Raw genomic sequence first — 81,771 nt, 5'->3', positions numbered from 1 at the left:
TATGGGCGGGGCCGGAACGGGACGAGCACCTCGGTGCACCCCCGCTGTTCTTCGCCAAGACCGAAGGCGCGACCCCGTTCCGGTTCTCTATTCATGTCGGCGATGTTGGCCATACCCTGATCGTCGGTCCGACCGGCGCTGGCAAGTCCGTGCTGCTGGCGCTGATGGCGCTGCAGTTCCGCCGCTACGCGCACAGCCAGATCTTCGCGTTCGATTTCGGCGGGAGCATCCGTGCCGCGGCTATCGCCATGGGCGGCGACTGGCACGATCTCGGCGGTGCTCTCTCCGATGACAGCGCGACGTCGGTGACCTTGCAACCGCTGGCCGCGATCGACGATGCGGCCGAGCGCGGCTGGGCGGCGGAATGGATCGGGTCGATCCTCGCCCGCGAGGGCATCACCGTCACGCCCGATGCCAAAGAGCATCTCTGGACCGCGCTGACGTCGCTGGCCTCCGCGCCCGTTGGCGAACGAACACTGACTGGTCTTTCGGTACTGCTGCAGTCGAGCGCGCTGAAGCAGGCGCTGCGACCCTATTGTCTCGGCGGTCCGTTCGGCCGCCTGCTCGATGCCGAGGCCGAACGGCTCGGCGATGCGCCGGTGCAGGCGTTCGAGACCGAGGGCCTGATCGGCAGCGCTGCAGCATCTGCTGCCCTCTCCTATCTATTCCACCGCATCGAAGGCCGACTCGACGGTTCGCCGACGTTGCTGATCATCGACGAAGGTTGGCTGGCGCTCGACGACATCGGCTTCGCGCAACAATTGCGCGAATGGCTGAAGACGCTGCGGAAGAAGAACGCCTCGGTGGTGTTCGCCACGCAATCGCTCGCCGACATCGAGGGCAGTGCGATCGCCGCCGCCATCGTCGAGAGCTGTCCGACACGGTTGTTTCTGCCAAACGAGCGCGCAATCGAACCACAAATCATGACGGTGTATCGCCGCTTCGGCCTCAACGACCGCCAGATCGAGATCATCAGCCGGGCGACGCCGAAGCGGGACTACTACTGCCAGTCACGTCGCGGCAATCGCCTGTTCGAACTCGGCCTCGGCGATGCCGCGCTGGCCTTCACCGCCGCGTCCTCGAAGACCGACCAGGTGACCATCGCCGAACTCGTCGCCGAACATGGTCCCGAGGGCTTCGCTGCGGCGTGGCTGCGCCGCAAGGGCGCGACCTGGGCCGCGGATCTTCTTCCCACCCTTATCACGGAGCCGTCCTCATGACTCGCACTCGCTCAGTTGCAGCCATTGTTATCGTCGCAACCTCCCTCTTTGCGGCTGCTCCCGGCACGGCTCAGATCGCGGTGTTCGATCCGTCGAACTACAGCCAGAACCTGATGACGGCGGCCAATACGCTGAGGCAGATCGACAACCAGCTCACGGCGTTGCAGAACCAGGCCCAGATGCTGCTCAATCAGGCGCGGCATCTCACCAGCCTCCCGACCTCGCTGCTCAACGACATCGATCGGACGTTTACCCAGACTCAGAACCTGCTCCGACAAGTCGACCGCATCGCCTATGACGTTCAGGCGATCGAGCAGACGTTCCAGCAATACCAGAACTTCAGCGTGTCGCAGTCGGATCAGCAATTGATCAACGGCGCGCGCGACCGCTGGCAGAACTCCGTGTCGGCGTTTCAGCATTCGATGAGCGTCGGCGCCGCCACGGTCAACAATCTCCCGGCCACGCAGGCACACACCGACACGCTGGTCAGCGCCAGCCAATCGGCGGTCGGCGTCCTGCAGGTCTCTCAGGCCGGCAATCAATTGCTCGCGGTGCAAGCGCGGCAGCTCGCCGATCTGACCGCGCTGGTCGCCGCGCAAGGCCGGGCGCAGTCGATCGAACAGGCGCGGCAGACCGCCGGTGAAGACCAGGCCCGTGAGCAGGTCCGCCGGTTCCTGACCAACGGTCAGGGCTATCAGCCGCAATCCGCGCAGATGTTTCATTGAGGTGCGCCGATGACATTTGCCCGAATAGCCCCCCTTCTGTTGATCGCGCTCTCCGCGTCCGCTTGCACGATTCCATTGCGGCAAGCACGCGACAAAGCTCCGCCTCCCGCGAGCGATCCACTCGATGAGCGGCTTCAGCGCTGTTCGACGCTCGGCACCAAGAATGTTGACGACCCGGATTGTCAGAGCGCGTTCGCCGAAGCGCGCAAGCGCATCCTGCCGCCACCAGTGAGGAAATAAGCTATGAACAATACCGGCGTCATCGATCATTTCCTCGATGTGTTCACCCGCTACATCGATTCCGGATTCGGGCTTCTCAGCAGCGACGTCCAGTATCTCAGTGCCACACTGATTGCGATCGACATTACGCTCGCCGGCCTATTCTGGGCGATGGCGGCGGACGAGGACGTGATCGCACGGCTGATCAAGAAGACGCTCTATATCGGCTTCTTCGCCTTCATCATCGGCAACTTCAACAGCCTGTGCCGTGTGGTGTTCGAGAGCTTCGCCGCCTTAGGCCTCAAGGCCGCAGGCTCGGCGCTGTCGTCGGCGGATTTCCTGCGGCCGGGCAAGCTCGCGCAGGTCGGCGTCGATGCCGGTAAGCCGCTGCTCGAGGCGGCGTCCGGCCTGATGGGCTACGTCTCGTTTTTCCAGAACTTCGTGCAGATCTTCGTGCTCATGGTGGCCTGGCTCATCGTGATCATCGCCTTCTTCATCCTGGCGGTGCAGCTCTTTATTACATTGATCGAGTTCAAGCTGACGACGCTGGCCGGCTTCGTGCTGATCCCGTTCGCACTGTTCAACAAGACCTCGTTCCTGGCTGAGAAGGTGCTGGGCAATGTCGTCGCCTCGGGCGTCAAGATCCTGGTGCTCGCCGTCATTGTCGGCATCGGCACCTCGCTTTTCAGCGAGTTCACGCAAGGATTCGGCGGCAATCAGCCAACCATCGAGGACGCGCTCGCCATCGTGCTGGCGGCGCTGTCGCTGTTCGGGCTCGGCATCTTCGCCCCTTCGATCGCCGCGGGCCTTGTGTCGGGCGCACCGCAGCTTGGCGCCGGAGCGGCTGTCGGAACCGCCGTGGCCGCCGGTGGACTCGGTGTCGCCGGCGCGATGGCGGTAAGCGGCGGCGCGAGCATTGCGGGCAGCGCCATCGGCGCCGGAGCGCGCGGCGGCGCTTCGATGGCGGGGCTCTCTTCCGCATCCGCCTCGTCGTCCTCGCCCAGTGCCGGCGCGCCGGCCTGGGCACAGCGTCAGGCCCGCGGCCAGGCCATGAAGCATGGCGCATCCGCCGCGATCCATACCGTTCGCTCCGGCGATCATGGCAGCGGCTCGAATTCCGTTCCCCTCAAACAGGATGACCGTTCATGAATCCCTTCAGAAGGCCGAGCGTTCGGTACGGCAAAACGCCGGCGCCCGAGACGCCGTATCAAAAAGCCGCGCAAGTATGGGACGAGCGCATCGGCTCGGCCCGGGTGCAGGCGCGCAACTGGCGGCTGATCGCCTTCGGCATTCTGTCGCTGGCCGCGGGTCTCGCCGGCGGTCTCCTCTGGCAGGCCTCGCGCGGCACGATCGTGCCGTGGGTGGTGCAAGTCGACCAGCTCGGCCAGGCGCAGGCCGTGGCGCCGGCGGTTGCCGACTATAAGCCGACCGACGCGCAGATCGCGTGGCACCTGGCGCGCTTCATCGAGCAGGTGCGCGCGATCCCGGTCGATCCCATCATCGTGCGGCAGAACTGGCTCACCGCTTACGACTTCGTCACCGATCGCGGCGCGCTGGCGCTCAACGATTATGCCCGCACCAATGACCCCTTCGCTAAGCTCGGCAAGGTGCAGGTCGCGGTCGAGGTCTCGAGCGTGATCCGTGCCTCACAAGATTCGTTCCGGATCGCCTGGACCGAGCGCCGCTACGAAAACGGCAGCCTCAGCGCGACCGAGCGCTGGACCGCCATTGTCACCATCGTCATCGAGACCCCGCGCGATACAGAAAAGCTGCGGCGCAACCCGCTCGGGGTCTTTGTTCATGCCCTCAACTGGTCGAAGGAGCTCGGCTAATGCGGTTCCATTCCTTGTTACACATTATACTATGCACGCTGCCGGTCGCCGGATGCGCCAATAGCTGGAAACCGCCGCAGATCGGCTATGACGATCTGGAACCGGCCGTTCTATCAGCCGAGGCACCGAAGCCTATCCAGGTGGTCGAACTACCCAAGCCGCTGCCACTTCCCGGCCAGCTCAAGCCGCTTCCGGGAAAGACCTCGGCCAAGCCCGAACCGAAAGACCCGAAGGACCGCGTTGCTAAAGCGAACGACGCCGCGCGCGTGCAGCCCACACGTCATGGCTATCTCAACGCGGTGCAGGTTTATCCGTTCGTCGATGGCGCCCTCTACCAAGTCTACACCGCGCCGGGCCAAGTCACCGACATCGCCTTGCAGGAGGGCGAGCAGCTTGTGGGATCAGGTCCGGTCGCCGCCGGCGACACCGTGCGCTGGGTGATCGGCGATACCGAAAGCGGCGCTGGGCCGACCAAGCGGATTCACATCCTGGCCAAGCCGACGCGGCCGGATCTGACGTCCAATCTCGTTATCAACACCGACCGGCGCACCTATCTGATGGAGTTGCGCTCCACCGAGAAGACCTACATGGCCTCGGTGTCGTGGCAGTATCCGCAGGACCAGCTCATCGCGCTGCGTCGCCAGAGCGCGGACGCTGATGCCGCCACACCGATCGATAGCGGCCTCGACCTCGGCAAGCTGCGATTTCGCTACGCCATAGAAGGCGACACGCCGCCGTGGCGGCCGACGCAGGTGTTCGACGACGGCACCAAAGTCTATATCGAGTTTGCGCACGGCATCACCCAGGGCGAAATGCCGCCGCTGTTCGTGATAGGCAATGACGGCAATGCCGAGCTCGTCAACTACCGCGCCAGGCAGAACTACTACATCGTCGACCGCCTGTTCGCCGGCGCGGAGCTGCGGCTTGGCGGCGACAACCAGCAAAAGGTGCGGATCGTGCGGACCGACGGGTGGAAGCTATGGTGAGCGAACCCCGCATTCCATCCGAAGACAGATTGGCTGAGGAGTTTCGGCTGCGGGCGGAACGCCCGCGAGTGACGCGGCTCTCGCGCAAAGTGCTGGCCGGGCTCGGCGGCGTGGTCGGCATCGCGGTTTTAGGGGCGATGATCTGGGCTCTGCAGTCGCGCGGCCCGCGCCAGAGCGGCGGCACTGAACTCTACAGCACCGACCACAAGACCACCGCGGATGAACTCGCAAAACTGCCGAAGGACTATGCGGGGCTGCCACGGGACACGGCGCCTCCGCCGCGCACGGTGCCGCAGCTCGGCCCGCCCCTTCCCGGCGATCTCGGCCGCCCGATCCTGGCCGCGCAGGGCGCATCCACCGTAAGCCTCGATGCCGGCGAACAGCGCATCGTGCAGGAGAACGAAGCGGCGCGGGTCAGCCGCGTGTTCGCGAGCACCAATGTGCGTCAGTCGCCCTCATCCGCAACACCATCTGCGTCCGCCTCTTCGAATGCCCAAACGCCGGATACCAAACCGCCACCCGATCCGGATTCGTTGCAGAACATGCAGGACCGCAAGCTCGCCTTCGTCAGCGCACCCGCCGACAAGCGGACCGTTAGTCCGGACCGGATCGAGAAGCCGGCGTCACGCTATGTCGTTCAGGCCGGTGCCGTCATTCCGGCGGCGCTGATCACCGGTATCCGTTCCGATCTGCCGGGCGAAATCTCCGCACAAGTGACGGAGAATGTGTTCGACAGCCCTACCGGGAAATTCCTGCTGGTGCCGCAAGGCGCACGCCTGATCGGGCAATACGACAGCCAGATCTCGTTCGGTCAGTCACGTGTCTTGCTGGTTTGGAACAGGATCATCATGCCCAACGGCAAGTCGATCGTGCTGGAACGCCAGTCCGGTGCCGATACGCAAGGCTATGCCGGTCTCGAGGACGGCGTCGATTATCACTGGGGCAATCTGCTCGGAGCGGCGGCGATCTCCACCCTGCTCGGCATCGGCAGCGAATTGGTGCTTAGCGGCGACAATTCGTTAGTCCGCTCGTTGCGGACCGGCAGCCAGGACACCATCAACCAAAGTGGCCAAACCCTGGTGCGCCGTCAGCTCAATGTGCAGTCGATTCTGACGATCAGGCCGGGCTTCCCGGTGCGGGTCATCGTCAACCGCGATCTCGTGCTCGCACCTTACAAAACTTGAAGAGGCGTCATGGCAAAGCTCAAGCTCGGCCCTCACACCGATGACAAACCTGTAAAGATCGCCACTCAGTTGCCGGGTGCTGTGCACCGCGATCTCCTTGCATATGCGGAGGTACTCTCACGTGAGACAGGTCGGCAGGCCGACCCTATCAAATTGATTGCTCCGATGATCGCGCGGTTTATGGCAACCGACCGCGTGTTTCTGAAGGCGCGCAGAGTGAAGCACGGGCAACAGGACTAGTCGCCACGAATGCGGCTCTGTCGACGCTGTGGACCCTTGTGCTGACGGAGCAGGTCCAGGAATCGCGGAAGTGCCGGATTGTCATTGCTGGCTATCAGGCACGCGAAATAAGGCACCAAGCTTGGACCGTGGTCATCTGCCACCTCACGGTAGATCACGCCCGGGTGGCGCACTCCGGCATCGGCCTCGTAGAGCAACGTGATGTCAGACTCAATGTCGAGCAGGCTCAGAACGAAATCCCGACCGACATGGGAGTGACGAATGTTCGGAAGATCCCCGGATGCTTTCAGCCGGGCAATCAGGTGGTCTCTCAACTCCGGACCGGGATCGCGACCTAACAGGATCTGTTCATTGCGAAGATCATCCCAAGTCAACGTCGTCTTTTCGGCGAGAGGATGAGTTGCCGCCATGGCAACCAGGACCTTCTCGTTCCACAGCGGAATCACGTCATGCGCCCCGCTGCGGAAATGACCTGCCACGATAGCCAGATCGATCGAGCCCGCGTTGAGCCGCTCCATCAATTGGGCGCGCTCTTCTTCGACATACTGCATGTCGACATCTGGGAACGCTTGCTTGAATTCGCGAATTGACGTGCGCAGATGGCCGGAGGATGGCGAAATATAGAGGCCGATACTCAGCGAGCCTGCTTTTCCGCGCGCGATGGCCTTGGCATTGATCAAGACGGTGTTGAGTTCGTCCAGAATGCGACGAACCGGCTTAAGAAATGCACCGCTGGCTGCGGTTGGACGAATGCCGTGGCGATGGCGGTCGAATAGTTTGACACCCAGATGGGTCTCCAGACTTCTGACGCGGCGGCTGATGGTTGACGCAGGCACACGAAGCAGTTCGCCAGCGCGATTGAAGCTGCCCTGCTCAGCTGCCACAAGCGTATGCAGCAAAGTCACCATCTCAACGTTCTTAATCATGGCCGCCCGCTTTCACTAAAGTGGAATCTGCCTCTTCTCCGCCCTCAAAGATGATTCGAGGCATCTGCGGATACAGGCAAGCGAGGTGGGCCTTCTTTTCAATTTGCCCCCTTCTTTTCATTGTGCCCGCCCCGCGGCAACATCCGCTGAAGTTGAAGGTGGTGATCCCAGAATTGGTGCTTCAATGCAGCGCCCACATGAAGGACAAACAATCTGTAGAAAGGATAAGACACCCATGTGTGAAACTTCCCAAAGATATCGTGCAAGTGATCTTTTGTAGCCGGGTCGAGGTTTGCGATGAATGCGATACGAGGCCAATAGCTTCATCGGAAATTGTGCAGCGCTATTCCAGACGGAGTCGTGCAACCAGCCGGACAACGGCATGGCAAGAATCAGAACATAGAGCGCAAAGTGTCCTGACTTAGCCGCGCGGCGCTCCCACGCATGATAGTCGTCCGGCAGGGCCCGCGGCGGATTCGCAGACCGCCACAGAAGGTGAAGCAAGACTAGGCCAAGCACAGTGATTCCTAGCGATTTGTGCATCTCGATCACCGGTCGAATGAAACCGTCAGGCAAGAAACGACGATCCAGACCAGCGCAATATTGACGGCGATCACAAACGCAACGGACCAGTGCAGAAACATCGACACACGTGTGTAGCGCTTCGTTTTGTTTGAAGACCGGTCCTTCGGAGGCATTTCTAATCGTCCCGCCTATGGCCGCATTCCTATTCACAACAGATTGCGGAAAATCGGTGCTACGTTGGCGAGTGTGAGAACGTTTCACATGGCCAATCTATTCTGACCTTCGATCGCATCGCATATGACTTTTTTGTGGGATGGGGTCGTCAACCGTGCAATAGATGCATTCACGCTCGACCATTTTATGATCTTCATTCCTTCGATATGAGTCGTTTGATGCCATCATCATTCAAGGCTGCCTTCACCTCTGCTTCACCACGATTGTCCCCGCGCAAAGCGCCACATGTAAGCTCCCTGATTTTCGTCGGAGTTGTCGTTTTGTGGTTTGGCCTCATTACGCGCGCCTTCGGCGCGGGAGGGCGCCCTCGCATGGTCGGCTGGCATCACTTACATTCTCTATGACGTCATTCTGATGGTCATTGTTGTCTGGCTGACGTGGCCCAAGTTGGCTAGTCTCTGGATGACTTCGAAGACCATGAGCGAAGTCTCGTCAGGTCATGAGAGCAAGGTCAGCCCCTCGCTCGGCATCGTCATCGCAGCTTACAATGAGGCGCTGGTGTTACCCGAGACGTTAGCAGCGCTTTGCGCTTAGACGGACAAACCTGAGCAGATTTTGGTGGTGGACGATGGCTCGACCGATGATACCGCCGTCAATCTTGCCTCTCAATTTGGAGTGCCGCTTGGGGAGCAAGGCACCGTGGGGCGCGAAGTTCACTCTATCCGTTTCTGCGGGTTCTTCGGCAGCCGAGCTCCGGCAAGGCCGAGGCGCTCAATGCCGGCATCACGGAAATCGACACGGATATCGTTGTAACGATTGATGCCGACACGGCTCTCGCGCCGAATGCTCTCGCAGCAATTCGAAGGGCTTTCGCCGACGACGCGTCGATCGTGGCGGCAGGAGGGATTATGCATCCAGTATCCGACACTACATTTCTTGGCCGCATACTGCAGTGTTTCAGACGAAATAGGGATGGCATTGCCTTGCCACCAAGATCATCCGCCGCTTTGTCGACAGCAGAAATCTCAACAAGCGCAAACGAACCCAAACCGATCGTAACCAACAGAACCATCCCGAAAGCGACGATGGTCCGGATGTGAATCTAGGCGTCGATAATGCGCGACATTGATGCTCCTTAGGGGCATTTGGAAGGGCGCTAAGCCCAGCGGGATGTTGTGAAACAGCTAAGCCAAATGATTCAATGTTCTGTTAGGCTGCAGGGGAGACTGAGCAAAATCAGCGCGACTAGCTCTCCTCGCGACCGTTTTTCGCGAATTCCATTTTATTCCATACATCATCGGGAATTTCTCGCAGCAGCGTTTGTCCCTTATTGAGGCGTTCTGCAAGCGCCGCAACAAACGACTGGAATCGCGCCTGCCCTTGCGCGTCGGCGCCGCCGTTCATCTCCGCGGGCATAGAGGGCGTCGCTGTCATCCAAATACGAATGAACAGTCCCAAGGTCTCGGTTCCGATCGCAGTGTCACGCTCCAGGCGCTGCACCTGCCGCGACAGACGATCAAGGCGGCGCGTAAATGCGGCTTCGGCGCGGTCGGTTGCGTCGGGCGACAGAAAGCTTGTGACCGCTGCCTCGACTATGGAAGACCGAGAAATTTTCCGCCGATCCGACAGATCGATCAGTTGCCGCAAGATTTCCGGCGAAAAGTAAACATTCGTTCGCAGTCTCATTCCCCCTCCTTCACAACGCAATGCCATCGTCAGGATCCATCGCAGCTAGGCGCGCGACGCTGCGCATCCTCTGACGGATGGCAGCAGATTGAATGCTGATCTCGTTTGATCGATCTTCGCCGCCGGCGGCGGATGGCGCCGGCTCCGGCCCTTCGGGCGCGATCGCCTCGTGTTCGGGCAGTGATGGTTCACGGCGGATTCCGCCATTGGCTCTGTCATCTTCGGCGCGGGGCGGGCAATCGTTCTGCGCGGCGGATGCTGGAATAGGTAATGCTGTCCAATCATCGCTATCGCCTTGGATTCGCGCGCCTCGTTCCGGCGCCTTTACGCTCGGAGGCGGCAAAATCCGGTCGGTGAGGCGACGATCTTCGAAGTAGCGAGCTTTCTTCGCGCGGATCGGCTGTGTGCCCGAAACAAGAACGATCTCGTCCACAGGTGGCAACTGCATCACCTCGCCGGCGGTTAGCAGCGGACGGGCCGTTTCCTGACGCGACACCATTAGATGGCCCAGCCATGGTGAAAGCCGATGCCCTGCGTAGTTCTTCATGGCGCGCAGTTCGGTTGCGACGCCCAGAGCATCGGAAACGCGTTTGGCCGTCCGTTCGTCATTGGTCGCAAACGCCACACGAACGTGGCAATTGTCGAGGATAGAGTTGTTCTGGCCGTAGGCCTTCTCTATCTGGTTGAGCGATTGTGCGATCAGGAAGCTCTTGAGACCGTAGCCAGCCATGAAGGCAAGTGCGGACTCGAAGAAATCCAGCCGACCGAGCGCGGGAAACTCATCCAGCATCAACAGTAGGCGCCGGCGCCTCGCTTTGGCTTTCAGATCCTCGGTCAAACGTCGACCGATCTGGTTGAGAACAAGACGAATGAGCGGCTTGGTTCGCGAAATATCAGATGGTGGCACGACCAGATAAAGTGTTACCGGCGTCTCACTCTCGACAAGACCGCTGATACGCCAGTCGCATCGAGCCGTTACCTTTGCGACCACTGGATCGCGATAGAGGCCGAGAAACGACATGGCGGTTGAGAGCACGCCAGAGCGTTCGTTCTCGCTCTTGTTGAGGAGTTCGCGTGCTGCCGACGCGACGACGGGGTGCGGACGATCTGCTAGGTGCAACGTCGTCATCATGGCACGGAGCGTTGCTTCAATGGTTCGCTTCGGGTCCGACAAAAAATTAGCGACGCCAGCAAGCGTCTTGTCAGGCTCCGCGTAGAGAACATGGAGAATGGCACCGACCAGCAAGGCGTGGCTGGTCTTTTCCCAATGATTGCGTCGCTCAAGCGCCCCTTCCGGATCGACCAGGATGTCGGCGATATTCTGCACATCGCGCACTTCGCTATCGCCGCAACGCACCTCGAGCAGCGGATTGTAAGCAGACGAGTCCGGATTGGTCGGATCGAACAATAACACGCGACCGAAGCTGGCGCGCCATCCGGCGGTCAATTGCCAGTTTTCGCCTTTGATATCATGGACGATGCAACTGCCCGGCCACGTCAACAGGGTCGGGACCACGAGCCCGACGCCCTTGCCGCTACGCGTTGGGGCGAAACAAAGCACATGCTCCGGTCCGTCGTGGCGCAGATATTGGTGCTCCATCCTGCCGAGCAAGACACCATCGGGGCCTAATAGACCGGCTGCGGCGATCTCTTTGGTCGTGGCCCAGCGAGCTGACCCATAGGTTTGTGCTTCTTTAGCCTCACGGGCGCGCCAAACCGACATGGCAATGGCGACCGCGACTGAGACGAAGCCTCCGGATGCTGCGATGAATGCGGCTTCGACGAAGATGCCGGGCGCATAGGCATCGTAAGAAAACCACCACCAGAAGAACGCCGGCGGCGAGTAGAGTGGCAAGGTTCCGATATGAGCCCAGGGCGCACCGAGTTGCGCCTGATAGGCGAGACGCCACGCGGTCCACTGCGTCGCACTCCAGGTGGTCGTGAGCACAATGAACGTGACAATGAGAATCTGTCCCCAAAGGATCTTCGTCGCAGGCACTGGCTTACTCCTGACGGAACGGCTGGCCGTCACGGAAGCTGTCGACGCATTGCAAAGCAAGATGGGGAGCACGCCGATCGTATGATCGGCCGACCTGGCGTGCAATTACTGACTCAGCAGACTGTCGCCTGGACGTCGGGATGGCAGCGCGCCTCGTCGGCGGCAGCAAGCTCGCCATCCGGAAGAAGCAATCTCGTTCGATTCATCTGGCATGGAGAATCAAAAAGGTCGGTCTGTCGCGAGGCTGTGGTTATTCCCTTCCTGGTCCTGATAAGAAGCGGCGCCTAGGGCGACGCTATCGGGCATTCCTCACAACCCCAATCCTCGCTGTCGCCCAACCGTCCAGTCGATGCCGCCGCTGTCACGCATGACGCCGGTGATGTGCTGGCCGACGCGCTGGTCGAGGAAGGACTGCCAGGGCACGAGACTGAAGCCGAGACCACCATCCACACTGAATGTCTCAATCATAGCAAAATGTCCGCTGGCGAGATTGGCGCCGCCGACCAACGTTCCACTAAGACGTTCGCCGACGCCGACATGCTGGAATGTACGCCCACGGGCGGCTGCCATTTGCGGTCCGACACGTGAAATTTCCTGGCGTTCCAGCCGGGCGACGAGATCGCGTGGCGCGCGGATATTGCCGTCCGGTGCGCGCCAGGCATGGCCCTGCTCGAGCAGTGTGGCCTTGCGTCGCTCCATGGCCTGCCGGACTTGCTGGCCGAATCCGGCTTCGGTGAGCGGCGTGCGCTGGCGCGTAGCCAGTTCGCGATCGAGCCAGCTCGCACCGTCACCGGCAATTTGCTGTTCCAAATCAAGGGTGGCGAGAATGCGAACCGAAGCCTGCGCGCCGCGCCGTGCGTCATAATCGGCAGCGCGAGACGCAAGGTCCTCGGGGATCCGCCAACGGTCAGCGTCGATACGTTCCACGATGCCGGCACGACGCAGTGCTTCAAGCCGGCGGACATGACTGCGGACGTAGCCGTCGGCATCACCACCGGGGGCGCGGATAGAACCGCTCGCGACGAGTTCAAGATGCGCGCTCGGATGGTAAATGCCGGTGGTGCCAGCTACTTCCACGATGTTCCGATCGGACGCGCGCGGGCCGGAGACCCCCTCACGGCTGATCTGGACGATGCTTCCCATCGCCGCCGGCACCTCGTTGTTTGTAGCATCTGCCAGCGCCACATGATGGACGCGGCCATCGACGCCATCGATGACAAGACCAATGCGTTCGCCAAGCTCATCATCGAGGCGCTTGCCGATGACTTGGCCGACGACCGACTCCGGCACAGTCGCGTCATGCAGGACGTAGCTGCCGACTGCGCGCTCCTCCCCACGATCCGAAAGTGCGCGATTGATCGCTTTGATGATGTCGCCGCGCTCGCCGAGCTCGCGCAGCGTAGGCTCCAGCTTCTCGGAGAATGACCAAACACCAGGTTCGCTCTCGGTGGCTAGCCCGTATTGCTCCAGTTTCTTGAGACGTCCGACGAACAGCGTCTTGTCGAGATCCGCTCGGAGCTGGCCGGATTCAGGCCGTAGATCGAGCCGTCGAGACGACACCTCCTCGACGAGGATGCGGTCGAGCCGGGTGAAGCGCTCGGCCGTCATCTCGGCCTCCAGCTTGCGGCGCAATTCCAGATTGGTCTCCGGGCCAAGCTCCAGAGTGACGCGCTCCTGAGCCCGGATGCGGAGGCCATCGGTGATGTAGTCCTGGGCGATGATCAGATCTTTGCCAAGGTCGTCCTTGCCACGGATGACAACGTGGTTGTGCGGATGTCCGGTGTTAAAATGGTCGATCGCGACCCAATCGAGCTTTGTGCCGAGATCTTCTTCCATCTGCCGCATCACGTCACGGGTAAAGCCGCGCAAGTCCTGCAGGCGGTCACTATCCTCGGGCGCGACAATGAACCGGAACTGGTGGCGATCGTCACGGCAGCGCTCAAGAAACTCACGGCCATCGGCGGTGTCGGTGCCCGGCCCGTAGAGCGTTCCGCGCGTGCCATCACGCGTGGTGCCGTCGCGCTGGAGATACCGCAGGTGGGCGCCCACGCGCTTGCTACCAGCCTTGAGCTTGACGATCCGCGCCTTCACGATCACGCGGCGCATCCGATTGCCGGGCCCTCGCCCATCGACGGACTGCTTCAGCCGATCGGCCGCAGCCTGCCCGCGGCCGATTCGGGAACACTTCCCTTTACGGGGCCGCGCCGCGCCAGGACCGCGGCGCCTGCGGTTCGAGAATTGCGCTGGCGTCAGCGCGGCGCCGTTCGCCTTGGCGGACGCTTTCAGCACCTGGTCGATGAAGGAGCGTGGGCGTCCGCCGGCGCGGGAGCCGCGATTGCCGATGCGGCCAGTGCGGATACGGAAGTCGGAGGTCTCGTCGCTCATGCCGAAAAGTATGCGGGCACGAAAGCGAAACGCAAGCTACGTCCGACGACCGTCGCGGACGCGCGTGCAAATACTGGAGATCGGCGGCAGTGCAATCGATGCGAATGTCGTTGCAATCGCATTGATAATCTGGTGGTCCCGAGATAGCAAATACGGATCAGCGCCGCCTCGACCATTGAAACCAAACACCAAACTGTCAAAGGCGGCAACGCGGCCATCTAGTAAGCGTCGACCCCTCGCGCTAACCGATGTGCAGACAACGCTTTTTTGCAAACGGGCACCGAAGGGCACCGTTTGCTTTAATCTTGCCGTCCTCCGCTCGTTTGCTGGCGTTCTCAGGAACTCCAGCCTGGCTTACGCGATTGCGCGAGAAAGCACGAAAACGACGATGTGGGATTATGGCTTGCCGGGTGCAGGTGCTTGTTTGACAAATAAGCCGCCGGGAAGTGGCGCGAGCGCAGACAGATCGACAGCACCGCGGTCGTGTCCAACGGGCGACGATTGCGGTGTGAACGACAGGCGCGCGTCCGAGGATTTGTGCTGAGACCGCGCGACGAATAACGACGCCCCGCGCCAGGTGTTCGGCTCGCCGGCTGCGGTCGCGTTGTCGCCAGTTTGCGCGTCGGACAGCAGCGGCGACAGCGATGCGATGTAGTTGCGGGTCTCGTCGGGCAACGGACGGCCTGTCGCAAGGTTGTCTTCGTAGCGGGCCGGGCCGACATTATAAGCGGCAAGGAATCCGGATGCGCCGAAGCGGTCGTGCATTTCACGGAGGTAGGCAGCACCGGCGACGATGTTATCGTGCGGATCGTAAGGATCAGCACCGAGCGCATAGCGCTCGCGCAGTTCGGCGTAAGTGGCGGGCATGATCTGCATCAACCCGACCGCGCCTTTTGGCGACACGGCTTTGACGTTGCCGTGGCTCTCGACCCGCATCACGGCACGTATCCATGCCGCAGGAATCGCAAAGCGCTCGGCCGCTTCGCTGACGAATTGCGACCACGGCGCGACGGCGTCGGCGACGTGTGCCGGCGCGGTCTCGCTGCGGGCCGTGAAGGGAATGAGGACCGCAAGCGATGCGGTGACGATCACGGCAACGCGCAGCGGCTTCGCGAGCGGCGCCACGGATTCACTCGCGCGGCGCGCGGCGCGATGGACGGGTCCAGATCAGATGGAACGTGTCACCGCCGCTCACCACCTGGAACAAATTTGCGCGGATCGGTTGGCCGAATGATGGATCGTCGATCAGCAGCGAGAGATAATCGCCAGCTTTGTCGCCAGTGCGCTTCCATCCCGCGCCGATTTCCACGTCGTCGGCAAGGACGCGGTAATTCGGCGCGTTATCGGTCTCGCTGGCGATGGCCGGTACGATGATGATGACATCGCGTTTGAGCGTGAAGGTCCGGATGGTGCCGGTGTATCCATCGACGGTGCGGGTAAAGGTGCCGATCTGTGCCATGGTGGCCTCCGTTGCTGGGTGGGTAAAGCGAAGTGTCATTGCGTCGGGGCGCGCCACGCGAAGCGTCCGTCGCCGGCCTCGTCGGTCCAGATCGGCACCGCGCGCGCGACGACGGCGCTGCGCGGCAACGGACCGAAGTAACGGCCATCGAGGCTGTCGGGCTCGTCCCAATTCATGAGGAAGATTTCGTCATCAGCGATCAGGCGGCAGCCTTGCCAGACCGGCAGCGGATGGCCGCGCAGATCGCGCTCGCGCGCCGGCGCGGCGGCTATGCCGTCAACCGTAATCCGCACGCCGAAACGACAGACGGTTTGCCCGGAAAGGGCGAAGATGCGTTTGAGGAGCGGCACACCGCGCGGCAGATAGCCGCCCTCCGCCAACGTCGTCGCCAGCGCTTCCGGCGGCGTCACGACGACCAGCATGGTGACATAGAGACGGTCTGGCGACTGCACCGCGTAAAGGCCAAGCGGAACGCTCGGCGTGAGATTCCAGATATAATGTGGCGGTGAGTTCGCGCCGAGGGTCGCGAGCAGACTTGCGACCGCGAGTGACGCAGCGAGGGTATACCCAGCGCGAGGTGTCATGGCGCAACTCGCCGCCGTTTGAGCCATGCCTTATGGCGCGTCATCGTGTAAGTGCGCGGCGTATCGCCAACGCTGAGGCGGTTGTGGACGTGATGCCAATGTTCGGGCGCAGCGTCGGCGGGGTCGATGCCGAGCGCCTCGACTCCGTCGATCGCCTGCAAGACCCGCTCGACTTTCGGCCAACCGGAGATCGTGAGCAGGATGACGCCACCCGGTTGCACCAGCGGCACCGTCGTGAAGGACTCCTCCGCCTGGACTGCACGGAGGACGTCGATGCGCGAGAGCACAGTGCCGAAGTCGTTGGCGGCCCAGCGCATGACGGCGAAAATAGCACCAGGTGCGAACGACACCCGGCGGCGATGACGATCGAGCCGCGCGGTGGCGACGGGATGACCAAACCGGATGCGGTGTTCGATGCGCTTCGCTTGCCAGGTCAATTCGACATGCGTCAACGGGTCGATTGCGAGATGCGTGGTCCTCGGATCGCACGGCGCGGGCCTGCCGTTCAGTAAACCCGGTGACTCACTACGCGCAGTTTCTGCGGGGTCTGCTCGGCGGGCGATCATGGCTATGATCGCCTCACCGGGGATCGGCCGCCGACGAGCGGGCCCAAGCCGCTCACCGGCTTGGCGGCATGGACGACGCCCTTGCCTTGGTCGGACGTTGACTGGCGCAGACCGATGTCGGCCCAGGCCTGCAGGTCTTCGAGGGCGTAGACGACACGGCCGCCGAGCTTGCGATAGCTCGGCCCGGTGCCGTAGGTGCGGTGCTTTTCCAAGGTGCGACCCGACAGGCCGAGGAACCGGGCCGCTTCGGTGGTGCGCAGATAGCGTTGCTGCGAATTGCCGGAATTGTCGGCCATAGATGCGCCCGGTGCAGGTTCGGCCGCCATCGGGGATCGACGGCGTGTTGGGCGCACGATTGCGAATTTCAGGCGCGGAAGAGGATGCCGAAGATGCCGCCGGGGTTTGCGACCATCCCCTCACCGCTGGAACGCTGACGCGGCGGCGTGCTCCCCGGGCGCCAACGCCCTGCGTGGCAGGATGGACCGCGCAGCAGCTATTGGCCGGAGAGCAAGTCGCGATAGCCGCCCTGCATCCGACCGACGGCGTCTTTGACCAGTCGGATGATCTGCGAACGATAGGACGAGGTCAGCCAGTCGCGCCGGCTTTGGATCCGCACATCGGGATCAAGCAGGGTGGCAGCGAGATCGCGGTACGTCGCCCGTTGCTGGCGACCGTCAAGTGCTCTCAGCATCAAGATCAAGCGGCGGCGCTGTTGCACGGTTAGCGGCAAGGCTGTCGGGCGCACCTCGGCATCAGTCAGGCGGTGCCAGATTTGAAGGACGGCTTCGACGCGTTGCGCCACGTGCGTATCGAACGGGATAACGGCGGCGATCGGTGCCGACGGATTCGTACCGGGGAGAATCCAGATCCGCTGGTCGTCGTTTAGCCCCTGCCACAGCAGGTGACGGCCGTCTGTGCGCTGCTTTTCGAGGGCCAGTGGAATCCGATCGAGCGTGATCTCCGATCCGCTGCCCGGCGGCGCTGTCGTCACGATCGTCGCGGTTGGCAGCGCGGTAAACTCCCACAAGACCAGCGCGCGGTCGCTGCGTTGCATCGGGTCGCACGGGAAAACTCAACCCCCAGCGCTGGGCCAGCGCAAGGGCGGCCTCCGGCGCGATGGCGATGCCGCTTATCGCATCGCGGCTTATACGTTCGTAATCATCGCGGTAATCGGGGTTGCGCCTCAGAAACTCCCAGGCGAACCCCGCTCGTTGCACACGATCGAGATAGGCGGACGGATCTTGCGACCGCCAACTTTCATCATCCGGCATGCGACCACTCCAGCGCTACTCAGCCTCAAGAAAGGCATGCCCCTCCCCGTCGCCGAGTATCCGGAAGCATCGTCGATGTGCAGAAGTCGCCGTCGCTGCAACGCGTGTTGCAACACCGCGATCAGCGAAAGGTGATGGAATAGGCGTGGTGCCATGAAAAACGTCGCCTACTCAACTCATTGAAATGGTGGTTTGAGCAGGTCACGATATCCGGCCTTGGTCATCCATCGTGCGCGAGCAAGATGACTGTCATGCACGCTACGCGCGCGATCCGCCTCGCGTTCCGCGTCGAGACCGAAAATCACCTGCACGACCTCACGCCAGTCGGCCCCCTCCTCATCGGCATCAAGCAGCCGAAGGTAGGTCTTGAGGTGCCGCTCGTCGTAAGGCGTGACATGCGGCAGGTCGGGGGGATGGTCGTCAAAGGCAATTTTTGTCATGGCGAAAACTCGCGCCAGTCATCTGTCGACATTCGTACCGCAAAAATACGGCACTCTTGCTTCGGACCGATGACAGTTTTTGGGCCATTAACAGGTCGCCCGGCTTTTACCGCAAATCGTCAAGAGGTCCGCGTCCCGGCTGCCTCCGAATTCCGTCGGATTCCAGGAGGCAAGCAGGATCGGTTTGTCGAGTATACTCCGTAGTGAAATACCCTACAAGACGAACACTTTTCGAATGGAGATTCGAGAGGTGTTCGCCCGCAACCTGCGCCGGACCCGGCATGCCAAGGGGCTGTCGCAGGAGGCGTTGGCGCATGAAGCGGACGTCGACCGGACCTATATCAGCTCGCTCGAACGCGGCGTTTACGCCGCGACCATCGACATGGTTGGAAAATTGGCCGAGGTGCTCGGTGTCGAGCCCGATGCGCTGCTACGGCGCGCGTCGAAGCCGTCGCGCGGCAAGTCCTGATCCGGCGGCGTCGCATCGGCTCTGGTCTCAAGATCACATCGCGGGCGGAGATTGCATCCTGCGATTTGCTGCGGCTGCGAAGACATCGTTCGCCCGGACTTGCGCCACAAAGAGACCTTGAATCTTCACCGTAGAAGTCACGTCGTCTTCACACCGGGCGCTTATGCGGTGCACCGAGGAGCCGGTGCCGATGACGACAGATTCTCGCCTGCGGATATTTGCGCGCTTCATGGGGTTTCGGGGCTGCCCGGCCTGCGGCGAGGCGCTGTTCGCCGCCGAGCATGCTACGTTCGTCAGCGCGGATCGAGTCATCCTGCACTGGCGCTGTGACGCTTGCGATCATGCCTTTCAGACGCGCGTCGAGACGCAGCGCGACCCGTCGGCGCGGGCGGCCGCGTAGTAATTTCCCTTTTGAAGATGGACGCCCTCGCCGCGCGTGCTTCGCGCGCGGTCGATAGGCGACGCCTTGAGCGCGCGAGATGCCCCGCCTCCCGGCGGGGCATCTGAGAGCGGATTGATCAATCGACGGAAGCCGTGCGAGCCTTCTGCGGGCGCGACCAGATCAGGGTGTAGCTGCCGCCCTCCTCGTCGTCGAAGAGGTTCGCGTAGATCGGAGCGTTGAAGCTCGGATCGTCGAGCTTGACCGAGAGGTAGTCGCGCTGTTCCGCGGAGCGCTTGGGCCAGGCGGCGCCGATCTCGGCCCGGCCGACATAGGCGCGGTGGCTCGGGGCGTTCTCGTTGGCCCGGTTGGTCTCGGGGACGAGGCGGACGTTCTTGGCCTGGAAGCTGAGCGTGACGATTTCGCCGATAAATGCGCCAGCCTCGTTCTTGGTGAAGGTGCCGATGTTCGCCATGGTAATTCTCCTTGTTCTCTGTTTCCGAGCCGCGACCATCGCGGTCTCGATGGCGATCGACAGGCCGGAGGCGATCGGCGCTGCATCCGTCTTCGGACCGAAGCGCAGCGGAGGATGCCAGGCGGGCAACTTTCTTGTCTTGCGCGAGGAATGGGCGAAGCCCAGGGGAAGAAAGTTGAACGACGGCATTGCAGCTAGGCGATCGAGGCGCAGCCGTCGTTCGGCCAGATCAGGCCATCACAGAGACCCGATGACCCGCGCTCGGCGTGACAGAGCCTTGCAAGGAGAAAGAACCAGCGAACCTGCGCCTTACCACGCAACATCTGGCGATCTGGGATAGCGTCGTCGATGTCCGGGCAGTTTTTCGCCTGTCACTCCAACACTGCCGACCCAATGCACCGTGCCGCGGCGATGTCGGCCAGCCATCGGCGCACGGACATCCGTTCGTCCGCGAAGCGTGACCCGCTCGAGGTTAGTGCGCGAGCATGCGGCAACGCTTCGGAAAGCGTGAATCTGGCGACGGGCGGCGGGCTGCCTCAGGTCGAGGTCAGACCGCGGCGCCGGACGACGTCCTGATCCGCTCGCGATGTTCCACCGTCGAGCGGGGCATCGGCCAGCCGCAGCCAGGCGGTTGCGCCGACGACCATCGCGCCGACGACGGCAAAGATATTCTGCCACATCTCCGAAGGTGTCGTGAACGCGGCAAGGCCGTGCGTCGCGTAGAACCCGGCGACTGCGGCCGGTCCCGCGAACAGCACCGCAAGAACGAAACGGAGGAACGGCGCCCGGACCAGCGTGAAGGCGATCTGCGCCGCTGCGAGCGTCGCGCCGCCGGTAAGGAGAGCGAGCGTAACGGCGCCGAGCGAACCCGCTCCGCTGTGATAGGCGAAGAGGCCCGCGGTGACGGCGATAAAAAACGGCAAGGCATAAACGGCCAGCGTAAACAACAGCCAGCAGAAGACGCCGAGTCCGACGAGATTGAGAACAACGCCGATGGCGACCATGGTGGTTTATCCTGTCACAAGAGTGCAAGGGTCGCGCCTCCACCACCACCACGGCGCAAGTCGAACAATAGCAAAATTGATCCATTGTGGCAGCAGATTTTTCTGCGGCGCGTTTCAATGCGCCGCATCGTGTTTGAAACTCGATGAAAAGGCGGCGGCGCTTACGCGCCTCCCTCCTCAGGCTTCTTGCCGAATTTCCAGACCGGGATGCCGAGCTTCTTCGCCTTGTCGGCGAGGTTCTCCTGGATACCAGTTCCCGGGAAGACCAGGACACCGATCGGCAGCACGTCGAGCATCGCATCGTTGCGCTTGAAAGGTGCGGCTTTCGCGTGCCGTGTCCAGTCCGGCTTGAAGGCGATCTGCGGCACCTTGCGATTGTCGGCCCATTTGGACGCGATCAACTCGGCACCTTTCGGCGATCCGCCGTGCAGCAGCACCATGTTGGCGTGTTTGATGCGGGTTTTGTCGAGCACGTCCCAGATCAGGCGGTGATCGTTGAAGTCGAGCCCGCCGCTGAAGGCCACCTTCGGTCCGGGCGGCAGCATCACCTCGGTCTCGGCCCGACGCTTGGCCGCGAGGTAGTCGCGGCTGTCGATCATGGTCGCGGTGAGCGCGCGGTGGTTGACCATCGACCCGGACCGCGGGCGCCACGCCGTGTGGGTGCGCCGTTCGTAGTGTTCGGCGGCATGGTCGCGAAAGAACTCCATGGCGTTGCGACGCTCGCTGAGCGTCATGCCCTCGGCGATGAGGCGTTCCAGTTCGACCGACCGCACCTCGGAGCCATCCTGTTCGCGTTGGCCGCGTCGCTGCGCCTGCTCGTTGTCGTCGAGGTGGCGTGCGATCCGCTCCGTCGCGCGATGGAAGAGATTGACGGTCGACCACAACAGATCGTCAAGGTCGGGTTCGAGCCGGGTGTCATCAAGGCTGCCGATGAGGGCGTCAAAAATGTCGGCGACGGCGCCGGCGGCGATGCGGGGGTCGGGCAACGGCCGCGGATCGGGTTCGTCCTGGAACGGGCGGTGGCCGTAGAGCTGGAGTTCGGTCAGCAGATGATCGGTCGGGGATGATGCCTGCGGCGGCTCGTAGCCGGTGGTGTCGTCGTCGGTCGTCATGGCGGCTTCCTTGTGCTCGGATCGGCCGCGCCCATCGCGGCCTTCGTGGCGACGAAAGCCGTCGGGCGGGCCGGACCTGCACCGCTGCAGCGAAGCGGAAGCGGCCGGAGCGCAGCGGAGGATGGTGGGGGCCGACTATTTTGACTCGCGATGTAAAGCGCCCTCCTCCATCGCGCCCGGCGCGATGGAAACAATGCAGGGCGCGACGGAAAATAGTCGGCCATCCGCCATTGCGGGGCCGGACCGTTTGACGGCTCGATCGCCCTCTCAGAAGGCCGGGGACGCGGACCTCTCCGACACGATGAGAAGCCAACACCGAAGGCGGCGCATGATCGGAACGCCGCTTGCCTCACCCCGTCCCGGCGCTGACGTCCGGATGCAAGAAGCGGCCAACGTCTTCCGGGACGATCTGCACCCGCAATGCTGCCCGTAACGCATCGATGCCGCGACGCCGCAGATCCCCGTTGACGTCGTCGCAACGTGGCGACAGCGTGATCGCCTCGATCCCGACCGCCTGTGCTCGTGCACTCAAGCTCCCCATCGCACTATCGCCCGCCGGATCGTCATCACGCACGATATAGAGACGGCGCAGCGTGGCCGGAAACAGGATGGCGGCGAGATGCGCGGCCGAGAGCGCGGCATTCATCGGCAGGGTCGTCATGACGCAGCGGAGCGACATCATGGTCTCGATCCCCTCGCCCGCCGCCATCACGTCATCGGCGACGCCGAAGCGAACGGCATTGCCCAAGAGATGGCCCATCGCGCGCCGCGGCGTGTCGACTGGCGCCTTGTCGCAACCGGATGGATCGAGCCAGGTGCGATGCGCGCCGGTGATGTGGCCTTTGAGATCGGTGACAGCAGCGATCATCGCGGGCCAAGTCTGAGTCGGCGCGTCGGCATCGGGGCGATAGTAGCAGCGTGGGTGAAATCGCAGTGCGCTGACGTCATCCAGATGGGTGATACCGCGGTGGCGCAAATAGAAATCGACGAGAGTGCCAGCGATCGGCCTCGATATCGCAATCAGCCGGCGGGCCGATTCCGGCGAGCCCATCGGCGCTGGCGATAAGCGCCCAGGAATTCCGGGCTTCGGCTCGGGCCGTGGTAAACTCAGGAAACGTCGTGCTTCGTCGGCCACATCGTGGAAATCGACCAAGCCGCAGGTTTCGCTGATGATGTCGAGCAGGTCGCCGTGTTCGCCGGTCGCCGCGTCGGTCCATTTTCCGGGACGGCGTTTGCCGGACGGGTCGCCGGTCAGCCGCACGAACATCGAGCGGCCCTGCGTATTCTTGGCGTCGCCGACCTGCCAGTAGTTTCCGACCCGGCACCCTTGGGAGAGATAATGTCGGCACACCGCTTCGGCCTCGCGCGCGAGCCGATGCGCCAGCTCTGCCGCATCATGCGCCATGTCACGCCGCCGCCCGGTCGGCGATACGCGCGATCGGATAGCGCTCCAGCACCTTGGCAAGGATCGCCGACCCGGTCGCATCGACCGGAACGAAGAACCGCAGCTTCCAGGAGATGATCTCGCTAAAAAGGCCGTAGGCGCGCAGCCGGTCGCGCATCACATCTGTAAAACCGGAAAGTTCGATCCGGTGGGTGCCCATCACGCGCGCGCGTCGAAGCTGAAGACCCTCGGCAAGATCGAGAATGGTCTTGCCGTCCATCAGCGCGATGAAGGCGGCATCCGGAGATAGAGTTGAAGTCCCCGCCTCCAGAGCACTGGCGACCCAGGCCGACGAGACCTTGCGGCCGATGATGCGCTCGCCGCTGTCGGTCTGAAGCCGATAGACCCGTGTCGATTCGTTCGGGAGACGCTTCCAGATCGGCAGCAACAGACCGGCGACAATATGGATCTCGCTGTCTGTGAACGGCGGGACCTCCGCGACTTCGGCCTGCCAGGCTCTTGCAAAGCCGTCGCGGTTGGCTTCCTGCCAATGGGTCTGCGGCATTGCCGCCAAAGGCATGGCGGCATGCTCCATCGGCCGGATCAGCCGAACGCGGCGTTCCACCTCGCCGTCGTCCGACATCACGCTACGTGCCGGCACCTGCACGGCGGCACGGCCCGACTGGGTGTTGATCAGCAGCAAGGCGCGCGGGTCGGACAGACGCTCGAACGCCTCGTCCAGAGTCACCGGGCGGTTGCGCTCGCGCTGGGTGATCGTCAGCAGGCGGGTTTCGGCGGATGTGCCAGGATGGGTGTAGATCGTCTCGCGCGCGGAGACGGTGAAGCTCTCGGCTCGCAGCGTCTCCAGCCCGACATCGTAGGTGCCACTGGCAATCGCACCCTCGATGCGTGCAGTCAGCAATTGCTCGAACGCCGTGAACAGGATGTTCTGCAGGTCGATGGTCAGCGCCAGCAAGCGATTGAGGAACGTGGTGATCGGCGGCAGATCGTCCTTGATGCCGCCCGAGTCCGTCAGCTTCAATCCGGTCGCATCCTCGAATGCTTGAAGCGAACAGCCGGCGACCTTGCCGGTGACGAGCAAGACATAGAGCTGGCGCAGCGCATCGCGCGCGTAATGGCTTTCGAGATTGTCCTCGGCGCGGAAGAGGCCCTGCCCGCCGGTCTGGCGCTGGCCCTTGGTAATGGCGCCCAGCGTGTCGAGACGCCGCGCGATGGTCGAGAGGAAGCGCTTCTCTGCCTTCACGTTGGTCGCAATCGGCCGGAACAGCGGCGGCTGCGCCTGGTTGGTGCGGTTGGTCCGACCCAACCCCTGAATTGCGGCGTCGGCCTTCCACCCGGCCTCCAGGAGATAATGTACGCGGAGACGACGGTTCCTGGCCGAAAGCTCGGCGTGATAGGAGCGCCCGGTGCCGCCGGCACCGGAGAACACCAGGATGCGCTTGAGGTCGTCCATGAAGGCCTGGGTCTCGCCGAGGTTCGCAGACCCGACACGGTTCTCGACCACGAGTCGATCGACGTGGTCTGCCCCGGTCCTGCGGATAATACGTCGCGAGCGGCCTGTGACTTCCGCCACCATGTCCGTACCGAAGCGCTGCACGATCTGGTCGAGCGCGCCGTGGACTGGTGATAGCGATGCCAGCTTCTCGATCAGCCGATCACGGCGGGCGACCGCGTCCCGGCATTGCACCGGCTGGCCGTCTCGGAATACCGGCCGCGACGACAGATCGCCCTCGCTGGTCGTGAACGGCTCATAGAGCTGCGTCGGGAAGGAGTGCACGAGATAATCCAGCACGTATTCGCGTGGCGTGATGTCGACCTGAACATCACCCCACTCCTCGGTCGGAATTTCGGCGAGACGCCGCTCCATCAGCGCCTCACCGGTCGAGACGATCTGGATGACGGCGGCGTGGCCGGCTTTCAGATCACGCTCGACCGAAGCAATCAGCGACTGCGTTTTCATCGCGGTAATGAGATGATTGAAGAAGCGCTGCTTGGCGGATTCGAAAGCCGACCGCGCGGCGGACTTGGCCTGCGCGTTCAGCGTGCCCGTGGCGCCGGTGATATTCGCGGCCTTCATCGCGGCTTCAAGGTTGTTATGGATGACGCTGAAGGCGCCGGCATACGCATCGTAAATGCGGATCTGCTCGTCGGTGAGCTTATGTTCAATCAGTTCGTATTCGACACCGTCGTAGGAGAGCGACCGCGCGGCATAGAGACCGAGCGCCTTGAGGTCGCGTGCCAGCACCTCCATCGCCGCGACGCCGCCGGCCTCGATCGCCTCGACGAACTCACCGCGCGTCGCAAACGGAAAGTTCTCGCCGCCCCACAATCCGAGACGTTGGCCGTAAGCGAGATTGTGCACGGTGGTCGCGCCGGTCGCCGAGACATAGACCACGCGCGCATTCGGCAACGCATGTTGCAGGCGAAGCCCGGCGCGCCCCTGCTGCGAGGCCGCGACATCACCGCGTTCACCCTTCCCGCCTCCGGCATTCTGCATCGCGTGAGACTCGTCGAAGATGATGACGCCATCGAAGTCGGCGCCCAACCATTCCACGATCTGTCTGACCCGCGATACCTTCTCGTCACGCGCGTCGGAGCGTAGCGTGGCATAGGTGGTAAAAAGGACGCCCTGCTCCAGACAGATTGGCGTGCCCTGGCGGAAGCGCGACAGCGGTGTGATCAGCAGGCGCTCCATGCCGAGCGCCGACCAGTCGCGCTGGGCATCCTCGATCAGCTTGTCGGATTTGGAGATCCAGACCGCCTTGGTGCGGCCCTTCAACCAGTTGTCGAGCAGGATGCCGGCGGCCTGCCGGCCCTTGCCGGCGCCGGTGCCGTCGCCGAGGAACCAGCCACATCGAAAGCGTACCGCGTGTTCGGTGTCGTCGGATGCGGCAGAGACAATGTCCCAGGTCTCGTCGACCGTCCATGATCCGGCGAGGAAACGGGAATGCGCCTCCCCAGCATAGATCACGGATTCAAGCTGGGCATCGGACAGCAATCCGTCCGACACGGTGTTGGCGAGAAGATGCGGGCGATAGCTCGGTTGCGGCGGCGCCACCGAGGCCATCGCAGCCGACTGCACGAGTTTGGTCGGATGAGGGCACGCGCCGGGAATCCGGATCGATTGCAATCCATATTCTTCGTACAGCGCGTCAGTAATATTGCCGCCCTCGACCGGCTTCCAATCGATGACCTCATACGCAAGCTCGATCGCTTTGGGTTCGGGAGCCGTCGCCGGGATGGAGGAAGCGCGCAAGACGACAGGACGCGATGCGCCGGTTGCCACCGATCGAACGATGATCGGGCTGGCCAGCGGGGCCGTTATCGGCAGCCGCGACGGCACGCGTTCGGCGATCCAGCCCAGCAACGTGGCGACGTCAGGCGCGAGACCGGGCGAAGCTGGAAACGCGGTCGGATCGTCGGCCGCGCGCTTATCGATCACGGTGAGGCGCGTATCCATGGTGGTGCCGTGCCTGGCATAGACCGCCCCGTCGATCGCGGCCGAGAACACGATCCTCCCCCGCTCCTGCAAGCCGACGAACGCGTCGCGCCACACCGGACTATCCGGTGCGCAGTTCGCTCCGGTGATCGTGACCAGACGACCGCCATCGGCGAGCCGCGCCAGCGCCGACGAGATATGACGCAGTGCCGCGTCGGCAATGCGGCGATCGACATGCGCGACGGCCGAGAATGGTGGGTTCATCAGCACGACGCTCGGCGTGATGCCGGCGTCGAGATGATCGTCGATATGCGCCGCATCGAAGCGGGTGACGGGAACGGCAGGAAAGAGCAGTGAGAGAAGCGAAGCGCGAGCATCGGCGAGTTCGTTGAGCGCGAGCGACGCGCCTGACAATTCCGCGAGAATGGCGAGCAAGCCTGTACCAGCCGATGGTTCGAGGACGATGTCGGCCGGCGTGATGTCAGCGGCGGCGGAAGCCGCAAGCCCCAATCCAATGGGCGTGCTGAATTGCTGAAAAGCCTCGCTCGCTTCCGATCGCCGCGTATGCGTGGGGAGAAGGCCGGCAACCTTCGCCAGCATCGGCAGCATGGCGGGCGGCGACGCGGCACGCGCCCGCATCGCTGGACCGAATTTGCGGACGAACAAGACCGTCGCGGCCTCGCAGACGTCGTATGCGGTCTTCCAGTCCCAAGCACCACCGGCATCGGAACCGGCGAAGGCGGATTCCATCGCCGCGCGCAGGCTGGCGGCGTCGACGCGATGGCCACGTTCGAGGTGGGAAAGGATCAGTCGCGCGGCCGCAACGATCCGAGCGGCGGGATTGGCATTATCAAACATATCGGTCTCCTGAAATGGAAAAGCCCGGCGTGTCCCTGTCGCTGCAGGGGCCGGGCATGTGATGGGATGCGGTGAGATGGAGAGATGCGGAACGGCTTGCGCCGCCCCGCGTTGATCAATCATTCCGCCGCGATGACATGCGGCTGATCTTCATCGGCGTCGGCGTGGATCTCGTCGTCACCGGTGAGAAATGCGGGCAACGATTCCGCTTCACCGGCCGCCGCATCGGCCACAACTTCGGCATCGGCGGAACGCAGCGGCTCGGGCAGCCAGCCGGTGCCCTCCAACAGCCGCTCGGCCTCGCGCGCCATATCGCCCTTCTTGAGGTGGTCGATGAGCTGCACGGACGGTTCGCCCTTGGCCTCGCGCACCGCTTCGAGAATGCGGGGCTTGGTGACGCGGCCGAGATAGTTGTCGACGCCGGTCTTCCAGCCCGCCGCCGCCATGTCGAGACCGACGGCGCGCGCCAAGACATCCGCCTGATCGAGTCTGCGGCGAACGCCATGCGCGGAGACGCGGCCTTCATTGTAGCGATTGGCCGGCTCGTAGAGCGCGTTGACGCTGAGCGAGGCGCAATGTGCAAGCAGCGATGCCTGTTCGGCCTCGTCGAACGCCATCAGTGCGCCCCAGAGTCTGCCATCCTCCTTCGGCAATCGTGCCTTCCACGCATCGTGACGCGCATCAATCGCCTTGGCCGAGGCGCAGTCGTTCAGTCCCGGCGCCTGGGCGGGAAGCGTCGGGGAGCGCACCGCGATTTCCAGACAACCGCTCGATGTTGCGAAGCGATAGAACGTCGCCAGCACGAAGTTGTGCAGCACCGCCACGAAAGCCACCGACGTGTGGGTTGCCAAAGCATCGCGTAAGGCCAAGGTCCGATGCGCGGTCAGGTCGGTCATCAGCCGGTCCGGCAACGCCTTGATCGCGTCGTCCTCGTCATCTTCCGGTTCGGCCGGCGCGCCGCCGACCGTGATGATGGCGCGTTGGACCGCCACGTCGGCCTCGCCACCGCCTGCGTTTTCACCGTCGGCGTCGGATTCCGCTTCAACGTCGACGCCGACGGGAGCTTCATCGTCCGGTCGGACATAGCCGCGATCGACCGACAGCGCGCCCTCGTCATCGACGCTGATGAAGACGCCGGCGCGGGCGATCTCGGCCGGATCGTAGGTCATCGGCCGGGCGTCGAAGGCGGACAGCGCCGCCTCGATTTCGCCGAGCCGTTGATCGATCTCGTCGGGCAGTTCGTCGGCTTCGGCGTATTCGGCCTCGAGCTTGTCGTACTCCGCCTTCAACGCCTCGATCGACGCACGTTCGTCGTCGGTCAGATCTGCCGGTAGACCCTCCAACTCGCGCAGGTCGTCGGTGTGGCCATAGGGGAAATTGACCGCCACCGCGATCCACTTCCAGCCTTCGGCCCCAATGATTTCAGCCTGCGCCGTCAGCTTCTCGGTGACGAGGCGATCAAGCAACGGCACATCCTGCAGCCACCCGCCGTCATCGTGTTCGAACAGGTCGCGCATGACGGCGCCACCGGCCTGCTCGTAGGCATCGAGCCCGATGAACTGGGCGCGACGGTCGGAAGCGCGGACGGTGTTCTCCGTCAGCATCCGCCGGATCTGGTACGGCTCGTCGAGCTGAGAGCGGCTGACATTATCCCAGACCTGCTCCTGGCGCGCCTGGTCGGCAGTAACGGAGAATGCCATGAGCTGTTCGAGGGTTATGCCGTCGTCGGCATAAATCTCGTGCAGCTTCGGCGACACCGATGCCAGCCGCAGGCGCTGCTTGACGATCGCCGACGACACGAAGTGCCGGGCGGCGATGTCGTCCTCGCTCATGCCGCCATCACGCAGCAGCTTGAACGTGCGGAACTGGTCGAGCGGATGCAGACCGACCCGCTCATCGTTCTCAGCCAGGGAATCGTCCTCAGCGAGACCGTCGTCTCGGATCACGCAAGGAACAAGCTGTGTCTTCGTCATGCGCTTCTGTTTCACCAGCAGCTCAAGAGCGCGATAGCGCCGGCCGCCGGCCGGCACCTCGAACATGCCGGTCTCCTTGCCGTCTTCGTCGAGGACCGCCCGGACACTCAGGCTTTGAAGCAACGTGCGAAGTGCGATGCTCTCCGCCAATTGCTCGATCGAGACGCCCGCTTTCACGCGCCGGACGTTCGACTGGCTCAAGACCAGCTTGTTGAAGGGGATGTCACGCGAGGGACTGAGTTTGATTTTCGGAACGGCTGTAGCCATGTCGATCACTCCACGACGGGCGGCCGAAAGACTCTCTCTCGACCTCCAACCCGTCGCGGACACCCCGGCCCTCCTCTCACTCTCAAGCGCGCCGCAACGACGAACGGCTGAGGTAGGAAGCGAACGCATCACGCGGCCTCCTCGTTGCCCTCGGCGCCGACGTCGATGGCGTGCGGCTGGAACGCGAGCAGGAAATCGGACGCCTTCGACGCCGCGCTCGCCGCGCGCACGACGGCACGGTTATCCTCGCGCAGCACCTCCAGCCACGAGCCGATGTAATCGGCGTGGCGCACCGTCGGCACGATGCCGAGCGAGGCGCAGACGAACGCGCCGGCCATTTCCGCGACCAGTTCTTCGCGCGCGTAGGATTTCGAGCCGAACGATCCGGAGTGATCCCGCTTGAGCCGGGAGGACGCGCCGGTCCAATGACCGAGCTCATGGAAGGCGGTGCGGTGCCAGTTGATCGGCTCAAAATACGCGCCAGGCGGCGGCACCTGCACAAAGTCACCCGTGACATTATAATAGGCGCGCGCACCGCCGATGCGGAAATCCGCCCCGGCCGCGGCGATCAAAGCCTCGGCCTGCGGCGCGATCTCGCCCGGCGGCGGCGGGACAATCGACGCGGCGATCTCCTCGGGCAATCCGTCGCATTGACCGGTGTTAAACACGGTAAAGCGTTTGAGGAACGGGATCGCGCCCGGCTCCTCCCCGGTCTCGGCAGCGCGGCGGCGTTCGTCCTCCGGCGTGAAGCGATCGGCATAGACGACAGTGGTGCCGCGCTCGCCCTTCCTGACATGGCCGCCCAGACCAAGTGCCTGGCGGAAGGTGAGCCAGCTCTGGCCCGAGAAGCCGCGCTCGATGACGGCGCCCCACAGGATCAGCACGTTGATCCCGGAATATCGGCGCTGCGTGGTGGCGTTGCACGGCATCGCGAGCGGCGCCCTCACCGCCGCAGTGCCCCACGGTTGAACCCACGGGATGCGACCGGCTTCCAGCTCGGCGATGATCTTGTCGGTGATTTCAGTATAAAGGCTCGCACGGTCGTGGCCGGCGCGCGCGCTGCGGTCATGTCTGGACATCGCGGTTCTCCGCGACGGGCGCCGGAAGCCTCTCTCCCGACCCTCAACCCGTCGCGGGAAACCCGGTCCGCACTCTTCCTCTCAATTGCGATGGATCCACACGCGGCGCAGGAGATCGCGCCCGCGCCGCGCGCCACACCTCTTGCGTCAGGGATGGACGCCCGCAGGGTGAAGACCCGCAACTCGCGGGGCTTCAGCGCAGCCGACAGCCCGGCCCGCAGGGCGACGCCACATCGATCTGTCGATTCCGGACGCGCGAGACCGCTGACGCTGCCGCCGGAAATCCCTGATTTTCATGATTCCACCGTCTATGCTCGCGGCTTCCCGAATCAAAGGAGCCACGATGACAACGCAGATGACGAAATCGCAGTTGATCGAGCAGATCGCGACGAAGAACGAAGTGGCCAAGAAGGACGTTAAAGGCGTTATCGAGACGCTCGCCGAGATCGGCTACAAGGAGTTGAAGAAGAACGGTGTCTTCCTCGTTCCCGGCTTCGCCAAATTCGTCGTCATCAAGAAACCCGCCACCAAGGCTCGCCAAGGCACGAATCCCTTCACAGGCGAGGCCATGACCTTCAAGGCGAAGCCGGCGCGCAAGATTGTCAGGGCGCGTCCGGTCAAGGCGGCCAAGGACGCCGTGTAAACGGTATCGCAGGGATCCCCTTCCCGAGCCGGGTCAGGACGCCCGATAGGGAATGTCGGATCGGCCGATGGGAAAGTCCCAATTGATTCCGATGGAGCGGAGCATGGTGCGCACGGTCCGCTCGGCGTCGGGCGGCGCCGCTGGACCGACGACGATCTCGGCGATCTTGTGTTGGACGCGGAGCGGCATCGGCTGGGCGATGTAGGGAACGATCTCGCTGCCGCGAAAGCGCGTCGTGACGAATGGCGAGACGACGGCCGGCGTTCCCATCATCACCAGACGCACCTCCTGCTCGTGCTCATAAGCAGGGTGCTTCGAGGTGAGGCAGTTCCAGATCAGCGGCGAAGCGATGATCTCGCGGACGAACTGGTCCATGAACGGGATGCCGACAGTTTTGTCGGCCAGCAGATCGGCGTTGGCGTTCGCGGCGGCGAGAAAGATCGCCGCTGCTTCCTCAAGACAGGCTTCGTGCCGGCCGCACACATCGGCCAGACTGTAGCGAACCGGACCAACAAACTCCGGAAGCTGACCGGGTGGCGGAGCGTCGGCGACGGCGAAGAGCGATGGGGAGAGCCCGATCGCGACGCCTCGTCCGTTGTCCGCATAGGCGCGCCACTGGCCGAGATCGTCTCGTGCACGGCTGAAACAGGCGATGAAGAATTCCAGGGTCGGTGCGAAATTGTCGTGTCGAAAGAGATCGAGAAAGTAGTCGAGAAACAGCCGGACCCGGCCATCCGCTCCGGTGGCAATGTGCTGGGCCACATCGCGGGCCATATCGATGCCGTGGGTCAACTCGCTGGGGTCGTTGAGATGCCGGTAGTCGGTGAACCAGATCTGTCCGGCCTCGAGCATGCCCTTGAGACCGCGCACATCGGTGTAGTGATAGAGGGTGGTCGCAATCGTGCTGTCGTTCTGCTCGGACAGGAGATGCTGGCTCGTCCAGCCCTTGAACGCCTCGATCGCCTGTTGAAGCTGCGGCGGCAACGGCACACGGCTATGGTCGGGAGTGTTGGTTTCAGACATGTGCCGTCAAGCCCGGTTTGAGGAGACGGCCGCTCGTGTCCATCTCGAAATGAATGGGATGGCTGATCGCCGCGAGGTCGAAATAGCTCTGCCCGGCGACCAACAGCGGCCACGCGTACCACGGCGATGTATAGGTCGAGACCATATAGGTCTCGTCCGGCGCGTCGGCGCGCGCGCTGGCGATCGGAAGGTAGGCCTCGGCGACGATAGAAACATTGGTAAGCTGCACGTCATTGTCTTCGAATACCAAGACGGTCCGGGCGCCGTCCGACTGTTTCCAGCGCGCGAGCTTGGGAAACTTCTTCTCGCAGGCGCGCGCGATGCGCTCGACGCGCGGCGTCTCGCTGCCGCGCGTCAGATGCTTGAGCTGGAATCGGCCCTCCATCCCGGCGATGCCGTCGAACCGTACTAAGGAAGCCTGAAACGGCACGCCGGCCGGCTGGGCCGTCACGAGCGTGTCCCGATAATCGGCATAGCGACGCGGCGGCAGTGTCGGCGCGGTGGCGGTGATCCAGGCGAGCAACGCGGCCTGAATGGCGCGCACCTCGGGCATCTTGCGATCCGTGAAGGCGTCGATCGGCAGGTGCATTTCGATGACGACGCCGTTGGCCAACACCGAGCCCAACGCCGCAGCCGCGGCGGCCTGAAGCGGCAAGAATAGTGATGCAGCACGATTTTGATGCGCCATGAAGCCGTCGAACGGCTCGATGCCGGTGTGCTCGATGGCATAGAGCTGGTCACCCAGGCGGAACGTCATCTCGACGCGGGCATCCGCCGACGTCTCGCTGCCTCTGTCGCGTATCTGTACGTCCGAGCGCCACGCGCACTGGCGCTGCTCGAGATGCTGGATGATGCCCTCGCACGTCTCGGTTTCGTGAAAGGCCAGCACCGCGAAGTCCCTTCTCACTGACGCTGGAAATCGCCGGGCTGGTTGCCCCGATTGCTGCAGACGTAGGTCCGCCCCGTGGATTCGCTTGAGATCATCGCCGATCCGCGCCGGGGCTGCAGCACAGCGCGGATGGCACGCTTGAAATCGGTCCACGACATATCGTCCGGTCGCTCGATCCGTAGTGCGGTCTTGTGCGGTAGCAACTGCACGTCGAGACCCCAGGATCGGAGGACGCTCATGGCACGGCGAATGTTGTCGCCGACCACCCGGTTGAATTCGCCAAAATAAGTACGCATTACCTTACTCCTCATCTGAATCATCGGCGGCAAAACCGATCGACACCGTCGCCAGGCCGTTGTTGCGGCTGAATCCGATCAAGACCCCTTCCCGATTCAGGGCGAGACGGATCGCTTTCAGTGTCTCGGGTCTGGAATCCCGCCCGCGTTCGACGTTGGAAATCGTGCCGGCAGAAAGCCCGGCCTGGGCCGCGAGGGCACCCTGGTCGAGGCCCGCCATCATGCGCGCCGCCGCGTAGGTCCGCCCGAGCGCCTGACTGTTGGAAAGATTGAGCGGCATTCCCCATCCTCGGTTTCACTTAAATAGTATTACCTTAAATACGTCCAAAATACGGCGTAACTCTTATAGCTGAAATATATCGCGCTTGCTCATTTGTCGGCGTCCGGGGGTAGCCGGAGGCGCAAGGCGCATAGGCGTCGGCGGCGGCGTCCCCCTCCCATCGGGCCTGGTCGTTGCTACATGGGAAGGATGGCGATCGCCGGAATCTGGCGCGAGGATCATGGCAATCATCGTCGGCCTTCGCGATGCTGACGACAGAGCCAGGCCCGGATGTCGCGCCATATCGCAACCGCCAGGTCGTGGCGGTCCAGACTGTGCGGCGGAGCGAGCATGAGCGTTGGGTTTCCTGGGCATGAAGGATTTTTCGACCTCTTTTGGCCGGCGAGGATCGTGCATCCTTTCGACCATGAAAGGAGCCAATGCTCATGACGACCCAAGACCTGTTGGACAAGATCACACAACTGCCGGAGAGACCTGTCGACGTCCCGACGGCGCCGCCCATCGAACTGGTAGCCTTCGTGGTGCGATGGAACCGCGGACTGCGGCAATGGAAGACGACGACGCTCGCCGACTTCGCGCGTGTCTCGGTCTCGACCGTGGAGCGCATCGAACGCGGCGAGCGCGTGAGCGACGACGCGCTGGACAGGATTGCTCAGGCGTTCGGCTACGAGGTGGGATATTTCACAGCGCCCCGCTTGCCATTGGGTGCCGGCGAAGCGGCTGCCAGTCTGGTGGACACCTATTCCCATCTTGAGGTCGTCCCGGTCGCGCCGATGACGACGCATCGCGCGGTTCGCGACGCCGCACGATGTGATGCTGTCCTGATTCATCGTCCGGAAGTGCCCGATGCCTATGACGATGATATCGCGGGTCTGCAGGAATGGCTCGATCTTGCGTCATTTATCTTGTCGGATATCGCCGAGCCTCCGCCGTCCGAGCGGGGGCGCCGCGATCTCTATAACGACATCCTCACCTGTGTCGGTAACCTGGAACGACGGGGTCTGACCGTGCTGTCCGGGGTGATGCCGGCTCCACAAGATCGTTTGCCGGACTGGAAGGTCGCGGTCGTCTCGATCACGCCGCGGCTCACCGACCCCGGCGCGGCGAAACGGCGCCACCTGATGGTCGATCGCCGCGTCGTGACGTTACCCTCCGGGCCATCGACTACGTGATGCGTCTGCCTCGCCGGCCAGCGATGATTGCCAGCATGTTCACGACCGACCAGGTCCCCTCGGCGCACAGCGCGGCGGTTCTAAAATCAGCGAACCGCTTGTGCTGCAGCGCGAGCGCCAGACGTACCGCCGCCTTGGCGTGAGCGCGGGCCTCTTCGTTGCTTGAACCTTTCAGCTCCACTTCGAAGATCGCCTCCAGCATCCGCTTGGCGTCGGTATCGCTGGGGGTCTTGTCGTCGATGAGCGGATGCCGGGCGGGATCGTAAACCTCCTGCGCCACGGAGATCAGCACCTCGCGGCAGAGAAGGCCAACGGCTTGATATTGCTCCTCGGTCTCGGCGCTATCGAGCCGCAGCCGCATCTCCTGAAGCTGGCGGTCAACCTTCCGCCAACCGGTCGGCTCCTCGAAGACAACGGCGCGGTGGGCCGATTGCGCGACAAAGATCGGTCTGCCGGAAATGGTCTTTCCGGGGACGACTTGATAGCCGTCGGGCGTCAGCACCTCGTTATAGACGCGCGCGAGCCTCGAGACTTCATCGTCGGCGGGCCGCACGGCGGGGTGCACGGTCTCGCAGAGAAACCGAAGAAATTCCGAGTCTGGCGCATGCATCAGATTGAAGCGGGGATCGTAAAAGATCCAATCTCGCTCCCAATCATTGAAGCGGCAGTGATGGTAGATATCGTCGGCTGCATCCTTGTATCGATGATCGAGAGACGGCAGCTTTGGGAGATCGTAGATTCGGGTCAGAAACTCGTCATCCTCCAGCCGCCCTGCCCAGTTCACGTTCGCCGTGCGGAAATGATCGATAATGGCACGGCGTGTAACCTCCGAGATCTCCTTCGGCGCCTCATCCCCATCGGAGATCATCGGTGTCTTGTCCATGGTGACTAGGCCGGCGTGAGCACGGCCAGGCGCTCGCAGATGAATTGCGCGATCTGCGCCGGGCTGAACCTGCGCGCGTCGACGTAGCCGTCGGTCTTGAAAACGCCGTCGACGGCGCCGTCATCGGTTCGCACGAACATGATACGGGCATTGTCGCGCTCCATGATGATCTCCCTGATCGCCCGAAACTCGATGCCGCACCAGTCCTTCCTTTGGTAGTCGGACCCCAGGAACACGACGATCAGCTTCGAACGATGCCGGTAGATCTCCTGCAGCAATGTGTCGAGCGACGGCCGTGCCAATTGCGATACGTAGTTGCTGTCGTAAAAGTAGGAATTCGGCCCGATCCTTCCCTCCAACTCGCGCGCCACCTGTTCGACAATCGCCCTCACCTCTCCCGGAAAAGAAAGAGCCACGTCGAAATGATGCTCGGTGATATCGACGGTCTTGGTCGCCTGCCCCGTCCAAGACGGCAGCGTGATGCGCCGCGCGGCGTGTAATTCCTTCGCAAGATTGACGTCCTTGACCGCCCAATGCGTCCGGTTCATTTCCCATTTACCGATGTCGAGCTCGAAGGTGAGCTGTTCGAGATCGTCGGCGGACAGAAACGGATCGATGGCCTGCAGCTCGTATTCGATCCGAACCTGTCCCTGCCGTTTGGCGATGTCGCGGATCAGGCCGAATTTCGGTGCGAGCTGGTTGAACGCTTCGTAGGCGAAGATGCACGGCAGCCGTTTGAGTTCCGAGACCGCGGCATCGTCCAGCGTTCCGAACCGCTCGGTGATCGCATTTTCGGTATACTCGCGAACGCAGCGCGAGAACTCGATCTGCCAGGGCTCGCCGTTCCAGGCCTCGGCATTGGAGGAAACAAGAAGATTGTACATCGAGGCGACCGCTGTTGTCGGTTTGGGGATTAGGCGTGGTGTTGCCGGCGGTTTTATCGGAATTTCTAAGCCGGCGCACTGATCCGATCGTCCCAGGTCCGACGAAGATGAGCGGAAATCTCCGCTGAGGCCGTCAGCCAAGGACAAGCGCAGATGGCCAGTGGCCCATTAGGGGTCAAATAACCCATCGAGCCCCGGCCATTCGTTCAGAACCCGCCCGGCTCGTGTCCTGATGACCGCCGGAGCGGCCGGCGCTGCCAGCAGCACGACGCCATAGGGCACAAAGAGCATGGAGACCGATCTCCAGCCCTGGGTTTGAAGCATGGCAACGGCGCGCCCATGACCGGTGGGCTTAAGCGGCCAAAGGTGCCGATTGTGAAGGTCGATATAGACCAAGGCATCCAAGCTCGCGCAAGCGGCGGCGCCATACCGCGCGGCTTTCGCCGACAGACGATCGGCGACGAGCTGGGCCGCGTCGTCGAACGACATCGGCTGTGACGGCGTGTACGGCTCCAGCACGTCTGCGATATGTTGTGCATTGCGATATCTGTCCTGGCGCCGACGCCATGCCAAGCCGCGCTTGTTATCGCCGACGATGTCCATGATTTGGAAATCGGCAGTTCGAAATCGGACGTCGATCGGCTCGTCCCTGCTCGCGAAGATCTCACCGTCCTCGAAGGCTTCACCGATACAACGAAGGAATGCGCGCACGACCATGCGCTCCCGTTCCGGCTTTTGCGGATTTGAGAAAAGGCGCCGGGCGCGATCGGCGTGTTCGCGCAGTTTGGCGAGGAATGCGTTGTCGGAAAAGGCCATTGTCCCCAGAGATAGCAGTTGGTCACGGAGCCTGCGTGACTTCTTCTTCAAATGGTACGGCGGTCGCGGCAATCGCGTCCCGCAACGCTGCAAGATCCCGGTGAATCCCAGCGCAGCGCCTGGTCGCATCACGCACCTGCTGGACGTCAAAGACGTTCGGACCGTGTTCGGCGCGCTCGAATTCGTCGAGATATTCAAGATTCTTTTTCACGAGTCCGACCCGATAGGGCTGGCGCGGCTTGCCCTTGAAAGCGCCTTCCCATGTCTCGCCATGGACTAGGAAATTGCGCATCGGCCGGAGATCATCCAGCTCCTTGTAAATACGTTGTAGCGTCGGCTTGTGCTCATCGGGCACGCCTCCGAAGTCACACCACTTCTTGAAGATCTTGATCTTGTCCGCGAACGTCCGTCCGGAATACTCGTCGAACAGCGCTTCGAGCGGTGCCTCATTGATGAGGTCCATCAACAGGAGCATCCTGAACTCGACGCGACCCATCTCGGTCAAAAACTCTCCGAGCGCCTGATGCATCGCATCGGACGGCGTTGCTGCAGACCTTGACCGGCGCCGCCATTTCCGTCGCCGTTGCGCCTTTCTTGACTTCCTCGACATGAATATCCCCTAAGCGGGATCTGAGCCCGTTGGCCGGAGCATGTTCTTTCGCATATCCCTGTCCGTGACCGGTCCCGGCCGGCGATGCCCTTTCAGTAGCAGGACGGTGCTGGCCCGTGTAGGGCTTAAGCCCGCGGCGGCGACGGTTGGTGACAATGGCTTGGCATAAAACTTCAGACGGTTCGTTCCTGGATCATAGCGGTAAGGTTCTGTTTTTCAGCAAAGATCGGTTTGTGAACGATATCTGTCTCGGCCGCTGCTGCTTTATCTGCGGCGCACAGCCCGGGTCAAAAGTGTTCAACGACGAGCATGTTATCCCTGAATGGGTGCTGCGGAAATTCAACCTGTTTAACAGGACGATGACATTGCCAAATGGCGGGGCCGTTAAGTACGGACGGTTCAAAGTCCCCTGCTGTCAGGATTGTAACTCTTTGATGGGACGCCAGATCGAAGAGCGGATCAGCAAGGTCGTCAATGCCGGCCCGGAGGCCGTGCAGAAGCACATCGCCGACGGCAACGGATTGGAGTTCTTCGTCTGGTTGGGCCTGATCTTTCTCAAGGTCCATCTCAAGGACAGGGAGTTTCGAATCCACCAAGACCTTCGCGAACCGGATGACAAGATCGGAGACCTGCACGACTGGCAGGCGCTGCATCATATGCACTGCCTTGTGCGGTGCTTTGTAAACGGGGCCACCCTCGAGAAGGAGGTGTTTGGATCGCTAGGGGCATTTGCGGCGAAGACGGAAGGATGGCGTGAGGAATTCGACTACGGCGACATAGTCGACGCGCAGACCATGCTGTTGAGGCTCGGGAATGTTGTGCTGATCACGACGTTCAATGATGCATGCGGAGCGATAAATGGCGCGATGCCGAGGCTCGAAAAGATAGAAGGACCGTTGTCGGAGATCCAAGCGCGCGAAGTCATGGTCGACTTCGCCTTCATGAACCTGAGCCTAAAGGAGCGCCCGCGCTTCTATACGGAGTGCGACATGAGGAACGAGACAATTACCGAGAAAGCCTGGATGCCTGAATATTTCGAGCTGGGTGAGCTCGACTTCGCGCTGCGAGGACGCATGCTGCGGGACTCGTTCGGCGACGGCGTGAAGCAGATACGGGTCGCAGGGAAAACACCGCAGGAGATCGAACAGGCGATCGACGGCGGACACTTCACTGTCTTATTCGATGACACTGGCGCGTTCATCAAGCAGAGCTTTACGTCTGATACGCCGTGAATTCCGCCCTGGTGTGACGATCCTTACACTGGCTTTTCGTGACGCTTACCGAATAGCACGGTACGGCGATGCGCCGACTACGGAAGAGGCGTGTCGTCTTTGATGAATGCACCATAATCATCAAACAGGAATGTCGCTTGCCCCCCGACAACCATGGCCTCGAATTCCGCGTCGCTCCACTTGTAAGACTTTAGCTTGCCGAACATGCCGCGAAATATGTAGTGCATGAACTTGCCCCTAACAGCGTAGTCCAGCTCATTTAATTCGGGCAGAACAAACGTTCCTTTCATTTCGTGCCGCTCAAGTTGCAAATCGAAATGAGATTCGAGGTTTGGATGATTCTTGAGATGCATGTTGAGGAAGGCAAGTTCGGTTGCGAGTTCCCGAAGTTGAGCATCGGATACGGCACCCGTTATCCGCTCGAGTTTCTGCTTGAGGAACAAGCCGGCATTAGCGCCATCGTTAAAGCAAGCAATGAATGCCACGTCGCCGAGCCGTAACATCACAGCTTGCGCCTGATAGAGATCGCCGTAGTCGAACGCTTGCCCCGACGCGTCCTCCCGAACTTTGATTATAAAGAATGATCCGAGTGCATCGGGATATATGCCTGCACCTGTGGCGAAGCAGCGCACGAGCGTATGAAGGTAGTGCAGACCACGCCAATCGTACTGCAACTCCTCAGCAATGGGCACGTCACCTTTTCGAGCATCGAGATGCGCCCGAAGCAGCCGATCCTTAAGGTGCGTTTTTAGAAAAAGGAGACCAACCCAAACATATAGATTCAGAAGCCCGTGCTGCTCGCACCACGCCTGGACTGCATCGTAGCCGCCCTCGGTCAACGCGCTGGTGGGTTGCTCGATAGCGCGTCCCATCAAGTCATTGCAGCCCACACAGCAGGGAACTGTATAGCGGTCGTAGCGCGTGGAAGCCCCATTAGGCAGCGTCAGGAAACGGTCGAAAAGGGCAAAGCGCCGGAGAATCCATTCGGGAATAACGTGCTCATTATTGAAAGGCACATCGGCGGAGCTTGCGCCACAGACAAAACAGCAATCGCCTAAAGCGATGTCCCGAACGAACCTTTCAAGGCTGAAATAAATCACCTTTCCGGCCTCGTCGAGGACCGAGTCGTCTTCGGTGCGCCTCCACACAGCTCGCGCCCTCTATTCTCTGTCACATCGAAGGAGGCTGCCGAATTCACGAAGAGCGAGATTACGTATCCGCAAGTTCGACTTGTGCATCGGAAGCCTGAAACAGCTCGCCCTCGGCCGGCTTGATCAGATAGGCGTGCACGTGATTCAAAAGCAAGCGTTCAATGACACCCGACTTGCCGGCCTCTGGACCTGATTTAACAGAGAGGTGGGCTCCAACCCGAAAGCGGAGTTTCGATAGCGCCGCCTCGTTGCGAGTGTGCTCCCATTCGGCCTTGATCCGCAACGTTTCCTCATGGGTGAGGCCCAACATCCGGTCGGAAAAGACAAACGCCTTCCGCATGGGCTCGACCGCCTCGACCGGCTTGTCGCCCGCCAAAAGCGCCCTCCCCAGTTCAAGCTGCTCGACCCTCATTTTTTCGAGCATGACGTCATCAAAAGGATAGCTGAACCTTACCCATTCCGAGGTCTGTCCTTCCGGATTACGCACCTGATACTCATAGTCGCGAAAAGACAGCGGCCCCTCGATCGGATCGTCCGACGAGGCAACTTCGAGATAGTCTCCGTAGTAGATATTAGGAAGCATCCAAGGATGAGGTTGTCCGGGCTCCAGCACGCCTTCCAATCCGCAACGTCTCGTGGTCCACGTTACGCCCGGCACGAAATCGCGGCCGTGAAAGATGACACCGGCATAATAGCCGCGATGCAAACCTCTCTCGACGTGAGGAAGTTTCTCCCACGTCACTTTCGACAAGACGGGCGTCACACGGCGGCCCGGCGATGCGTGATAGCCGCGCAATGCGACCTCAAGCGAATTATGAAATGGCGCGCGACCCGGCTGCTTCGGCATGAGGGTGCTGCGAACATGCTCTAGCCAGACGGCATCCTTGGCGGCAGAACGCGCGAGCAGCGTTTGCAAAAATCCGAACTGGCGGGAGATTTCCGAGAGCCGCATCTCGGCGGCAAGTTTCGCCTGTTCGAGGTTGCGAATTCTCTCATCCGAACCTCCGGCAGCACGTTCGGCTTCGATCGCGGCCAATTGCGCCTTCAGGGCATCGCGCGAGGCGACGAGATCGGAGTTTAACGCCTCGGCAATAGCCTGACGAATATCAGGCGGCGCCTCATCGAGCTTGCCAAGGAGATATTGCTGCAAATCTGCCGTTTGCTTTTCACGCTCGCGAAACTGTTGAAAGAGCTGATTGATGACTTCGCTCTTGAGCGACGCAACCACGGAGGACGCATCGGAGTACCGACTGAGCCACGGTTCCGGGCTTCGCGTCTTCAATTCCTGAAGCAATTCGAGCGTTCGCACGTCGAGGCCAGGGGGAGCGCCGTTCGTGAACGCGTCGGGGTTACGCCGCCAGACGTCATAAAAGGCCCATGTGCTGTCCTGCACATAAATCAGAACTCGCTTTCCGCTATCCAACGCATGGCGCAACTCGGCATGGGTCGGAGCCAATCCCTTGTATTGTGGGAACGGTCCCCAATCATCAAATTGGGTGCCGTATTGTCGCTCGATGACGCCGATAACCATGGCGCATTCGTCCATGGTTCTGAGGCAACTGGCGTAAGGCGGCATGCCATCGGTATGCGGGAAGCCTTCCCCCTCGCTCAGAATGGGATTGAAACCCATCCCAGACAGCCACTCCTGCAATCGCGCCCGCATGTCGCGGAGCTCATAGCAAGACGAACTGACAAAGACGTTAAATGCAAAGGCCATAAGCGCAAACAGCACGGTTAGGGTTGATCCTGACGCCATCTCATCGCGGCGCCTCTATCACTTCGAGCAGCCAGTAAGAGGCCTTCGATGCTCTTACACAACAGTCTTTCGAATAAGATCGGCGCTGTCCGAAAGCATCGTGCGCTGCAAATTCATTTGCGACATCTGTGCGACCCGTGCCGATGGGAGGAAACGTTTCATCTCGGCGTAGAACGCCGTCGCTGTCGCGTCCTTTGCCAATTCGTCGAGACGGGCATTTGCCTTGACCGCAATATCAGTGGTGCCGTAGTCGGCGAATTTCTTCAGAACCATCTCGCGATCGGGTGTCGCGCCGAGCTTGTTAACGAGGAACCAGACGTCCCACACGTCGCGGAATTTAAGAGCCGCCCTTGCGGTCAGCGCGACTGCCTTGTCCGCCAGGATCTCATTCGGGGTTTCGGCGTTGAGGATCACATCCTGAATTTGGACCAAGCCCGGCGTTGCACTGACCGTCAGCGGTTTGGAGTCGTAGGATGGGACGTTGGCAAACTCGATCTTGATTCGCGACTTTGGCGTCTTCGGCGTCGGATTGACCGGCACCACGATCTGCCATGCGGCGACATTAACGTCGCTTCCCTTGACGAGTTCCGGTTGCGCTGGACGTTTCAGAGCAATCTGCGTGGCATCAATGTCGAAGTCGCGCTGCAGAGTTCGCTTCGTGGTTTCGAGCGCCTTATCGACGAGGGCGTCGAACTCGACGTCTTTCAGATAGGCGCCGGCCTTGCCGCATACGAAATCGAGGTCCTCGCTGTAGCGCTCGCCGCCATAGCAAAGGCGCAGGGCGGTCCCGCCCTGAAAGATGACATGCTGAAGGATGCCCGCTTCGGACAGCGCGGACAGGAGATGGAGATGGATGGCCTCCTTCATTAAGTTCTGGTCCATACCCGCTTCGATCCCGCGGCGTTGGATGAAGGCGTCGATTGCGCTCTTAAGCCCGCCCGCTTTGCTGCTCATCTAGGCTCTCTTCCTCCGAAATGGCATCGGCAAGAATTTCGTGGTCAATCAGATCGAGGTTTCTGCCGACACGACGCAGGTCGCGAACGGCGGTGCGGATCGTGGCTTCCAGCGTTCCGTCATCCTGAACGACAACGTCGGTTCCGACCTCGATCTTACGATCTGTATGGGTAAACTCCACCGCGCCCCAAGGCGTCTCGAACCGCCCAGGCGATCCGGTCGTCATGCAGGTTAAGGCGGTCGTAATCTGCGAGATGACCCCTGCCTCCGAAAGTTTGGATTCCAGGCTGATGTAGTTGATCTCACGCGGTCGCAGGAAGCGAAGGAGACCGCGCCGAGCATCCGCCGGCCGCGACCGGGCATGGGGATTGACGTAGACGCCCCTCGCTGCGCGGATCAGCACCCCCTGGTCCGAGAGCCGCTTCATCATCAGCTTGAGGTAAGCTGGGTTGACGCCACCCATCAGCGTCGAAAAGCTGGGTGACGTGAAAGCCCAGACGCCGGCAACATCAGCCTGGGCAAGCTTCTCATTGAGGTCTCGTCGCTTCATAAGTCATACTGTAGTTATCAAATTTGATAACCGCAAGCCTATTTATGGCAAAATTCGACGGATCGGCACCATCTCACGACCCAAGCCTGCCTCTGAGGGAGCGCCTGCGCCCGCCCCCCGGTCGTCGTGCTCCCAAGCCCTGGACAGTGATCTGGAAAGCTGGAGCTGTCCTCTAGTGTGGGGTGGTCTGCCTTGTTCGTACACGTTTGCATTTGGGCAATCGCATCCGACCTGCAACGACAAGTCACGGCTGGATTGATGTCACCGGTCTTCCCGGGCCACAACTGAGTTCAGGCTTGCCAATGCGACGGCGCCGAGCGCCGAAGAACGTCAAACATAGGTCTCCAGAATGCCGGGCAATGTCTTTTCCGAAGGATTTTCCGGCGGCTTTTTGCCACTCAACGGCTCCGCTCAGATAACCGCCACGCGTCCCGATATTATTCGGTCGCTTCTGACCGTCGGCTATCCGAGCCGCAAGGCAGCGATAAAATCCGTCGGGAGATGGCGTGAGAAGCTTCTCGTCGCAATGGCGAGCGGGTATCTCGACCCCACGCTCGGCACCACCCGGTATTTTCGCAATCTTGAGCAGTCCGAGAAAGTCGGCGTCTCGTTTCTCTTGGGCGAGGCATTTACCCATTGGTACGCGCAGGATCGAATGCGCGTCGAATTCCTCGTGCACGTCGCCGGCCTTACAAGCTGCACATGGTCGAGTGTGGGCGTGGCGGCTCCACTCAAAACGGGGGCGATGCCCCCGTCAGACAAGAGCCGGCCGGATTTCATCGGAATCCGGCGCGCCGAAAGCCATGTGTTCGAGAGCAAGGGCCGGATCAGAAAGCCGAGCGCGGCTACCGTTGTCAAAGGGCTCGGCCAGGTGTCCAAGCTTCAAGCGGTTAATGGCGTGGCGCCAACGACACGCTGCGCCACCTTTTTCATGCTGCGGGAAGCGGGTGCCGAGGGTCGCGTCATTGATCCACCTAGCGCAAGCGACGGTCTCTCCGTGACGTTCGACCGACGTGATGCGCTCGCGAAGACCTATTCGTTCTTCCTCGACATCGAGCCCAGAGACCTGTCCGACGAGGTCGGCGAGGGCTTTGTTGGCCGGGAGATCGATGATGGTGTCTTCTTCGCCCTCGACCGGAAGATCTTCGACATCATGCGAGAAACGCCGGTTGACCCAACGATGCGGCAACACCAGTTCAACGAGGTCTTCGGAATTCTGGAGGGTCGTGCCGAGTTTTATAAAGGCAAACGCGCCGTTGAGACATCGCCGGGTCCGGACGGGACGCTCCTGCTCGACCGCCGCAGCCCGATCCGGCGTCGGCGCCTGACACCGCGCGGCTAGAATAGGAGACCTGGTTTGGACAGGACGCCATGAAGATCTTCGCCACCCGCGTCTGGGGTCTTGGATTCGAGCGGATTCCGATCACGTCCTTCGGATCCGAAGGACATCTTAATGGTCTGCTCAAACTATTTCGGCAGGATCGGAACGCATGGGGACGACTTGGTATTGGGAAGCCATATTGATTGGGCGATAATTCGAGACTGCCTGTATCCGTTTAACAACCGACTCGTGCACAAAAGAACCTTCCGGAATAGACCGCGGCTCCGCATCTGGAATGTAATGTCCAAAAAATGACCTGCGCGTGCCGCACTCTTTGTATTTGTCCGCCTTCGGTATCCACTCCAAGACGCGCCAAGCATTGGTCATGGAGTCATGCAGATCGCTAGTCGTATCCGGCGCAACATAACTAAACGGGCTGCCCTTTCGCTGCTTTCCCCAGGCCAATTGATTCACCGTTCGTGGATCCACAGTAAGACCACACGTGCCGGCCTCATCAATCATCCAAATCAGCGGCCATTTCGATAAACCGCTCTCTTTCTCAGGATAACCGCCGCCGATGTCGCCATGGACTCCGGTGAACCAGACCTGTTTGATGTCCTGTGGTTCGGAGTTGTTCGTCAGGCTGAATCGGTTGTGCATATACGTCTGAGGCTCATCCCAAGAATGTAACCGAAACATTCGTCGACGCTCGTCGATCGCAATCGCCTGGCGGAACACCTTCACGCTGGGATTCCGCTGAGTATGCGCCAGCTTCTCAAGACTGAATGTATAAAATCTGTCCGGCCGCGGGACGATAACACTCGCAACTGTGTCCCAGACCCCCATAAACGTGATCGTGGCCCATCTCGTCGAAGCAATTCGAGCAAACTGAGATGCAACGTCGTCGCGGGTTAGCGGTCCCTCCGGCTCTCGTTCGGCAGCGCTATCTACAGCGACGCCTTGATTCAACGCCGAGGCCCGGCTTTCGGCTGCCGCATTGAGTTGTTTGTATGCCGTCAGCGCGGCGCCCGCGAGATTTCTTTGTTGGGGGGCCAGCACTCCTATCTTGTGGACGAGAGCCGCCAAGACGCGCACGGTATAGGCTCCGCGGCTAAAGCCGAACAGGAAGATGTTGTCGCCTTCCTCGTATTGGCTGACCAAAAATTCGTAGGCGGCGAGCACATTGTCATCAAGACCATAACCAGTCGCCAGGCCGACGACGGTGATCGCGTCCTGCCAGGCCTTTGTCCACGGATTCGGCCGCGCAAGAGTCCCTACACCAGGATCGTAGAAAACGACTTGAAGAGGCTCAGTTTTTCCGGTCTTCCTAAGAACCCGATATAATTTGAGTACGTTCGAAATATTTTCACTGATCTCGTTCCCCGTCCCGTCGCAACAGATAACAATGTTCTTCATTGGTTAGCCCCCCACCAGCCTTCTGCACGTCTGCCGAACTCCAAGTTATTTGGTCAGCCATTTGGCATAGGCATCGACGTCGATCATCGGCACGGTGCCGCTGAACTGCAGTTGGGAGATCAGCTTAAACAGAAATGCAGTTGCAGGCTTGTTCTCGTTGACGAAGGCATAGCGCGCTGCCGACTGATCGAAGAAGAAATGGCCGTGCGATGCCACGCAACCGATATCGAGTCGACCGTCGCCAAGGTTGGCGGCCAGTGCCTTATCGAACGACGGCCCCAGTGCTGGGCTCCACTCGCTCTCGAAGGTTAGCAGGCCGCCAATGATTGGAATCAGTGCTTTGGCCGGATAGACGCCTTTCGCATAGGGAATGGGAAGGCTGGTCCTGTGCAGGCGGCGGACGCTCGCGACCTTTTCCTGAGCATAGGTCACCAGACCCGCGTCCGCGGTCTGCTTCGCCTCGAAGACGGCGTAGACGCTTTCAGCCGGGATGATCGTCTCATTTTCATAAGTAAAGATGAAAGGAGAATACTGTCGATCGAAGACGACCACGTCGATCTGCTGGCTGAAGTTTCCGAGGCTGTCGACCACATGCGCCTTCGCTGCCTGATAGCGTTTCGGCAAGTACGTCTCCAGCATACTGATCCAGACGTTCTCGCTGGCATCGCCCTTCGTGCCAGGATGATTGAACGTCTTCCGCACGGTCGCCAGGCGCTGCTGAATGTCTTCATGCAGCGAGGACAGAAGCTGGGACAGGGACCATTCAGACATTGAGAAACCTCGCTATGGTATTGGCGGCCGCCCGTCAGGACAGCGGAAATTTCGGGCCGAAAAGCGTGCGCCAGGCGCGCAGCGCCTCACCGTTCTGACCGCGGCGCACATGATCGATGGCGAGCGTGGCCTCGCGCCCGGCCGCACGCAGAAGATCGCGTGCCCGCGTTTTGCGCGCCGCATCCATTCCGTTGCTGATTGCCGGACCGAGACCGGCGGGGTCGGGCCACTCGTCGAGGATCCGGTCGGCAAGCGTGGCGAAGAAGCCCTGAATCTCGCGGTCGAAGCTGCCACCCCACCCCCCGTGGAGGCATTGCAGTGCCATCACCTCGATGAGGAATGAGGGCTTCACCGGCTTCTCACCGTGCTTCGGATTGTTATTCCAATATTTTACCATCCGCACCAAGCCCTTCCATTCGCTGGAATAGGCCTGATGCGCAGCGGTCGCCTTTTCGGCGTGGGTCTGCGGGTTGGTCTTGATCCACTTGCCGAGATCATTGTCTGGAATCTCGAAATCGGCGTCCTTGTCGAAAGCCGGGACGACGTCCACGCTGATGACGCGGTAGTCGGTGTTGTCGTCGGCATCGGCCTTCACACCGAAGTCGACGTTGATCGAGCGATTCTGCTTCTTGGCCTTGTCACCATATTTCTCGACCAAGGCATCGTAGAAGTCGGTTAGGACCACAGATGGAGCTTTCGAGCGATAATGATCCTCGGAAGATTTCAGGACGAAGAAGATATCGACGTCCTTCAGCGGCTTCGTCTTGGTCCAGCGGGCGTATGAACCGGTCAGGAAGCTCCGATCGATCTTGAACTTGGTGTCGAGATAATCGCGAACCTCCTGCTGCCGTGCCGACGCGTTGGCTTGCTCTTTGTCGTTTAGCTCCAGACGGCTCTTGAACTTGCGAAATGCCTCGTCGATCGTGAGCATCAGGCTCTCCTCAGATAAGATGTGCTGGCGCCGAGGCCGCTGTGCTCCACGGTGGTTCCGAGGCTTTGCCGAACCATCCCTTCCGTCGAGCGGGAGCTCGCCTTACCCCAACCCGCTACGTCCGGTCTGCCGGGCTTGTTTTGCAGAAGCAGACGATAACGGGCCTCGCTCGGGACCAAGCCAGCCTTTTTGATCGCGTATTTGAGTTGCTCGGTGTCCGTCCAAAAGTTGCCGTCCCCGCCGGACCAGCCATAGGCGATGTCGATGTCCCACCGGAAAATCAACGCATCCGTTTTCGGATTGTAAATTTCGAGCTCGACTGTTTCGAGATCGCCTGTATTCAACCAGGTCTGAACACCGCGCATATGCAGTTCCCAATCGCCGACGAATGCCGACGGATCGAGACCGCTAAGGCGGATGATGTCCTTCAGGCTCTTGAGGATATTGTCGGCCACATAGGTGACCGAATGGGTGTAAGTGTTAACGACGACATTGGTCATGGGCCAAGAAACCCTTTCATATCGAAGACAAGGGCCTGAGACTTCTCGGTTGCCTCTTCGTCGGCGCTCGACACTGTGGCATCGACATCGCGCGCCGTGATCCGGTTGCTGTGCTTCTTCAGGGCGCCCTGAACCCAGGCAAGATCGTCCGCAAGACAAGGAAGCGAAACACGCCAATCTCCCTTCAGGGGATCAAAGCCGAGAGAATCCTCATTGGCATCCGAGCCTTCGACGGCGTCATCGTCATAAAGGCAATAGATGCGGGTCCGCGGGCCGTCGCAGGTCACCGTGATCGCCGCCTGTTTCGGAGCTTGATCCGCGATCACGCTGGCGGCCACACCTGCGACAGCGAGAAGTTCGGTGCGGGCGTCGCCGATTTTACCTTGTGTCAGAAGATCGACAATCGCCGTCCAGGTGCGTGCCGCGTCCCGTTCCGGCGTGCTCTTGAAAGTACGGCTGGCGACCGTGCTCATGGCGTCTTGCCTCCCGACATGCGAGCAGCCTTGGCGGCGCTTGCAGCGGCAAGCAGATCGTCGACTTTGACACGCTCAGGATTCATCGCGGTTTGCGGACTGCTGGCGAGTGCGTTGGCAACCATCTTGCGGATGGCGCGTCCATCAAGGCCCATGCATTCGGCGGCGCACCGGTCAAACCCGGCCATCGTCGGCAACTTCCCGATTGCGGGGTAGGTCTTGCCGAGACCGATCAGACAATCTTTCAGGATGCGTAGGCACGCCTCCCGATCCGGCAAAGGCACGTGGACGACAAGGTCGCAGCGCGACGTGAAGGCCGCATCGACGGCTTGGGGAAAATTGCTGGTGGCGAGAAAAAGCAAATTGGGATGCCGCTCCGCCAGGGCGTCGAGTTGAACGAGTACGGCATCGGTGGCGCGATGGATGTCGATCGGATTGGCTTCAAGACTCATCTTTGAACGGTCAGCCGCCAAGGTCTCGACCTCGTCCAGCAACACTATCGTCGGGCCGGCGGCGGCGGACTCGGCGATCGACTGCGAAAACAGTTCCGACACAGCTCGCTGCGTCTTGCCCATCGCAGAACTTGTCAGCGCGTGGGGCTCAACCTCAAGCAGACGGAAGCCGCCGCCCTGAAACGACTCGGCAGTACGGTGTGCCAGTCCGCGAGCAAGCGAGGTCTTGCCGGTCCCCGGCGGTCCGACGAGAAGAATCACGCCATGGAGGGGAATGACGGTCCGGTCGATCTTTCCGCGCACCGTGAAGTTCAGCATCGCCTGCGAAAGGAGCTGTGCCTTCAGGCTGTCCTTCAGAATGATCGAATCCCAGAGAGCGCCAAGTTTGGGGTCGGGAAGCCGGCGCGCTCGCTGGATGCCCTTGGGTCTATCGAAATCGTCATCGTTTACGGCGGCCAACTTCTGCATCGTCAACGTTCCTTGTACGAGCGGGTCGCGAACGACACCGAATAAAAAAAACCGCGCCCGAATGGCGCGGCCCGTGGAATCATCCCTTCGGAGGAAAGGGGTCATTGCCGTAGGAATTTGCATCCCTTATCCGGCCACTCCGGCCATGGATGACGACTTCGCCTCGTTCACGGATCGCGGTCCCGCGCGCCGCCTCCGTGGCTTCGGCCTGGGTTGCGTGAATCGACCCAACCCGCGATGCCCCCTCGCGCCGCGTCGCCCAGCCCGCGTCGTGCGGCACGATATGAATTCGCTTCGACATCTTCTGATCTCCTCTGCGGACCGCCGTGAACCTCGCGAGCGCCGCGCATGACTGATTCCACGAATGACGCTTTGTTGTCAATAGACACACTGTAATGTTTCTATTAAACACACATTGTGCTTATTCTTGACATTATGGTCTGCTTGGGGCAAACAAAGACGATGGCGGAAGAATCAATCTACAGGGCCTTCGGAAGGGCCGTTGCCACGCGGCGCAGGAAACTCGATCTCACCCAGGCTGATCTGGCTGCCCGCGCGAGAATGTCTCGCGCATCCGTGGCCAATATCGAGAGCGGCAGGCAGAACGTAAGTTTGCATCACGTGTACAATCTTGCCGAGGCGCTCGAATTTGCCAAGGTCTCGGATCTTTTGCCCGCTTCATCGAAGCCACCCACACAAGAGGAGTTCGACGTGATCCTGTCCGACGAACACATGACACCGCGCGGGAAAGCCCAAATCAACGATTTGATCGCAAGCGCGCTCGCGCAACGCGGTTCCAAGAAAGCCGGCGCGTGAGGGCGGACCCCGACAAGGCGCGAAAGTCCGCGCGCGCGATCCTACGGGCATTCGGTGTGAAGGCTGCGCCCGTTCCAGTGGAGCGCATCATCAAATCTAAAAACATTGTCCTCCAGTACGCTCCGCTCGAGGAGGAACTCTCGGGCATGGCTTATATAAAGGATGGTGTCGGGATCATCGGCATCAACGCCCTACATCATCCAAATCGTCAGCGCTTCTCGGCTGCCCACGAACTTGCACATCATATGCTTCATGAACGCGAGATCGGAAAAGCCGTCCATATAGACCGCGGATTCCGCATGTTGCTTCGTGACGACGTGTCATCGCAGGGAGTGGATCCCCTGGAGATCGAGGCCAACGCATTCGCGTCCGAACTTCTGATTCCGAGCGAGCTTCTAACAAACGCGCTCCATGCGGGCGGGCTCGATATTGAGGACGACGCGGGTATCGAGGCGCTTGCCCGCAAATTCCGCGTCAGCTCCTCCGCGATGCGATACCGATTGGCGGGGCGTTTCTAGACACAGGATAGCCGGTGAGTTTCGTTTTCTTCGATACGGAGACCACCGGTCTGAAGCACGGCTTCGACCAGATTGTGCATTTTGCGGCGATCCGCACCGACGCCAACCTCAATGAGATTGACCGGTTCCAGGCCCGCTCGCGCCTTCTGCCGCACGTTGTGCCCCACCCGGCCGCCCTATGTACCAATGGTCTGCCTATCGGACGCCTGTTGGACGAAGGATTACCTTCGCATTACGACATGGTCCGCACCATTCAGCGCAGACTGCTTTCGTGGCCTCGGTCGATCTTCGTTGGCTATAACTCCATTCGCTTCGACGAAGAGATGTTGCGGCATGCGCTGTTTCAGACTCTTCATCCCGCCTATCTGACCAGCAACAACGGCAACTGCCGCGCCGACGCGTTGGGTTTGGTAATGGCCGCAGCAACGCTCTCGCCGGCATGCCTATCGGTTCCGCGCGGACCGGAAGGCCGTCCCATTTACCGTCTGGACGGGCTGGCTGCAGCCAACGGCATTGCTCACGGTCGCGCTCACGATGCGATGACCGATGTTCTCGCGACGTTCGATCTATGCCGATGTATCCGTGACCGGTCTTCCGAGCTTTGGCAGCGCTTTGTCCGGTTCTCAAAGAAGGCAACGGTAGCAGATTTCGTCGACTCTGGGGATGGCTTCTTTCTGACGGAGTTTTTCGCGAACGAGGCCTATCACGCCCCTGTTGTCTGTCTGGGGAGAGATCCCGAGCAACCGAATGGCCGCCTCTGCTTGCGGCTGGACGTCGACGTCGATCGGCTCGTCGACATGCCCGACGAAGAACTGCGTACCGAACTCGCTCAAAAACCGAGTCCGGTTCGTCGTCTCAGGGTCAACGCGGCGCCAACGCTCACACCTCTCTACGATGCTCCAGATCTGATGCTGAACGGCGTGGACCTGGAGATGATCGAAACCGTATCCCACAGGGTTAGGGACGATCCGCAGCTTTGTGACCGGATCGTTTCGGCCTATGTCGCCGGACGCGAGCCGCGTCCGCGATCGATCCGCGTCGAGGAACAATTGTACGATGGATTTCCCGGGCCTAACGACGAAGTGCGCATGGCGGCTTTCCATGATGCCACCAACTGGCCTGAGGCGCTGTCGATCGTCATGAGCTTCGACGACGTGCGCCTTCGGACATTTGGACTCCGGTTGATATATTTCGGATGCCGATCTGTCCTGCCGCCCGGCGTTAGAGCGGACGTTGAGCGAACATTGACCGACCGACTTGTCGACGAAGAGACCGGCGGATTGACGCTGGGTCAGGCGCTGCAGACCATTGACGTTGTGTCGTCAGAAGGCCGACCAGATGTCGAGCGCCTACTTGCAGACTATCGATCCTATCTCTCTGATCGGATTTCGCGTGTCTCTGAATTTAGGTCAAAACATCTCTTGATTTCTTGACAAGAGAAGTCTGCCCCACTCGCTCCGACGCAGCATTCGGGGATCGACACATCGGCATCTGCCAACCCGCAGTTTTACCTTTACGGGCTTCGGGAGATAGCGCGACGGCTCACGGTCAGAACGCACAAGAGCGAGCCGTGTACTGCCGCTCGATCGCACACACGAATGCTAACGCAGGCGATCGGCGGCTATGTGAATCCAGCGGCGCTAAATCGGCACCATCCGGCGGTCGCCGAGGGCAATTTCGTGAGAACGAAAAGGAAAGAATAGTAGAACCTTCGTGCACAGGATTTGCACACGACCCCCACCTAACTATTTGATTTCAAAAAACTCTCTACCCAATCCATCATCGGCGCGACGGAGAAACGGTAGTCCTGATACGTCAATCGTCCAATCCATCGTCGAGAGGAGCTGTTTCCGACCATATCAGAAACAGCCATCGAGTTCAGCCTGCCGGGTTTAACCCTTATACTCGTACAGCAGTCGCGCGCGGATCGTGCCTTCGAGCGCCCGGATATCCGCCAGCACCCGCTGACTGTCCGCCGCCGAAGCATCGGCATCGAGCACGACATAGCCGACATCGCTGTAGGACTCGTAATATTGCCCGGCAATGTTGACGGCGTGACGCGCGAGCACTTCGTTGAGCCTTCCGAGCATGCCCGGCAGGTTGCGCTGGACCTGAATGAAACGCGTGCCCGACGGGCGCGCTGGCAGCTGCACCTGGGGGAAATTCACGGCGCCCATGGTCGAACCGCTATCGCTGTAGTCGATCAGCTTCCGTGCGACTTCGGCGCCGATACGCTCCTGTGCTTCTTCGGTGGAGCCCCCGATATGCGGCGTCAGCAGCACGTTCGGGAGGCCCTGAAGCGGCGTCACGAAGCGCTCCTGATTGGAGCCCGGCTCGACGGGGAACACGTCGACGGCAGCGCCGCGGAGTTTGCCATTACGCAGAGCCTCGGCGAGCGCGTCGAGATCGACCACCGTCCCGCGGCTGTTGTTGATGAAATAGGCGCCATTTTTCATGGCCGCGAGTTCGTCACGGCCAATCATGCCCTGCGTTGCCGGCGTCTCCGGCACATGCAGGCTGACGACATCGCTCTGCGCCAGCAATTCCTGAAGGCTAGCGACCGGCTCGGTGTTGCCATGACGGAGCCTGTCGGTGTGATCGTAGAAGATCACGCGCATGCCCAGTGCTTCCGCCAGATTGGAGAGCTGCGAGCCGATGCTGCCGTAACCGATGATGCCGAGTGTCTTGCCGCGGACCTCGTGGCTGTCATTCGCCGATTTGTCCCAGCGCCCGTCATGCGCGGCATTGGACCGCGGCACGATCCGGCGCAGCAACATGACGATTTCGCCGATCACCAGTTCGGCAACGCTGCGGGTGTTGGAGAACGGCGCATTGAACACGGGAATGCCGCTGCGACGCGCAGCATCGATATCCACCTGGTTGGTGCCGACGCTGAAGCAGCCGACGCCGATGAGCCGGTCTGCAGCATCGAGCACGTCCTGCGTGATCTGGGTGCGTGAGCGGATACCCAGAATATGGACGCCCTTGATGGCCTCCTTGAGCGCTTCGCCATCGAGCGCCTTCGGCAGGCGCGTCACGCTCGAATAACCGGCCGCCTCGATCAACTCTACCGCGCTGTCGTTCACGCCTTCGAGCAGAAGGATTTTGATCTTGTCTTTCGGGAGGGAAAGCTGCGGCAAAGGCAGGCTGTTCTTGGTCACGGTCGCGGCGTCCTTTGAGCAATGAATGAGACAGAAACCACGCTGGAGCGGTAAAGCCCCGGTTGGTCCGGCTCACATCGTCTGGTCTGATTTGGCGCCTGTTTAACGTCACCGCAGCGATCTTGCTACGGGTATCTAACTCCTTGAAATCACTTATCTCTGATCGCAGGCCGCCGACGATCCGACTCCGGATCGCGCCGCGGCCCGCGAGAACCCGCGAGAATCTGGATGGCCTGCGCGCCCGCGCGCTCCCCAGGGAACGGAACAGCGCCCGGGAAATTGTCAGTACGCGGCGCGGACAGCGCGCTTCCCCAACCTCATGGTGCCCCCCATTTCCGATCTCGCCCCCGATACCACCGAGCATGCTGATTTGCGCGGCGGACGTTCGCCGTGGTTTGCCGGCCTGCAGTATGCCCCCCGCCAGCCCCTCACCGAGGACATCGCATGCGATGCGCTGATCGTCGGCGGCGGCATTACCGGAGCGCTGATGGCCGAGCAACTGACCCGACAGGGACTGGATGTGGTCATTGTCGATCGCGAATCGCCGGGGCGCGGCAGCACGGCGGCGAGCACATCGATGCTGCTCTGGGAGATCGATCGCTCGCTGAATGAGCTGACACACCTTTACGGCTATGAGCGCGCCGTACGTGCCTATCGCGCCAGCTATGACGCCGTCCAAGGATTGGAGGCACTCGTCCGGACACTCGATCTGCGCTGTAACATGCGCGCCAAGGACTCGCTGTATCTGGCAGCGGGCGAAAGCGCCAAGGATCTGATCAAGGAACACGCGCTTCGTGAACGCGCCGGCCTGCCTGGCACACTCCTCGATCACAAGGCGCTGCTATCCGAATATGAGGTCGCACGCGCAGGTGCTATCATCTCGCCGGGCTCGGCAGATTCCGATCCCTTGCAACTGGCTTTGGGGCTGCTGGATGTCGCGACGTCGCGCGGCGCAAGACTGTTCGAAGCCGAGACGACCGCCTTCGCCTCAGCGGGCCGTTCTGTCGGCGTTCAGTTGACCGATGGCCGCGCCATCGAGGCGCGCCACGTCGTGCTGGCCACTGGTTATGTGATGCCCGACATCGTGCAAACCACGGTCCAGAAGCCTTCCTCGAGCTGGGCGATCGCGACGAAACCGCAGCCGGACAGACTCTGGCGCGACGGCGTGCTGATCTGGGAAGACAGCAAGGATTATCTCTACGCCCGCACCACCGCGTCCGGCCGCATCATCATCGGCGGTGAAGACAGCGACGAGATCATAGATCCTGATGCACGCGATGCCCTGATCGGAGCCAAGGCGGGCGCGCTGAAGGAGAAGCTCGCAGCCTTATGGCCGCGCGCCGAGCTTGCGATCGACTACCGCTGGGCAGGTACCTTCGATACCACCCGCGATGGCCTGCCGCTGATCGGCCCGGTGCCAGGTCATCCGCATGTGTTTGCCGCCTATGGCTATGGCGGGAATGGCATCACCTTCAGCTATCTCGCAGCGCAACTGATCGGCGGGCAGATCGCGGGCAAGCACTCTCCGCTGCTCGACGACTTCGCGCTGCAACGCGATATCGCGTGAAACTTAGCGCGCTCGACTCGGCGAATTCAGCTATCCCATGTGATCAAAACGCAGGCGGTGAACGCTACGTTTTGCGTCAGCGATCCTGATTGACTTCCAAAGGACGATTGTTAGCATACAAGTGAATTTTGGCCCTCCTGCCCGGGGTTTTTCCGCATGAAGCCGGCGCCGTTCACCAGGCACGTCCCACGCACCGTGGATGAAGTTGTGAGTGCATTGGCCGAGTTTGCGCCGCTCGACGGCCGCATTCTGGCGGGTGGCCAAAGCCTGGTGCCGATCATGGCGTTCCGCATGGCGCGGCCTGCCCACTTGATCGACATCAACGAGGTCGAGGGGCTCGACCGCCTCGCTGTCGATGGCGACCATCTCTCGATCAGCGCGCGGGTGCGCCACGGCGCGTTCCACAAGCCCGTCATCGACGGGCCGCTCGGCCGACTGCTCGCTTTCGTCGTCAGCCATATCGCGCATTACCCGATCCGGATGCGCGGCACATTCTGTGGCAGCCTCGCCCATGCCGATCCCGCATCGGAATGGTGCCTCGTCGCGGCAACGCTGGACGCCCAACTGGTCGTGAAGAGTGTGCGCGGCGAACGCATTGTGCCGGTCACTGATTTCCTCGAAGGCATCATGTCGACGTCGCTGGCGGAGGACGAGTTTCTCGCCGAAGCGCGATTGCCCTTGCTGCCAGATGACACGAAATTCGGCTTCTACGAATTCAGCCGACGCGCCGGTGATTTCGCGATGTCTGCAGCGCTCGTCACGTATCGTCTTGTCGATGGCGTGATCGCCGAGGCCCATCTCGGCATCGGCGGCGCCGAGGATCGCGCACGGCGGATCAGTGAGGCCGAAGATGTCTTGAACGGTAACCCGCCCTCGCCGGACCTGTACGTCGCCGCCGGCGAAGCTGCAGCGAATGCGATCGAGCCGCTGGAGGATATCCAGACCACTGCCGAATATCGCTGCGATCTGGTGCGTGCCGTGACGCGGCGCGCGCTGGAGCGGTCGGCGCAATGACGGTCCACACCAAGGGCACGGGCACGACCTGGGTCGGGCGTTCGATCCGCAGGCTCGAGGATCCCGCCCTCGTCACCGGCCGCGGCCGCTTCACGGCGGATATGCCGGCCAAGCACTGGGTACGTTTCGTCCGCAGCAGCGTTGCTGCCGGAACGATCGAGAACATCAAGGCGCCGGAGGGCGCAGGCATCGTCACGGCCAAGGACCTCGCGAAGCTGAAGCCGATCCGGCCGATGCTGAGCAAGTTCAACTATGTCGCCGTGGGTCAGCCGATCCTTGCCGATGGCGTCGTGCGCTTCACCGGCGAGTCCATCGCCGCCGTCTACGCGCCGAGCAAGGACCAGGCGGAGGACATCGCCGATCAGGTCGAAGTCGAGATATCCGAAGGCGCACCGCTGATCGACGCGATGGACGCGCTTGCGGAAGACGCTCCGCTGGTTCACGCCGACACCAAACACAACGTCATCGTCGAGGGGCGCATCGCCACGCCCGGCTTTGAGGATGTCTGGAAGACCGCACACAAGGTGCTGCATGTCGAAGCGCGCTCGCGCCGGCAGAACGCGACGCCGATGGAAGCCCGCGCAGGCCATGCCGTCTATGACGGATCGACCGGCCGCGTGACGCTGACCTGCACCACGCAGATGCCGCATCTGACGCGTACCGCTGTTTGCGACATCCTCGGCATTCCCGAGTCCGAACTGCGCGTCGTCGCCCCCGATGTCGGCGGCGGCTTCGGCCAGAAGATGTCGCTGGCGCCGGAATATGTGCTGCTGGTCTGGCTGGCGCGTAAATTGCGCAGCTCCGTGGCCTGGACCGAGGATCGCCGCGAAAACCTGATCGCAAGCTTTCACAGCCGCGACCAGCACGTCCAGCTCGAAGGCGCCTTCGACAAGAGCGGAAAACTGCTCGCTTTGCGCGGCGATATCGTCGCCAATGTCGGCGCCTATTCCTGTTTCCCGACCACCTGCGGCGTCGAGCCCTTGATGGCGCTGGCCGAGCTACCCGGCCCTTACGATGTACGCGCCTATGATTGTCGTTCGCGCGGCGTGATGACCAATACCTGCCCGATGGCACCCTATCGCGGCGTGTCGCGGCCGGTGATCACCTTCGTACTCGAACGCTTGATGGACAAGGCTGCCGCAGCCTTCGGCATAGAGCCGACTGAATTGCGTCGCCGAAACCTCATCGACAAATTTCCCTATACATCAGCGACCGGTCTCGTCTTCGACGACGGCAGCTACAAGGAGACGATGGAGATGGCCATCAAGGCCATCGACCTCGATGCATTCCGCAAGCGCCAGAAGATCGCACGTGATGCGGGCCGCTATCTCGGCATCGGCTTTGCCACTTTCTCCGAACGCACCGGCTACGGCAGCCCCGCTTTCGCGGCGCGCGGCATGGAGATCACGCCGGGCTTCGAGACCGTGTATCTCACCATCGACCCTTCGGGCTTCGTCGAAGCGCGGATCGGCTCGTCGCCGCATGGCCAGGGGCTGCGCACGTCACTGGCGCAGATCATTGCCGACGAAATCGGCATCGATCCGGATTTCATCAAGGTCGTTCACGGCGACACCGATCGCTCCCCCTATGGCTGGGGCACCTTCGCCAGCCGCTCGCTGGTGCTGTCGGGCGGCGCCAGCCTGCTCGCGGCGCAGAAGATTCGGGCCAAGCTCCTGAAGATCGCGAGCCATTTGCTCGAAGCCGCGCCCGAGGACATCACGCTGCAGTCCGGGTCCGCGCACGTCATCGGCACCGATCGCTCCGTGACCATCGCTTCGATGGCGCGTGCGGCCTATCACCAGACGCATATCTTCAAGGGTGAGATCGAACCCGGTCTCACCGAAACTGGCACTTACGATCCATCTGGTACCTTCTCCAATGCATGCCACGTCGCTGTCGTCGAAGTGGATATCGAGACCGGCCGTGTCGAGATGGAGAAGTTTCTGGTCGCGGAGGACGCCGGGCTGATCATCAATCCGATGATCGCTGACGGCCAGGTCCATGGCGGGGTGGCGCAGGGCATCGGCAACGCGTTGCTGGAAGAGATCATCTATGATGAGACCGGAAACATCCTGACCAGTACGCTGGCGGATTTCCTGCCGCCGACCACGCACGAAATTCCCGAGATCGAGCTGCATCACATCGAGACACTGACCGGCAATTCGATCACCAAGGCCAAGGGCCTCGGCGAAGGCGGCGCCATCGGCGCGCCGGCAGCCGTGATCTCCGCAATCAACGATGCGCTCTCGCCATTCGGAATCTCCATCGACGAAATGCCGGCAACGCCGCAGCGCATTCGGGCGGCCCTGCGCAGCAGCGGAAAATTGCCAAGCAACGGAAAAATTGCATGAGCGACAAGACCGACATCACCCTCACCATCAACGGCCGGTCTCACGCCATCCGCGTCGAGGCCCGACGCACGCTTGTGGATGCCATTCGCGAGGATTGCGGCCAGACCGGGACGCATATCGGCTGCGAACACGGCGTGTGCGGTGCCTGCACCGTGCTGGTCAATGGTGAGCCGGTGCGCTCCTGCCTGATGTTCGCACAACAGGCCGATGGCAAAGAGATCCGCACCGTCGAAGGCCTCGCCGATGGCGACGAGATGCATCCGATGCAGCGCGCCTTCATGGAGAACCACGGCCTGCAATGCGGCTTCTGCACGCCCGGCTTCCTGATGCTCGCCGTCGGCGTATTGGAACGTGAGCCGGATATTTCCGACCACGATCTGATCGACGTGCTGTCGTCGAACCTGTGCCGCTGTACCGGCTATCAGAACATCATCAAGGCGGTGCGCGCCGCCGCGGTGGAGATGCGTCAATCGTGACTGCTGCCGCCAAACCGAGACTGGTTGGCCAGTCCGTCACCCGCAAGGAAGACGGCCCGTTGCTGCGCGGCCAGGGCAAGTTTGCTGCGGACATCAATTTCCCGAACCAGCTTTATATGCGCGTGGTGCGTTCGACTTACGCTCATGGCAATATCGTCTCGGTCGATCTTGCGCCGGCTCTGGCAATTCCGGGCGTTGTCGCCGCATGGAGCTTTGCCGATGTCGCCGAGATTCCGCCGATCGATTTCCGGCTGACGCGGCTGGAGCAGCTCGCGGCCTATCGCCAGACCATTCTGGCCAAAGACAAAGTGCGCTATGTCGGCGACCCCGTTGCCGTCGTATTCGCCGAGGATCCCTATCTCGCCGAAGACGCCGCCGAGCATGTCGGGGTTGAGATCGAAGAACTGCCTGTGATCCTGCATGCGGATGGCGAGATCGGCGAGTTCCGCGATGGACTGCCCACCGAGACGGCGTTGATCAAGAAGGGCTATGGCGACGTCGATGCGGCCTTTGCCAATGCGCATGCCGTAGTCAGCCTCTCGCTCTCCATCGGCCGCCATTCCGGCGTCCCCATGGAGACGCGCGGCGCCATCGGCCGTTACATTGCCGAGACCGACATGCTGGAAATGTACGGCGCTGCGAAAGTGCCGCACTGGAATCGCGACCAACTCGCCAAGATGTTCGGTCGCACTGCCGAGAATACCAACCTGTTCGAAGGTCATGTCGGCGGCGGCTTCGGCGTACGCGGCGAATTGTATCCCGAAGATGTGCTGGTGTGCCTCGCCGCCCTGCGCCTCGGCCGCCCGGTGAAATGGATCGAGGATCGCCGCGAGAACTTGATTGCCACAAATCACTCGCGGCAACAGACTCACCACATCCGCGCCGCCATCGATCGCGACGGAAATATTCTGGCCATCGATAACGAGTTCTTCCACGATCAGGGCGGCTATATGCGCACCCATGCCGCGACGGTGCCTGACCTCGCCGCCGCGATGTTGCCCGGCCCCTATCGCATCCCCGCCTATCGCGTGCTCGGCCATATCAGGCTGACCAACAAGACGCCCGGCGGGACCTATCGCGCGCCCGGCCGCTATGAAAGCACCTTCGTGCGCGAGCGGCTTCTCGATGCCGTGGCAGCCGAAGTGGGCATCGATGGCGTCGAGGTCCGCCGCCGCAACCTGATCGACAAGAGCGAAATGCCGGTGACACGTGCACTGGAGACGCTGGGCACTGATATCGTGCTCGACTCCGGCGACTATGCCGGGCTGCTGGACAAGGCGCTCGACGGCGTGAGCTGGACGGACCTGCAGACGCAGATCAAATCGCGCCGGCAGGCCGGCGAACTTGTGGGCGCCGGCATCGCCATGTTCGTCGAGAAAAGCGGCCTCGGTCCGTATGACGACGTGCGGATTACCGTCGGTACCGACGGCCTCGTGGAGGTCGTCACCGGCGCCGCCTCCGTCGGCCAGGGCGTCGAGACCGTCATCGCGCAGATCTGCGCGGAGACGCTCGGCGTAACCTATGACAGTGTCAACGTCATCCACGGCCAGACCAACCGCATCGCGCGGGGCCTCGGCGCCTTCGCCTCGCGCGTCACCGTGATGACCGGTGAAGCCACGAGGCTTGCCGCGCTCAAGCTGCGCGACAAGGTGCTGGCGACGGCCGCGGAACTCATGCAGCTCTCGACCGACGATCTCGACATTGTCGATGGCGAGATCGTCCGCGGCAAAGGCGGCGTCGGCCCATCCATGGGATTGCCCGAGATCGCCAAGGCACTGGCGCCCGGCGCCCGGGTGCTCGGCGACCGCGAGCCCGGCCTGTTCGCCGAAGCGTCGTTCGAGTCCAAGCACATGACCTACCCCTACGGCGTCCATGTCGCCGTCGTGTCGCTCGCCCGCGATACCGGCGGCATCAGCATCGAGCGCTATCTCGTCGCCTATGACATCGGCAAGGCTGTGAATCCCATGCTGGTGGACGGTCAGATCGTCGGCGGCGTCGCCCAGGGCATCGGCGGCGCGCTCTACGAGGAATTCAGCTATGACGACCGCGGCGAGCCGCTGGCGGTGACCTTCGCCGACTATCTGATGCCGACGGCACGCGAAGTGCCTGATGTTGAAGTCATCATTTCCGAGGATGCGCCCAGCCCGCTCAACCCGATGGGCCTCAAGGGCGCCGGCGAAGGCGGCGCCAATGCCGTAGGTGCCGCCATCGCAGCAGCTATCGACGACGCGCTTGGCCAGCCCGGGGCCATCACGCAGTTGCCGGTCTCGCCGCAGCGGATCAAGGCGCTGCTCAATAGCAAGGTCTGATCAGGTAATCTTCTTCAGCAATCGTGTCAGCGTGCGCTGCTCTTCGGCCGTCAATGGTCGCAGCGTCTTGGCGCTGACTTCAGCGGCAACCCGGATTGCGGCATCGACCACACGGGCGCCCTTCTCGGTCAGCGACACCGCACGGCGACGGCGATCCGTGGGGTCGCTCCCGGTGGTGATGAAGCCGCGCAGGCCCAGCCGATCGACCACGCCCTTGATGGTAGCCGCGTCGAGATAGACCAGGCGTCCGAGATGGTTCTGCGAGCTTGGACCAACCTCATGCAGCTTCGCCAGCACCGCGAATTGCGTCTGGGTCAGATCCTCGATCATATTGGACATGAAGATGGAGGTATGGCGCTGCATCGCCACGCGCATCAGGAAGCCGACCTGGGAGTCGAGGACATAGTCCGGCGCGGGCTCTGTGGCCGGAAGGGCCTTCAGCTTGCTCGGTTTCTGCACCATTTATTCCCCGACGATCTCTCTTGCCAGTTATGAACGATCTTCGGTTGCCGCGACAGGTGAAGTTTTGGTCGTTACACCGTCAAATAAGCCCGCTGAATATCAATATTCTCCGCCAGTTCGGCCATGGTGCCATTCCATTGGATCTGGCCCTTTTCGAGGACATAGGCCCTGTCCGAGACCAGTTCGGCGAAATGCACGTTCTGCTCCGACAGCAGGATCGACACTCCGGCCTTCTTGAGTTCGAGAATGGTGTTGGCCATCAGTTCGACAATCAGCGGGGCCACCCCTTCGGACGGTTCATCGAGCAGGATCAGCAGCGGATTGCCCATCAGCGTCCGCGCGACCGTGAGCATCTGCTGCTCGCCGCCGCTCATCCGCCCGCCCGGCCGGTTCGGCATTTCGCCGAGATTGGGAAACAGCGCCAGCAGCTTCTCCTCGGTCCAGACCGGCGCCGGCACACCGTCGCTGAACTTGCGGGGTGGCTGACGGCCGATATCGAGATTTTCCAGCACCGTCAGATCGGAGAAGATGCGGCGGTCTTCCGGGGTGAAGCCAAGGCCAAGTCGCGCGATCTCGTAAGGCTGTCTTCCGGAGATATCGTGGCCGTCGAACCGGATCTTGCCGGAGGACTGCGCCATCAGGCCCATGATCGCCTTCATGGTCGTCGTCTTGCCGGCGCCATTGCGGCCCATCAGTGCCACCACTTCGCCGCGCCCGACCTGCAGGCTGAGATCATAGAGGATCTGCGCAGCACCATAGGACGCGCCGAGATTATCGACGGAGAGCATCGGCGTACTCATCAATGAGCCTCCGACTTCTGGAAGGTCTTGCCGGTACCGAAATACACTTCCCTCACCTGCGGATTGTCGCGGATCGACTTGGCGGCGCCATCGGCGATCAGGCGTCCGCGCGCCAACACGATGATGCGGTCGGCAAAGGCAAACACCACATCCATCGAATGTTCGGTGAACAAGACGGAGATGCCCTTCTCGATCACCAGACGCTTGACCAGCGCGATCAGGTCGTTGCGCTCCCTGGGCGCCATGCCGGCCGTCGGCTCGTCCATCAGCAGCAGCCTTGGATCGTTGGCGAGCGCAATGGCAAGCTCGACACGTTTGACGTCGCCATAAGCCAGTTCACGGCTCGGCCGCTCGGCGGCGTCCTGCATGCCGACCTGGGCCAACAGTTCGAGAGCACGTTCGCGGTGCAGCGAGGATGCCGGCTTCCACAGCCGATAGACCTCATTGGCATGGGAGATCAGCGCCATCTGCACATTCTCGATAACGGTCATCGAGTTGAAGGTGGCGGCGACCTGAAAGGTACGACCGATACCAAGGCGCCAGATGTCACGTGGCTTCTTGCCATTGAGCTTGGCGCCTTCGAACCAGATCTCGCCGGAATCCGGCGGCAACTGGCCATTGATCATGTTGAAGCAGGTTGACTTACCGGCACCGTTGGGACCGATCAGCGCGAGAAACTCGCCGCGCTTGATGTCGAACGAGACCTCATTGACGGCACGAACGCCGCCGAAGGATTTCGACAGGGAGCGAATGGCGAGGTCGCTCATGATGCGGCCTTTGATGTTGTTTTGCCGCGCGAGATCAGTTTGACGAAGCCGCCGACGATGCCGCTCGGGAAGGCGAGTACCAGCAGCAGGATGATGCCGCCGAGCAATGCGCGCCAGTACTCCGTGGAACGCATCATGAAATCCTGCAGCACCGCATAGACCGACGCACCAACGATCGGGCCGGTCAGCGTCTGGATGCCGCCCAGCAGCACCATCACCAAACCGTCAATCGAGCGGCTGACGCCGATGGTCTCCGGCGAGATCGATCCCTTGGCAAAAGCGAACAGCCCACCGGCAATGCCGCAGACTGCGCCGGCAATGGCGAAAGCGAGCCAGTGGACGCGCTTGACGTCGAGACCGATAGCTTCGGCGCGCAGCGGGGAGTCGCGCCCTGCCCGCATCGCGTAACCGAATGGCGCAAACAGGAATTTACGGAGCAACAACACGCCGAGTGCGGCCAGAGCGAGTGTCAGGAAATAGAATGCCCCACGGCTGTCAAACGGCGCGGATGGCCAGACGCCGAGCACGCCGTTGGAGCCACCGGTGAGTGTTTCCCACTGGAACACGGCAGCCCAGACGATCTGGGCAAAGGCGAGTGTCAGCATTGCGAGATAGACGCCGGATAGTCGCACGGCGAACCAGCCGAACAACAATGCTCCGACCAACGCCAGTACGGGAGCCGCAGCCAGCGCCAGCCCCATCGGCGCAGCAAACCATTTCACCAGCAACGCAGCGCCGTAGGCACCTAGCCCGAAATAGGCCGCATGGCCGAACGAATGCATGCCGCCCGGCCCCATGATGAAATGCAGGCTGGTGGCGAACAGCACGGCGATCAAGACGTCGATGCCGAGCACGAGCGTATAGGGCGAGCTCTTGGCGATGAGCGGCAGGCAGACCAGGACGACAAGCAGGATCAGGCCGGCAATCTTCGTGGCTGGCGTCGCGGGACGCAGCGGCTCTTCGGGCTCAGCCACGCTGCGCACAGCCACCTGTTCACGACCGAGCAACCCGTAAGGGCGCGCGATCAGCACGGCCGCCATGACGAGGAATTCCGCAACCAGCGTGAGCTTCGAGAAGTTCACCGTAAAGCCGCCGAAGTTGACGATCCCGAGACCGATGCACAGCGCCTTCACCTCGGCGATGATGACCGCCGCAAGATAGGCGCCCGAGATCGAGCCCATGCCGCCAACCACAACGACGACGAAGGCGTCGCCGATCACGATCAGATCCGTCGCCAGTGTTGCGGGCTCGCGCGCGATCTGCAGCGCGCCGCCGAGACCAGCGAGCAGAGCGCCAAGCGCGAACACGCCGGTGAACAGCATGGCCTGATTGACGCCGAGCGCGCCAACCATCTCTCGATCCTGCGTGGCCGCGCGCATCAAGCGGCCGAAGCGGGTCTTGGCCAGCGCCAGATGCAGCATCCAGAGCACGAACGGGCCGACGAAGATCAGGAAGATGTCGTAAGTAGGCAGCCGGCGACCGAGCACCTCGATGGAGCCGGTCAGGCCGGGCGCGCGCGGCCCGAGTAGATCCTCGGGGCCCCAGATCCAGAGTGTCGCGTCGTTGATAACCAGCACCAACGCGAAAGTGGCAAGCAGCTGAAACAGTTCGGGTGCCCTGTAGATTCTGCGCAACAGCAGGATCTCGATGGCTGCACCAATCAGGGCCACCAGCAAAGCGGTCAGAACAATGCCGCCCCAGAAGCCGACGGCACCGCCGACCTTGGTGGCGATGCTGTAGGCGATGTAGGTCCCGATCATATAGAGGGACCCATGCGCGATATTGACGATCCGGGTGACGCCGAAGATCAGCGACAGCCCGGCGGCCACGAAGAACAGGCCGGACGCGGCGGATAGACCGTTCAGCGCCTGAAACAGAAACGCGTTGAAACTCATCGGAGGAATCCCCCTCCCCGCAATGGGTGCGCGGGGAGAGTATCAACGGCGATCATCGTCGTGCTTCCTGTTACTCGGTCGCGGGACGGAGCTTCTTCACTTCGGCGTCGCTGGGCAGCACCGTTGCACCATCGACATATTTGAAATCGCTCATGGTGCCCTTGCCGCCTTCAAGCGCGATCTTTCCGACATAAGCCCCCATCGTCGCCTGGTGATCGCTGGCGCGATACATGAACGGACCGAACGGGCTGTCGAGTTTCAGACCTTCGAAGGCAGCGATCAGCTTGTCGGTGTCGGTCGACCCTGCCTTGGCGATACCGGCTGCCAGCGACGTCATGGTCACATAGCCGACGATCGAACCGAGGCGCGGGTAGTCATTGTACTTCTTCTGATAGGCTGACAGGAAGGCGGTGTATTCCGGGGTCTTGATCTTGTCCCAGGGGTAGCCGGTGACGATCCAGCCGACAGGCGCTTCTTCCTTCACCGGATCGAGATATTCAGGCTCGCCCGACAGCAGGCTCACGACGGTGCGATCCTTGAACACGCCGCGCGTGGTGCCCTCGCGCACCAGCTTGGAGAAGTCGGCGCCAAACAGCACGTTGAAGATCGCATCGGGCTTCGCATCATCGATGGCCTGCACGACTGCACCGGCATCGACCTTGCCGAGCGGCGGCGCCTGTTCGGTGACGAATTCGACGTCCGGCTGTTGCGCCTTCAGCATTTCCTTGAAGGTCGCGACCGCGGCCTGGCCGTATTCGAAATTCGGATAGACCAGCGCCCAGCGCTTCTTCTTCGCGGCAACCGCGGCCGGCATCAGCATCGCAACCTGCATATAGGTCGTAGCGCGCAAGCGGAATGTATACTTGTTGCCGTTCTGCCAGGTGATCTTGTCGGTCAGCGGCTCGGCAGCGAGGAAGAACACTTTCTTCTTGCCGGCGAACTCCGTTACCGCAAGCCCGATATGCGACAAGAACGTGCCGGCGATGATGTTGACGCCTTCACGCGTCACCAGTTCGTCCGCCACGCGCACCGCATCACCCGGCGTCGAGCCATCGTCGCGCGAGATCACTTCGAGCTTCTTGCCGAGCACACCGCCCTTGGCATTGATCTGTTCGATCGCCAGCTCCCAGCCCTTTTTGTAAGGATCGAGAAACGCGGTCTGCGTCTTGTAGCTGTTGAGCTCACCGATCTTGATCGTGTCCTGCGCAAAAGCCGCATGGCCGAACGAGAACGTCAGCGCGCCGGCCATTGTGCCGGCAATCGCGAGTGAGTGAAGGGAACGAGCCGTCATCATGATCGAACTCCGTTGTGATCGACGTTTGCGATAGAAGTGATTCTCGCCGAAGTCTTCGCAAGAAACGGGCAACCGTTCGTCCTTGCGTCGCTTGCAGCCCCGTGTTTGCAACGTGAATTAGTTTGTACGCAAATAGTCCGGCGCACCCTCGTTGTTGTCAAGACCGGTCTTGGTGCAACATGCCTAGCACATCGCCGAAGTTTTGATCATCCAATGTCAGCCGATACGCGCGCATCTGCGACCGAATTTCGCAGAGCCGCGCGGCAGCGATATTTCGCCGCCGCGCGTTCTATTTTGTCGACTACCGGTCGCGGAAGCGATCCATCAGTGCCTTGTCCTGACCGCCATCGATTTCGATCATGGTGCCGTTGGCCATCTGCACCAGAGGCGACGCGAGCATAACAACCAGGTTTGCAACTTCCTCGACTTCGGCGATGCGTCCGAGCGGGATCGAGTCCGGGGCCAGCTTGTCGGCTTCCTCGTAGGAAATCTTCATGTCGCGCGACATGGCGTTGACGAGGCCAGCCCAGCGCTCGGTACGAACCGGGCCCGGATTGACGGCGCAGAACGAGATGTTGTGACGACCATACTGTCCGGCGAGCGAGAGGGTCATGTTCTGACCGGCCGCGTTCGCCGCACCCGGCGCGATTTCCCAATAGGACGGCTTGACGCCGTCATTGCCGATCAGGTTGACGACACGGCCGCCGCCCTGCTTGACCATGATCGGCAGCGCGTAGCGCAGGCAGCGGACATAGCCCATGAATTTGAGCTGCAGCGCCTGCTCCCAGTCGGCTTCGGTGAGCGTCTCAATGACGCCGCCCGGTGCCGAACCGGCATTGTTGATCATGATGTCGACGCTGCCGAGCTCCTTGGCAGCCTTCTCGACGAAGTTCTTGGCGTCGGCGTCCTTGGTGAGATCGGCTGATATCGCGACCACCGTCACGCCGTAGGCGTTCCGTATCTCTTCGGCGGTCTTTTCCAGCGGCTCCATGCGGCGGGCGCAGATGGCGACATTGACGCCTTCCTTTGCCAGCGTCATGGCAATCGCCTTGCCGATACCTTCGCTGCCGCCGGTGACGAGAGCGCATTTGCCTTTGAGTTGGAGATCCATGTGCGTGTCCTTCTGAGGTTGGCGAAAGTGGAGACGAAAATTCGTCGGTGGATCAGCTTCCCGTAAAGCGCGGGGGTCGTTTCTCGGCAAAGGCCTTGCGGCCTTCGGCGTAGTCGGCGCTGGCGTCGGCCGCGGCATAGAACTGCTCGGCTTCAGCCAGGAGTTCTGCATTGTTCGTGCTCAGCGCACGAATGGCAGCCTTGGCCGCCTTGATCGTCAGCGGCGCATTGCCGGCGATCTTCCTTGCAAGCGCGCCAGCCAGCGATTCAATGTCAGCCTTCGGCGCAATGACATGCACCGCGCCCAGCGCATGAGCGCGCATTGCGGGCAGACGATCCGCCGTGAACAGGACCTGCCGCGTTGCGCCGGCGCCGAACACGCGAATGAAACGCGCGATGCCACGCGGATCGTAGCCCAGACCAAGCTTGGCTGCAGGTACCGCGAAGAAGGCATCATCCGCGGCGACGCGCATGTCGCAACTCGCCGCAACGGATGAGCCGGCGCCCATGCAACCGCCGAAGATCATTCCAATGGTCGGCTGCGGGATCGCCTCGATCGCCAGGCAGGTATTCTCGACGAGGTCGTCATAAGCGCGCGCGTTGCCCTCGCCTGATCGGGCTGTCGCGAAATCCGAGATATCCGCACCGGCGGAGAACATCAGCTCGCCCTCGCCGCGGATAACCACGACGCGGACATCCTTGCGTGTGGCAACCTCGCCAGCAAAGACGGCGATCTTGTTCCACATCACCGTGGAGATGGCGTTACGCCGGGCCGGATTGGCGAGACGCAGCGTCGCGATCCCGTCCGCAATATCGATGATGATATCGCCGGGCATGCTCATCGCATCACGCCGCTGGCTTGTGTGACATCCAGCGACCGGACTCGGCCGCCGGGAAAAGCTCAGCGAGCGCCGCATTGAAGGCCGCGGGCTCCTCGCTGGTGATGGTATGGCCGGCGCGCGGCAATACCAGGAGACCTGCTGTCGGCACCGTGCGCTTGAGGAAAATGCTGGGATCGAGGCACCAGTCGTCCTCGTCACCGACGATGATCAGCAGGGGCGGCGTGAACTTCTCAAGCTGCGGCTTCATCTCCCACAGCATCGGGCGCTTGGCCTGCAGCTCGCGCATGGTCAGGGCATGACCGACCGGCGAATGATCGGCCAGCATCCGCGCGAATTCGGCAAAACCGCGCGGGTCCTTGTTCTTATGCGTCTGGCGCGTCGCACCATCGGCGTAACGCGCCGCAGCAATCGGAAAATCGACGGTCTCGAACATCTTCGCGGTTTCGCGCGAGGCTGCACGGCCCTGCTCCACAAAGGCAGGATCCGGACTGGAGCCATAGCCGCAGCTCGCAGCCGTTACCGACAAACAACGACCGGGATAGTGAATGCCCACATGCAGCGCGGTAGACGCGCCCATGGAATGGCCGACGATATGCGCCTTGTCGATGCCAAGCGCATCCATCAGCGCAATGACGTCGTCGCGCGCGATGTCCTGGCCGTACCGCGCAGGATCGGTTGGTACATCCGATGGCGGATAGCCGCGCTGACTATAAGTGACGCAACGATAGGAGCGCGAGAAGTAACGAAGTTGCGGCTCCCAGGTGCGGTAATCTCCCGCATACTCATGGACGAAAACCACAGGACTCCCGGTGCCGACTTCCTCATAATAGAGTTGCGTCCCGTCGGGCGTCGTCACGTGCGGCATCAAAGCCTCCTGCGGTCAGAGCAGATTTCATTTGCACACAAACGAAATGCTAGTAGCGTTATTTCTCGACTGCAAGAGGATTTAGTGGATTCAATTTTGGCATATCATTTGCTTACAAACGAATATCGCACCGCCGCATAAACCGATCGAAAAGCCACGCGCCACAACGTTTCTTGAGGAGATGTCATGACCGGACTTTCGCGACGCGCCTTCACAATGGGCACCGCTGCTACGCTGATGAGCACCGCGCTCACAACAAGCTCGCAGGCGCAGGCGCCGACAAAACTCCGCGTGGGTAGTCTGACACTTCCGGTCTTCGCACCGATCATCGTCAACATCATGAAGGCGCAGAAGTTCGATACCAGGAACGGTTTCGAGGCCGAGGTTCAGGTCTACCCTTCTTTCTCCGCTTATTATGCGGGCCTCGCCACCGGCGAAATCGACACGCTGATCGGCGGCCCCACCTACTTCCAGAAGCTGCGCCTCGAAGGCGTGCCGCTGCAAATCGTGGCAACCGGCGCAACACTCGCCGATCTCGTCATCATCACCAAAGACCCTGCCGTCAAGTCGCTCGCCGACCTGAAAGGCAAGCAACTCGCTGCCGACATGGGCAGCGGGCAATTCCAGATCCTGTCGATCTACGCGAAATCCAGGAAGATGGACCTCGCCAAGGACATGACATTGGTGAACGCGAACTTCGCGGTGGCGCGTGCGCAGCTTGCCGCAGGCCGCGTGGATGCCGCGATGATCATCGAGCCGATCGCCACCATGATGATGAAGGACGATCCGTCGCTGAAGATCATCTTCAACGCCAATGACGGATGGAAGGAGATCGCAGGCACCACCGGCTGGGAGCTGGTCTACGCCATGCGCGAGGACACCATCAAGAAAGCCCCGGACGCGCCGAAGAAGTTTGTCGCCGCCCTGGCCGATGTCACCAAATATCTGCGCAGCGATCCCGATGGCGCCGACAAGATCGCGGTCGAGACTGTCAAACTGCCGCCTGGCATCCTGAAGGAAGCCGTGCTCGCCAAGCGTTGGGACTTCGACGCCAAGCCGGCTTGGGGCGCCACCGAACGCAAGAGCATCTGGGATACGTTCGAGCGCGCGGTCGCCGCCGGCTTCCATCCCAAACTACCTGACGAAGCGATCATCTATGCCCCCTGACGAGGCCCGCACTGCCACGCCGTTCGAGGAGCCCCGGCGGAGCCTGATGATATCCAGTCTACCGCGCGAGACGATCATATCGATCGTGCTCTTCGCAGCGGTCTGGCAGGTCATGTCCTATCTGGCGCCGTCGCTGGGTATCCCCGCTTTCGCGATCCCGGGCCTCGGCCGCATCGCACAGAGCCTGACCAAGATCACCCCACTCGACGTCGCGGTGACGCTCGGCCGCGTGCTGCTGTCGCTGGTCGTGTCCTTCGTCATAGGACTGCTGGTGGCCGTGCTGATGTATCTCTCGGACGGCGTCGAGAAATATCTGCGCCCGATGGTGCGTATCCTGATGGCCGTGCCAGTGGTCTCCTGGATCCTGTTCGCGGTGCTGTGGTTCAAGGGCGTCGAATTCCGCATCGTCTTCGTGCTGGTCGTGGTCTGCGCCCCGGTCTTCACCGTCGATGCCCTCGACAACATGCGAGAGGTCTCACGCGACCTGAAGCAGATGATCCGCTCCTTCCGGCCGACGCCCCTGCAATTCTTTCACAAGCTGATGCTGCCGGCGATCACACCGGGGATCATCACGAGCTGGAAGATCACCCTCAGCCTCGCCATTCGCGTCGTCACCATCGCCGAACTGGTCGGCGCCGTGACCGGCATCGGGCATCAGCTTTCGGTCGCCCAGGAACTGTTCTCGGTGGCCGACGTATTTGCCTGGACCCTGGTACTGGTCGTGCTGCTGTTCCTCCTCGAAGCATTGCTTGTCAGGCTCGAAACTCACATATTGCGGTGGCGGGCATGACCGGAGCTTCAGCGCCTATCGAGATCGCGCAGTTGCGCAAGGTGTTTCGCCAGACCACCTCCGGCCAGTCGATCACGGCCATCGACCAGCTGTCGCTGCGGATCGAACCCGGTGAACTCATCGCCATCGTGGGCAAGACCGGCTGCGGCAAGTCGACTTTGTTCGATCTGCTGATCGGACTCGAACATCCGACCGCGGGCAGCATCACCATCGGCGGCAAGACGCCCTATGACGACTTCAACGCCTTCCGCGGCAAGATCGCGACAATCTTCCAACAGGACCGCCTGTTTCCGTGGCGCTCCGCACTCGACAACGTCAAGCTCCCGCTCGAACTGATCGGCATCGCGGAGGATACTCAGCACGAACGTGCCATGACCTGGCTGAAGCGTCTGGGTCTAGAGAAGTTCGCCAATGCCTATCCGCGCGAACTTTCCGGCGGCATGCGGCAACGCGTGGCCATCGCACGCGCCTTTGCCGTGCAGCCGGAAATTCTGCTGGCGGATGAATCCTTCAGCGCACTCGATGAAGTCACCGCCAATGAGCTGCGGAAAACGTTTGTCGAACTGGCACGGGAATTCAAATCCACCGCGATCCTGATTACGCATCAGCTTGAAGAAGCCATGGCCGTAGGCGACCGCATTGTTGTGTTCGGCAAGTCGGCGGCGCTTCTGGCGGACGTGCGAATGTCGGACTGGGATCGCGCGGACTATCCCCTGCTCCGCGAGGCGATTCAGAATACGCTGCAGGCAAACGCGCCAGATGCGAGACTGATGCGCTAGACAACGATCCGCCAAACTCTCATGTCGTGCCCGGGCGTGTCCCGGGCATCCACGACTTGTTCGCTAGTCCAGACGGACGTGGATGGCCAGGACGAGCCCGGCCATGACGGTGTGGACCTAAACTACATCATCCCATGATCGCCTTGGCGGCATTGCCCATGGCTTCCACCGAGGCGTCGCCCGTATCCGTGAAGCACAGGATACGGCACGGGCATGACTCGAGTCCGTCATAGCGCCATGGGAAGGCGCCGATCAGGCAGCGCTGATTCAGCATCAGCTCGATGTCGCCGCCGATATTCTCGGCATGCAGCAGGCCTTCCTGGAAGGCGTAGTTGTGGAACGGAAACATGTCGGCAGAGACATGCCGGCCCGAGAGCTTGTGCTTGTATTCGAACGTGCCGAAGAATTCAGCCGGCGTCCTGCCATGCTTCTTGGTGAACTGCGCGGCGATGTCGGGGCGCATATTGCGGATCGAGGTGTTCATCGAGTGGTCGCAGGAGCCGGTGTCCATGCCGAACCACTTGATCTTCTTCTCCAGCATCCAGTGCAGCGTGTCGAGATTCGGGCCTGGATGGTAGCAGAAGTATTTCACCAGATCCTGCTGCGCCTGCCCTTCGTAATATTTATGCCAGCCGGTGTGCAGGATCAGAATGTCACCTTCGCGAATATCCGCGCCGGACTTCTCGAGCATCTTCGGTGTGATCACCGCCCAGTCATGCATCTGGCTTGAGATGTCGACCACCACACCGCGATTGAACAAATAGTCCAGCGGCAGCGAGGCCATATCGCCCTTGCGGCCGTCAGTGGCGTGCATGGCACCGTCGAAATGGGTGCCGGCATGCAGCGCCGTCTCGATCCGCTGCGCCACGATCATCTGCGTCTGCAGGTTCTGCGCATAATACATCTTGTTGCCGGCATAGCCGACCCAGCCGGGCGTGTGGATGTTCATGACGTGGGAAAGATCGACGACTTTCATGGTGCTGTCCTTCATCGTTTCGGGGCGCCCACCGGCAGGTGGAAATCGTAAGCATGCAAACAATTCTGCGCAATGCCCGCAGATGCAGGATCAGGGCCAGAAGCAGATCGACAAACGCCGGGCTGCCGCGACAATCCTGATTGTGAAAGCGCCGTTCAGCGCTTGCGTTGACATCGATAAACCCGGCGGATACGCCAATTTGATGAACTGCTGCAAAGACAGCGTCAGCGATGTGGCCCCTGCCGCTTCGGTGCAGGTGCCGCATGGCGGCACTTTACGAGGAGTGCCTGGATCAGGCACGTTACCAGGAGTGGCGCTGCCATGATGGATTTCGCCACCCGGGTCCACAATCACAACTACCGGCTTGATCCCATCATCCGGTCGCTGCTGGACACCGACTTCTACAAATTCCTGATGCACCAGTTCATCTGGATGCTTTATCCGAAGGTGCCTGTGACCTTCGGCCTGATCAACCGGACCAAGACCGTCCGCCTCGCCGAGATCATTCCGGAAGCGGTGCTGCGCGCCCAGCTCGATCATGCCCGCACGCTTTCATTCCGGGAGAACGAACTGATCTGGCTGGCTGGCAACCGCTTCTACGGACGCCGCGACATCTTTCGTCCCGAATATATCGAATATCTGCGCAGCTTCAGGTTGCCCGACTACAAGCTTGAGACCATCGATGGTCAATATGTCCTCACCTTCGAAGGTGACTGGGCCGAAGTCACGATGTGGGAGATCTACGCCCTCGCCATCGTCAGCGAGTTACGGTCGCGGATCGCCATGGCCACGCTGGACAAGTTCGAGCTGGATATCCTCTACGCCCAGACCAAGACCAAGATCTGGAACAAGATCAAGAAGCTGAAATCCTATCCGGATATGCGGCTCGCGGAGTTCGGTACCCGCCGCCGTCACGGCTTCCTGTGGCAGGAATGGGTGACGGATGCGATGGCCAACGAACTTGGCCGCAGCTTCGTCGGCACCTCCAATGCCCTGCTCGCCTTCAAGCATTCATTCGAGGCCATCGGCACCAATTCGCATGAACTGCCGATGGTCTTCGCCTGTCTCGCCGAAAACGACGAACAGTTGAAGACCGCACAATATGACGTGCTGGCGAAATGGCAGGAGGTCTATGACGGCGAGCTCTTGATCATCCTGCCCGATACATTCGGCATGACGCAGTTCCTGCGCGACGCACCGCCCTGGGCCTCGAAATGGACCGGCATGCGCATGGACAGCAAGGAGCCGGTTGCGGCAGGCGAAGAAGTGATCGCCTGGTATGCCATGCGCGGCGAGGATCCATGCAAGAAGCGCGCAATGTTCAGCGACGGCCTCGAAGTCGACCTGATGATCGACCTGCATCAGCGCTTTCGCGGACGCATCCGCGAGAGCTTCGGCTGGGGCACCATGGCCACCAACGACTTCCGTGGCGCCCATCCGCGCGGGCTCGACTCGCTCGACCCGATCAGCCTGGTCTGCAAGGTCACCTATGCCAACGGTCGCTCGGCTGTGAAGCTGTCGGACAATCCCGCCAAGACGACAGGCAGCAGCCCTGCGGAAATCGAACGCTATCTGCGCATCTTCGGCCGCGAGGGCGTCGCCGAACAGCCGGTGATCGTCTAATCCAAAACTCCAAACGCAAAAAAAGCGCCGCCCGGTTTCCCGGACGGCGCTTTGTTTTTGCGTATCGGAACGCCGCTTACAGCAGCCCCGCTCCGCGTGCCCACTTGTACTTGGCGCCGAGCACCTCGACCGGCAATTCGGTCGAATAGGCGTAAGCCGGAATGCCGTTCTGGTAGAGATATTCGGCGGCCTCCTCGACTTCCACGTCGCCCGCGAGCGAAGCAACCATCGGCTTCTCGATGCCCTTGGCCTTCATCTCGTTCTTGATCTCGACCATGTTGCGCGCGAACACCATCGGCGGCGTCACGATGGTGTGCCAGTAGCCGAGGATCAGCGAGTGGATGCGATCATCGGTGAGACCAAGCTTCACGGTGTTGACATAGGTGATCGGCGGTTCGCCACCGGTGATGTCGACCGGATTGCCGGCGGCACCAAACGGCGGAATGAACTTGCGGAACGCCGCATCCAGATCCGGCGGCATCGCCATCAACGACATGCCGTTATCGACCACTGCGTCGGAGAGCAGCACGCCCGACCCACCGGCACCGGTGATGATCAGCACGTTCTCACCCTTCGGCGTTGGCAGCACCGGGATGCCACGCGCGAATTCGAGCAGCTGGCGCAGCGAGCGGGCACGAATGACACCCGACTGCTTCAGCACGTCCTCATAGATCTTGTCGTTACCGGCAAGCGCACCGGTATGCGACGAGGCCGCCTTGGCGCCGGCCGAGGTGCGGCCGGCCTTGAGCACGACGACCGGCTTCTTCTTGGAAACGCGCTTGGCAGCTTCCGCGAAGGCACGACCGTCCTTCAGATCCTCGCAGTGCTGCGCGATGATCGTGGTGTTCGGGTCCTGCTCGAAGAAGGCGAGCAGATCATCCTCGTCGATATCCGACTTGTTGCCGAGACCGACGATGGCCGACACGCCCATCTTGGCCGAGCGCGAGAAGCCGATGATCGCCATGCCGATGCCGCCGGACTGCGACGACAATGCCGCCGAACCCTTCACGTCATAGGCTGTACAGAAAGTCGCGCAGAGATTGGCCGGCGTATAATAGAAGCCATAGATGTTCGGCCCCATCAGACGGACGTCGTATTTCTTGCCGATCTCGACGATCTCTTCCTGAAGCGCGGGCTCGTTGGCTTCGGCGAAACCCGACGGAATCAGCACCGCGCCTGGGATCTTCTTCTCGCCGCACTCGATCAGGGCACCGGCGACGAACTTGGCGGGGATCGCGAACACCGCGGTGTCGATCACGCCCGGCACGTCCTTGACGCTCTTATAGGCCTTGCGGCCCATGATCTCTTCGGCCTTCGGATGGATCGGATAGATGTCGCCCTTGTAGCCGCCGTTGATGAGGTTCTTCATCACCGAATTGCCGATCTTGCCATCTTCGGCGGAGGCGCCGATCACGGCGACGGCCTTCGGCATCATGATGCGGTTCATCGCCGTGACGATTTCGGCGTTGGAGCGCGGCGCCGGGCGCGGCTTGTAGTCGAAATCGACGACGATGCGCACGTCGGCGGCGATGGCGTCCTTCTTGGTGGCGAACACCGGGTTGAGGTCGAGTTCGACCATTTCGGGGAAGTCGCTGACGAGCTGCGATACCTTGACGATGATGTCGGCCAGCGCCTCGCGGTTGGCGGGATCGCCGCCGCGCACGCCATGAAGCATCTCGGCGGCCTGAATGCCGTCGAGCATCGACAGCGCGTCTTCATTGGTGGCGGGCGCGAGACGGAAGGTGACATCCTTCAGCACTTCGACCAGCACGCCGCCGAGGCCAAAGGCCACCAGCTTGCCGAACGAACCGTCGGTGATCGAGCCGATGATCACTTCGGTGCCGCCCATCAGCATCTGCTGAACCTGGATACCTTCTATCTTGGCATCGGCCTTGTACTTCTTGGCATTGGCCAAAATGGTGTCGTAAGCTTTCTGCGCGTCTTCAGCGGTCTTCACACCGACGATGACGCCGCCCGCTTCGGTCTTGTGGAGAATGTCCGGCGAGACGATCTTCATGACGACCGGGAAGCCCATGCTGCTTGCCATCTTGGCAGCATCAGCGGCTGAGGTGGCCACGCCTTCTTTCGGCACGGGAATGCCGTATGCGTCACACACAAGCTTGCCCTCGGGGGCGGTCAGGCTGGTGCGCTTGTCGGCTTTGACCGCATCGAGAACTTTGCGGACGGCCTGTTTCGCCGATGGTGCAGCTTCTTTGACGGCAAGATTCGATTGGGACATGGCTTCCTCCTTCACGTCTTTTCCAATAGACGGATTGATGGCATTTGGTATGCCAGAAACTTGATTGTCAAGGCGCGTTGCAGCGCAAAATTGCTGAAATAGCTGTCATCTTGACACGGTGGCATCTGGTATGCCAAAAATTCTCGATGTTATTTCTGTGGTAGGACGTCTCGACTGGAGATGATTCATGCCCACGCAAAAACAACCCAAGGCGCCGTCCGTCATGTCTGAAGCCGATATCGCGATCGTTCGGATTGCACCGGAGACCAGCTTCAAGACCAAGGCCTATGAAGCCTTGAAAGAAGCCATTCTCAAGATGGACATCTACACCTCACCCGATCCGGTGATGCTCGACGAGCGCGCTTTGTCGGAACGATTGGGCGTCAGCCGCACGCCGATCCGCGAAGCCATTGCCATGCTGGAGCAGGATGGCTTCGTAAAGACCGTGCCACGCCGCGGCATCGTCGTTGTCAGAAAGACCAAGGTCGAAATCGTCGACATGATCCGCGCCTGGGCGGCGCTGGAAAGCATGGCCGCACGTCTGATTACGACCACCGCGCGCAAAAAAGATATCTCGGCGCTGCGCGACTTTTTCAAGGACTTCAACAAGGACCGTCTGCCACAGGACCACGTCGAGGAATATTCGAAGGCCAATATCGCTTTCCACCAGGCGCTGATCTCGCTCAGCGAGTCGCCGGTGCTGGTCGATATGACCAACGATATCCTGCTGCATGTGCGCGGCTATCGTCAGCTCACGATCGGACGCACGGATCGTACCGCGACGTCCCTGCCCGAGCATCTGGCTATCATCGAAGCGCTCGAGGAGCGCAACACCGAGCTCGCGGAAAAGCGCGCGCGCGATCACACCCTGGGTCTGGCTGCTTATGTCGAAGCCCACGGCCAGGAACTGTTTACCTAGGCGCCGTCTAACGACGGTTCACCACTCCGCACCACGTCCAATTGAGCAACGACCAACCGTCACAAGAAAAGTCAGGGAGAGCGGGATGTCCGCAGTAGTCCAGAGCATCGATACCCACGCAGCCGCCGAGCAGGAGCTGACCGATGGCTTCCATCTGATCATCGATGCCCTCAAGCTCAATGGCCTCAACACGATCTATGGCGTGCCGGGCATTCCGATTACCGACTTCGGCCGCATGGCGCAGGCCGAGGGCATCCGGGTGCTGTCGTTCCGTCACGAACAGGCCGCCGGCTATGCCGCATCGATCGCCGGCTATCTCACCAAGAAGCCAGGTGTCTGTTTGACCGTGTCGGCTCCCGGCTTTCTCAACGGCCTCACGGCGCTGGCCCACGCCACCACCAACTGCTTCCCGATGATCCTGATCTCCGGCTCGTCCGAGCGCGAAATCGTCGACCTGCAGCAGGGCGACTATGAGGAAATGGATCAGCTCGCGATCGCCAAGCCGCTTTGTAAGGCCGCGTTCCGCGTGCTGCATGCGGCCGACATCGGCATCGGCCTTGCGCGCGCGATCCGCGCCGCGGTGTCCGGCCGTCCCGGCGGCGTCTATCTCGATCTGCCGGCCAAGCTGTTCGGTCAGGTGATGAACGCCGAAGCCGGCAAGAAGTCGCTCGTCAAGGTGATCGACGCCGCACCGGCGCAGATCCCTGCCCCGGATTCGATCAAGCGCGCCCTCGACGTGCTGAAATCTGCAAAGAAGCCCCTGATCATCCTCGGCAAGGGTGCAGCCTATGCGCAGGCCGACGATGCCGTGAAGGCACTCGTCGAGACATCCGGCATTCCGTTCCTGCCCATGAGCATGGCCAAGGGACTCCTCCCTGACACGCATCCGCAGTGCGCGGGCGCTGCGCGCTCCACCGTGCTGAAGGACTCGGACGTCGTCATGCTGATCGGCGCACGCCTCAACTGGCTGCTGTCGCACGGCAAGGGCAAGGCCTGGGGCAGCGCGCCCAAGAAGTTCATCCAGATCGACATCGAGCCGAAGGAAATGGATTCCAACGTCGAGATCGTTGCTCCCGTCGTCGGCGATATCGGCTCCTGCGTTACTGCTTTGCTCGATGGCATGGGCAAGAGCTGGCAGAAGGCATCGTCCGACTGGACATCAGCAGTCACCACGAAGCGCGACGAGAACATCGCGAAGATGGCACCGAAGCTGATGAACAATAACTCGCCGATGGATTACCACGGCGCGCTCGGCGTTCTCCGCACTATCATCGCCGAACGGCCGGACGCAATGCTCGTCAATGAAGGCGCCAACACCCTCGATCTCGCCCGCGGCATCGTCGACATGTATCAGCCGCGCAAGCGCATCGATGTCGGCACCTGGGGCATCATGGGCATCGGCATGGGCTATTGCATCGCTGCTGCGGTCGAGACCGGCAAGCCGGTACTGGCGATCGAAGGCGACAGCGCCTTCGGTTTCTCCGGCATGGAGGTGGAGACCATCTGCCGCTACAATCTGCCGGTCTGTATCGTCGTGTTCAACAATGACGGCATCTATCGCGGCACTGACGTCAATCCGACCGGCGGGCCGGACGTTGCGCCCACCGTCTTCGTCAAGGGCTCGCGCTACGACAAGATGATGGAAGCCTTCGGCGGCGTTGGCGTGAATGCGACCTCGCCCGACGAACTCAAGCGCGCCGTGAATGCGGCGATGGATTCCGGCAAGCCGACGCTCATCAATGCGGTGATCGATCCGGCGGCCGGCAGCGAGAGCGGCCGTATCGGTAACCTCAATCCGCAGAGCGTGCTCAGCAAGAAGAAATAACACCGCATCAGGCGGGGTCGCGAGACCCCGTCTCCTTTTCTCATGTGCCGAGGCGGCAAAACTAGTTACGGGAGCAAAAACAATGACACAGGCGCTCAAAGGCGTTCGCATTCTGGATTTCACCCACGTTCAATCTGGCCCGACCTGCACGCAGTTGCTGGCATGGTTCGGCGCCGACGTGATCAAGGTCGAACGCCCCGGCGTCGGCGACATCACCCGCGGCCAGCTGCAGGACGTGCCGAATGTGGACAGCCTGTATTTCACCATGCTGAACCACAACAAGCGTTCGATCACCCTCGACACCAAGAACCCGAAGGGCAAGGAAGTCCTCACCGCGCTGATGAAAGAGTGCGACGTGCTGGTCGAGAACTTCGGACCGGGCGTGCTTGATCGCATGGGCTTCCCGTTCGAGAAGATCCAGCAGATCAACCCGAAGATGATCGTTGCCTCCATCAAGGGCTTCGGTCCCGGCCCCTATGAGGACTGCAAGGTCTATGAGAACGTCGCGCAGTGCACCGGCGGCGCGGCGTCCACCACCGGCTTCCGCGATGGCCTGCCGCTTGTCACCGGCGCACAGATCGGCGACAGCGGCACCGGCCTGCATCTCGCCCTCGGCATCGTCACTGCGCTCTATCAGCGCACGCAGACCGGCAAGGGTCAGAAGGTCACCGCCGCGATGCAGGACGGCGTGCTGAATCTTGCGCGCGTCAAGCTGCGCGACCAGCAGCGCCTCGCCCATGGCCCGCTCAAGGAATACAGCCAGTTCGGCGAAGGCATTCCGTTCGGCGATGCCGTGCCCCGCGCCGGCAACGACTCCGGCGGTGGCCAGCCCGGCCGCATCCTGAAGTGCAAGG

The 81,771-nt window shown here is 61.5% G+C and carries 81 protein-coding genes and 2 pseudogenes; 33 read left to right on the top strand and 50 right to left on the bottom strand.

Annotation, left to right across the window (positions count from 1 at the left end; genetic code table 11):
• From ACEK02_RS15515 to ACEK02_RS15480, 8 genes are all read left to right on the top strand, one after another.
• A partial coding sequence (locus ACEK02_RS15515; protein ID WP_371422510.1) for a TraM recognition domain-containing protein occupies positions 1–1,220 on the top strand: 1,220 nt, incomplete at its 5' end.
• The gene (trbJ, locus tag ACEK02_RS15510; protein ID WP_211379315.1) at positions 1,217–1,945 is read left to right on the top strand and encodes a P-type conjugative transfer protein TrbJ; all 729 of its coding nucleotides are present in this window, start codon (positions 1,217–1,219) and stop codon (positions 1,943–1,945) included. The genes ACEK02_RS15515 and trbJ, both read left to right, overlap by 4 nt.
• Before the next feature lie 9 nt (positions 1,946–1,954).
• The gene (trbK-alt, locus tag ACEK02_RS15505) at positions 1,955–2,185 is read left to right on the top strand and encodes a putative entry exclusion protein TrbK-alt (RefSeq protein WP_211379314.1); all 231 of its coding nucleotides are present in this window, start codon (positions 1,955–1,957) and stop codon (positions 2,183–2,185) included.
• A gap of 3 nt (positions 2,186–2,188) precedes the next feature.
• Complete coding sequence (gene trbL / locus ACEK02_RS15500) at positions 2,189–3,313, top strand: P-type conjugative transfer protein TrbL (RefSeq protein WP_211379313.1); 1,125 nt, start codon at positions 2,189–2,191, stop codon at positions 3,311–3,313.
• A complete protein-coding gene (trbF, locus tag ACEK02_RS15495; RefSeq protein ID WP_211379312.1) occupies positions 3,310–3,996 on the top strand; it encodes a conjugal transfer protein TrbF in 687 nt (228 codons plus the stop codon). Before trbL ends, trbF begins: the two co-directional genes overlap by 4 nt.
• Entirely contained in the window at positions 3,996–4,982 is a 987-nt protein-coding gene (gene trbG, locus ACEK02_RS15490; protein WP_211379311.1) for a P-type conjugative transfer protein TrbG, read from the top strand. Before trbF ends, trbG begins: the two co-directional genes overlap by 1 nt.
• Positions 4,976–6,166, top strand: a complete 1,191-nt coding sequence (locus ACEK02_RS15485) for a TrbI/VirB10 family protein (protein ID WP_211379310.1) — start codon at positions 4,976–4,978, stop codon at positions 6,164–6,166. Before trbG ends, ACEK02_RS15485 begins: the two co-directional genes overlap by 7 nt.
• 9 nt (positions 6,167–6,175) lie before the next feature.
• Positions 6,176–6,406, top strand: coding sequence for a DUF2274 domain-containing protein (locus ACEK02_RS15480; RefSeq protein WP_211379309.1), 231 nt, complete (start codon positions 6,176–6,178; stop codon positions 6,404–6,406).
• Here ACEK02_RS15480 and ACEK02_RS15475 read toward each other — a convergent pair.
• The gene (locus tag ACEK02_RS15475) at positions 6,403–7,332 is read right to left on the bottom strand and encodes a LysR family transcriptional regulator (protein WP_211379308.1); all 930 of its coding nucleotides are present in this window, start codon (positions 7,330–7,332) and stop codon (positions 6,403–6,405) included. The genes ACEK02_RS15480 and ACEK02_RS15475 overlap by 4 nt on opposite strands.
• Positions 7,333–7,430: 98 nt before the next feature.
• Positions 7,431–8,067, bottom strand: a pseudogene (locus tag ACEK02_RS15470) (cytochrome b).
• Between the two features lie 291 nt (positions 8,068–8,358).
• Between ACEK02_RS15470 and ACEK02_RS15465 the strand changes: the two are divergent.
• Together ACEK02_RS15465 and ACEK02_RS15460 are read left to right on the top strand one after the other, a co-directional pair.
• Complete coding sequence (locus ACEK02_RS15465) at positions 8,359–8,625, top strand: hypothetical protein (protein WP_371422509.1); 267 nt, start codon at positions 8,359–8,361, stop codon at positions 8,623–8,625.
• A gap of 74 nt (positions 8,626–8,699) precedes the next feature.
• Positions 8,700–9,131 carry a glycosyltransferase gene (locus ACEK02_RS15460; protein ID WP_211379322.1) on the top strand — a complete coding sequence of 144 codons (432 nt, stop codon included), beginning with the start codon at positions 8,700–8,702 and terminating at the stop codon, positions 9,129–9,131.
• 145 nt (positions 9,132–9,276) lie between these two features.
• On the opposite strand, the gene ACEK02_RS15455 is transcribed toward ACEK02_RS15460, so the two are convergent.
• From ACEK02_RS15455 to ACEK02_RS15405, 11 genes and pseudogenes are all read right to left on the bottom strand, one after another.
• Complete coding sequence (locus tag ACEK02_RS15455) at positions 9,277–9,717, bottom strand: CopG family transcriptional regulator (RefSeq protein ID WP_211379306.1); 441 nt, start codon at positions 9,715–9,717, stop codon at positions 9,277–9,279.
• A 10-nt stretch (positions 9,718–9,727) separates the two neighbouring features.
• Positions 9,728–11,716, bottom strand: a complete 1,989-nt coding sequence (locus tag ACEK02_RS15450) for a conjugal transfer protein TraG (RefSeq protein WP_211379305.1) — start codon at positions 11,714–11,716, stop codon at positions 9,728–9,730.
• 309 nt (positions 11,717–12,025) lie between these two features.
• Entirely contained in the window at positions 12,026–14,101 is a 2,076-nt protein-coding gene (locus ACEK02_RS15445; RefSeq protein WP_211379304.1) for a relaxase/mobilization nuclease and DUF3363 domain-containing protein, read from the bottom strand.
• A gap of 396 nt (positions 14,102–14,497) precedes the next feature.
• Positions 14,498–15,226 (bottom strand): lytic transglycosylase domain-containing protein, encoded by a 729-nt coding sequence (locus ACEK02_RS15440; RefSeq protein ID WP_211379303.1) that lies wholly within the window; start codon positions 15,224–15,226, stop codon positions 14,498–14,500.
• A 4-nt stretch (positions 15,227–15,230) separates the two neighbouring features.
• Positions 15,231–15,560: a DUF736 domain-containing protein gene (locus ACEK02_RS15435; RefSeq protein WP_211379321.1), complete on the bottom strand. Its 330-nt coding sequence runs from the start codon at positions 15,558–15,560 to the stop codon at positions 15,231–15,233.
• Between the two features lie 35 nt (positions 15,561–15,595).
• Positions 15,596–16,144: a S26 family signal peptidase gene (locus ACEK02_RS15430; protein ID WP_211379302.1), complete on the bottom strand. Its 549-nt coding sequence runs from the start codon at positions 16,142–16,144 to the stop codon at positions 15,596–15,598.
• Entirely contained in the window at positions 16,141–16,605 is a 465-nt protein-coding gene (locus tag ACEK02_RS15425) for a DUF2840 domain-containing protein (RefSeq protein ID WP_211379320.1), read from the bottom strand. Before ACEK02_RS15425 ends, ACEK02_RS15430 begins: the two co-directional genes overlap by 4 nt.
• A 107-nt stretch (positions 16,606–16,712) precedes the next feature.
• Positions 16,713–17,006 carry an AlpA family transcriptional regulator gene (locus ACEK02_RS15420; protein ID WP_211379301.1) on the bottom strand — a complete coding sequence of 98 codons (294 nt, stop codon included), beginning with the start codon at positions 17,004–17,006 and terminating at the stop codon, positions 16,713–16,715.
• A 197-nt stretch (positions 17,007–17,203) separates the two neighbouring features.
• Positions 17,204–17,764, bottom strand: coding sequence for a DUF2285 domain-containing protein (locus ACEK02_RS15415; protein ID WP_211379300.1), 561 nt, complete (start codon positions 17,762–17,764; stop codon positions 17,204–17,206).
• Between the two features lie 22 nt (positions 17,765–17,786).
• Positions 17,787–17,981: pseudogene (locus ACEK02_RS15410) on the bottom strand (transcriptional regulator domain-containing protein); the annotation flags it as partial.
• A 176-nt stretch (positions 17,982–18,157) separates the two neighbouring features.
• Complete coding sequence (locus ACEK02_RS15405) at positions 18,158–18,421, bottom strand: DNA -binding domain-containing protein (protein ID WP_211379299.1); 264 nt, start codon at positions 18,419–18,421, stop codon at positions 18,158–18,160.
• Between the two features lie 235 nt (positions 18,422–18,656).
• On the opposite strand from ACEK02_RS15405, the gene ACEK02_RS15400 reads away from it, so the two are divergent.
• Together ACEK02_RS15400 and ACEK02_RS15395 are read left to right on the top strand one after the other, a co-directional pair.
• Positions 18,657–18,890: a helix-turn-helix domain-containing protein gene (locus ACEK02_RS15400; RefSeq protein ID WP_024922039.1), complete on the top strand. Its 234-nt coding sequence runs from the start codon at positions 18,657–18,659 to the stop codon at positions 18,888–18,890.
• A gap of 190 nt (positions 18,891–19,080) precedes the next feature.
• Positions 19,081–19,290 carry a hypothetical protein gene (locus ACEK02_RS15395; protein ID WP_211379298.1) on the top strand — a complete coding sequence of 70 codons (210 nt, stop codon included), beginning with the start codon at positions 19,081–19,083 and terminating at the stop codon, positions 19,288–19,290.
• A 118-nt stretch (positions 19,291–19,408) separates the two neighbouring features.
• Here ACEK02_RS15395 and ACEK02_RS15390 read toward each other — a convergent pair whose 3' ends face one another.
• The 7 genes from ACEK02_RS15390 to ACEK02_RS15360 form a co-directional block, all read right to left on the bottom strand.
• Positions 19,409–19,744 (bottom strand): DUF736 domain-containing protein, encoded by a 336-nt coding sequence (locus ACEK02_RS15390; RefSeq protein ID WP_211379297.1) that lies wholly within the window; start codon positions 19,742–19,744, stop codon positions 19,409–19,411.
• 536 nt (positions 19,745–20,280) lie between these two features.
• Entirely contained in the window at positions 20,281–20,748 is a 468-nt protein-coding gene (locus ACEK02_RS15385) for a hypothetical protein (protein WP_211379296.1), read from the bottom strand.
• 161 nt (positions 20,749–20,909) lie between these two features.
• Positions 20,910–21,860, bottom strand: coding sequence for a DUF2493 domain-containing protein (locus ACEK02_RS15380; protein ID WP_211379295.1), 951 nt, complete (start codon positions 21,858–21,860; stop codon positions 20,910–20,912).
• A 349-nt stretch (positions 21,861–22,209) separates the two neighbouring features.
• Complete coding sequence (locus ACEK02_RS15375; RefSeq protein ID WP_211379294.1) at positions 22,210–23,265, bottom strand: toprim domain-containing protein; 1,056 nt, start codon at positions 23,263–23,265, stop codon at positions 22,210–22,212.
• 1 nt (position 23,266) lies between these two features.
• Positions 23,267–27,562, bottom strand: a complete 4,296-nt coding sequence (locus ACEK02_RS15370) for a strawberry notch-like NTP hydrolase domain-containing protein (RefSeq protein WP_211379293.1) — start codon at positions 27,560–27,562, stop codon at positions 23,267–23,269.
• A 119-nt stretch (positions 27,563–27,681) separates the two neighbouring features.
• The gene (locus ACEK02_RS15365) at positions 27,682–29,802 is read right to left on the bottom strand and encodes a ParB/RepB/Spo0J family partition protein (RefSeq protein WP_211379319.1); all 2,121 of its coding nucleotides are present in this window, start codon (positions 29,800–29,802) and stop codon (positions 27,682–27,684) included.
• A gap of 128 nt (positions 29,803–29,930) precedes the next feature.
• Positions 29,931–30,881: an ArdC family protein gene (locus tag ACEK02_RS15360; protein ID WP_371422508.1), complete on the bottom strand. Its 951-nt coding sequence runs from the start codon at positions 30,879–30,881 to the stop codon at positions 29,931–29,933.
• A 343-nt stretch (positions 30,882–31,224) separates the two neighbouring features.
• On the opposite strand from ACEK02_RS15360, the gene ACEK02_RS15355 reads away from it, so the two are divergent.
• The gene (locus tag ACEK02_RS15355) at positions 31,225–31,524 is read left to right on the top strand and encodes an HU family DNA-binding protein (protein ID WP_211379288.1); all 300 of its coding nucleotides are present in this window, start codon (positions 31,225–31,227) and stop codon (positions 31,522–31,524) included.
• 33 nt (positions 31,525–31,557) lie between these two features.
• Here the strand turns inward: ACEK02_RS15355 and ACEK02_RS15350 are convergent, their stop codons facing one another.
• Both ACEK02_RS15350 and ACEK02_RS15345 read right to left on the bottom strand, forming a co-directional pair.
• A complete protein-coding gene (locus tag ACEK02_RS15350) occupies positions 31,558–32,547 on the bottom strand; it encodes a DUF2971 domain-containing protein (RefSeq protein WP_211379287.1) in 990 nt (329 codons plus the stop codon).
• Positions 32,540–33,160, bottom strand: coding sequence for a hypothetical protein (locus ACEK02_RS15345; RefSeq protein ID WP_371422507.1), 621 nt, complete (start codon positions 33,158–33,160; stop codon positions 32,540–32,542). The genes ACEK02_RS15350 and ACEK02_RS15345 overlap by 8 nt, the downstream gene beginning before the upstream one ends.
• 66 nt (positions 33,161–33,226) lie before the next feature.
• Here ACEK02_RS15345 and ACEK02_RS15340 point away from each other — a divergent pair, with 66 nt between their 5' ends.
• A complete protein-coding gene (locus tag ACEK02_RS15340) occupies positions 33,227–33,457 on the top strand; it encodes a hypothetical protein (RefSeq protein WP_371422506.1) in 231 nt (76 codons plus the stop codon).
• Here the strand turns inward: ACEK02_RS15340 and ACEK02_RS15335 are convergent.
• Both ACEK02_RS15335 and ACEK02_RS15330 read right to left on the bottom strand, forming a co-directional pair.
• Positions 33,451–33,732, bottom strand: coding sequence for a hypothetical protein (locus ACEK02_RS15335; RefSeq protein WP_211379285.1), 282 nt, complete (start codon positions 33,730–33,732; stop codon positions 33,451–33,453). The genes ACEK02_RS15340 and ACEK02_RS15335 overlap by 7 nt on opposite strands.
• A 4-nt stretch (positions 33,733–33,736) precedes the next feature.
• Entirely contained in the window at positions 33,737–34,012 is a 276-nt protein-coding gene (locus ACEK02_RS15330) for a helix-turn-helix domain-containing protein (protein ID WP_129267498.1), read from the bottom strand.
• A 425-nt stretch (positions 34,013–34,437) separates the two neighbouring features.
• Between ACEK02_RS15330 and ACEK02_RS15325 the strand changes: the two genes are divergently transcribed.
• Complete coding sequence (locus ACEK02_RS15325) at positions 34,438–35,184, top strand: helix-turn-helix domain-containing protein (RefSeq protein WP_211379284.1); 747 nt, start codon at positions 34,438–34,440, stop codon at positions 35,182–35,184.
• Here the strand turns inward: ACEK02_RS15325 and ACEK02_RS15320 are convergent.
• The 4 genes from ACEK02_RS15320 to ACEK02_RS15305 all read right to left on the bottom strand — a co-directional run bounded on the left by ACEK02_RS15320 (position 35,177) and on the right by ACEK02_RS15305 (position 38,296).
• Positions 35,177–36,067, bottom strand: coding sequence for a hypothetical protein (locus ACEK02_RS15320; RefSeq protein ID WP_211379283.1), 891 nt, complete (start codon positions 36,065–36,067; stop codon positions 35,177–35,179). The genes ACEK02_RS15325 and ACEK02_RS15320 overlap by 8 nt on opposite strands.
• 5 nt (positions 36,068–36,072) lie before the next feature.
• Positions 36,073–36,951 carry a toll/interleukin-1 receptor domain-containing protein gene (locus tag ACEK02_RS15315; protein WP_211379282.1) on the bottom strand — a complete coding sequence of 293 codons (879 nt, stop codon included), beginning with the start codon at positions 36,949–36,951 and terminating at the stop codon, positions 36,073–36,075.
• Positions 36,952–37,119: 168 nt separating this feature from the next.
• The gene (locus tag ACEK02_RS15310; protein ID WP_211379281.1) at positions 37,120–37,767 is read right to left on the bottom strand and encodes a DUF1780 domain-containing protein; all 648 of its coding nucleotides are present in this window, start codon (positions 37,765–37,767) and stop codon (positions 37,120–37,122) included.
• Between the two features lie 22 nt (positions 37,768–37,789).
• Positions 37,790–38,296, bottom strand: a complete 507-nt coding sequence (locus ACEK02_RS15305) for a hypothetical protein (RefSeq protein WP_371422505.1) — start codon at positions 38,294–38,296, stop codon at positions 37,790–37,792.
• A 236-nt stretch (positions 38,297–38,532) separates the two neighbouring features.
• On the opposite strand from ACEK02_RS15305, the gene ACEK02_RS15300 reads away from it, so the two are divergent.
• Positions 38,533–39,609, top strand: a complete 1,077-nt coding sequence (locus tag ACEK02_RS15300) for a hypothetical protein (RefSeq protein WP_211379279.1) — start codon at positions 38,533–38,535, stop codon at positions 39,607–39,609.
• Between the two features lie 77 nt (positions 39,610–39,686).
• Here ACEK02_RS15300 and ACEK02_RS15295 read toward each other — a convergent pair whose 3' ends face one another.
• The 4 genes from ACEK02_RS15295 to abiEi form a co-directional block, all read right to left on the bottom strand.
• Positions 39,687–40,709 carry a hypothetical protein gene (locus ACEK02_RS15295; protein WP_211379278.1) on the bottom strand — a complete coding sequence of 341 codons (1,023 nt, stop codon included), beginning with the start codon at positions 40,707–40,709 and terminating at the stop codon, positions 39,687–39,689.
• A 109-nt stretch (positions 40,710–40,818) separates the two neighbouring features.
• Entirely contained in the window at positions 40,819–42,477 is a 1,659-nt protein-coding gene (locus tag ACEK02_RS15290; RefSeq protein ID WP_371422512.1) for a DUF4062 domain-containing protein, read from the bottom strand.
• Between the two features lie 93 nt (positions 42,478–42,570).
• Complete coding sequence (locus ACEK02_RS15285; RefSeq protein WP_211379276.1) at positions 42,571–43,470, bottom strand: nucleotidyl transferase AbiEii/AbiGii toxin family protein; 900 nt, start codon at positions 43,468–43,470, stop codon at positions 42,571–42,573.
• The gene (gene abiEi, locus ACEK02_RS15280) at positions 43,445–44,020 is read right to left on the bottom strand and encodes a type IV toxin-antitoxin system AbiEi family antitoxin (RefSeq protein WP_211379275.1); all 576 of its coding nucleotides are present in this window, start codon (positions 44,018–44,020) and stop codon (positions 43,445–43,447) included. Before abiEi ends, ACEK02_RS15285 begins: the two co-directional genes overlap by 26 nt.
• 349 nt (positions 44,021–44,369) lie before the next feature.
• Here abiEi and ACEK02_RS15275 point away from each other — a divergent pair, with 349 nt between their 5' ends.
• Positions 44,370–45,362 carry a hypothetical protein gene (locus tag ACEK02_RS15275; RefSeq protein WP_211379274.1) on the top strand — a complete coding sequence of 331 codons (993 nt, stop codon included), beginning with the start codon at positions 44,370–44,372 and terminating at the stop codon, positions 45,360–45,362.
• A 120-nt stretch (positions 45,363–45,482) separates the two neighbouring features.
• Here ACEK02_RS15275 and ACEK02_RS15270 read toward each other — a convergent pair whose 3' ends face one another.
• From ACEK02_RS15270 to ACEK02_RS15240, 7 genes are all read right to left on the bottom strand, one after another.
• Complete coding sequence (locus tag ACEK02_RS15270; RefSeq protein ID WP_211379273.1) at positions 45,483–46,757, bottom strand: DUF2235 domain-containing protein; 1,275 nt, start codon at positions 46,755–46,757, stop codon at positions 45,483–45,485.
• Positions 46,758–46,802: 45 nt separating this feature from the next.
• A complete protein-coding gene (nucC, locus tag ACEK02_RS15265) occupies positions 46,803–47,528 on the bottom strand; it encodes a DUF6602 domain-containing protein (RefSeq protein ID WP_211379272.1) in 726 nt (241 codons plus the stop codon).
• Positions 47,529–47,562: 34 nt separating this feature from the next.
• Entirely contained in the window at positions 47,563–48,459 is an 897-nt protein-coding gene (locus ACEK02_RS15260; RefSeq protein WP_211379271.1) for a CBASS oligonucleotide cyclase, read from the bottom strand.
• Positions 48,459–48,959 (bottom strand): HORMA domain containing protein, encoded by a 501-nt coding sequence (locus ACEK02_RS15255; protein WP_211379270.1) that lies wholly within the window; start codon positions 48,957–48,959, stop codon positions 48,459–48,461. Before ACEK02_RS15255 ends, ACEK02_RS15260 begins: the two co-directional genes overlap by 1 nt.
• Positions 48,956–49,432 carry a hypothetical protein gene (locus tag ACEK02_RS15250; protein WP_211379269.1) on the bottom strand — a complete coding sequence of 159 codons (477 nt, stop codon included), beginning with the start codon at positions 49,430–49,432 and terminating at the stop codon, positions 48,956–48,958. The genes ACEK02_RS15255 and ACEK02_RS15250 overlap by 4 nt, the downstream gene beginning before the upstream one ends.
• Complete coding sequence (locus ACEK02_RS15245) at positions 49,429–50,352, bottom strand: AAA family ATPase (RefSeq protein WP_211379268.1); 924 nt, start codon at positions 50,350–50,352, stop codon at positions 49,429–49,431. The genes ACEK02_RS15250 and ACEK02_RS15245 overlap by 4 nt, the downstream gene beginning before the upstream one ends.
• 79 nt (positions 50,353–50,431) lie before the next feature.
• Positions 50,432–50,653, bottom strand: coding sequence for a DUF2188 domain-containing protein (locus ACEK02_RS15240; RefSeq protein ID WP_211379267.1), 222 nt, complete (start codon positions 50,651–50,653; stop codon positions 50,432–50,434).
• 161 nt (positions 50,654–50,814) lie between these two features.
• On the opposite strand from ACEK02_RS15240, the gene ACEK02_RS15235 reads away from it, so the two are divergent.
• From ACEK02_RS15235 to ACEK02_RS15225, 3 genes are read left to right on the top strand one after another with little or no spacing between them, the layout of a single operon-like run.
• Positions 50,815–51,168 (top strand): helix-turn-helix domain-containing protein, encoded by a 354-nt coding sequence (locus ACEK02_RS15235; RefSeq protein ID WP_211379266.1) that lies wholly within the window; start codon positions 50,815–50,817, stop codon positions 51,166–51,168.
• Positions 51,165–51,686, top strand: coding sequence for an ImmA/IrrE family metallo-endopeptidase (locus ACEK02_RS15230; RefSeq protein WP_211379264.1), 522 nt, complete (start codon positions 51,165–51,167; stop codon positions 51,684–51,686). The genes ACEK02_RS15235 and ACEK02_RS15230 overlap by 4 nt, the downstream gene beginning before the upstream one ends.
• 14 nt (positions 51,687–51,700) lie before the next feature.
• Entirely contained in the window at positions 51,701–53,119 is a 1,419-nt protein-coding gene (locus ACEK02_RS15225; protein ID WP_371422504.1) for an exonuclease domain-containing protein, read from the top strand.
• Positions 53,120–53,578: 459 nt separating this feature from the next.
• Here ACEK02_RS15225 and serA read toward each other — a convergent pair whose 3' ends face one another.
• Positions 53,579–54,847 (bottom strand): phosphoglycerate dehydrogenase, encoded by a 1,269-nt coding sequence (gene serA / locus ACEK02_RS15220; protein ID WP_371422503.1) that lies wholly within the window; start codon positions 54,845–54,847, stop codon positions 53,579–53,581.
• 319 nt (positions 54,848–55,166) lie between these two features.
• Here serA and ACEK02_RS15215 point away from each other — a divergent pair, with 319 nt between their 5' ends.
• From ACEK02_RS15215 to ACEK02_RS15195, 5 genes are all read left to right on the top strand, one after another.
• Complete coding sequence (locus ACEK02_RS15215) at positions 55,167–56,414, top strand: NAD(P)/FAD-dependent oxidoreductase (RefSeq protein ID WP_371422502.1); 1,248 nt, start codon at positions 55,167–55,169, stop codon at positions 56,412–56,414.
• Positions 56,415–56,570: 156 nt separating this feature from the next.
• Positions 56,571–57,428 (top strand): xanthine dehydrogenase family protein subunit M, encoded by an 858-nt coding sequence (locus ACEK02_RS15210; RefSeq protein WP_371422501.1) that lies wholly within the window; start codon positions 56,571–56,573, stop codon positions 57,426–57,428.
• Entirely contained in the window at positions 57,425–59,779 is a 2,355-nt protein-coding gene (locus ACEK02_RS15205; protein WP_371422500.1) for a xanthine dehydrogenase family protein molybdopterin-binding subunit, read from the top strand. The genes ACEK02_RS15210 and ACEK02_RS15205 overlap by 4 nt, the downstream gene beginning before the upstream one ends.
• Positions 59,776–60,255 (top strand): (2Fe-2S)-binding protein, encoded by a 480-nt coding sequence (locus ACEK02_RS15200; protein ID WP_371422499.1) that lies wholly within the window; start codon positions 59,776–59,778, stop codon positions 60,253–60,255. The genes ACEK02_RS15205 and ACEK02_RS15200 overlap by 4 nt, the downstream gene beginning before the upstream one ends.
• The gene (locus ACEK02_RS15195; RefSeq protein WP_371422498.1) at positions 60,252–62,564 is read left to right on the top strand and encodes a xanthine dehydrogenase family protein molybdopterin-binding subunit; all 2,313 of its coding nucleotides are present in this window, start codon (positions 60,252–60,254) and stop codon (positions 62,562–62,564) included. The genes ACEK02_RS15200 and ACEK02_RS15195 overlap by 4 nt, the downstream gene beginning before the upstream one ends.
• Here ACEK02_RS15195 and ACEK02_RS15190 read toward each other — a convergent pair whose 3' ends face one another.
• From ACEK02_RS15190 to ACEK02_RS15155, 8 genes are all read right to left on the bottom strand, one after another.
• On the bottom strand, positions 62,565–63,026 hold the full coding sequence (locus ACEK02_RS15190) for a MarR family winged helix-turn-helix transcriptional regulator (protein WP_371422497.1): 462 nt from the start codon (positions 63,024–63,026) through the stop codon (positions 62,565–62,567). It abuts the gene before it with no gap.
• Between the two features lie 71 nt (positions 63,027–63,097).
• Positions 63,098–63,826 (bottom strand): ABC transporter ATP-binding protein, encoded by a 729-nt coding sequence (locus ACEK02_RS15185; RefSeq protein ID WP_371422496.1) that lies wholly within the window; start codon positions 63,824–63,826, stop codon positions 63,098–63,100.
• Positions 63,826–64,593 carry an ABC transporter ATP-binding protein gene (locus ACEK02_RS15180; RefSeq protein ID WP_371422495.1) on the bottom strand — a complete coding sequence of 256 codons (768 nt, stop codon included), beginning with the start codon at positions 64,591–64,593 and terminating at the stop codon, positions 63,826–63,828. The genes ACEK02_RS15185 and ACEK02_RS15180 overlap by 1 nt, the downstream gene beginning before the upstream one ends.
• Positions 64,590–66,488 carry an ABC transporter permease gene (locus tag ACEK02_RS15175; RefSeq protein WP_371422494.1) on the bottom strand — a complete coding sequence of 633 codons (1,899 nt, stop codon included), beginning with the start codon at positions 66,486–66,488 and terminating at the stop codon, positions 64,590–64,592. The genes ACEK02_RS15180 and ACEK02_RS15175 overlap by 4 nt, the downstream gene beginning before the upstream one ends.
• Before the next feature lie 70 nt (positions 66,489–66,558).
• The gene (locus ACEK02_RS15170; protein WP_371422511.1) at positions 66,559–67,779 is read right to left on the bottom strand and encodes an ABC transporter substrate-binding protein; all 1,221 of its coding nucleotides are present in this window, start codon (positions 67,777–67,779) and stop codon (positions 66,559–66,561) included.
• Between the two features lie 304 nt (positions 67,780–68,083).
• Positions 68,084–68,893, bottom strand: a complete 810-nt coding sequence (locus ACEK02_RS15165) for an SDR family NAD(P)-dependent oxidoreductase (RefSeq protein WP_371422493.1) — start codon at positions 68,891–68,893, stop codon at positions 68,084–68,086.
• 52 nt (positions 68,894–68,945) lie between these two features.
• Positions 68,946–69,734, bottom strand: a complete 789-nt coding sequence (locus ACEK02_RS15160; RefSeq protein WP_371422492.1) for an enoyl-CoA hydratase-related protein — start codon at positions 69,732–69,734, stop codon at positions 68,946–68,948.
• A gap of 4 nt (positions 69,735–69,738) precedes the next feature.
• The gene (locus ACEK02_RS15155; RefSeq protein ID WP_371422491.1) at positions 69,739–70,599 is read right to left on the bottom strand and encodes an alpha/beta fold hydrolase; all 861 of its coding nucleotides are present in this window, start codon (positions 70,597–70,599) and stop codon (positions 69,739–69,741) included.
• Between the two features lie 186 nt (positions 70,600–70,785).
• On the opposite strand from ACEK02_RS15155, the gene ACEK02_RS15150 reads away from it, so the two are divergent.
• Genes ACEK02_RS15150 through ACEK02_RS15140 form a run of 3 tightly spaced genes read left to right on the top strand, consistent with a single transcriptional unit; the run spans position 70,786 to position 73,335 of the window.
• Positions 70,786–71,766 (top strand): ABC transporter substrate-binding protein, encoded by a 981-nt coding sequence (locus tag ACEK02_RS15150; RefSeq protein WP_371422490.1) that lies wholly within the window; start codon positions 70,786–70,788, stop codon positions 71,764–71,766.
• 46 nt (positions 71,767–71,812) lie between these two features.
• On the top strand, positions 71,813–72,556 hold the full coding sequence (locus tag ACEK02_RS15145; protein WP_371422489.1) for an ABC transporter permease: 744 nt from the start codon (positions 71,813–71,815) through the stop codon (positions 72,554–72,556).
• Entirely contained in the window at positions 72,553–73,335 is a 783-nt protein-coding gene (locus ACEK02_RS15140; protein WP_371422488.1) for an ABC transporter ATP-binding protein, read from the top strand. The genes ACEK02_RS15145 and ACEK02_RS15140 overlap by 4 nt, the downstream gene beginning before the upstream one ends.
• A gap of 127 nt (positions 73,336–73,462) precedes the next feature.
• Here ACEK02_RS15140 and ACEK02_RS15135 read toward each other — a convergent pair whose 3' ends face one another.
• A complete protein-coding gene (locus ACEK02_RS15135) occupies positions 73,463–74,311 on the bottom strand; it encodes a cyclase family protein (RefSeq protein ID WP_371422487.1) in 849 nt (282 codons plus the stop codon).
• Between ACEK02_RS15135 and ACEK02_RS15130 the strand changes: the two genes are divergently transcribed.
• Positions 74,310–74,636 carry a hypothetical protein gene (locus tag ACEK02_RS15130; RefSeq protein ID WP_371422486.1) on the top strand — a complete coding sequence of 109 codons (327 nt, stop codon included), beginning with the start codon at positions 74,310–74,312 and terminating at the stop codon, positions 74,634–74,636. The two genes, ACEK02_RS15135 and ACEK02_RS15130, sit on opposite strands and share 2 nt — an antisense overlap.
• Positions 74,633–75,934, top strand: coding sequence for a nicotinate phosphoribosyltransferase (gene pncB, locus ACEK02_RS15125; RefSeq protein ID WP_371422485.1), 1,302 nt, complete (start codon positions 74,633–74,635; stop codon positions 75,932–75,934). Before ACEK02_RS15130 ends, pncB begins: the two co-directional genes overlap by 4 nt.
• Positions 75,935–76,010: 76 nt before the next feature.
• Here pncB and ACEK02_RS15120 read toward each other — a convergent pair whose 3' ends face one another.
• Positions 76,011–78,173: an acetate--CoA ligase family protein gene (locus tag ACEK02_RS15120; RefSeq protein WP_371422484.1), complete on the bottom strand. Its 2,163-nt coding sequence runs from the start codon at positions 78,171–78,173 to the stop codon at positions 76,011–76,013.
• A 187-nt stretch (positions 78,174–78,360) separates the two neighbouring features.
• Here ACEK02_RS15120 and ACEK02_RS15115 point away from each other — a divergent pair, with 187 nt between their 5' ends.
• From ACEK02_RS15115 to ACEK02_RS15105, 3 genes are all read left to right on the top strand, one after another.
• Positions 78,361–79,092, top strand: a complete 732-nt coding sequence (locus ACEK02_RS15115; RefSeq protein WP_371422483.1) for a GntR family transcriptional regulator — start codon at positions 78,361–78,363, stop codon at positions 79,090–79,092.
• Positions 79,093–79,177: 85 nt separating this feature from the next.
• Entirely contained in the window at positions 79,178–80,917 is a 1,740-nt protein-coding gene (gene oxc / locus ACEK02_RS15110; RefSeq protein WP_371422482.1) for an oxalyl-CoA decarboxylase, read from the top strand.
• Between the two features lie 82 nt (positions 80,918–80,999).
• On the top strand, positions 81,000–81,771 hold a 772-nt coding region (locus ACEK02_RS15105), incomplete at its 3' end, for a formyl-CoA transferase (RefSeq protein WP_371422481.1).

This window comes from Tardiphaga sp., from assembly GCF_041424195.1.
Taxonomy (GTDB): Bacteria; Pseudomonadota; Alphaproteobacteria; order Rhizobiales; family Xanthobacteraceae; genus Tardiphaga.
This window is presented reverse-complemented; position numbering and strand designations above follow the sequence as displayed.

Bases quoted from the DNA above. Each gene is read 5' to 3' on its own strand.
- ACEK02_RS15305 (WP_371422505.1), bottom strand. From the start codon at position 38,296: ATGCATCAGGCGCTCGGAGAGTTTTTGACCGAGATGGGTCGCGTCGAG.
- ACEK02_RS15375 (WP_211379294.1), bottom strand. From the start codon at position 23,265: ATGGCGCATGATGCGGCAGAGCTGGCGCATCGGCTCGCGCGCGAGGCC.
- ACEK02_RS15250 (WP_211379269.1), bottom strand. From the start codon at position 49,432: ATGAGCACGGTCGCCAGCCGTACTTTCAAGAGCACGCCGGAACGGGAC.
- ACEK02_RS15130 (WP_371422486.1), top strand. From the start codon at position 74,310: ATGGTGCTGTCCTTCATCGTTTCGGGGCGCCCACCGGCAGGTGGAAAT.
- ACEK02_RS15390 (WP_211379297.1), bottom strand. From the start codon at position 19,744: ATGGCGAACATCGGCACCTTCACCAAGAACGAGGCTGGCGCATTTATC.
- ACEK02_RS15310 (WP_211379281.1), bottom strand. From the start codon at position 37,767: ATGGCCTTTTCCGACAACGCATTCCTCGCCAAACTGCGCGAACACGCC.
- nucC (WP_211379272.1), bottom strand. From the start codon at position 47,528: ATGTCTGAATGGTCCCTGTCCCAGCTTCTGTCCTCGCTGCATGAAGAC.
- trbG (WP_211379311.1), top strand. From the start codon at position 3,996: ATGCGGTTCCATTCCTTGTTACACATTATACTATGCACGCTGCCGGTC.
- ACEK02_RS15190 (WP_371422497.1), bottom strand. From the start codon at position 63,026: ATGGTGCAGAAACCGAGCAAGCTGAAGGCCCTTCCGGCCACAGAGCCC.
- ACEK02_RS15475 (WP_211379308.1), bottom strand. From the start codon at position 7,332: ATGATTAAGAACGTTGAGATGGTGACTTTGCTGCATACGCTTGTGGCA.
- ACEK02_RS15260 (WP_211379271.1), bottom strand. From the start codon at position 48,459: ATGCTCACGATCGACGAGGCATTTCGCAAGTTCAAGAGCCGTCTGGAG.
- ACEK02_RS15330 (WP_129267498.1), bottom strand. From the start codon at position 34,012: ATGCCGCTCAATCTTTCCAACAGTCAGGCGCTCGGGCGGACCTACGCG.
- ACEK02_RS15185 (WP_371422496.1), bottom strand. From the start codon at position 63,826: ATGAGTACGCCGATGCTCTCCGTCGATAATCTCGGCGCGTCCTATGGT.
- trbF (WP_211379312.1), top strand. From the start codon at position 3,310: ATGAATCCCTTCAGAAGGCCGAGCGTTCGGTACGGCAAAACGCCGGCG.
- ACEK02_RS15325 (WP_211379284.1), top strand. From the start codon at position 34,438: ATGACGACCCAAGACCTGTTGGACAAGATCACACAACTGCCGGAGAGA.
- ACEK02_RS15355 (WP_211379288.1), top strand. From the start codon at position 31,225: ATGACAACGCAGATGACGAAATCGCAGTTGATCGAGCAGATCGCGACG.
- pncB (WP_371422485.1), top strand. From the start codon at position 74,633: ATGATGGATTTCGCCACCCGGGTCCACAATCACAACTACCGGCTTGAT.
- ACEK02_RS15175 (WP_371422494.1), bottom strand. From the start codon at position 66,488: ATGAGTTTCAACGCGTTTCTGTTTCAGGCGCTGAACGGTCTATCCGCC.
- ACEK02_RS15315 (WP_211379282.1), bottom strand. From the start codon at position 36,951: ATGTACAATCTTCTTGTTTCCTCCAATGCCGAGGCCTGGAACGGCGAG.
- ACEK02_RS15285 (WP_211379276.1), bottom strand. From the start codon at position 43,470: ATGAGCAGCAAAGCGGGCGGGCTTAAGAGCGCAATCGACGCCTTCATC.
- ACEK02_RS15405 (WP_211379299.1), bottom strand. From the start codon at position 18,421: ATGACAAAAATTGCCTTTGACGACCATCCCCCCGACCTGCCGCATGTC.
- ACEK02_RS15240 (WP_211379267.1), bottom strand. From the start codon at position 50,653: ATGTCGAAGCGAATTCATATCGTGCCGCACGACGCGGGCTGGGCGACG.
- ACEK02_RS15270 (WP_211379273.1), bottom strand. From the start codon at position 46,757: ATGAAGAACATTGTTATCTGTTGCGACGGGACGGGGAACGAGATCAGT.
- ACEK02_RS15120 (WP_371422484.1), bottom strand. From the start codon at position 78,173: ATGTCCCAATCGAATCTTGCCGTCAAAGAAGCTGCACCATCGGCGAAA.
- abiEi (WP_211379275.1), bottom strand. From the start codon at position 44,020: ATGAAGCGACGAGACCTCAATGAGAAGCTTGCCCAGGCTGATGTTGCC.
- ACEK02_RS15320 (WP_211379283.1), bottom strand. From the start codon at position 36,067: ATGGACAAGACACCGATGATCTCCGATGGGGATGAGGCGCCGAAGGAG.
- trbJ (WP_211379315.1), top strand. From the start codon at position 1,217: ATGACTCGCACTCGCTCAGTTGCAGCCATTGTTATCGTCGCAACCTCC.
- ACEK02_RS15150 (WP_371422490.1), top strand. From the start codon at position 70,786: ATGACCGGACTTTCGCGACGCGCCTTCACAATGGGCACCGCTGCTACG.
- ACEK02_RS15235 (WP_211379266.1), top strand. From the start codon at position 50,815: ATGGCGGAAGAATCAATCTACAGGGCCTTCGGAAGGGCCGTTGCCACG.
- ACEK02_RS15140 (WP_371422488.1), top strand. From the start codon at position 72,553: ATGACCGGAGCTTCAGCGCCTATCGAGATCGCGCAGTTGCGCAAGGTG.
- ACEK02_RS15115 (WP_371422483.1), top strand. From the start codon at position 78,361: ATGCCCACGCAAAAACAACCCAAGGCGCCGTCCGTCATGTCTGAAGCC.
- ACEK02_RS15430 (WP_211379302.1), bottom strand. From the start codon at position 16,144: ATGACACCTCGCGCTGGGTATACCCTCGCTGCGTCACTCGCGGTCGCA.
- ACEK02_RS15170 (WP_371422511.1), bottom strand. From the start codon at position 67,779: ATGACGGCTCGTTCCCTTCACTCACTCGCGATTGCCGGCACAATGGCC.
- ACEK02_RS15205 (WP_371422500.1), top strand. From the start codon at position 57,425: ATGACGGTCCACACCAAGGGCACGGGCACGACCTGGGTCGGGCGTTCG.
- ACEK02_RS15245 (WP_211379268.1), bottom strand. From the start codon at position 50,352: ATGCAGAAGTTGGCCGCCGTAAACGATGACGATTTCGATAGACCCAAG.
- ACEK02_RS15215 (WP_371422502.1), top strand. From the start codon at position 55,167: ATGGTGCCCCCCATTTCCGATCTCGCCCCCGATACCACCGAGCATGCT.
- ACEK02_RS15380 (WP_211379295.1), bottom strand. From the start codon at position 21,860: ATGACGACCGACGACGACACCACCGGCTACGAGCCGCCGCAGGCATCA.
- ACEK02_RS15335 (WP_211379285.1), bottom strand. From the start codon at position 33,732: ATGCGTACTTATTTTGGCGAATTCAACCGGGTGGTCGGCGACAACATT.
- ACEK02_RS15455 (WP_211379306.1), bottom strand. From the start codon at position 9,717: ATGAGACTGCGAACGAATGTTTACTTTTCGCCGGAAATCTTGCGGCAA.
- trbK-alt (WP_211379314.1), top strand. From the start codon at position 1,955: ATGACATTTGCCCGAATAGCCCCCCTTCTGTTGATCGCGCTCTCCGCG.
- ACEK02_RS15445 (WP_211379304.1), bottom strand. From the start codon at position 14,101: ATGAGCGACGAGACCTCCGACTTCCGTATCCGCACTGGCCGCATCGGC.
- ACEK02_RS15200 (WP_371422499.1), top strand. From the start codon at position 59,776: ATGAGCGACAAGACCGACATCACCCTCACCATCAACGGCCGGTCTCAC.
- ACEK02_RS15255 (WP_211379270.1), bottom strand. From the start codon at position 48,959: ATGACCAATGTCGTCGTTAACACTTACACCCATTCGGTCACCTATGTG.
- ACEK02_RS15435 (WP_211379321.1), bottom strand. From the start codon at position 15,560: ATGGCACAGATCGGCACCTTTACCCGCACCGTCGATGGATACACCGGC.
- ACEK02_RS15300 (WP_211379279.1), top strand. From the start codon at position 38,533: ATGGCTTGGCATAAAACTTCAGACGGTTCGTTCCTGGATCATAGCGGT.
- ACEK02_RS15145 (WP_371422489.1), top strand. From the start codon at position 71,813: ATGATATCCAGTCTACCGCGCGAGACGATCATATCGATCGTGCTCTTC.
- ACEK02_RS15135 (WP_371422487.1), bottom strand. From the start codon at position 74,311: ATGAAAGTCGTCGATCTTTCCCACGTCATGAACATCCACACGCCCGGC.
- ACEK02_RS15290 (WP_371422512.1), bottom strand. From the start codon at position 42,477: ATGGCCTTTGCATTTAACGTCTTTGTCAGTTCGTCTTGCTATGAGCTC.
- ACEK02_RS15350 (WP_211379287.1), bottom strand. From the start codon at position 32,547: ATGTCTGAAACCAACACTCCCGACCATAGCCGTGTGCCGTTGCCGCCG.
- ACEK02_RS15165 (WP_371422493.1), bottom strand. From the start codon at position 68,893: ATGGATCTCCAACTCAAAGGCAAATGCGCTCTCGTCACCGGCGGCAGC.
- ACEK02_RS15160 (WP_371422492.1), bottom strand. From the start codon at position 69,734: ATGAGCATGCCCGGCGATATCATCATCGATATTGCGGACGGGATCGCG.
- ACEK02_RS15180 (WP_371422495.1), bottom strand. From the start codon at position 64,593: ATGAGCGACCTCGCCATTCGCTCCCTGTCGAAATCCTTCGGCGGCGTT.
- ACEK02_RS15385 (WP_211379296.1), bottom strand. From the start codon at position 20,748: ATGGTCGCCATCGGCGTTGTTCTCAATCTCGTCGGACTCGGCGTCTTC.
- ACEK02_RS15395 (WP_211379298.1), top strand. From the start codon at position 19,081: ATGACGACAGATTCTCGCCTGCGGATATTTGCGCGCTTCATGGGGTTT.
- ACEK02_RS15485 (WP_211379310.1), top strand. From the start codon at position 4,976: ATGGTGAGCGAACCCCGCATTCCATCCGAAGACAGATTGGCTGAGGAG.
- oxc (WP_371422482.1), top strand. From the start codon at position 79,178: ATGTCCGCAGTAGTCCAGAGCATCGATACCCACGCAGCCGCCGAGCAG.
- ACEK02_RS15480 (WP_211379309.1), top strand. From the start codon at position 6,176: ATGGCAAAGCTCAAGCTCGGCCCTCACACCGATGACAAACCTGTAAAG.
- ACEK02_RS15370 (WP_211379293.1), bottom strand. From the start codon at position 27,562: ATGTTTGATAATGCCAATCCCGCCGCTCGGATCGTTGCGGCCGCGCGA.
- trbL (WP_211379313.1), top strand. From the start codon at position 2,189: ATGAACAATACCGGCGTCATCGATCATTTCCTCGATGTGTTCACCCGC.
- ACEK02_RS15400 (WP_024922039.1), top strand. From the start codon at position 18,657: ATGGAGATTCGAGAGGTGTTCGCCCGCAACCTGCGCCGGACCCGGCAT.
- ACEK02_RS15360 (WP_371422508.1), bottom strand. From the start codon at position 30,881: ATGTCCAGACATGACCGCAGCGCGCGCGCCGGCCACGACCGTGCGAGC.
- ACEK02_RS15365 (WP_211379319.1), bottom strand. From the start codon at position 29,802: ATGGCTACAGCCGTTCCGAAAATCAAACTCAGTCCCTCGCGTGACATC.
- ACEK02_RS15340 (WP_371422506.1), top strand. From the start codon at position 33,227: ATGCGCCATGAAGCCGTCGAACGGCTCGATGCCGGTGTGCTCGATGGC.
- ACEK02_RS15415 (WP_211379300.1), bottom strand. From the start codon at position 17,764: ATGCAACGCAGCGACCGCGCGCTGGTCTTGTGGGAGTTTACCGCGCTG.
- ACEK02_RS15210 (WP_371422501.1), top strand. From the start codon at position 56,571: ATGAAGCCGGCGCCGTTCACCAGGCACGTCCCACGCACCGTGGATGAA.
- ACEK02_RS15155 (WP_371422491.1), bottom strand. From the start codon at position 70,599: ATGCCGCACGTGACGACGCCCGACGGGACGCAACTCTATTATGAGGAA.
- ACEK02_RS15420 (WP_211379301.1), bottom strand. From the start codon at position 17,006: ATGGCCGACAATTCCGGCAATTCGCAGCAACGCTATCTGCGCACCACC.
- ACEK02_RS15275 (WP_211379274.1), top strand. From the start codon at position 44,370: ATGCCGGGCAATGTCTTTTCCGAAGGATTTTCCGGCGGCTTTTTGCCA.